The sequence below is a fragment of the Paraburkholderia sp. FW306-02-B genome (genome assembly GCF_058782725.1).
The window spans coordinates 2,469,109-2,584,451 of sequence record NZ_JBYSXZ010000001.1 but is presented as its reverse complement, the minus strand read 5'-3'; the positions used below and the strand labels follow the sequence as shown (position 1 = coordinate 2,584,451).

The 115,343-nt window shown below is 62.6% G+C and carries 92 protein-coding genes and 3 pseudogenes; 56 read left to right on the top strand and 39 right to left on the bottom strand.

The window, feature by feature from the left end; translation table 11 throughout:
- Positions 1-87 precede the first annotated feature (87 nt).
- Complete coding sequence (locus tag AC3WOG_RS11395; RefSeq protein WP_492578102.1) at positions 88-1,155, top strand: glycosyltransferase family 4 protein; 1,068 nt, start codon at positions 88-90, stop codon at positions 1,153-1,155.
- A 228-nt stretch (positions 1,156-1,383) separates the two neighbouring features.
- Here AC3WOG_RS11395 and AC3WOG_RS11390 read toward each other — a convergent pair whose 3' ends face one another.
- The 3 genes from AC3WOG_RS11390 to AC3WOG_RS11380 form a co-directional block, all read right to left on the bottom strand.
- A complete protein-coding gene (locus tag AC3WOG_RS11390) occupies positions 1,384-1,971 on the bottom strand; it encodes a BPSL1445 family SYLF domain-containing lipoprotein (RefSeq protein WP_492578101.1) in 588 nt (195 codons plus the stop codon).
- A gap of 376 nt (positions 1,972-2,347) precedes the next feature.
- Entirely contained in the window at positions 2,348-2,794 is a 447-nt protein-coding gene (locus AC3WOG_RS11385; RefSeq protein ID WP_492578100.1) for a hypothetical protein, read from the bottom strand.
- Positions 2,795-3,021: 227 nt separating this feature from the next.
- The gene (locus AC3WOG_RS11380) at positions 3,022-3,321 is read right to left on the bottom strand and encodes a PsiF family protein (protein ID WP_492578099.1); all 300 of its coding nucleotides are present in this window, start codon (positions 3,319-3,321) and stop codon (positions 3,022-3,024) included.
- Here AC3WOG_RS11380 and AC3WOG_RS11375 point away from each other — a divergent pair, their 5' ends adjacent.
- From AC3WOG_RS11375 to AC3WOG_RS11365, 3 genes are all read left to right on the top strand, one after another.
- Positions 3,322-3,576 (top strand): hypothetical protein, encoded by a 255-nt coding sequence (locus AC3WOG_RS11375; protein WP_492578098.1) that lies wholly within the window; start codon positions 3,322-3,324, stop codon positions 3,574-3,576. It abuts the gene before it with no gap.
- Positions 3,577-3,780: 204 nt separating this feature from the next.
- Positions 3,781-4,077 carry a YciI-like protein gene (locus AC3WOG_RS11370; RefSeq protein WP_492578097.1) on the top strand — a complete coding sequence of 99 codons (297 nt, stop codon included), beginning with the start codon at positions 3,781-3,783 and terminating at the stop codon, positions 4,075-4,077.
- A gap of 581 nt (positions 4,078-4,658) precedes the next feature.
- Positions 4,659-5,786, top strand: a complete 1,128-nt coding sequence (locus AC3WOG_RS11365) for a transposase (protein WP_492578096.1) — start codon at positions 4,659-4,661, stop codon at positions 5,784-5,786.
- A gap of 79 nt (positions 5,787-5,865) precedes the next feature.
- On the opposite strand, the gene AC3WOG_RS11360 is transcribed toward AC3WOG_RS11365, so the two are convergent.
- On the bottom strand, positions 5,866-7,422 hold the full coding sequence (locus tag AC3WOG_RS11360; protein ID WP_492578095.1) for a mannose-1-phosphate guanylyltransferase/mannose-6-phosphate isomerase: 1,557 nt from the start codon (positions 7,420-7,422) through the stop codon (positions 5,866-5,868).
- A gap of 664 nt (positions 7,423-8,086) precedes the next feature.
- On the opposite strand from AC3WOG_RS11360, the gene AC3WOG_RS11355 reads away from it, so the two are divergent.
- The 10 genes from AC3WOG_RS11355 to AC3WOG_RS11310 all read left to right on the top strand — a co-directional run bounded on the left by AC3WOG_RS11355 (position 8,087) and on the right by AC3WOG_RS11310 (position 21,256).
- Positions 8,087-9,484 (top strand): undecaprenyl-phosphate glucose phosphotransferase, encoded by a 1,398-nt coding sequence (locus AC3WOG_RS11355; protein ID WP_492578094.1) that lies wholly within the window; start codon positions 8,087-8,089, stop codon positions 9,482-9,484.
- Positions 9,485-9,559: 75 nt separating this feature from the next.
- Positions 9,560-11,008, top strand: coding sequence for a UDP-glucose dehydrogenase family protein (locus AC3WOG_RS11350; RefSeq protein ID WP_492578093.1), 1,449 nt, complete (start codon positions 9,560-9,562; stop codon positions 11,006-11,008).
- Between the two features lie 45 nt (positions 11,009-11,053).
- Positions 11,054-11,509, top strand: a complete 456-nt coding sequence (locus AC3WOG_RS11345; RefSeq protein WP_492578092.1) for an arsenate reductase/protein-tyrosine-phosphatase family protein — start codon at positions 11,054-11,056, stop codon at positions 11,507-11,509.
- A gap of 50 nt (positions 11,510-11,559) precedes the next feature.
- On the top strand, positions 11,560-12,732 hold the full coding sequence (locus tag AC3WOG_RS11340) for a polysaccharide biosynthesis/export family protein (RefSeq protein ID WP_492579780.1): 1,173 nt from the start codon (positions 11,560-11,562) through the stop codon (positions 12,730-12,732).
- Positions 12,733-12,842: 110 nt separating this feature from the next.
- Positions 12,843-15,041 carry a polysaccharide biosynthesis tyrosine autokinase gene (locus tag AC3WOG_RS11335; protein ID WP_492579779.1) on the top strand — a complete coding sequence of 733 codons (2,199 nt, stop codon included), beginning with the start codon at positions 12,843-12,845 and terminating at the stop codon, positions 15,039-15,041.
- 75 nt (positions 15,042-15,116) lie between these two features.
- A complete protein-coding gene (locus tag AC3WOG_RS11330) occupies positions 15,117-16,040 on the top strand; it encodes a glycosyltransferase family 2 protein (protein WP_492578091.1) in 924 nt (307 codons plus the stop codon).
- A 112-nt stretch (positions 16,041-16,152) separates the two neighbouring features.
- On the top strand, positions 16,153-17,304 hold the full coding sequence (locus tag AC3WOG_RS11325) for a glycosyltransferase (protein ID WP_492578090.1): 1,152 nt from the start codon (positions 16,153-16,155) through the stop codon (positions 17,302-17,304).
- A gap of 3 nt (positions 17,305-17,307) precedes the next feature.
- Positions 17,308-18,771: a glucose-6-phosphate isomerase gene (locus AC3WOG_RS11320; protein WP_492578089.1), complete on the top strand. Its 1,464-nt coding sequence runs from the start codon at positions 17,308-17,310 to the stop codon at positions 18,769-18,771.
- The gene (locus tag AC3WOG_RS11315; protein WP_492578088.1) at positions 18,768-19,997 is read left to right on the top strand and encodes a glycosyltransferase family 4 protein; all 1,230 of its coding nucleotides are present in this window, start codon (positions 18,768-18,770) and stop codon (positions 19,995-19,997) included. The genes AC3WOG_RS11320 and AC3WOG_RS11315 overlap by 4 nt, the downstream gene beginning before the upstream one ends.
- Before the next feature lie 92 nt (positions 19,998-20,089).
- The gene (locus tag AC3WOG_RS11310) at positions 20,090-21,256 is read left to right on the top strand and encodes a glycosyltransferase family 4 protein (RefSeq protein WP_492578087.1); all 1,167 of its coding nucleotides are present in this window, start codon (positions 20,090-20,092) and stop codon (positions 21,254-21,256) included.
- A 194-nt stretch (positions 21,257-21,450) separates the two neighbouring features.
- Here AC3WOG_RS11310 and gmd read toward each other — a convergent pair whose 3' ends face one another.
- The 4 genes from gmd to AC3WOG_RS11290 form a co-directional block, all read right to left on the bottom strand.
- The gene (gene gmd / locus AC3WOG_RS11305) at positions 21,451-22,494 is read right to left on the bottom strand and encodes a GDP-mannose 4,6-dehydratase (RefSeq protein ID WP_492578086.1); all 1,044 of its coding nucleotides are present in this window, start codon (positions 22,492-22,494) and stop codon (positions 21,451-21,453) included.
- Between the two features lie 151 nt (positions 22,495-22,645).
- Positions 22,646-23,404: an SGNH/GDSL hydrolase family protein gene (locus tag AC3WOG_RS11300; protein ID WP_492578084.1), complete on the bottom strand. Its 759-nt coding sequence runs from the start codon at positions 23,402-23,404 to the stop codon at positions 22,646-22,648.
- Positions 23,401-24,495: an acyltransferase family protein gene (locus AC3WOG_RS11295; protein ID WP_492578082.1), complete on the bottom strand. Its 1,095-nt coding sequence runs from the start codon at positions 24,493-24,495 to the stop codon at positions 23,401-23,403. Before AC3WOG_RS11295 ends, AC3WOG_RS11300 begins: the two co-directional genes overlap by 4 nt.
- Before the next feature lie 336 nt (positions 24,496-24,831).
- On the bottom strand, positions 24,832-24,999 hold the full coding sequence (locus tag AC3WOG_RS11290; RefSeq protein WP_492578080.1) for a hypothetical protein: 168 nt from the start codon (positions 24,997-24,999) through the stop codon (positions 24,832-24,834).
- A gap of 156 nt (positions 25,000-25,155) precedes the next feature.
- On the opposite strand from AC3WOG_RS11290, the gene AC3WOG_RS11285 reads away from it, so the two are divergent.
- From AC3WOG_RS11285 to AC3WOG_RS11275, 3 genes are all read left to right on the top strand, one after another.
- Positions 25,156-27,354, top strand: coding sequence for an NHL repeat-containing protein (locus tag AC3WOG_RS11285; RefSeq protein WP_492578078.1), 2,199 nt, complete (start codon positions 25,156-25,158; stop codon positions 27,352-27,354).
- Positions 27,355-27,430: 76 nt separating this feature from the next.
- Positions 27,431-28,897 (top strand): flippase, encoded by a 1,467-nt coding sequence (locus AC3WOG_RS11280; RefSeq protein WP_492578076.1) that lies wholly within the window; start codon positions 27,431-27,433, stop codon positions 28,895-28,897.
- Positions 28,894-31,341 carry a glycosyltransferase family 4 protein gene (locus AC3WOG_RS11275; RefSeq protein ID WP_492578074.1) on the top strand — a complete coding sequence of 816 codons (2,448 nt, stop codon included), beginning with the start codon at positions 28,894-28,896 and terminating at the stop codon, positions 31,339-31,341. Before AC3WOG_RS11280 ends, AC3WOG_RS11275 begins: the two co-directional genes overlap by 4 nt.
- Before the next feature lie 138 nt (positions 31,342-31,479).
- Here the strand turns inward: AC3WOG_RS11275 and AC3WOG_RS11270 are convergent, their stop codons facing one another.
- Positions 31,480-32,691: an acyltransferase family protein gene (locus AC3WOG_RS11270; RefSeq protein ID WP_492578072.1), complete on the bottom strand. Its 1,212-nt coding sequence runs from the start codon at positions 32,689-32,691 to the stop codon at positions 31,480-31,482.
- A gap of 243 nt (positions 32,692-32,934) precedes the next feature.
- On the opposite strand from AC3WOG_RS11270, the gene AC3WOG_RS11265 reads away from it, so the two are divergent.
- Both AC3WOG_RS11265 and galU read left to right on the top strand, forming a co-directional pair.
- On the top strand, positions 32,935-33,078 hold the full coding sequence (locus AC3WOG_RS11265) for a hypothetical protein (protein ID WP_165848068.1): 144 nt from the start codon (positions 32,935-32,937) through the stop codon (positions 33,076-33,078).
- A gap of 308 nt (positions 33,079-33,386) precedes the next feature.
- A complete protein-coding gene (galU, locus tag AC3WOG_RS11260; RefSeq protein WP_492578070.1) occupies positions 33,387-34,292 on the top strand; it encodes a UTP--glucose-1-phosphate uridylyltransferase GalU in 906 nt (301 codons plus the stop codon).
- A 171-nt stretch (positions 34,293-34,463) separates the two neighbouring features.
- Here the strand turns inward: galU and AC3WOG_RS11255 are convergent, their stop codons facing one another.
- Positions 34,464-36,635: a malate synthase G gene (locus tag AC3WOG_RS11255; protein WP_492578069.1), complete on the bottom strand. Its 2,172-nt coding sequence runs from the start codon at positions 36,633-36,635 to the stop codon at positions 34,464-34,466.
- 89 nt (positions 36,636-36,724) lie between these two features.
- Positions 36,725-37,129 carry a heme-binding protein gene (locus AC3WOG_RS11250; protein WP_492578068.1) on the bottom strand — a complete coding sequence of 135 codons (405 nt, stop codon included), beginning with the start codon at positions 37,127-37,129 and terminating at the stop codon, positions 36,725-36,727.
- Between the two features lie 207 nt (positions 37,130-37,336).
- Between AC3WOG_RS11250 and AC3WOG_RS11245 the strand changes: the two genes are divergently transcribed.
- Positions 37,337-38,206 carry an MOSC domain-containing protein gene (locus AC3WOG_RS11245; RefSeq protein WP_492578067.1) on the top strand — a complete coding sequence of 290 codons (870 nt, stop codon included), beginning with the start codon at positions 37,337-37,339 and terminating at the stop codon, positions 38,204-38,206.
- 69 nt (positions 38,207-38,275) lie between these two features.
- Here AC3WOG_RS11245 and cobA read toward each other — a convergent pair whose 3' ends face one another.
- Positions 38,276-39,088, bottom strand: coding sequence for a uroporphyrinogen-III C-methyltransferase (cobA, locus tag AC3WOG_RS11240; protein ID WP_492578066.1), 813 nt, complete (start codon positions 39,086-39,088; stop codon positions 38,276-38,278).
- A 682-nt stretch (positions 39,089-39,770) separates the two neighbouring features.
- Between cobA and nirB the strand changes: the two genes are divergently transcribed.
- The 7 genes from nirB (at position 39,771) to AC3WOG_RS11205 (ending at position 50,187) form a co-directional block, all read left to right on the top strand.
- Positions 39,771-42,311, top strand: coding sequence for a nitrite reductase large subunit NirB (nirB, locus tag AC3WOG_RS11235; protein ID WP_492578065.1), 2,541 nt, complete (start codon positions 39,771-39,773; stop codon positions 42,309-42,311).
- Between the two features lie 33 nt (positions 42,312-42,344).
- Positions 42,345-42,698 (top strand): nitrite reductase small subunit NirD, encoded by a 354-nt coding sequence (nirD, locus tag AC3WOG_RS11230; protein WP_492578064.1) that lies wholly within the window; start codon positions 42,345-42,347, stop codon positions 42,696-42,698.
- Between the two features lie 53 nt (positions 42,699-42,751).
- Positions 42,752-46,936, top strand: a complete 4,185-nt coding sequence (locus AC3WOG_RS11225; protein WP_492578063.1) for a bifunctional nitrate reductase/sulfite reductase flavoprotein subunit alpha — start codon at positions 42,752-42,754, stop codon at positions 46,934-46,936.
- 202 nt (positions 46,937-47,138) lie between these two features.
- Positions 47,139-48,506, top strand: coding sequence for an MFS transporter (locus AC3WOG_RS11220; RefSeq protein WP_492578062.1), 1,368 nt, complete (start codon positions 47,139-47,141; stop codon positions 48,504-48,506).
- 98 nt (positions 48,507-48,604) lie between these two features.
- Positions 48,605-49,279: a type IV pili methyl-accepting chemotaxis transducer N-terminal domain-containing protein gene (locus AC3WOG_RS11215; protein WP_492578061.1), complete on the top strand. Its 675-nt coding sequence runs from the start codon at positions 48,605-48,607 to the stop codon at positions 49,277-49,279.
- Positions 49,280-49,364: 85 nt separating this feature from the next.
- Entirely contained in the window at positions 49,365-49,838 is a 474-nt protein-coding gene (locus AC3WOG_RS11210; protein ID WP_492578059.1) for an SRPBCC family protein, read from the top strand.
- Positions 49,822-50,187 carry an ArsR/SmtB family transcription factor gene (locus AC3WOG_RS11205; protein WP_492578058.1) on the top strand — a complete coding sequence of 122 codons (366 nt, stop codon included), beginning with the start codon at positions 49,822-49,824 and terminating at the stop codon, positions 50,185-50,187. The genes AC3WOG_RS11210 and AC3WOG_RS11205 overlap by 17 nt, the downstream gene beginning before the upstream one ends.
- 81 nt (positions 50,188-50,268) lie before the next feature.
- On the opposite strand, the pseudogene AC3WOG_RS11200 reads toward AC3WOG_RS11205, so the two are convergent.
- The 3 genes and pseudogenes from AC3WOG_RS11200 to AC3WOG_RS11190 all read right to left on the bottom strand — a co-directional run.
- A pseudogene (locus AC3WOG_RS11200) lies at positions 50,269-50,514 on the bottom strand (porin); the annotation flags it as partial.
- Complete coding sequence (locus tag AC3WOG_RS11195) at positions 50,515-51,321, bottom strand: lysozyme inhibitor LprI family protein (protein WP_492578057.1); 807 nt, start codon at positions 51,319-51,321, stop codon at positions 50,515-50,517.
- A gap of 64 nt (positions 51,322-51,385) precedes the next feature.
- Positions 51,386-51,565 (bottom strand): annotated as a pseudogene (locus tag AC3WOG_RS11190) (porin); the annotation flags it as partial.
- A gap of 285 nt (positions 51,566-51,850) precedes the next feature.
- Between AC3WOG_RS11190 and aldA the strand changes: the two are divergent.
- From aldA to AC3WOG_RS11170, 4 genes are all read left to right on the top strand, one after another.
- Positions 51,851-53,287 carry an aldehyde dehydrogenase gene (gene aldA / locus AC3WOG_RS11185; RefSeq protein ID WP_492578056.1) on the top strand — a complete coding sequence of 479 codons (1,437 nt, stop codon included), beginning with the start codon at positions 51,851-51,853 and terminating at the stop codon, positions 53,285-53,287.
- A gap of 149 nt (positions 53,288-53,436) precedes the next feature.
- On the top strand, positions 53,437-54,807 hold the full coding sequence (locus AC3WOG_RS11180; protein WP_492578055.1) for an MFS transporter: 1,371 nt from the start codon (positions 53,437-53,439) through the stop codon (positions 54,805-54,807).
- Between the two features lie 89 nt (positions 54,808-54,896).
- Positions 54,897-56,114: a mandelate racemase/muconate lactonizing enzyme family protein gene (locus AC3WOG_RS11175; protein ID WP_492578054.1), complete on the top strand. Its 1,218-nt coding sequence runs from the start codon at positions 54,897-54,899 to the stop codon at positions 56,112-56,114.
- Positions 56,115-56,174: 60 nt separating this feature from the next.
- The gene (locus tag AC3WOG_RS11170; RefSeq protein WP_492578053.1) at positions 56,175-57,887 is read left to right on the top strand and encodes a GMC family oxidoreductase; all 1,713 of its coding nucleotides are present in this window, start codon (positions 56,175-56,177) and stop codon (positions 57,885-57,887) included.
- On the opposite strand, the gene AC3WOG_RS11165 is transcribed toward AC3WOG_RS11170, so the two are convergent.
- A complete protein-coding gene (locus AC3WOG_RS11165) occupies positions 57,832-58,767 on the bottom strand; it encodes a LysR substrate-binding domain-containing protein (RefSeq protein ID WP_492579778.1) in 936 nt (311 codons plus the stop codon). The two genes, AC3WOG_RS11170 and AC3WOG_RS11165, sit on opposite strands and share 56 nt — an antisense overlap.
- A 337-nt stretch (positions 58,768-59,104) precedes the next feature.
- Between AC3WOG_RS11165 and AC3WOG_RS11160 the strand changes: the two genes are divergently transcribed.
- Positions 59,105-62,191 (top strand): acetoacetate--CoA ligase, encoded by a 3,087-nt coding sequence (locus tag AC3WOG_RS11160; protein ID WP_492578052.1) that lies wholly within the window; start codon positions 59,105-59,107, stop codon positions 62,189-62,191.
- A gap of 438 nt (positions 62,192-62,629) precedes the next feature.
- Here the strand turns inward: AC3WOG_RS11160 and styD are convergent, their stop codons facing one another.
- The 3 genes from styD to AC3WOG_RS11145 form a co-directional block, all read right to left on the bottom strand.
- A complete protein-coding gene (gene styD, locus AC3WOG_RS11155; protein WP_492578051.1) occupies positions 62,630-64,111 on the bottom strand; it encodes a phenylacetaldehyde dehydrogenase StyD in 1,482 nt (493 codons plus the stop codon).
- A gap of 202 nt (positions 64,112-64,313) precedes the next feature.
- Complete coding sequence (locus tag AC3WOG_RS11150) at positions 64,314-65,444, bottom strand: hypothetical protein (protein WP_492578050.1); 1,131 nt, start codon at positions 65,442-65,444, stop codon at positions 64,314-64,316.
- Entirely contained in the window at positions 65,425-67,410 is a 1,986-nt protein-coding gene (locus AC3WOG_RS11145) for a primary-amine oxidase (RefSeq protein ID WP_492578049.1), read from the bottom strand. The genes AC3WOG_RS11150 and AC3WOG_RS11145 overlap by 20 nt, the downstream gene beginning before the upstream one ends.
- A gap of 189 nt (positions 67,411-67,599) precedes the next feature.
- Between AC3WOG_RS11145 and AC3WOG_RS11140 the strand changes: the two genes are divergently transcribed.
- The 9 genes from AC3WOG_RS11140 to AC3WOG_RS11100 all read left to right on the top strand — a co-directional run bounded on the left by AC3WOG_RS11140 (position 67,600) and on the right by AC3WOG_RS11100 (position 77,859).
- Positions 67,600-68,598, top strand: coding sequence for an AraC family transcriptional regulator (locus tag AC3WOG_RS11140; protein WP_492578048.1), 999 nt, complete (start codon positions 67,600-67,602; stop codon positions 68,596-68,598).
- 291 nt (positions 68,599-68,889) lie between these two features.
- Positions 68,890-70,341, top strand: a complete 1,452-nt coding sequence (locus tag AC3WOG_RS11135; protein ID WP_492578047.1) for an APC family permease — start codon at positions 68,890-68,892, stop codon at positions 70,339-70,341.
- A gap of 170 nt (positions 70,342-70,511) precedes the next feature.
- Positions 70,512-71,726, top strand: a complete 1,215-nt coding sequence (locus AC3WOG_RS11130; protein ID WP_492578046.1) for a porin — start codon at positions 70,512-70,514, stop codon at positions 71,724-71,726.
- Positions 71,727-72,182: 456 nt separating this feature from the next.
- Positions 72,183-73,163, top strand: a complete 981-nt coding sequence (locus tag AC3WOG_RS11125; protein WP_492578045.1) for a chromate resistance protein ChrB domain-containing protein — start codon at positions 72,183-72,185, stop codon at positions 73,161-73,163.
- Entirely contained in the window at positions 73,160-74,344 is a 1,185-nt protein-coding gene (locus AC3WOG_RS11120) for a chromate transporter (RefSeq protein WP_492578043.1), read from the top strand. Before AC3WOG_RS11125 ends, AC3WOG_RS11120 begins: the two co-directional genes overlap by 4 nt.
- A 36-nt stretch (positions 74,345-74,380) precedes the next feature.
- Positions 74,381-75,115 (top strand): superoxide dismutase, encoded by a 735-nt coding sequence (locus AC3WOG_RS11115; RefSeq protein ID WP_492578042.1) that lies wholly within the window; start codon positions 74,381-74,383, stop codon positions 75,113-75,115.
- Positions 75,112-75,540 (top strand): chromate resistance protein ChrB domain-containing protein, encoded by a 429-nt coding sequence (locus AC3WOG_RS11110; RefSeq protein WP_492578041.1) that lies wholly within the window; start codon positions 75,112-75,114, stop codon positions 75,538-75,540. The genes AC3WOG_RS11115 and AC3WOG_RS11110 overlap by 4 nt, the downstream gene beginning before the upstream one ends.
- Complete coding sequence (locus tag AC3WOG_RS11105; RefSeq protein WP_492578040.1) at positions 75,527-76,786, top strand: MFS transporter; 1,260 nt, start codon at positions 75,527-75,529, stop codon at positions 76,784-76,786. The genes AC3WOG_RS11110 and AC3WOG_RS11105 overlap by 14 nt, the downstream gene beginning before the upstream one ends.
- A 29-nt stretch (positions 76,787-76,815) precedes the next feature.
- On the top strand, positions 76,816-77,859 hold the full coding sequence (locus tag AC3WOG_RS11100; RefSeq protein ID WP_492578039.1) for a YncE family protein: 1,044 nt from the start codon (positions 76,816-76,818) through the stop codon (positions 77,857-77,859).
- Between the two features lie 564 nt (positions 77,860-78,423).
- On the opposite strand, the gene hpaC is transcribed toward AC3WOG_RS11100, so the two are convergent.
- Entirely contained in the window at positions 78,424-78,945 is a 522-nt protein-coding gene (hpaC, locus tag AC3WOG_RS11095; protein WP_492578038.1) for a 4-hydroxyphenylacetate 3-monooxygenase, reductase component, read from the bottom strand.
- Between the two features lie 268 nt (positions 78,946-79,213).
- Between hpaC and AC3WOG_RS11090 the strand changes: the two genes are divergently transcribed.
- The gene (locus AC3WOG_RS11090) at positions 79,214-79,882 is read left to right on the top strand and encodes a response regulator transcription factor (RefSeq protein ID WP_492578037.1); all 669 of its coding nucleotides are present in this window, start codon (positions 79,214-79,216) and stop codon (positions 79,880-79,882) included.
- A gap of 63 nt (positions 79,883-79,945) precedes the next feature.
- Here the strand turns inward: AC3WOG_RS11090 and AC3WOG_RS11085 are convergent, their stop codons facing one another.
- From AC3WOG_RS11085 to AC3WOG_RS11050, 8 genes are all read right to left on the bottom strand, one after another.
- Positions 79,946-80,689 carry an SDR family NAD(P)-dependent oxidoreductase gene (locus AC3WOG_RS11085; protein WP_492578036.1) on the bottom strand — a complete coding sequence of 248 codons (744 nt, stop codon included), beginning with the start codon at positions 80,687-80,689 and terminating at the stop codon, positions 79,946-79,948.
- A 52-nt stretch (positions 80,690-80,741) separates the two neighbouring features.
- Positions 80,742-81,866, bottom strand: coding sequence for an amidase (locus tag AC3WOG_RS11080; RefSeq protein ID WP_492578035.1), 1,125 nt, complete (start codon positions 81,864-81,866; stop codon positions 80,742-80,744).
- A complete protein-coding gene (locus AC3WOG_RS11075; protein WP_492578034.1) occupies positions 81,863-82,378 on the bottom strand; it encodes a nuclear transport factor 2 family protein in 516 nt (171 codons plus the stop codon). Before AC3WOG_RS11075 ends, AC3WOG_RS11080 begins: the two co-directional genes overlap by 4 nt.
- A gap of 10 nt (positions 82,379-82,388) precedes the next feature.
- Positions 82,389-82,766 (bottom strand): hypothetical protein, encoded by a 378-nt coding sequence (locus AC3WOG_RS11070; RefSeq protein WP_492578032.1) that lies wholly within the window; start codon positions 82,764-82,766, stop codon positions 82,389-82,391.
- Positions 82,767-82,814: 48 nt separating this feature from the next.
- Entirely contained in the window at positions 82,815-84,005 is a 1,191-nt protein-coding gene (locus tag AC3WOG_RS11065) for an acyl-CoA dehydrogenase family protein (protein WP_492578031.1), read from the bottom strand.
- A gap of 193 nt (positions 84,006-84,198) precedes the next feature.
- On the bottom strand, positions 84,199-85,515 hold the full coding sequence (locus AC3WOG_RS11060) for an MFS transporter (RefSeq protein WP_492578030.1): 1,317 nt from the start codon (positions 85,513-85,515) through the stop codon (positions 84,199-84,201).
- A 38-nt stretch (positions 85,516-85,553) separates the two neighbouring features.
- Complete coding sequence (locus tag AC3WOG_RS11055; protein ID WP_492578029.1) at positions 85,554-86,054, bottom strand: aromatic-ring-hydroxylating dioxygenase subunit beta; 501 nt, start codon at positions 86,052-86,054, stop codon at positions 85,554-85,556.
- Complete coding sequence (locus AC3WOG_RS11050; RefSeq protein ID WP_492578028.1) at positions 86,051-87,334, bottom strand: aromatic ring-hydroxylating oxygenase subunit alpha; 1,284 nt, start codon at positions 87,332-87,334, stop codon at positions 86,051-86,053. The genes AC3WOG_RS11055 and AC3WOG_RS11050 overlap by 4 nt, the downstream gene beginning before the upstream one ends.
- 104 nt (positions 87,335-87,438) lie before the next feature.
- On the opposite strand from AC3WOG_RS11050, the gene AC3WOG_RS11045 reads away from it, so the two are divergent.
- A complete protein-coding gene (locus AC3WOG_RS11045; RefSeq protein WP_492578027.1) occupies positions 87,439-88,359 on the top strand; it encodes a LysR family transcriptional regulator in 921 nt (306 codons plus the stop codon).
- A 44-nt stretch (positions 88,360-88,403) separates the two neighbouring features.
- Here the strand turns inward: AC3WOG_RS11045 and AC3WOG_RS11040 are convergent, their stop codons facing one another.
- Both AC3WOG_RS11040 and AC3WOG_RS11035 read right to left on the bottom strand, forming a co-directional pair.
- Positions 88,404-89,291 carry a LysR family transcriptional regulator gene (locus AC3WOG_RS11040; protein ID WP_492578026.1) on the bottom strand — a complete coding sequence of 296 codons (888 nt, stop codon included), beginning with the start codon at positions 89,289-89,291 and terminating at the stop codon, positions 88,404-88,406.
- 421 nt (positions 89,292-89,712) lie between these two features.
- Positions 89,713-90,108, bottom strand: coding sequence for a response regulator (locus tag AC3WOG_RS11035; protein WP_492578025.1), 396 nt, complete (start codon positions 90,106-90,108; stop codon positions 89,713-89,715).
- Positions 90,109-90,654: 546 nt separating this feature from the next.
- On the opposite strand from AC3WOG_RS11035, the gene AC3WOG_RS11030 reads away from it, so the two are divergent.
- The 4 genes from AC3WOG_RS11030 (at position 90,655) to catC (ending at position 95,180) form a co-directional block, all read left to right on the top strand.
- Positions 90,655-92,070 carry a sensor domain-containing diguanylate cyclase gene (locus AC3WOG_RS11030; RefSeq protein WP_492579777.1) on the top strand — a complete coding sequence of 472 codons (1,416 nt, stop codon included), beginning with the start codon at positions 90,655-90,657 and terminating at the stop codon, positions 92,068-92,070.
- Positions 92,071-92,646: 576 nt separating this feature from the next.
- The gene (catB2, locus tag AC3WOG_RS11025; RefSeq protein ID WP_492578024.1) at positions 92,647-93,804 is read left to right on the top strand and encodes a muconate cycloisomerase CatB2; all 1,158 of its coding nucleotides are present in this window, start codon (positions 92,647-92,649) and stop codon (positions 93,802-93,804) included.
- A 48-nt stretch (positions 93,805-93,852) separates the two neighbouring features.
- Positions 93,853-94,761, top strand: a complete 909-nt coding sequence (catA, locus tag AC3WOG_RS11020; protein WP_492578023.1) for a catechol 1,2-dioxygenase — start codon at positions 93,853-93,855, stop codon at positions 94,759-94,761.
- A gap of 128 nt (positions 94,762-94,889) precedes the next feature.
- A complete protein-coding gene (gene catC, locus AC3WOG_RS11015; RefSeq protein WP_492578022.1) occupies positions 94,890-95,180 on the top strand; it encodes a muconolactone Delta-isomerase in 291 nt (96 codons plus the stop codon).
- A 54-nt stretch (positions 95,181-95,234) separates the two neighbouring features.
- On the opposite strand, the gene AC3WOG_RS11010 is transcribed toward catC, so the two are convergent.
- On the bottom strand, positions 95,235-96,212 hold the full coding sequence (locus AC3WOG_RS11010) for a PDR/VanB family oxidoreductase (protein WP_492578021.1): 978 nt from the start codon (positions 96,210-96,212) through the stop codon (positions 95,235-95,237).
- A 281-nt stretch (positions 96,213-96,493) separates the two neighbouring features.
- Here AC3WOG_RS11010 and AC3WOG_RS11005 point away from each other — a divergent pair, with 281 nt between their 5' ends.
- The 3 genes from AC3WOG_RS11005 to AC3WOG_RS10995 all read left to right on the top strand — a co-directional run bounded on the left by AC3WOG_RS11005 (position 96,494) and on the right by AC3WOG_RS10995 (position 98,575).
- The gene (locus AC3WOG_RS11005) at positions 96,494-96,691 is read left to right on the top strand and encodes a hypothetical protein (protein WP_492578020.1); all 198 of its coding nucleotides are present in this window, start codon (positions 96,494-96,496) and stop codon (positions 96,689-96,691) included.
- A gap of 249 nt (positions 96,692-96,940) precedes the next feature.
- Positions 96,941-97,327, top strand: coding sequence for an MAPEG family protein (locus tag AC3WOG_RS11000; protein ID WP_492578018.1), 387 nt, complete (start codon positions 96,941-96,943; stop codon positions 97,325-97,327).
- 225 nt (positions 97,328-97,552) lie between these two features.
- A complete protein-coding gene (locus AC3WOG_RS10995; RefSeq protein WP_492578017.1) occupies positions 97,553-98,575 on the top strand; it encodes a histone deacetylase family protein in 1,023 nt (340 codons plus the stop codon).
- Positions 98,576-99,316: 741 nt separating this feature from the next.
- On the opposite strand, the gene AC3WOG_RS10990 is transcribed toward AC3WOG_RS10995, so the two are convergent.
- Positions 99,317-100,522: a DUF6402 family protein gene (locus AC3WOG_RS10990; protein ID WP_492578016.1), complete on the bottom strand. Its 1,206-nt coding sequence runs from the start codon at positions 100,520-100,522 to the stop codon at positions 99,317-99,319.
- Positions 100,523-100,679: 157 nt separating this feature from the next.
- On the opposite strand from AC3WOG_RS10990, the gene AC3WOG_RS10985 reads away from it, so the two are divergent.
- From AC3WOG_RS10985 to AC3WOG_RS10975, 3 genes and pseudogenes are all read left to right on the top strand, one after another.
- Complete coding sequence (locus AC3WOG_RS10985) at positions 100,680-101,255, top strand: recombinase family protein (protein WP_492578015.1); 576 nt, start codon at positions 100,680-100,682, stop codon at positions 101,253-101,255.
- A gap of 4 nt (positions 101,256-101,259) precedes the next feature.
- A pseudogene (locus tag AC3WOG_RS10980) lies at positions 101,260-101,571 on the top strand (IS481 family transposase); the annotation flags it as partial.
- Between the two features lie 233 nt (positions 101,572-101,804).
- Entirely contained in the window at positions 101,805-102,551 is a 747-nt protein-coding gene (locus tag AC3WOG_RS10975; protein WP_492578014.1) for an SDR family NAD(P)-dependent oxidoreductase, read from the top strand.
- Positions 102,552-102,678: 127 nt separating this feature from the next.
- Here AC3WOG_RS10975 and AC3WOG_RS10970 read toward each other — a convergent pair whose 3' ends face one another.
- Positions 102,679-103,554, bottom strand: coding sequence for a LysR substrate-binding domain-containing protein (locus AC3WOG_RS10970; RefSeq protein ID WP_492578013.1), 876 nt, complete (start codon positions 103,552-103,554; stop codon positions 102,679-102,681).
- Positions 103,555-103,686: 132 nt separating this feature from the next.
- Between AC3WOG_RS10970 and AC3WOG_RS10965 the strand changes: the two genes are divergently transcribed.
- On the top strand, positions 103,687-104,904 hold the full coding sequence (locus AC3WOG_RS10965) for a 2-aminoethylphosphonate--pyruvate transaminase (RefSeq protein ID WP_492579776.1): 1,218 nt from the start codon (positions 103,687-103,689) through the stop codon (positions 104,902-104,904).
- Positions 104,905-105,281: 377 nt separating this feature from the next.
- Here AC3WOG_RS10965 and AC3WOG_RS10960 read toward each other — a convergent pair whose 3' ends face one another.
- The 4 genes from AC3WOG_RS10960 to AC3WOG_RS10945 form a co-directional block, all read right to left on the bottom strand.
- Positions 105,282-108,155, bottom strand: coding sequence for an Hsp70 family protein (locus AC3WOG_RS10960; RefSeq protein ID WP_492578012.1), 2,874 nt, complete (start codon positions 108,153-108,155; stop codon positions 105,282-105,284).
- Positions 108,152-110,011, bottom strand: coding sequence for an Hsp70 family protein (locus AC3WOG_RS10955; RefSeq protein WP_492578011.1), 1,860 nt, complete (start codon positions 110,009-110,011; stop codon positions 108,152-108,154). The genes AC3WOG_RS10960 and AC3WOG_RS10955 overlap by 4 nt, the downstream gene beginning before the upstream one ends.
- Complete coding sequence (locus AC3WOG_RS10950) at positions 110,008-110,592, bottom strand: DUF2760 domain-containing protein (RefSeq protein ID WP_492578010.1); 585 nt, start codon at positions 110,590-110,592, stop codon at positions 110,008-110,010. The genes AC3WOG_RS10955 and AC3WOG_RS10950 overlap by 4 nt, the downstream gene beginning before the upstream one ends.
- A 321-nt stretch (positions 110,593-110,913) precedes the next feature.
- Positions 110,914-111,810, bottom strand: coding sequence for a LysR family transcriptional regulator (locus AC3WOG_RS10945; protein WP_492579775.1), 897 nt, complete (start codon positions 111,808-111,810; stop codon positions 110,914-110,916).
- Positions 111,811-111,951: 141 nt separating this feature from the next.
- On the opposite strand from AC3WOG_RS10945, the gene AC3WOG_RS10940 reads away from it, so the two are divergent.
- Positions 111,952-112,611 (top strand): NADPH-dependent F420 reductase, encoded by a 660-nt coding sequence (locus AC3WOG_RS10940; RefSeq protein WP_492578009.1) that lies wholly within the window; start codon positions 111,952-111,954, stop codon positions 112,609-112,611.
- 35 nt (positions 112,612-112,646) lie between these two features.
- On the opposite strand, the gene AC3WOG_RS10935 is transcribed toward AC3WOG_RS10940, so the two are convergent.
- The gene (locus AC3WOG_RS10935) at positions 112,647-113,540 is read right to left on the bottom strand and encodes a LysR family transcriptional regulator (protein ID WP_492578008.1); all 894 of its coding nucleotides are present in this window, start codon (positions 113,538-113,540) and stop codon (positions 112,647-112,649) included.
- An 85-nt stretch (positions 113,541-113,625) separates the two neighbouring features.
- On the opposite strand from AC3WOG_RS10935, the gene AC3WOG_RS10930 reads away from it, so the two are divergent.
- Positions 113,626-114,411 (top strand): NAD(P)H-dependent oxidoreductase, encoded by a 786-nt coding sequence (locus tag AC3WOG_RS10930; protein ID WP_492578007.1) that lies wholly within the window; start codon positions 113,626-113,628, stop codon positions 114,409-114,411.
- Between the two features lie 32 nt (positions 114,412-114,443).
- Here the strand turns inward: AC3WOG_RS10930 and AC3WOG_RS10925 are convergent, their stop codons facing one another.
- On the bottom strand, positions 114,444-115,316 hold the full coding sequence (locus tag AC3WOG_RS10925; RefSeq protein ID WP_492578006.1) for an endonuclease/exonuclease/phosphatase family protein: 873 nt from the start codon (positions 115,314-115,316) through the stop codon (positions 114,444-114,446).
- Between the last annotated feature and the right edge of the window lie 27 nt (positions 115,317-115,343).

The window sequence follows — 115,343 nt, the reverse complement described above, 5'->3', positions numbered from 1 at the left end:
GCCATACTCAGCGCCGCTGATGTGCCCGTCATGCGCACCGCCGCAGGCCAAAAAGCGGCCAAAGCCGCCAGTTCACGGAGACAAAAAATGAAGATTGCGCAGATCGCCCCTTTGACCGAATCGGTGCCGCCGAAGCTATACGGCGGCACGGAGCGCGTCGTGTCGTACATCACCGAGGCGCTGGTCGATCTCGGCCATGACGTGACGCTGTTCGCGAGCGGCGATTCCGTCACCAGCGCGAAGCTCGAACCGGTATGGCCGCGCGCGTTGCGTCTGGACCCGGGTATTCGCGACCGCATCGCTCCCCATATGCTGTTGATGGAACTGGTGCGCCGTCAGGCCGAAGATTTCGACGTGCTGCATTTCCACCTCGATTACTACTCGTTTTCGGTCTTCAAGCGCCAGGACACGCCGTTCGTCACGACGATGCACGGCCGCCTCGATTTGCCCGAGCAGCAGCCGGTGTTCGACACCTTCAACACCGCGCCGGTGATCTCGATTTCGAACGCGCAGCGTCATCCGTTGCCGCAGGCCAAGTGGCTCACCACCGTTTATCACGGCTTGCCGGAGCAGCTCTACACGCCGCAACCGGTCGAGCAGAAGTACCTCGCGTTTCTCGGTCGCATCTCGCCGGAAAAGCGTGTCGACACGGCGATCCGGATCGCCGGCCGCTGCGGGATGCAGATTCGCATCGCCGCGAAAGTCGATGCCGCCGACCGCGAGTACTTCGAACGCGACATCCGGCCTTTGCTGGATCTGCCGTACGTCGAGTTCATCGGCGAAATCGCGGATAACCAGAAGGCCGAATTCCTGTCCGGCGCGCATGCGCTGCTCTTCCCGATCGACTGGCCGGAACCTTTCGGTCTGGTGATGATCGAGGCGATGGCGTGTGGCACGCCGGTGATCGCGTTCAATCGCGGCTCGGTGCCCGAAGTGCTGGACGACGGCGTGACAGGCTTCATCGTCGAGGACGAGATCGGCGCGGTGGCGGCGGTGAATCGGCTGCATAAGGTGCCGCGGGCGGGCGTTCGGCAACGCTTCGAGGAACGCTTCACGTCGCACCGGATGGCCCAGCAATATGTGGATGCGTATCAATCGGTGATTCGCGCGCAGAAACGCTCGCGCTTCAAGGTGATCGATACGTCGGGGAGCTGAGTTGCGTTGAGCCGCGTTGAGTTGTGTTGGGTCGAGGCGGGCGGCAGCGTAAAAAAGAACGGCGGTGCAGCGCGCATCGCCGTTTTTTTTATTGCCGTTGTGCGCATCAGGCACGCAGCCCGGCGCCTGCCATGATGGAACATGGACCGCGTCTGACCCGGCCACCGCTGCGTGCGAAACCAGCGGATGGAACGCAGACTCCGACGACTGCGCAGACCGGCAGCGCGCTTAGATCTTCAGGCGCGATACCTTGGTGCCGTTAAGCGACACATCGGCCATCAAGCCGGCATTGGTCAGCACGAACACTTCGACCGGCGCCGTCGCCGTGGTCGTGTCGATCGCGCCGTTCGCGCCGACCTTCACCAGCGCGACGGATGCGTCGGCGCCCACCGCCCAGCCGTCCGAATTGCGGAATTTGTCGAGCGAATCCTGCGTCATGAACAGGAAGACGATGGCCTTCGACTGTGCACCGGCCTGCAGACCGAACGAACCGGAAACCGTGCTGTAGTAGCCGACCGTGCCGCCGCCTACGCGCAGCGCGCCTTCGCCATACTGGCCGCCGACGATGAAGCCCGCTTGCAGCACCGACGGGAACACGAGCACGCCGCGCGCTTTCGACACGAGTTCGCGCGAACCCGTCACCGTGGTGAACAGCCGCGACATGGTGCCGTCGACGCTGGCGTCGATCGACTTGCGTTTGGATGCATCAGTGGAGGGTGTGTCATGGCTGCTCCCGCTCGTCGTGCAACCGGCGAGTGCAAGGCCTCCGAAAGCGAGCGCAGCGGTAGTCTTCAGCATGAAGTTTCGTCTTTGCATCGTTTTTCTCCATCATGGTTCCTAGGCGCAACCTCGTATGTGTTGCCGGGTTGCCTTTGAGTTATATCACAGGCAAGCGTAACGGGTGCGCTGCGAGCTCTCGCGAAAAGCCTTATGCAGCGGGGCTTTGCGCCGAATATCAAGACGCTGCGCTGTAAATTTGACCGACCGTAAGCGAGTGTTTAAATCCGCTTGGACAGCGCGTTCGAGTGGGGCTCGGCAGAACCATGTCCGGTATGAGTTCGCACGACGAGACGGGCGTTCCAGCTACGCGAAACGCCCGTTTTTACCGATTTTTGCGCGGTACGATTTGCGCTGAAATTGAATTGAAAGTGTTGCCCGGATGCCGCAACAGGCTGCTTTTTCAGCCAGCCTGTCAGCCATTGTTCGCCGGGCTTTTCACCGGTGGCCGCCGCAATGCCCGGCGGATGACACCGATCACGGCGCCGATCAGGAGCAACGTGATGGCCGGCACGATCCAGTAGCCGACGAAGGCGTGCCAGAGGTAAGCGAAGAGGGTGGAGCGGCGCACGCTGTATTCGTTGCGGGCATCCTGCTGGCGCGGCGCATTGGCGGCCAGCACGTCGGCCGGGCAGCCGGCTGCCTGCGCTTCGTCGGGCTTGCCGTGGCAGCGCGCGGGCGCGCCGGCGGCGCGTTGTGCGTCGGTGAAATTCCAGGTGGTCAGCGCGCGCTCGAGGTCGACGGTGTTATACGCCATTTCCTCCCTGATCTCGCTGACCGCGACGATCGCTACCGGCACTGCCCAGAATATGATGACGACCAGCCACCGCCTCAACCAGCGGTTTTTACGCTTCGATACCATCCTTGCCTCCGATCGATGCTCTGCGGCATCAACGACAAGATGGCGGCCCGTCTAATGTTGTGTGGGGGTGGGCCGTCTCCGCAGCCATCATAGAAGAAAAACGGTACGTTCGTGCGGATGGACTGCGAGAGGGGCGGGGCAGGAAGAAGGATGCGGGAAAAAGGCCGGGGCCGCGCCGAAAAACGGCGCGGCCCCGTTCAAGCGAGCAGTAGCGAAGCGCCTTGCGCTTAATTAGCCGGCGCGGACGACAGGCACGACTTCATGAACGCCTTGCGGTCGTCGCCTTTCTTGCCGGTGGCTTGCGTGTTGCATGCCTTCATCTTGTCCTGCTGGCTCATCGGCGCGGCGGCGGCGGCCGGCTTTGCCGACAGGCAGGTCTTCATGAAGGCCTTGCGCTCGTCGCCCTTCTTGTCGCCGGCCTGCTTGTTACAGTCGGCCATTTTCGTTTGCTGGCTGTTCTGCGCGAACGCCGGCGAAACGAGAACCGCGCCCAACACCAGCGTAGCGATTGCGGATTGGATCTTCATGTGACACTCCCTTCGGTGATGAAAACGTTTTTGGTTGTCATGCGCATGGGCGTCAACGGCATTCAGGGCCCATCGGCATGCACGTTATTGCAATTGCTGTCTGCCAGAACGGACAAAAGCGCATTCCGGTTGACAAGCCGTGACGCTGGTTTTCCCTACCGGGCCTTCCTTGCCCGGCAGGGAGGGCTGCCCACAGTGCGCGAACGGATGGATCGTAGCAGTGTTGAATTATGTTATGCATTCCAGATTAATTGACCGGGCGAATTCAACCGGATCACATCGCTGTCATTCACGATGAATGCGGAAAGATTTGGCAATGCAATCCGCATTGTGCGTGCGGACAATTGAATAAGAAATACGCAGAAAATCCCGCCGGCGATCACGGGGTAATATTGACTCGAATTCTGTGCGAGGAGGGGCTGCCGTCCCGTCTATCACACACGCCAAGGAGGCTTCGCCATGCACTACCTGTTGATGTACGACCTCGTATCCGACTACCTCGAACGTCGCGGCGCGTATCGCGACGAACATCTTAAGCATGCATGGGCGGCGGCCGAACGCGGCGAATTGCAACTCGCCGGCGCGCTGAGCGAACCGGTCGACACCGCCGTGCTGCTCTTCGAAGGCGACTCGCCCGCTGCCGCCAAAGCCTTTGCCGAGGCCGATCCGTATGTGCTCGAGGGGCTCGTGACGCGCTGGCGCGTGCGGCCATGGATGACCGTGGTGGGTACGCACGCGTCGCAACCGGTGCGCTAGAAGCCATGCCGCGAGCATCTTTCGCGCAACCTGAACCCTGATGCGAATGCACGCGTGAGCGCTGCCGTTCGCTCGTCCCATCGCATCGCGCCGGTCACGTGGAAACACCGTCGGCGCGATGCCCGGGTGAGCTGCATCACCCGCCAAAAATCGTTGCAGGTGCCTCAAAATGAATCACCGCGCATTTCGCCGATTTCATAAAGCCTATTCGCCGCTGATTTTTTGCCGTTTCGCCGCCCAATAGCCGGTTTCGTCGCCGGAACCAGCCGCCTTTCTGTTACGGCAATTCGAGAAATGACGCAGCAAAAAGGACAAGATTGTTTCCATCCGTAACACTTGTCTCGACGATATTCACGCAAACCCTGGTGGTGGTATGCTTCGTGCACAAATTCTCCCATGCACGAGTGAGACCACGTTTTGTGCTTCGCAATAGGGACAAACCGCACTAAGCCAGTGCGGCGGTGACCGACAGACAGAACGTACAAAACAAATTTGTGCAACCGCGGGCTGCACACGGATCGTGAAAGTTGAATCCGTGGCAGTCCAAAGCCGCGGCCCGGCCAGGCTGCGTGGAGAACCCAATGTTTTTCGATGAGCTAAGCAATGAAGAATGGGCGCTGCTGGCAGCGCTTGTCTCCGATGAGCCGGCCGTCCGTCTGAACCGACGCGGCCGGCCGCGCGCCGAACCACGCATCGTGGCGAATGCCGTCCTGTGGATTCTGACAACTGGCGAACCCTGGTCGAAGCTGCCAGGCCGCTATCCGTCGGGTCCCACTTGCCGGCGCCGTTTTGAAGAATGGCAATTGAACGGCACGCTTCTCGAGATGGTTCGGCTCTTATCCCAAACCGGGCGCACCTTCGCGTACGTCCCGCAACCGGCGCCGCCCGTCGCGGCCAAACCTGCAGCACCGGTAGCCGCGCCCCCCAGCGCGCGCGACGACAACCTGCGTGGCGTGTCCTGGAAGAGCCCCGAGTCGTGGCAAGCGCCCGGCAGCATGTCGAGCAGCCTGAGCAACTGGCGTTCGGCCGACCCGATCGCCGACATCACGCGCCAGTTGTCCGGCGTGGGGTATGCGCCGCCTGCGCCGTCCGCCCCGGCGGTGCGTGCCGGGCTGTCCAGCATGGCTGAAGCGGACGCGGTGGAAGTGGCAATGGGCGATTTGACCTCTGCCGCTACGGCCGGGGGCCGCACGCATCCGTTCGAAGATCAGCGCAGTCCGCTGTCGATGAGCCTCGCGCCACGCGGCACGCAGGTCGCCGACCGGCGCGGCTATCTGATCTATGTGGTGGCGGAGCGGGTGCCCAACGCCATGTATCGCGCATGGGCGGAGATCATGAAGGACGGCAAACGCGTCGAGCGTTCCGGTCTGGTCGGTCCGCGCTTTGCGGATGCGCAGGCGGCGGAGCAATACGCGCTCGACTGGGCGCGCCAGTGGATCGACCGTGAATGCCGCACGCTGGCGGCTGCGGGCACTGCGCCGGCCGTCCATGCCGCTGCACCGGTTGCGCGTACGTTGCCGGCCATGCGCCACGTGCCGGAGCCGGTCACGGTGAATCACGGCGGGCCTTTGCATGGCCCTATCGGTGGGTTCCGCGGTCCGTTACGCCGTTATCCCGGCGAACCGGCTGCACCCGTTACACCAGCGACAGAAAGCAGTGCCTCAGATCGTTTTCCGGCGTTCACAGAACTCATCTCCCACGCGGGATGAGCAATAGCAGCACCCCGCGGCCGGTAGGAGCAACCGCCGCAGGATCCCGCTTCATCCGTTGTGAATCACTGGTGTGGCTTCATTGACGTCCATAAGTGTCGTCAAAGCGCACGATGTCGTCTTCGCCGAGATACGAACCGGACTGCACCTCGATCATTTCGAGCGGCATCTTGCCCGGGTTCTCGAGACGGTGGGTGACGCCCAGCGGAATATAAGCAGACTCGTTTTCGGAGACGATAAAGCGCTCTTCACCCCGCGTGACGAGCGCGGTGCCGCGCACGACGATCCAATGTTCAGCGCGGTGATGATGCATTTGCAGCGAGAGCCGCGCACCCGGCTTCACGACAATGCGTTTGACCTGGAAGCGCTCGCCGGTGTCGACGGAGTCGTAGTTGCCCCACGGCCGGTGCACCTTGCGATGGTTGGCCGCTTCCAGGCCGCCATCGTTGCGAATCCGCCCGACGATCTTCTTGACGTCCTGCACGCGCGATTTGTCGGCAACCAGAATCGCGTCCGCCGTTTCGACCACCACCAGATCCTGGGTGCCCACGCAGGCAATCAGGCGTCCTTCCGAATGCGCGAAGGTCGAGCTCGAACCTTCGAACATCACGCGGCCGCGACCGACGTTCTGATCGGCGTCTTTGTCCGAGATATCCCAGATCGCGTCCCACGAACCCACGTCCGACCAGCCTGCCTGCAACGGCACGACCACGCCGGAGGCGGCGCTCTGATCGTTGCCCAGTTTTTCCATCACGGCGTAGTCGATCGAATTCGACGGCGAGGCGCTAAACGCGTCGCGTTGCAGACGGAAGAAGTCGCCGTCCGCCTTGCCGCCCGCAAACGCGGCTTCGCACGCTTCGAAAATCGCCGGCTGGAAGTAGCGGATCGCCTTCAGCCAGGTCGACGCGCGCATGATGAAAATGCCGCTGTTCCACCAGTATTCCCGCGATTCGATGTAGCGCTGCGCCAGTTCCAGATGCGGCTTCTCGACGAAGCGGTCGAGCCGGTGAGCGCCAGGCCTGCCGGCGGTGTTCCCAGACGTTTCGTCAGGCATGCCTGGCTGTGTACCGAGCGCCGCGCCGATACGGATATAGCCGTAACCGGTTTCCGCGCGCGTCGGCACGATGCCCATCGTCACGATATGACCGGCCGCCGCATGCTGCACGCCGGCGGCCACCGCCGCATGAAAACCGTCGATGTCGGTCACCGCATGATCGGCGGGCATCACGACCATGATGCCGTCCTCGTCCTGCGCGGCGATCGACAGCGCGGCCACCGTGAGCGCCGGCGCGGTGTCGCGGCCGACGGGTTCGAGAATCAGCCGGCTCGGCTTGCCGCTCGTGCGCAACTGCTCGGCGGTCGTGAAGCGATGCTCTTCGTTGGCCACCACGACGAGTTGCTCGGATAGAAGATGACCGGCTTCGAGCCCATCGAGACGGCGCGTAGTGGATTGCAACAGCGAATCATCGCCCAGCAAACCAATCAGTTGTTTCGGGTATTGCTCGCGCGACATCGGCCACAGGCGTGTGCCGGAGCCGCCCGCGAGAATCACGGGATGGACCTTGAGCTTGACGTTCAGGGACATAGCTTGCGTGGACCGGGTATCGGCGGGTGTGGCCGTGACCGGAGCTGTCATGATGGACTCCTCGAGGCTGGGTGAATGCGTCGAGTTTTATCACGAAGTAAAGAATCAATAAAAGCGCGTTAAATAGAAACTATATAAATTGCCTAATAAAATTCGTCTTTCCGTGACGCAAAAATGTCCGTTTAATTTTTAAAAAAAGAAAAAATACACGAAAAAAATCCCGACCAGTTTTTTTAGGTGGGCGGATACCGCAGAATAGAGCCGAAGGGTGGCGCGTAAGCTTCGTAGGCAAACAGGAAGGAACGGCGAGCGTGGCTTCCTGCAAGGCGTTTAAACCCTCTCTCGAGGGCCAAAACCGGTAACAATTGCCGAACAAATTCCGAAAAAATATCGAAACTTTGACCGATACATTTTGAGATTTTTTGCTGTCTTGCAGTTCGAATTTTAATGCCGCTTTATCTATACCTGTACAAGGGTATTCACTCACTCCGACACGCGTTTTCCGGCTCGGCCACCTGGTTGGCAACTTAGATTTTTTTAGAGCGGACAACGGCTGGGCAATAGCACAGGCCAATGAGTTTCGCGTCGCGTATTCAGTTGCGCAGCGCGAATACCGGCGTTGTGCGTCTGGGCCGCCGGGCTGATGTGCTTAACCGGGTACTGGAGTTCAACCAACTGACGGATGGCACTTGACTGACGAACTGAGGTGCGGCGCATGCTGAGCGTTCTATCGAGAATCATCGACATTGCGATGGTCGCCTTTGGCGCCTGGATCGCGACGGCCGTGCACAGCGGGAAATTTGTGTGGCTGGACGACATGCAAAGCATTTCGCTCGCATTCGACTGCCTGCTGGTGGTGGTGTTTTTCCCCGCGCTCGGCATCTATCAGTCGTGGCGCGGCAAGCCGCTCTACGATCTGCTGTGCCGCGTGGCCGGCGGTTGGCTGATGGTGGAAGTGACCGGCATTCTGATCAGCTTCAGCCTGCATCGTTCGGACCTGCTGTCGCGCTTGTGGCTGGTGTATTGGGCGGTGGCCACCATCGTGCTCCTGATCGTCAACAAGGTGATCGTCTACTCGATCCTGAAGGGACTGCGCCGCGAGGGTTTCAATCAGCGCGCGGTGGCGATCGTCGGCGGCGCGCCGTACGGCCGCTTTCTGATCGAGCAGATGCGCAGCCGTCCGGAAGCGGGCTTTAGCCCGGTCGTCGTGTTCGATGAAGACGGCACGATCAATCCCTACGAGGACCCGGACGCCTCGGACGCGATCGACGGCGTGCCGGTCGAGCGCGACTACGCACGGATGATCCAGCTGGTACGCCAGCGGGCGATTCGCGAACTGTGGCTGGCGCTGCCGATCTCGAAGGAAAAGGCGATTCACCGCTTCGTGATGGATTTGCGCAACGACTTCGTGAACATCCGTTTCATTCCGGATGTGCGCAGCCTCACGCTCTTCAATCAGCCGATGGTCGATCTGCTCGGCGTGCCCGCGATCAACCTGGCCGCCTCGCCGATCACCGATCTGCGCGTGCTGCCCAAGCGCATCTTCGACCGGCTGTTCGCGCTTGCCGCGTTGAGCGCGCTGGCGCCGGTGATGCTGGCGATCGCGGTGATGGTGAAGCTGAGCTCGCCCGGTCCGGTGTTCTTCCGGCAGAAGAGGAAGGGCATCGACGGCAACCAGTTCGAGATCTACAAGTTCCGCTCGATGAAAGTGCACAAGGAGGAGTCCGGCAAGATCACCCAGGCCACGCGCCGCGACCCGCGCATCACCGCGGTCGGTGCGTTCCTGCGGCGCACCAGCCTCGACGAATTGCCGCAATTCATCAACGTGCTGCGCGGCGAGATGTCGGTGGTCGGCCCGCGTCCGCATGCGCTCGAACACGACGACATCTACAAGGATCTGGTGAAGGGCTACATGCACCGCTACCGGATCAAACCGGGCATCACCGGATGGGCGCAGATCAACGGCTATCGCGGCGAAACCGACCGCATCGAAAAGATGATGGGCCGCGTCAAGCTCGATCTGTACTACATGCAGCACTGGACCTTCTGGCTCGACATCAAGATCGTCGTGCTGACGCTGTGGAAGGGCTTTGTGGGCAGTAACGCTTATTGAGCGCATATCGAGCAGCAGGGGCGCAACGCAGCGCGTGCCCGCTCTCCCGAATCAACTCACAATCCGAGGTAATACATGAACCTGACGATCATCGGTAGTGGCTACGTAGGCCTCGTGACGGGCGCATGTCTGGCCGACATTGGCCACGACGTGTTCTGTCTCGACGTCGATCAGCGCAAGATCGACGTGCTCAACAACGGCGGCGTGCCGATCCATGAACCGGGTCTGCAGGAGATCATCGCGCGCAATCGTAAGGCCGGCCGCCTGAAGTTCTCGACCGACATCGAAGCCGCGGTCGCGCACGGCGATATCCAGTTCATCGCCGTGGGCACGCCGTCCGACGAAGACGGTTCCGCCGACCTGCAATACGTGCTGGCCGCCGCGCGCAACATCGGCCGCCACATGACGGGCTTCAAGGTGATCGTCGACAAATCCACGGTGCCGGTCGGCACGGCCTCGCGCGTGCGCGACGTGATCGCCGGGGAACTGGCCGCGCGCAACGCGCAGCATATGTTCTCGGTGGTATCGAACCCGGAATTCCTGAAAGAGGGCGCGGCCGTTGAAGACTTCACGCGGCCCGACCGCATCGTGCTCGGCTGCGATGAAGACGTGCCGGGCGAGAAAGCGCGCGAATTGATGAAGCGCCTGTACGCGCCGTTCAATCGCAACCGCGAACGCACGCTGTATATGGACGTGCGCTCGGCCGAATTCACCAAGTACGCGGCCAACGCGATGCTCGCCACGCGCATCTCGTACATGAACGAGCTCGCCAATCTTGCCGACCGCGTCGGCGCGGATATCGAAGCGGTGCGCCGCGGCATCGGCTCCGATCCGCGGATCGGCTACGACTTCCTGTACGCCGGTTGCGGCTATGGCGGTTCGTGCTTTCCGAAGGACGTGCAGGCGCTGATCCGCACCGCTGCCGACCACAAGGCGAACCTGCGCATTCTCGAAGCGGTGGAAGCCGTCAACGATACGCAGAAAAAGATCCTCGCGCACAAGATCGTCGCGCGTCTGGGTGAAGACCTGTCGGACCGCACTTTCGGCGTGTGGGGCCTCGCGTTCAAGCCGAATACCGACGACATGCGCGAAGCGCCGAGCCGTCCGCTGATCGCGGAACTGCTGCGCCGTGGCGCGCGCGTGAAGGCCTACGACCCGGTGGCAATCGACGAATCGAAGCGCGTCTTCGCGCTCGATCTGAAGGACGTGCCGCAGCAGCACGCGCGCCTGTCGTTCGTGAAGGAAGAAATGGATGCGGCCGAGGGCGCCGACGCGCTGGTGATCCTCACCGAATGGAAGGTCTTCAAGAGCCCGGACTTCGATGCGCTCAAGGACATCCTGAAGACGCCGCTGATTTTCGACGGCCGCAATCTGTACGAACCGGACGCGCTGCTCGAACTCGGTATCGAGTATCACGCGATCGGCCGTCAGCACGCGCTGCGCAGTGCGCCGGCACGGGTCGGCGCGAACGGCCTGGCGGTGACCGCCGGGACGGCTGCGGCTACAGCTGCGGCTGGAAGCTAAATCACCACGCCGCTGAACCACCAGGCCACGTTAGGGAGCCCGCCTATGTTCGCCAACGTTCTGATCGTCTGTCACGCCAACGTGTGCCGTTCGCCTGCCGCCGAAATGCTGTTCAAGGCACGGCAGCGCGCGGCCTCGCGGACGTCCTCGGCGCCGATCGCGTTTCATTCGGCGGGGATCCGTGCCGTGGCGGGTCATGGCATGGATCCGGTGATGCGGCGTCTGCTCGACGAGCAGGGCGTCGTCGCCGGGATCCATTACTCGCGGCGTCTCGACCGGCGCCTCGTGCGCTCCGCCGATCTGGTGCTGGTCAGCGAGCGCGCGCAGGTGAGCGAAGTCGAAGCGCTCGATCCGGCGTCGCGCGGCAAGGTCTATCCGCTCGGCAAGTGGGAACACGATTCCGATGTCGCCGATCCGCACGGCGGCGCGGAAACCGCTTATCGAGAGAGTCTCGTGCTCATCGAACACCTGGTCATGGGATGGCTGAAGAAAATATGCTGATGAAGAAACTCACTGCGAACCTCAAAGCGAACTCACCGGCGAATCTCCGCATGAAATTCGCCGCCACTTTTTTGCTGACGTCCTTTCTGTCGGCTTGCGCTACGGCGCCGGGGAATTACCTCGACACGTCCCGTCTGAAAGACGACGGGCAGCATCAGAACCAACCCGCGGAGACCTATCCGGTCCATCTGATCGATGCGAGCGTCGTAGCTGCGCAGGCGCAGGCGCAAGCCGCAAGCACGCCGCAGGCGTTGCCGACCTCGTCTGTCAGCGACCCGTCGCAGTACGTGTACCGGCTCTCGCCGCAGGACATCATCGGCATCACCGTGTGGGATCATCCTGAGTTGACTACGCCGCAGGGCAGCACGCTGTCGTCAGGCGGCAACACCACGCAGTCGTTCGGCGGCGCGTTGCAGCAGCCGTACACGGCCGCGTTGCCGGGCCAGGCCGATCCGTACGGCCAGACGGTTGCCGCCGACGGCACGATCTATTTCCCGTTCGTCGGGCGGATCCGGGCCGCGGGCAAGACGGTCGGCGAGGTGCGCGATCAATTGGCCTCCGGCCTCGTGCGCTATATCCGCAACCCGCAGGTCGACGTACGCGTGCTGTCCTATCGCGGCCAGAAAATCCAGGTGACCGGCGAAGTGAAGACGCCGGGGCCGCTCGCCGTCAGCGACGTGCCGCTCACGCTGGTCGACGCGATCACACGCTCGGGCGGCACGACCGGCGAAGCCGACATCCAGCGTGTGCGTCTGACGCGCAACAAGCAGCTCTACGTGCTCGACGCGAACCGCATGCTCGATAGCGGCGACACCACGCAGAACGTGATGCTGCAAGGCGGCGACGTGATCAACATACCGGATCGCAGCGCCAGCCGCGTGTTCGTGATGGGCGAGGTGAAGACGCCGATGCAGATGCCGATGCTCAAGGGGCGTCTGTCGATCGCCGATGCGCTGACGCAAGCGGGCGGCATCCTCGATACCGACGCCAATCCGCGCCAGATCTACGTGATGCGCGGCATGCGCGAGAAGCCGACCACGCCGGACGTCTACCGCCTCGACATGACGCAGCCGGACGCGATCATGCTGTCGACGCAGTTCCAGTTGCAGCCGATGGATGTCGTGTATGTCAGTACCGCCGCGTCGACCACGTTCAACCGTGTGTTGCAGCAGATCCTGCCGAGCGTACAGACGCTGTTCTACCTGAAGCAGCTGACGCGCTAATAGTTTGAGCCGTCGACAGGCCCGCGCCGCTCTCACAGGGCGCGGGACCGAAGCTAACGCCGAAGCAACCGATACGGGATCGAATTGTGAGCAATCAAATCTCTCCACACATGGCCGCACCGGCCAGGACCGAAGAAGAGGACATCGTCCTCGGCCAACTGGTGCAGGTGATCCTCGACGACATCTGGTGGCTGATCGCCATCGCCGCGGCGATCTTCGCGATCGCCTGCGCGTACTGTTTCCTCGCCAAGCCGATTTATTCGGCCGACGCGCACGTGCGCGTCGAGCAGTCCGACAACACGTCGCAGGCGCTTACGCAGACGCAAACCGGCGCGGCCATCACCACCGGCTCGACCTCGCTGCCGACCGACGCCGAAATCGAAATCATCAAGAGCCGCGGCGTGGTCGGCCCGGTGGTGCAGCAACTGAAGCTGAACTTCAGCGTCACGCCGAAGACCATCCCGCTGCTCGGCAGCATCGCCGCGCGCATGGCGACGCCGGGCCAGCCGGCGCGGCCGTGGCTGGGTCTCTCGTCCTATGCATGGGGCGGTGAAGAAGCCGACGTCGACGCGATCGACGTGGTACCCGCGCTCGAAGGCGAGAAGCTGACGATGAAGGTGCTGGACGACCAGCACTACGAACTGTACGCAAAGAACGGCTCGCTGCTGGTGCGCGGCCAGGTCGGCCAGCAGGCGCAGGGCGGCGGCGTGACGATCCTCGTCAACAAGCTGGTGGCCCGTCCGGGCGAGGAATTCACGGTGGTGCGCGCCAACGACCTCGACGCGATCAGCGCGTTCCAGTCGGCGATCACCGTGCAGGAACAGGGCAAGCAGACCGGCGTGATCCAGATCTCGCTGGAAGACAAGAGCCCGGAGCATGCCGCTGAAGTGGCCAATGCGCTCGCGCAGTCGTATGTGCGTCAGCACGTGTCGAACAAGCAGGTCGACGCAAGCAAGATGCTCGACTTCCTGAAGAGCGAAGAGCCGCGTCTGAAGAGCGATCTCGAACGCGCCGAAGCCGCCTTGACCGCGTATCAGCGCCAGTCCGGCTCGATCAACGCGAGCGACGAAGCCAAGGTGTACCTGGAAGGCAGCGTGCAGTACGAGCAGCAGATCGCCGGTTTGCGTCTGCAAATGGCGCAGCTGACCGAGCGTTACGGCGACGACCATCCGATGCTCAAGGCCGCGCGCCAGCAGATGGCCGAGCTGGAGGCGCAGCGCGCCAAATACGCCGACCGCTTCCGCGATCTGCCGGCTACCGAGGTGAAGGCCGTGCAGCTGCAACGCGATGCGAAGGTGGCCGAGGACATTTACGTGCTGCTGCTCAACCGTGTGCAGGAGTTGTCGGTGCAGAAGGCCGGCACCGGCGGCAACGTGCATATCGTCGACGCCGCGCTGCGCCCGGGCGTGCCGGTCAAGCCGAAGAAGGCGCTAATCCTGTCGGCGGCGGTGATTCTCGGGCTGATCGCCGGCACGGGTTTCGTGTTCCTGCGCCGCAATATGTTCAAGGGCATCGACGACCCCGAGCACATCGAACGCGCGTTCCATCTGCCGGTGTTCGGTCTCGTGCCGCTCAGCGCCGAACAGGCGTTGCTCGAAAACCGCTTCGAACGCGGCGGCGAACGCCTGCGTTCGGTGCTGGCCGATGCGCGGCCCAAGGACTTCACGGTCGAAAGCCTGCGCAGTCTGCGCACCTCGATGCAGTTCACGATGATGGACGCGAAGAACCGCATCGTCATGCTGACCGGCCCGATGGCCGGCGTCGGCAAGAGCTTCCTGACGGTCAATCTGGCGGTGCTGCTCGCGCATTCGGGCAAGCGCGTGCTGATGATCGACGGCGATCTGCGGCGCGGCGTGCTCGAACGCTATCTGGGCGGCGCGCAGGAGAACGGCCTGTCGGAACTGCTGAGCGGACAGATCTCGCTCGAAGAGGCGATCCGCAGCTCGAACATCGAGAACCTGAGCTTCATTTCGTGCGGCCGCCGTCCGCCGAATCCGTCGGAGCTGCTGATGTCGCCGCGTCTGCCGCAATACCTCGACGGCCTCGCCAAACGCTACGACGTGATCCTGATCGACACGCCGCCGGTGCTGGCCGTGACCGATGCGTCGATCATGGGCGCGTATGCCGGTTCGACCTTCTTCGTGATGCGCTCGGGCGTGCACAACGAAGGCGAGATCGCCGACGCGCTAAAGCGCCTGCGGGCGGCCGGCGTGCACGTGCAGGGCGGCATCTTCAACGGTATGCCGGCACGCTCGCGCGGCGGCTACGACCGCAGCTATGCGGCGGTCCAGGAATACCTGAGTACCTGAAGAGGCGCCAGGGCGATCCCTGTGCTCCGCATTCAGTGCAACTGCGCAGCGCAACTACGAAAAAAGGACATCACGATGAAAGTGACGGTACTGGTTCCGACTTTCCGCCGCCCGGCCGATCTCGCGCGCTGCCTCGGGGCGCTGCAACGGCAGTCGCGCGCGCCGGACGAGGTCGTGGTGGTCGCGCGCGCCGACGACGAGGCGACCCACGCGTGCCTGCGCGATCCGGCGGTGCCGGGCACGCTGCCGCTTTCGGTGGCGCTGGTCGACGTGCCCGGCCAGGTCGCGGCCTTGAATCGCGGGCTCGACGCGGCCAACGGCGACGTGATCGCGATCACCGACGACGACGCCGCGCCGCACCTCGACTGGGTCGAACGGATCGCGGCTGCGTTCGAGAGCGATGCGCGGCTGGGCGCCCTGGGCGGGCGCGACTGGGTGCACGAAAAAGGCCGGGTGCTGGACGGCGAGCAGCCGCTGGTCGGCAAGGTCACCGCGCACGGCAAGATCATCGGCAATCATCACCTCGGGGTGGGCGGCGCGCGTGAAGTCGACATCCTGAAGGGCGCCAATATGAGCTACCGCAGCGTCGCGGTCCGCACCATCCGTTTCGATGCGCGCCTGCGCGGCGCGGGCGCGCAAGTCCACAACGACATGGCCTTCAGCCTGAGCGTGAAGAATGCCGGCTGGAAGCTGATGTACGACCCGCGCGTGGCGGTCGATCATTTCCCGGCCGAACGTTTCGACGACGACCGGCGCGATGCGCAAACCATGGCGGCCTTGCGCAATGCCGCCTTCAACTTTCATCTGATCCTGCGCGACCAACTGCCGCCGCTGCGCCGTGAAACCGCCTGGTGGTGGTGGACGCTGGTCGGCACGCGGGTCTATCCGGGGCTCACGCACGCCGCGCTCGCGCTGCTCTCGAAGCAGGCGGGCCTGAAGCTGTCGCGCTGGCGCGCGGTGCGCACCGGCGCGCATGAGGCGCGGCGCGCGCTGTCCTGATCTTCGTGATCTACCGCGCGTCCCCCCGCGCGACCTATACGTTCGTGCATCGGCGCCTGCCTCGCTTCATGGCCGCCGGTGCTCCTTTCCACCGGCAGAGCGGAGTGTCTGCATGAGTACGAAAGTTCACGTTCATCTGTTTTACGGCGCCGACCCGCGCTTTTATCGACCGGGCGACAACATTGGTTGTCTGTATGGCTATCACCACGCCGAATCCGACGCATTCGCGCTGACCTATTCGCAGGACGCGCGCGAAAGCAAGCCGGTGCGGCTGCTGCGCCGCGCGCTGAAGGCGGCGCTCGGTTTCGATTTCATCCATACGTGGCGCAACCGCGCCGAGATGCTGCGCTCGGACGTGATCTGGACGCATACCGAGCAGGAACACCTGTCGGCCGCGCTGATGCTGCTGCTGAGCGGCCGCAAGGCGGGCGCCGATGGCGGACCGTTGTTGCTCGCGCAAAGCGTGTGGCTGCTCGATAAATGGCCTGGCTACGGGATGCTGCGCAACTGGTTGTATCGCAAGCTGCTTGCCCGTGCCGATCAGCTGACCACGCTCGCCAGCGAAAACGCCGAGCTGTGCCAGCGCTATTTCAACCGCGACGCAAAGCATGTCTACTACGGCCTGAATACCCAGGACTTCCCGGTGCAGGCGCCGACCGAATGGACACCGCACACGCCGCTTCGCATCGCCGCGATCGGCAACGATCGCGACCGCGATTGGGAAACCCTCATCAGGGCGTTCGGCAACGACGCCCGCTACACCGTGAAGCTCGCGACACGTCGCCGGATTCCCGCGTCGCTGAGCGCGGCCAACGTCGAGATCGCGTTGTTCTCGGGCATCAGGAAGCAGCGCGAACTCTACGACTGGGCCGACGTGATCGTCGTGCCGCTGCGGCCGAATACGCACGCCTCGGGCATCACCGTGATGCTCGAGGCGGCGGCGCTCGGCAAGCCGATGGTGGTCACCAGGGTCGGCACGTTAGAGGATTATTTCCCCGCTGGCGAAGCGGCTTATGTGCCGCCGTTCGACCCGCAGGCGCTGCGCGAAGCGGTCGACCAGCTCGCTGCGTCGCCGGCTGATGCGTTGCATCAGGCGCAGGCGGCGGCGGCCGGTTTGCTGTCGCGCGACCTGACGACGCAGCACTACGCGATGCAGCACGTGCGCATCACCCAGGAGATGCTGCGCGCCCGAAGCGCGGCGCGGGCTCCTGCGGTGGGGCAAGGGCAGCGTCCCAACCCGCGCGAATCACGCGGAGGCCTCTAAACGATGTCGACGATTACGCGAGCCGGCGAGAGCGGCGCGGGACGTTTCCTGTCCGGCGGTCCGCAGGAATGGCTGCCGCCGGCGTTACTGTGGCTGATCACGGCGGTGCTGATCGTCGCGCATCAGGGCACGGTGCTCACGCTCGCGTTTCCGGTGCTCGCGATCCTGACGGGCTTGTGGCTCTACTTCAAAAGCCCGGCGCGCTACATCGGTTTCATGTGGTGGCTGTGGTTCCTGAGCCCGGAAGTGCGGCGCCTCGCCGACTGGTCCAAAGGCTCGTTCACGCCCACCAGCCTGATTCAGGTCGCGCCGCTCGCGGTGACGATGATCAGCGCGCTCTCGCTATTGCGCTACTACAGGCTGCTCGCGCAGCGGCGCGGGCTGCCGGTGCTGCTGATCCTGATGGGGCTGGCCTACGCGTTCATGGTCGGCGTGATGTCGAGCGGGCCGCTCGCCGCGACCTATGACCTCGCGAACTGGCTCTATCCGATCCTGATCGGCTTTCACATCATGGCGCACACGCGCCAATACCCGCAGTACCGCACCACCATCGTCAATACGTTCATCTGGGGCATGCTGGTGATGGGCGGCTACGGGCTGATCCAGTTCTTCATCATGCCGCAGTGGGACGCGCTGTGGATGCTCGGCTCGCAGATGAACTCGCAAGGCGATCCGGTGCCGATGGGCGTGCGCGTGTTCAGCACGATGAACTCGTCGGGGCCGTTCGCCTTCGCGATGATGGGCGCGATGGTCTACGTGATGGCGGCCACGCACCGGGTGCGCTGGATCGCGGCGGCGCTGGGCTTTTTCGCGTTCGCGCTGAGCCTCGTGCGCTCGACGTGGGGTGGCTGGGTGATCGCGCTGCTGATCCAGCTCGTCAAATCGAACAACAAGGTGCGGGTGCGGATCGTCGCGAGTGCGATCTTGCTGGCCGGCCTGTGCGTGCCGCTGCTGGCGGTCGGCCCGGTGGCCGAGCGGATGCAGGCGCGCCTGAACACCATCGTCAACCTCAGCGACGACCAGAGCTACGCCGCGCGTAACGAGTTCTACGCGACCTTCGCGAAGACCGCGTTCACTGACGTCTCCGGCGAAGGGATGGGCGCGACCGGCACCTCGACCAAGCTCTCGAACGACGGCGGCCAGCTCGGCCAGTACGGCAACTTCGACAGCGGCGTGATGAACATTCCGTTCGTGCTCGGCTGGCCCGGCACGCTGCTGTACATGTCCGGCATCGTCTGGCTGGTGGTGCGCGCGGTGCTCGCGTCGTTCAAGCTGCGCAACGACAAATACGTTTCAGCGTGCCTGAGCCTCAGCCTCGCGACCTTCGCGATGCTGGTGTTCACCAATTCGCTGGTCGGCACGGGTGGGCTGCTGCTTTTCATGAGTGTTTTTTCGATCCTTTCCGCGGTGCATTACGAAAAGATGCACCGCGGACGCACGCTATTTCTCCACGGAGGCACTGATTGAGAGTCGCCATTGTCACGCACGTCGTGCGCCATAACGACGGCCAGGGGCGCGTCAACCACGAGATCGCGCGCGCCGCCCTCGACGAGAACATCGGCGTGACGCTGGTTGCGTCGCACGTCGCGCCGGATCTGCTCGCCCATCCGAATGTCCGCTGGGTGCCGGTGAAAATCGGCCGCTGGTGGCCGACCAATCTGCTGCGCCAGCAGGTGTTCGCGTTCAAAAGCGCGATGTGGCTGCGCGCGCATCGAAGCGAATACGACGTGCTGCACGTGAACGGCTTCATCACGTGGATGCCGGCCGACGTCAACACCTCGCACTTCGTGCATAGCGGCTGGTTCGGCAGCAAGTACTACCCGTTCGGGCTGACCAAGGGCGTGTGGTCCGCGTATCAGTCGGTCTATACGCGCTGCAACGCGTTGCTCGAGCGCTGGGCTTACCGGCGCTCGAAGGTGATCACGGCGGTGTCGCAAAAGGTCGCCGACGAAATCCGCGCGATCGGCCTCACGCCTGACAATCGGGTCGATGTGATCTACAACGGCGTCGATACGCAAGGCTTCGCCGCGGCGCAGGGCGATCGCGCGCGCTTCGGCCTGCCGGCCGACGCGTTCCTGCTGCTGTTCGTCGGCGATCTGCGCACGCCGCGCAAGAACCTCGGCACGGTGCTGGCGGCGCTCAAGCATCTGCCCGAGCACGTGCAGATCGCGGTGGCCGGGTTCCTGCCGGGGAGCCCTTATCCGGAGCAGGCGAAGGCGCTCGGCATTGCGCATCGGGTGCATTTTCTCGGCCTGGTGAAGGACATGCCGGTGCTGATGCACTCGGTCGACGCGTTCGTGTTTCCGTCGCGCTATGAGGCGATGAGCCTGTCGCTGCTCGAAGCGATGGCGGCGGGTCTGCCGGTGGTCACGGCGCGCACGGCGGGCGGCGCGGAAATCATCACGCCGGAATGCGGCATCGTGCTGGAAGACCCGGACGATCCCAAGGCGCTGGCCGGCGCGGTCGCGCGGCTGGCCGCGAACGACGACGCGCGCCGCGCGATGGGCGTCGCCGCCAACGAACTCGCTACCGGCTTCGGCTGGGCGCGGATGGCCGCGCAGTACATCGCGCTGTACCGCCAACTGGAAGGGCAGCAGAAGGATCGCCGGCGCAGCGAAGCCGAAGCCGCAGTGGTCGCCAAGACCGACGCGCTGACGCTGAACACGCTGGCCGGCCAGAAGAGCGCGAAATGAAGCAGCGGATGTCTCGCAATTCATCGCGGAACCTGCCACTCAACCCATCGCGCAACGCATCACAACTCTCAGAACGCACAGGGGCAACAACCATGACGACGAGCTCAATCAAATCGCTGCAGATCGGGATGCACTGGTTTCCCGAGCGCGCGGGCGGCCTCGACCGCATGTACTACTCGCTGGTCGGCGCGCTGCCGGGCGCGGGCGTCGCGGTGCGCGGCGTAGTGGCAGGCTCGGCCAAGGTCGCCGCGGACACCGGCGGCGCGATCAACGGCTTCGGCCCGGCCGCGCAATCGCTGCCGTTGCGGCTGATGGCGGCACGCCGCGCGCTGCGCCACGAGATCAGCACCGCGCGTCCGGACGTGATTTCGTCGCACTTCGCGCTGTACACCTTCCCGGGCCTCGACGTGACGCGCGGGATTCCGCAGGTGTCGCATTTCCAGGGTCCGTGGGCCGACGAGAGCCACGTGGAAGGCGCCGATTCGCTCGGCCAGCGCGCCAAGCGTTATCTGGAGCAATCGGTGTATGCGCGCTCGTCGCGGCTAATCGTGTTGTCCGAAGCCTTCGGCAAGATTCTGACTTCGCGCTACCGCATCTCGCCGGAGCGCGTGCGTGTGGTGCCGGGCTGCGTGGACGTCGAGCAGTTCAATCTGCCGATTAGCCCGGCCGAGGCGCGCCTGAAGCTGCAATTGCCACAAGACCGGCCGATCGTGCTGGCGGTGCGGCGGCTGGTGCGCCGCATGGGCCTCGAGGATCTGATCGACGCGGTGAAGCTGCTCAAGCGCCGCGAACCCGACGTGCTGCTGCTGATCGCGGGCAAAGGGCGGCTCGAGGGCGAGTTGCAGGCGCGTATCACCGAAGCGGGCCTCGAGAACAACGTCAAGCTGCTGGGCTTCGTGCCGGATCAGCATCTGGCGGCGCTGTATCGTGCGGCGAATATCAGCGTGGTGCCGACGGTCGCGCTCGAAGGTTTCGGCCTGATCACGGTCGAATCGCTGGCCTCGGGCACGCCCGTGCTGGTGACGCCGGTGGGCGGCTTGCCGGAAGCGGTGGCGGGCTTGTCGCCGAATCTGGTGCTGCCGGCAACCGGCGCTCAGGCGATTGCGGAGGGCCTGGCGGGTGCGTTGAACGGCTCACTCAAGTTGCCGGATGCGGATGCTTGCCGTCGCTACGCGCGCGATAACTTCGACAATTCGGTCATCGCGAGGCGTGTGGCGTCGGTGTATAGCGAGGCGATTGCGGCGGGCGGGGTGCACTGAACGCGCTGACGCTCAGAGTGAACGCGGCGCATGTCTCGCCGCATTCACTCCGGCAAGCGGCAAAAACTAACGCCGCTTGATCGCGTAAAAGCAGACGAGGCCTGAATCATTGCGATCAGGCCTCGTCTGCTTTTGCATCGGGTGAAATGTCGGCGGTGGGTGTCCAGCGGCCGCTCGCGCGACCGCCGTCCCGCTTAAAACGTCTCGTGATGCAGATTGCGGCCGAGATCCGCATGAACCATCATGTTGCACAACTGTTCGAGCGTGGTCTCCGGCTTCCAGCCGAGCTTGTCGCGGGCCTTGTCGGCGCAGCCGATCAGCAGATCGACTTCCGCCGGCCGGTAGAACTTCGGGTTCACGCGCACCAGCGTCTTGCCGGTCGCGACGTCGATGCCGACTTCGCGCTCGTCCTTGCCCGACCATTCGATCTGATAGTCAGCGGCGGCGAACGCCATGCGCACGAAGTCGCGTACCGTCTCGGTGCGGTTGGTGGCGAGCACGAAGGTATCGGGCTCGTCGGCCTGCAGCATGCGCCACATGCCTTCCACGTATTCGAGCGCGAAGCCCCAGTCGCGCTTCGCGCTCAGGTTGCCGAGTTCCAGCGTGTCCTGCTTGCCGAGCTTGATCTTCGCGACGGTGTCAGTGATCTTACGGGTGACGAATTCGCGGCCACGCAGCGGCGATTCGTGATTGAACAGAATCCCGCTGCTCGCAAACAGGTTGTACGACTCGCGATAGTTGATGGTCGTCCAGTGCGCGAACAGCTTGGCGACGCCGTACGGGCTGCGCGGATAGAACGGCGTGTCCTCGCGTTGCGGCACCGCTTGCACGAGGCCGAACATCTCCGAGGTCGACGCCTGGTAGTAACGGGTCTTCGGATTCAGGATGCGGATGCCTTCGAGCAGATTCAGCGCGCCGATACCGGTCACTTCAGCGGTCGTCACCGGCTGGTCGAACGAGACGCCCACAAAGCTCTGCGCAGCGAGGTTGTACAACTCGTCGGCTTGCGCGCCTTCGAGCAGGCGTAGCGTCGAGCCCAGATCGGTCAGATCGTGTTCGACCAGACGCAGATTCGGATGATCGATCACGCCGAGCTCGCGAATGCGCCAGAAATTAACGGAACTGGTGCGCCGGTAGGTGCCGGTCACGTGGTAGCCCTTGTCGAGCAGCAGTTTGGTCAGGTAGGCGCCGTCCTGTCCGGATACGCCGGTGATGATCGCTTTGCGTGGTTGGCTCATAGCTTGCCTTCGATATTGGTAAAAGAGAAAGAGAAGAAGCATCCGCGCCGCAACGGCGCATTTCATCGGCACATTCAGAAGCGCATTTCAGAAGCACGTTTGAACAGCGGAGCTCGGGAAGCAAACCCGGAAACGCACTTGAAAAAACGCTTCAGGAGGCGCCGTCCAGCAGCCGTCGCACCAGCGGATCGACGACACGAAAATCCTGCTCGGCCTTGAGCCGGTACAAGTCCGGCTTCGGATGCGCGCCGTCGGACATCAGCATCTTCCAGTCGGGCAGGCCGCTGATGTAGGCGAACTGGTCGACGAGCGGCACCTGCTGTTCGGCGGCAACCCGGCGTGTCATTGCGACCATCGCGGCGAGCCGCGCATTGAGCCGGTTGTCGGGCATCGGATTCGACGTCTGCAAAACCGGCTGCTTGCCGAGCGCACGGGCGGTTTTCACGAGCGTCGTTTCGGCCTCGTAGAACTGCTCGGGCGTCTGGTTCCGCATCACTTCGTTGATGCCGTAGTTGATCAGCACAATCTGCGCGCGCGAGGCCGCGAGCCGTTCCTGCCACGGCAAGCCCGCGGTGCGGTCGATGCGGCCGCGCTGCGTGCCGTCGCGCAGCTGGGTGGCCATCGTGCCGCCCACGCCATAGTTCGTGACCTGCACCCGCTCGCCGTGCGTGGCCTGCAACGCATCCTGCAGATACATCACGGCGTTTTGCACCTGCGGTCCGCAGTGGCCGCCGCTGCATGAAATGCCGAGCGTGGTCGAATCGCCGTAGGCTTCGATCAGCACCTGCGCTTGCGGCGTTTGCGGCTTTTGTGCTGCGCCGGCGCTGCCGGCATGCGCGTCGAGTGCGAGCGCAACCACGGCCGAGGCGGCGGCCCATACGCTCGCGGCGAGCCACGTGCGGCGCCTCATGCGCGGCTTTGCGGCGCTTGCGACGCGGCCCCCGTGACACCCGCGGCGCCGGCCGGCGCATGAGCGTTGCCCGCCGAGCCGAAGATCAAACGCCGTTCGAACGCGAACCACGTGATGCTGGCGTAGGCGAGGGTGATCGCGAGCGCCAGCGCCGCGGTCAGAAAACGGTTCAGATGCAGCGGCCACAGCGTGTACAGCACGCTCAGGTGAATCAGGTAAATCGTGTAGCTGATGGTGCCGATGTAGACCAGCACGGGATTGCACAGCAGCCGTTTGACGATGCCCTTGCTTTGCAGGGCGATGACCACGACGGAAGTACAAAGCACCAGGGAAATGCTGTAGAGCCCCGCATTCGAGAGCGGCGTATTCGCCGCGCGAAAACGCGGGTAATGCAGATGCAGCCACGCGAGCACGGCCAGCGCGGCGAACAAGCCGAGCACGGCCAGCCCTTTGAACGGTTCCAGCGCATGGCGATCGCGCCGCACGGCGACCGCGAGCAGCGCGCCGGCCGCGAGCAGGTCCATGCGGAACGGCGTCAGATAGTAGATCGGCCAGAACGAGTCGAACCAGGGCGTGGCGACGGCGCGCAGCACCGGCACCGCGACAATCAGCGCGGCTGCCACGTAGCCGAGCACGCGCTCGGGCACGAGCAGAATCACGAACGGCCAGAAAATATAGAACTGCTCTTCGACGGCCAGCGACCACAGCACATTCAGGCTGTCGTGACCGCTCTGATTGAGCGCGTCGCCGATATTGGTCGCGAAAAACGCGTACCACTGCCAGTGCTGGGCCCAGCCGAACCCGAACAGAATCGACGACACCACCATCAGCAATAGATACGGCGGCAGGATGCGGCGCGCCCGGCGTGCGTAGAAATAGCCGAAATACGACTGCTGGCGCGCTTTGCGTTCGAGCAGGATGCCCGTAATCAAAAAGCCGCTCAGGACGAAAAACAGATCGACGCCCATCCACAGCGGCGCTTTCAGTGCGTGCTGCGCGAACACCGCGAGCACGGCGATCGCGCGCAAGCCGTCGAGCTGCACGATGCGGCGTGAGTGGGAAGGCGCTGAGGGCAATGCGCTAGCTGTCATGAACCGTCCATGGTGTGAAGCGGATGGGCCGCGCGAAGGACCGGGCGAGGTTTCGGACGAACAGCCGGACGAACCGGCACGGTCGCTTCGCGTCGTAACGGAAGTGCATTCGATTCTAGGGAAAATAAATTGATGAAAAAACGGGAATGAAATGGATAAGTGAATCAGATTGCAACAGGGTGTTTCGTGATTCATTCCAGATGAATTTTTATGCTTGCATCGAGGTGGCGCTGGCCGGCGGCGCTCATGCGTAAGAAGTGCAGCACGCACGCGGCCGCATCGGTAAAGATGGGTATCAAGACGCTGCCGCAAGCGTTTTTTCAGGTCCATTACGCGTTAATCGATTTTTAAATCGATTTCTTTCACGACGGTTAAAGCAACGAATATTTTTGAATTATTTTCGATTTTCGTTGCGGTGTTTTTTCCGCGTAATGTGAGCTGTGCGGATTGGGCGGGCAAGGACGGCGCGTGGGTCGCGCGTTCGGCGGTCCGGTCTTTATCCATGGATCACGGCCGGGTCGCGCCTGTCGGGGGTCACGCAAACCAGTCTCACCGTTCTTGCGCCGCTTCTCCGTTCCTTAGCTCATCTCAATCGATTGTTCTACGCTCGCGCGGGGCCTTTTCCCTGACCGCGGCACGGCCCTGATTGGAGGAAATACTTTGTCCCGTTTCACGTTCAAGACTTCGATCGCCATGCTCGCCTGTGCGGCCGGCATGACGGCGGCATCGATCAGCTTCACGGTATCCGCGGAAACCGTGTTGAACGCGAAGACTTCATGGATCGGTAACACCTTCGGTTTCGGCGACGGCACGTGGACGCAGATCAACATCACCGCGATCGCGGTCGCGCCGGACGGCAAGGTCTATACGAACGCGCCATGGGACGAAAGCGGCGCCGAAGCCAGCGTCTACCAGAACGGCAAGATGCTCGGCTTCGCGGGCGGCACGCATGGCTGGGGCAACGGCGGCGGCAGCGCGATCGCGGTGAACCGCCGCTATGCATTCGTTGCGATCGCGGTCGGCAACGAGAAGGGACATCTGGTCGAGCAGGGCGTGTGGCCGGAGAAGGGCAAGCAATGGTTCGGCATTTCGCGTCGCCAGATCGCCGACCCGAAGCACGCCGCACCGTTCCAGCCGGCCGCAAAAAATGCCGACCCGCATGCGCAACTCGCCGCCGGCTTTCTGATGATGAACGAGGTGCCGACCGGCACCAGCGCCGAAATCGGCGGCCTCGCGGCGAGCGACACCACGCTATACGCGGCCAACACCGCGCGCGATCGCATCGAGGTTTACGACGCCGAATCGATGCAGCAGAAAACCACCTGGAGCGTCCACGAGCCGGGTCGTATCGCACTCGCGCCTGACGGCACGCTGTGGGTGCTGAGCGGCACGCGCAACGATAAAGCGCCGCACGTCGAGCATTACACGAGCGCCGGCAAGCGCATCGACGAGACATTCGCGCTGCCCGCCGACACGGTCGCCGTCGATATCGCCGTCGACGCGCAAGGGCGCGTATTGATCGCCGATAACGGCCCGCGTCAGCAGGTGCTGTTCTTCAGCAAGAGCAATGGCCGTTATGCGGAGTCGGGCACGCTCGGCGAGCGCGGCGGCATTTTCAGCGGCGTCGCCGGCAAGCCCGGACCGCTGCGCTTTAACGGCCTGACCGGCGTGGGCGTGGATGCGCGCGGCAACGTCTACGTGTCGACCAACGGCATCGGTCCGCGCTACGAGCCGATCGGCGCGGGCCTCGGCGCGACGCTCGAAAGCTATACGCCAGACGGCAGGCAGAACTGGCAAGTGCAAGGGCTGCTGTTCGTCGACGGCGCGTGGATCGACCCGTCGCGGCCCGACAGCGTCTACACCGGCAACAAGCGCTTCGAACTCGATCTCTCGAAGCCCGCCGGACAGGAGTGGAAATACGCGGGCTTTCTGTCGAACCGCTTCAAGTACCCCGACGACCCCGTCTTTCACGTCGATCAATATCCCGGCTTGCCGATCGCCCGCAAGCTCAAGGGCCGCACGTTCCTGTACCTGACGGACATGTATGCGGACCACCTGAAGATCTATCGCTTCGATCCGCAGCATGACGGCGAAACGGCGATTCCTTCGGGCTTCATCGCCGGGCGTGAACGCGCGGTCGCCAGGGTGCCGAATGCGCCGCCGGGCGGCGACTGGATCTGGCGTGACGCGAACGGCGACGGCAAGTTCAACACGGACGAATTCACGCTCAACACCAGCGGTGCGAAGCTCGCGGGCGGCTGGGGCTGGTGGGTCGATAGTGCCGGCGACATCTGGCGCACGCGCGATAACAAGGGCATTTACCGCTTCCGTTTCGGCGGCCTCGACGCAAAGGGTAATCCGCTCTACGCGTACTCGAACATGACGCAGTACCCGGTGCCGCAGCCGTTCACCGAACTGCACCGCGCGATTTACGAGCCGGAGACCGACACGATGTACGTGACCGGCTATACGCCCGACACGCCGTTCGATCGCGGCTTCTGGAAAGAAGTGGGCCGCGTGCTGGTGCGCTACGACAAATGGTCGAGCGGCACACCGGTGCAGCGCTATTCGATCACGCTGCCGTGGCAGACGGGCAAACCCATCGCGACGATCATCGGCCTCACTGTCGAAGGGCAGTACATCTTCGGCGTCGAGCCGGTCGGCGCGGTGCATGTGTGGGACAAGGACAGCGGCAAGGAGGTCGGCGTGATCCGGCCGGGCCCGGAAGTGGGCAGCGCGTCGGGCTGGGTCGACGTGCCTAACGGCATCAGCGCCGCGAAGCGCGGCAATGGCGAGTACCTCGTGTTCATCGAAGAAGACGCGCGTGGCAAAGTGATGATGTATCGCTGGAAACCTTGATGAAGCGCGCATCGCGACGGCTTTTTTCGCCATACCAGGCAATACCAGGCAACCGTAGTCAAACCCAGGGCATCCGATGGACAAAGGCATTCTCAAGAACGTAGCGATCAATTTCTTCGGGCTGGTTCTGCCGACCTTCGTATCGCTCGTGACCGTGCCGTCGTATATCAAGTTGCTCGGCGTCGAGCGCTACGGCGTGATCAGTCTCGTGTGGACCTTGATCGGCTACTTCGGGATTCTCGATCTCGGCATGAGCATGGCCGCGCAGAATCACATATCGAAGGCGCGCGCATCGGGCGACAAGGACGAGAGCGCCCGCGTGTTCTGGAGCGCGACGTGGCTGAACCTCGCGACCGGTGTGATCGGCGGTTTGATCATCTATTTCGGCGCGTTTCTGTACACCGCGTATTTCACCAAGGTGTCGCCGGCGTTGCAGCACGAGGTCTATATGGCGCTGCCGTGGCTCGCGGTGGCGATCCCGATTGCCAATGTGTCATGGGTGTTCGCGGGCGCGATCAACGGCGCTGAGCGCTTCGGCGTCTACAACACCAATCAGACGATCGGCACGTTCCTGTTCCAGTTGCTGCCGCTCGGCGCCGCGTTGTGGCTGGGCGCGACCTTGCAGAACGTGCTGGCCGCCGCGGTGTTCGCGCGGATTCTGGCGGCGATCCTGCTGGGCCGTTCCGCGCTGAAGGTGCTGGAGATTCGCAACATTCTTCCGCCGCAGCTCGGCGTGGCCAAGGGGCTGTTCAACTTCGGCGGCTGGATGCTGATTGCGAGCGTCACCAACATGATCGCGGAATCGCTCGACCGCGTGATGCTCGGCACGAGTCTCGGCGCGCGTTTCGTCACGTATTACACGGTGCCGCAGAACCTCGTCACACGTTTGAACATCGTGCCGACCGCGCTGGTGCGCACGCTGTTTCCGCGGCTTTCGGCGGTCGGCCGTGCCGATGCCGACACCATCACGCAGCAGTCGCTCGAATTTCTCAATGGCGTGTTCACGCCGGTTGCGCTCGTGGCGATGCTGGTGCTGGAGCCGTTCCTGCATCTGTGGGTCGGCAATGAAATCGCCACGGTGGCGGCTCCGGTGGGCCGGATCATGATCGTCGCCGTGTGGCTCGTCGGTCAGGCGAACGTCACGCGGATTCTGATCCAGTCGCAGGTCAATCCGGCCACCGCCGCGCGTGTCGGTTTGTTCGAATTGCCCTTGTTTGCAGGGGCATTGTGGCTGGGTATCGCCCATTTCGGTCTGACCGGCGCGGCGATGGCCGTGGCCGGCCGGGCGCTCTTCGACTACGCGGTGCTGCTGCGCCTGTCGGCAATTCGCGCCCGGCAGATCGCGCTCGACATGCTCGCGCATCTCGCTTTCCTGCTGGCTAGCCTGTGGCTCGCCAGTTTCCTGCCGAGTCTCGCTTTGGCGATCGTCGCCGGTGTATTGATGGTGGGCGCGAATCTCGCCTGGTCCATCACGATGACGCCCGCCTTGCGCGATCTTGCGCGCTCACTGCTGTTACGACTGAATCCGAGGAAAAGCGCATGAATAACGAAGTCCTTGAAGAAGCCGTGCTGCAACCCACGACGCGCAGCGCTCTGGCTGAACTCACGACCGTCCCCGGCGTTCAGGCGCCGCCGCGCCGCGCGCTGCGCGCCTCCGGCAAAGCGGTGCGCGTCGCGATCGTGCATGACTGGCTCGTCACCTATGCGGGCGCCGAGAAGGTGCTCGAGCAGATCGTCGCGTGCTTTCCGGACGCGGACCTGTTCAGCCTCGTCGATTTTCTCGACGACCGCAGCTTCCTGCGCGGCAAGCCGGTCACGACCTCGTTCATCCAGAAGCTGCCGCTCGCGCGCACCAGGTACCGCACCTATCTGCCGTTGATGCCGCTCGCGATCGAGCAGCTCGACGTATCGGCGTACGACGTGGTGATTTCGAGCAGCCACGCGGTTGCCAAAGGGATTCTCACCGGCCCCGACCAGGTGCATATCAGCTACGTGCATTCGCCGATCCGCTATGCATGGGATTTGCAGCACCAATACCTGCAGCAGTCGAAGCTGACCGCCGGTCCGAAATCGGCGATGGCGCGGCTGATTCTTCACTACATCCGCAACTGGGATATCCGCACGTCGAACTCGGTGGACGGCTTTGTTGCGAACTCCGACTTCATCGCGCGGCGCATCAAGAAGGTTTATCAGCGTGATGCACAGGTGATCTTTCCGCCGGTCGACGTCGAGGCCTTTTCGCTCTGCACGGAAAAGGACGATTTCTATCTGACCGCCTCGCGGATGGTGCCGTACAAGAAGATCGATCTGATCGTCGAAGCCTTCGCGCGAATGCCGGAGCGCAAGCTGGTGGTGATCGGCGACGGTCCCGATATGCAGAAGATCCGCGCGAAGGCGGCGCCGAATGTGGAGATCATGGGCTATCAGCCGTTCAAGGTGCTGAAGGACCGGATGAGCCGCGCAAAGGCCTTCGTGTTCGCCGCCGAAGAAGACTTCGGCATCTCGGTGGTCGAAGCGCAGGCCTGCGGCACGCCGGTGATTGCCTACGGCAAGGGCGGGGCGCTCGAAACCGTGCGCGATCTGTCCGAAACGCGGCCCACGGGCATGTTCTTCGACGAACAGAGCGCGGAGTCGATCATCGCCACGGTCGAGAGTTTCGATCACCACGTCAAGCGTTTTTCGCCGCAGGATTGCCGGGCCAATGCCGAGCAGTTTTCGGCCGCGAATTTCCGTGAACGTTTCTTCGCGCATGTGCGGGCCGCGGTGCCGGCGCTGCGCTCGGCGACGTTGCCGCCCTATGTTCCGTATAAGGCGGAGCCGGCCGCCAATGCGCCGCGCATCCTGGCGGTCGACCAGAGCGGCGTGCTCGGCGGCGCCGAGTTGTCTTTGCTGGAAATCGTCAAGGCATTGCGTGAGCGCATCGAAGTCGTGCTGTTCGACGATGGCCCGTTCCGCACCGCGCTGGCCAAAGCCGGCGTGACCGTCAACGTGCTGGACGCGGGCGCGTTACGCCATGTTCGCAAGCAAGGCGGTTCATTGCCGAAGGGGCAGGCGCTCAAGGGCCTGATATCGCTCGTGCGCGCGACCGCGAAACGCGCGCGCGACGCCGAGGTGATCTACGCCAACACGCAACGCGCGATGGTGATCGGCGCGATCGCCGGCAAGCTCGCGCGGCGGCCGGTGGTGTGGCATCTGCGCGATATCGTCAGCCCCGAGCATTTCGGCGGCAAGCAACTGGCGATCATCAAGTGGTGCGCGCGCCTCGGCCTCACGCACGTGATCGCCAATTCGGCGGCGTCGGCGCGCGCGTTCGCGGATCTGACGCGCTTCGACGAAAAGCGGATCGACGTGGTGTTCAACGGCATTTCCGCGACGCCGTTCGACGCTTTGCGCACGGTCCCGCAAGCGGCGCTGCGCCGGCGCCTGAACTTGCCGCAGGAGGCGTTTCTGGTCGGCTCGTTCAGCCGCCTCGCGCGCTGGAAAGGGCAGCACGTGCTGCTCGAAGCGATGGTGCTGAATCCGCAGATGCATGCGGTGCTGGTCGGTGCGCCGCTGTTCGGCGAAGACGCTTACGAGATCGAATTGCATGCCTTCGTCGCCGCGCACAACCTGGGCGACCGGGTGCATTTCCTCGGCTTCCAGCACGACATTCCCGCGTGCATGTGCGCGGTCGACGCGGTCGTCCATACGTCGATTACGCCGGAGCCGTTCGGCCGCGTGATCGTCGAAGGGATGCTGGCGCAGCGGCCGGTGGTGGCGGCCCGTGCGGGCGGCGTGCTGGAGATCATCGACGACGGCGAGAACGGCGTGCTGTGCACGCCGGGCGACGCGCACGGTCTGGCCGATACGCTGGCCGAACTGCGCTCGAACGACGAACTGCGTAACAAGCTGGTCAACAACGGCTATCAGACGGCGCTGAGCCGGTTTGGTACCGGCACCTATGTGGAAGGCGTCGAGCGGATTCTGAAACGCGTGGCGGGGCGCTAAGACGGCTCAGGCAGCTGAGGCAGATTGGATTACGCAGGGGTAGGCAGGGGCTGGCCGGCTCCTGTCGTTAGCGCAGCGGAGCGAAAGTCCTGACGACCTTCGCTCCGTTTTTTTACCGCGCTTTTTATCGCACTGCTGTCAGGTCCGTTTCAACGCGGCTTTAGGCTTGAAACTCGCCGACCACTTCATCGCCGGCAATTCGACCAGCCGGTAGAACACATAGGCGACCGGCACGGCCACCAGCATGTAGCCGAACGACGGCCAGATCGACATTTGCAGCGACGAGCGGTATAGCAGCGACGACAGCAGCACGAAGATCGGCAGATGGATCAGGTACAGCGAGAAGCTGAAATCGCCGAAGCGCGACAGCAGGCGCAATCCGGCCGAGTCGGCCTTGCCGGCATGAGGGCGTTCCAGCGCCTTGTACAGATAGAACGCGAAGCCGAGCGCCCAGAGCTGGAACGCGCCGTATTGGCCATAACGGAACGCCACGCAGCCGAGCACGATGAACGCCGCGGCGAGCCCGTAGAGCCAGACCGGCGAGCGCGCATCCGGCGCGGTGCGGGCCTTCGCGTCGGCGATCCATGCGCCGAGCGTCCACGAAAACCAGTAGGACGGGAAGAACTGGATATCGTGGCGTTCGAGCACATAGGCGGACACCACGTTGATCACGGCGACGATCGCCAGCACGGAGGTCATGCCCAGGCGCCGGCGCAGCGCGAACAGCAGCGGATAGATCACGTAGAACTGTACTTCGAGGGAGAGCGTCCAGAGCGCGCCGTTCGATCCGTAGGTCTTGCCAGCCACGCCTTGCAGCGAAAACAGATTGACCAGGAACGCGTGCAAGCCGATCTCGCGAATCTTGTGGTTGACCGGCGGCAGCTGCAGGCTGATCCAGTCGAGCGCGAAGGTCAGCACCAGCGCCGCGAGCAGCACCGGATAAATGCGCGCGAAGCGGCGCACCCAGAAATTGCCGGTGTCGAGGCGGTAATCGGGATTTTTTGCCAGACGCAGCGCGGCGCTGCGATGAATGCAGTAGCCGCTGATCACGAAGAAAATCGGCACGCCGGCCGAGCCCCACGCGATCGGGAACGTCAGGTACGCGGCAATCGCGTTCAGATTCAGCGCATGGCCGACGCTTTGATGGAAGGTCTGCATGCCGACCCATTCGACCTGGCGGCAATGGAAATACGCGACCAGCAGCGCGGCGAAGCCCCGCATGGCGTCGATGACATGTTCCTTACCGGCGCTGTCCGCGCGTGCTTCGCTCTGGGCACGCGGCGGTGCCGCGGGGCGCGGCGGGGAGAGGGGCAGGGATGAGCCGGCGGCATCCAGTGCTGAGTCGCTCATGCGCGGTCCTTATTCTGACGGAGGAAAAAGCTTATTCCCGGGCGCGCCATGCGCGCCTGCGGTGCATCACATCGTAGTGCACGGCGGATGCAAAAAAATCGATAAAAAAATTGCCCACCGGTTCTAATTAAATGGCGGTTTTGTGACGAATAGTAACTGCGCTTAACGATGTGCAACGACGAATTATTTGCCGATTTTGTTGTGCTAATTTAAGACACGGATTCTCTGACCAGAGGTGAAGTCATGAACCTGCATTTACTCGCCGGCATTGCCGTGCTGCTGATTCTCGTTGCCGCCTCCGCGTACCGCGAGGCACTGCGCAACGAGCCGATCCGTCGTTTTCGCATCAACCCGGGCAAGCTGCCGCAACTCGAAGAAAACGAGTAAGCGGCACCGGCGTGGTCACCTCGATTCGCGCCCGGACCCGGTTCACCCGGTCCGGGCCGGATCGCCGGCCGCCGGACCGCGGATGCGTAAAATTTTCGGCATTCGCGCCAGAACTCGATTTCGATGCGTAATTATTTCCTGATGTTTAACTCGATTCGGCATATCGGTAGCGAATTGATTTATTTATTCGAATCGAGAATATTTCACGCGTGAATTGGAATAATTTTTTTGTTAGCCTTTTCGGCGACAGCGAGTGGCCGACAGGCCCGCGAACACACTAATTTCTAACCGATGTGGGAATGCCAACCATGCTGAAAGTCACCAAAGCCGTGTTTCCCGTGGCGGGCCTCGGAACACGATTTCTGCCGGCCACCAAGGCAAGCCCGAAGGAAATGCTGCCGATCGTCGACAAGCCGCTGATTCAATACGCGGTGGAAGAAGCGATTGCCGCCGGCATCACCGAGATGATCTTCGTGACGGGCCGCAGCAAGCGCGCCATCGAAGATCATTTCGACAAGTCCTATGAAATCGAAGCCGAACTCGAGGCGCGCAACAAACAGAAACTGCTCGATCTCGTGCGCAGCATCAAGCCGGCTAACGTCGACTGCTTCTATGTGCGTCAGGCCGAAGCGCTCGGCCTCGGCCATGCGGTGCTGTGCGCCGAGAAACTGGTGGGCGACAGCCCGTTCGCCGTGATTCTCGCCGACGACTTGCTGCACAGCACGAAGCCGGTGATGAGCCAGTTGGTCGACACGTTCAACCACTATCACAGCTCGGTCATCGGCGTCGAAACCATCGCGCGCGAAGACAGCCGTTCGTACGGTGTCGTGGATGGCAAGGAGTGGGAAGACAACGTGATCAAGCTGTCGGGCATCGTCGAGAAGCCGGCGCCGGACCAGGCGCCGTCGAACCTCGGCGTGGTGGGCCGCTATGTGCTGATGCCGACCATCTTCAAGCATATCCGGGCGCTGAAGCCGGGCGCGGGCGGCGAATTTCAATTGACCGACGCGGTGCAATCGCTGCTGACGGAAGAGCAGGTGCTCGCGTATCGCTACTTCGGCACGCGCTTCGATTGCGGCAGCAAGCTCGGCTATCTGAAGGCGACGGTGGAATTCGCGCTGCGTCATCCGGAAGTGAAGGCGGAGTTCGAAGCGTATTTGCAAACGTATCTGCAGGCCAATCTGCCGGCTCAGTACACGGCTGAAGCGGCTTAACAGGATTGAGCGGCTTGAGAGGCTCAAGCGCTCGCGCCGCAACCGATCCACGTAGCAGCGACGTGCGGCAGCAACGCGCACATTAAAAACGGGCGCCGCAAACCACGCGGCGCCCGCCTTTCTTTTCAGCCCCGGGCTCGAGCATCGCTCGGGCGGCGGCTAAAACACCCTTTAGCCCTTCTTCACTTCCAGCCGGAACTTGTGCAGCAACGGTTCCGTGTAGCCGCTCGGCTGCGCGCGCCCTTCGAACACCAGCGCCTGCGCGGCCTTGAACGCCAGCGAGTCGAAGTTCGGCGCCATCGGCGTGTAGTGAGGATCGCCCGCGTTCTGCCCGTCGACCACCTTCGCCATCCGCTTGAAGGTTGCTTCGATCAGCTCGCGCGTCACCACGCCGTGATGCAGCCAGTTGGCGATGTGCTGGCTGGAAATGCGCAGCGTGGCACGGTCTTCCATCAGGCCGACGTTGTGAATGTCCGGCACCTTCGAGCAGCCCACGCCCTGATCGATCCAGCGCACCACGTAGCCGAGAATGCCTTGCACGTTGTTCTCGAGTTCGCTGCGGATCTCGGCATCGCTCCACTTCGCGGTTTCGACCACCGGAATCGTCAGCAGGCCGTCGAGCAGTTCGTCGCGCACGGTCGAATAGTCCGTGCGTTCCAGTTCCTGCTGGACCGCTTGCACGTCGACCTGGTGATAGTGCAGCGCGTGCAGCGTCGCGGCGGTCGGCGAGGGCACCCATGCGGTGTTCGCGCCGGCCTTCGGATGGGCGATCTTCTGTTCGAGCATCGCGTGCATCAGGTCCGGCATCGCCCACATACCCTTGCCGATCTGCGAGCAGCCCCGCAGGCCCGCGCTCAAACCGACCAGCACGTTGCTGCGCTCGTATGCGGTAATCCATGCGCTCGACTTCATGTCGCCCTTGCGCATCATCGGACCGGCTTCCATCGCCGTGTGCATTTCGTCGCCGGTGCGGTCGAGGAACCCCGTGTTGATGAACGCAACGCGCGCCGACGCTTCGGCGATACAGGCGAGCAGGTTGACGCTGGTGCGGCGCTCCTCGTCCATGATGCCCATCTTGATCGTGTTGCGCGGCAGCTTCAGCAGGTCTTCGACGCGTGCGAACAGTTCGCTCGCGAACGCGACTTCAGCCGGGCCATGCATTTTCGGCTTCACGATATAGATCGAGCCGGTGCGCGAGTTCAGCTTGTGCCGACGGTCGTGCAGTGAGCACAGCGCGGTGATCACCGCATCGAGAATGCCTTCCGGAATCTCTTTGCCGTCCTGGGTCAGCACGGCCGGATTCGTCATCAAATGACCGACGTTGCGGATGAACAGCAGCGAGCGGCCATGCAGTGTCAGCGACGATGAACCTTCCGCGGTTTTATATTCACGATCCGCATTCAGACGGCGCGTGAAGGTCTTGCCGTTCTTCGTGACCGCTTCGGTCAGATCGCCGTTCATCAGGCCGAGCCAGTTGCGATAGAGCTGGACCTTGTCGTCGGCATCGACGGCGGCCACCGAGTCTTCGCAGTCGATGATCGTGCTCACCGCCGCTTCGACCAGCACGTCCTTCACATGTGCCGAATCGGTCTTGCCGATCGAATCGTTCGCGTCGATCTGGATGTCGACGTGCAGGCCGTTGTGCTTGAGCAGCACAGCGGACGGCGCGCCGGCTTCGCCCTGATAGCCGATAAACTGTGCCGGCGTTTTCAGTTCGGCCGTGCCGCTCTTCAACGCGACGACCAGTTTGCCGCCTTCGACGCTATAACGCGTTGCATCGGCATGCGAGCCGTTCGCGAGCGGGGCGGCCTGATCGAGAAACGTGCGCGCATAAGCGATCACCGCGGCGCCGCGCACCGGGTTGAAGGCCTTCTGCTGTTCGGCGCCGTTGGTCTCGGGGATCGCATCGGTGCCGTACAGCGCGTCGTACAGGCTGCCCCAGCGCGCGTTCGCGGCGTTCAGCGCGTAGCGCTGGTTGGACAGCGGCACCACGAGTTGCGGGCCGGCCTGTTCGGCGATTTCGGTGTCCACGTGGTCGGTCGTGGCTTTGACGCTCGCCGGTACCGGCACGATATAGCCGATGCCTTCGAGAAAGGCGCGATACGCACGCGGATCGCGCACTGGCCCCGGATTGGCGCGATGCCAGTTATCGAGTTCCGTTTGCAGACGGTCGCGCTCGGCCAGCAACGCACGGTTTTTGGGCGCCAGCTCGTGCACGAGGGCGTCGAAACCTGACCAGAATGCAGCGCTGTCGATACCGGTGCCGGGCAGGGCTTCCGTTTCGACGAACTGGTCGAGGTTGGCGGCGACTTGCAGTCCACCGCGCGGGTTCATCTGAGTCATCGACTGCTCCATCTGAATGGGGCCGATGTGGGGGCATCGGCCCGCGTTGTGCTTCTGTTTAGCTTCTTCTATTGTTGCCGCGAAATAAATCAGGCGGCGATGCTTTGAATCCCCGCGCGGGCGATCTGCGCGTCCTGATCCGACTTGACGCCCGACACGCCCACCGCGCCGACCACCTGGCCGTCGACGATCACCGGCACGCCGCCTTCCAGCGTGCCTTGCAACGGCGCGCTCAGGAATGCGGTGCGGCCGTTGTTGATCATGTCTTCATATACCTTGGTTTCGCGGCGGCCAAGCGCCGAAGTGCGGGCTTTTTCCGTCGCGATGTAGGCGCTGGCCGGGGCGCTGCCGTCCAGACGCAGCAGCCCGAGCGGATGGCCGCCGTCGTCGACCACCACGATAGCGACGGCCCACTGGTTCTTCTCGGCCTCCGCACGGGCGGCTTCGAGGATTCGGGTGGTTTCGGCAACGGTCAACACGGGTTTGCTCAGCATAATGAATTTCCTGTCTCGTTTATGGTAGGGATGCTTCTACAAGTTCTATCCAGTGGCGCACCGGAGTACGCCCGGCGCCGTTGTTGTTTTTCTTGCCCGAGCGCTACGCTTGTGGATTTTACGTCCATTTTTCGCGTGACCGGCTCTCGCCGCGCAGAGCCTTTACAATCGATCCCTACGACAAAAAATATCGCCGGCTCCCACACCATGCCTACTATCAGCGAGCTTTACGTCTACCCGATCAAATCGTGCGCCGGCATTGCGCTGAACAAAGCGCGCCTGCTCGCCACCGGCTTCGAATACGATCGAAGCTGGATGGTGACCGACCCGAGCGGCGCGATGCTCACGCAGCGTGCGTATCCGCGCATGGCGTTGATCAAGGTCGCGCTCGCCGGGCATGAGTTGGTGATCGGCGCGCCGGGCATGAACGAACTGTGCACACCGCTCGACGCGGCCGGACTCGCCGCGCCGCAACCGGTGCAAACCACCGTCTGGAATGACGCGGCCCACGGGCTCGACACCGGCGAGCCCAGCGCCGCATGGTTTTCGACGTTTCTCGGCGTGCCGGCGCGGCTGTTGCGCTTCGATCCGCGGCGCGAGCGGGTCGTCGATCCGGAATACACCGGCGAGATCGGCGCAACCACGCATTTCGCCGACGGCTTTCCGTTGCTGGTGATCGGCCAGGCCTCGCTCGACGATCTGAATACCCGCCTGAACCGCAAGGGCGCGCCGTCGATTCCGATCGACCGGTTCCGGCCCAACGTCGTGTTGACGGGGCTCGATCCGTACGAAGAGGACTATGTGGTAAGCCTGAGTGTCGGAGGCGAAGCGGAGGCAGTGCAATTGCGTCTGGTCAAACTGTGCTCGCGCTGTCCGATGCCGACCATCGATCAGACCAAAGGCGCGCCCGACCCCGACTGGCCGAACGAACCGACCGACACGATGAGCGTCTACCGCGCGAATGCGCAACGCGGCGGGGCGTTGACGTTCGGCAACAATGCGATCGTCGCGCGTGGAGCAGGGGCATGGCTGCGCGTCGGGCAAGACGTCGAAGCCGAGCTGGGGTTCGGCGACTAGGTTTGGGCCGATGAGTTGGCCGATTCGTTGACCGACGGGCTTACGTGTGTCCGTGCTTCATGTGGAGGTTCATGCGGCTTGCGCAATCGCTTCGCCCGCAGCCTGGCCGTTGACCACATCCACCGACTCGTTGCTCGATTCATTGCTCCACTCAGTCCCGCGCTCGACGCTCTCGCCGACCGCGCGCCCCACCAGAATCACCGCAGGACTGCCGAACCCCGCGCTCGCGGCTTCGGCGGCGAGTCTATCCAGGCGGGTCAGCAAACGTCGCTCGTTCACTGCGCCCGCCCATTGGACGACGGCGGCCGGCGTATCGGCAGGCAGACTCGCCAGCAACGCCGCGGCGAGACTCTCGATGCGCCGCATCCCCATATAGATCGCCAGCGTGGTGCGGGTCGCGGCCAGCGCGGCCCAATCCGGTTCGCCGTGATCTTCGGTGTGCGCGGTGACGAAGCTCACGCCGTGGCAATGGCGGCGATGCGTCAGCGAAATGCCGAGGCTCGCCGCCGCCGCGAAACCCGAGGAGATCCCGTTGACGATCTCCACCGGAATCCGCGCGCCGCGCAGTGCCGCGAGTTCTTCGCCGGCGCGGCCGAACAGCAGCGCTTCGCCACCTTTGACGCGCACGACATGCAAGCCCTTGAGCGCATAGCGCTGCATCAGGCGTTCGATGAACGCTTGCGGCGTCGAACGGCAACCGCCGCGCTTGCCGACGCGAATCACACGCGCCTGCGGCGCCAGCGAGACGATCTCGGGATTGGCGAGGTCGTCGAGCAGCACGACGTCGGCGGCTGCCAGCGCTTTGGCGGCTTTGAGCGTGAGCAGGTCGAGCTCGCCCGGGCCGGCGCTCAATAAGGTGACCTTGCCTGTGGTTGTCTTCATCGCGATGTCCTTAGCTTCTGTGTGGGTCGACGTAGTCGTACTTATTGTCAGCGCCAAATAAAAAACGGCGTCCGCTCGTGATGGTCACGAGGGGACGCCGTTGTCCGTTTGCTGCTCACTATCTTTAAGCGGAGCGAAACACTGCGCTGTGCTTCGCTCGGGTTTCATGCGGGTTTTATGCACTCGCGGCTGCGTTGCCGGAAGGCTCGGCACACACTCATGCAAGTACTACGCCATCACGCGGCAATGCACGCCCAACCCTTGCCACGCTTCGCCGGCAGGCCGGGAAATGCACCGGAAACGCACCGTTCGCGTGCTTGCCCCTCGCACGTGCGCAGTGCTGCGTCGCACCACCCGAGTGCCTGGCTGCATCAAAACGCGTCGCGTGCCGCGTTCGCCGCACGCGCGTGCCATTCGCCACAAACTCCCGCGCCGCGGCCTTGCAGCAGGCATTTCTCGCAATTGGCACGGCCTTTGCGTTAAGCCTTGCCATCGGATCAACGTGGATCCGGCGCGAGTGCAACAACACAGTGCTCGCTGCATCACAGGTTTGGACAACGGCGTCCCCCGAATTCAGTCATCGACTGGGTTCGCGGGACGCCGTTTTTTATTTTCGGAATCGCTTTCGCGCACCAGCCAACCGGCAGCGATTCAAGCCCAGCACATTGAGGAAACGGCGGTCATGAAAATCATCGTTATCGGTCACGGGATGGTCGGCCACAAACTGGTCGAATGCCTGGCGCAAGACGCCGCGCATGGCCTCGATATCACCGTGCTGTGCGAAGAATCGCGGCCTGCGTACGACCGCGTGCATCTGTCCGAATTCTTCGCGGGCAAGTCGGCGGACGATCTCTCGCTGGTCGAGCCGGGTTTCTTCGAACGCCAGAACGTGTTGCTCAAGCTGAATGCGAAGGCGGTCGCGATCGACCGCGACGCGCGTAGCGTGACGGTGTCGACCGGCGAGACGCTGCCGTACGACAAGCTGGTGTTCGCCACCGGCTCGTATCCGTTCGTGCCGCCGGTGCAGGGCCGCGAACGCGCCGACTGCTTTGTCTACCGCACCATCGACGACCTCGAAGCGATGCAGGAATGCGGCGCGCGCTCGAAGACGGGCACGGTGGTCGGCGGCGGTCTGCTCGGCCTCGAATGCGCGAAGGCGCTACGCGACATGGGCCTGCAAACCCACGTGGTCGAATTCGCGCCGCGCCTGATGGCAGTGCAGGTCGACGACGGCGGCGGCCGCGTGCTGCGCAGCAAGATCGAAGAGCTTGGCGTGACGGTCCACACGCAGAAGAACACCACGGCGATCGTCGACGGCGAGGATGGCACGCACCGCATGCAGTTCGCCGACGGCAGCCATCTCGACACCGACATGATCGTGTTCTCCGCCGGCATTCGTCCACGCGACGATCTCGCGCGCGCGAGCGGGCTGACGCTCGGCGCGCGCGGCGGCATCGTGATCGACAACGCGTGCCGCACGAGCGACCCGCACATCTATGCGATCGGCGAGTGCGCGCTGTGGAACGGTCAACTGTTCGGCCTCGTTGCGCCGGGTTATGAAATGGCGCGCGCGGTGGCGAAGCAACTGCTCGGCGACTCGGCAGAATTTGCCGGCGCCGACATGAGCACCAAGCTCAAGCTGATGGGCGTGGACGTCGCGAGCATCGGCGATGCGCACGGCAACACGCCGGGCAGCCGCGCATATCAGTTCAGCGACGAGCGCAAGCAGGTCTACAAGAAGCTGGTGGTGTCCGAATGCGGCAAGTATCTGCTCGGCGGCGTGATGGTCGGCGACGCGAGCGAGTACGGCAGCCTGCTGCAGATGATGCTGAACCGCATCGAGTTGCCGGAAGCGCCTGAATTCCTGATCCTGCCGCAATCGGATGGTCAGGCGAAACCGGCGCTCGGCGTCGAGGCACTCCCGGCAGGCGCGCAGATCTGCTCGTGCAACAACGTCTCGAAGGGCGACCTGTGCGCGGCGGTGTGTTCGGGCGCGACCGACATCGGCGCGCTCAAATGCGCGACCAGGGCAGGCACGTCGTGCGGCGGCTGCGTGCCGCTCGTCACCCAGGTGATGAAAGCCGAGATGAAGAAGCAGGGTCTCGCCGTCAACAATCATCTGTGCGAGCACTTCCCGTATTCGCGCCAGGAGCTGTATCACATCGTGCGTGTCGAGGGCGTGCGCAGCTTCGGCGAATTGCTGGCGAAACACGGCCACGGTCTTGGCTGCGATATCTGCAAACCGGCGGTGGCGAGCGTCCTCGCGTCGTGCTGGAACGAATTTGTGCTGAAGAAGGAGCACGCGTCGCTGCAGGACACCAACGATTACTACCTCGCCAACATCCAGCGCGACGGCACCTATTCGGTCGTGCCACGCATGCCGGGTGGCGAAGTCACGCCCGACGGCCTGATCGCAGTCGGCCAGGTCGCGAAGAAATACGGGCTCTACACCAAGATCACCGGCGGTCAGCGGGTCGACATGTTCGGTGCGCGCGTCGAGCAACTGCCGTTCATCTGGGAAGAACTGATCGCCGCCGGTTTCGAATCGGGCCATGCGTACGGCAAGTCGCTGCGCACTGTGAAGTCCTGCGTCGGTTCGACGTGGTGCCGCTATGGCGTCGGCGATTCGGTGGGCCTCGCGGTCGAGATCGAGAACCGCTACAAGGGCCTGCGCACACCGCACAAGATCAAGTTCGGCGTGTCGGGTTGCACCCGCGAATGCGCGGAAGCGCAGGGTAAGGACGTCGGCATCATTGCCACCGAGAAGGGCTGGAATCTCTACGTATGCGGCAACGGCGGCATGAAACCGCGCCACGCCGAACTGCTCGCGTCGGACCTCGATAAAGAGACGCTGGTGCGCTACATCGACCGCTTTCTGATGTTCTACGTGCGCACCGCCGACCGACTGCAACGCACCAGCGTGTGGCGCGACAACCTCGAAGGCGGCCTCGCGTATCTGATCGACGTGGTCGTCAACGATCGCCTCGGTGTCGCGGCGGAACTCGAAGTCGAAATGCAGCACGTGGTCGACACCTACGAAGACGAGTGGAAAAAGGCCGTCACCGATCCTGAAACGCGCAAGCGCTTCCGTCACTTCGTCAATAGCGATCAGGCCGACAGCACCGTTACGTTCGTCGAGGAGCGCGGCCAGATCCGGCCCGCGACGCCTGTTGAGCGGCAATCGAAGCTGGCGGCGATTGCCGTCGTTGTCGAGACCGTCTGATTCATTTTTCGCCATTTACCGAGGACTTCCGCGATGAACAACGACCGCCTGCCGCGCACCTGGACGCCGATTTGCCCGCTCGACGACATCGTTCCCAACACGGGCGTTTGCGCGCTCGTCAACGGCGAACAGGTGGCGGTATTTCATGTGAGCGACGGCGCCACGAACAACAGCGTGTTCGCGATCGAAAACTTCGATCCGGGTTCGCAAGCCGCCGTGCTCTCTCGCGGGCTGATCGGCAGCCTTGGCGAGCGCCTCGTGGTCGCCTCGCCGATCTACAAGCATCACTTCGATCTGCGCACCGGCGAGTGTCTTGAAACACCGGAATATGCCGTCAGCGCGTTTGCTGCGCGGGTGGAAGACGGCCAGGTGTGGGTCGCGGTCTGAGCCGCTGATTATTCCGCTGACTATTCCCTTTTCTTCGAACGATCTCACGCGACATGGCGAGCAATAGCGTAAAAACCGTGTGCCCTTACTGCGGCGTTGGCTGCGGAATGGTGTTGCACGTCGAGGACGGCCAGGTCGTCAAGATTTCCGGTGACAAGGAGCATCCGGCCAACCTCGGACGGCTGTGCACGAAGGGCCAGTCGGCACACGTCGCGTTGCGCAAGTCGGGACGTCTGGAAGGCGCGTTCGTGCGCCACGCACGCGACCAGGACCCGGCTCCGCTGCCGATGGCGCAGGCGATCAGCAGCACGGCGGCGCGCTTGCGCGGTCTGCTCGACGAACACGGGCCGGACGCGCTGTCGTTCTATGTGTCCGGTCAGATGTCGATCGAGGCGCAGTATCTCGTCAACAAGCTCGCGAAGGGTTTTGTCGGCACCAACAACATCGAATCGAATTCGCGGCTGTGCATGGCGAGCGCGGGCAGCGGCTACAAGCTTTCGCTCGGCGCGGACGGCCCGCCGGGATCGTATGAAGACATCGACCACGCCGATCTGTTTTTCGTGATCGGCGCGAATATGGCCGACTGTCATCCGATTCTGTTCCTGCGAATGATGGATCGCGTGAAGGCGGGCGCCAAACTGATCGTCGTCGATCCGCGCCGCAACACGACCGCCGACAAGGCCGACCTGTTCATGCAGATCAAGCCGGGCACCGACCTCGCGTTGCTCAACGGCTTGCTGCATCTGCTGCATCAGAACGGTCATACGGATGCCGAATTTATCGCCGAGGCCACCGAAGGCTGGGACGAGATGCCCGCGTTCCTCGCCGACTACACACCGGAGAAGGTCTCCGGGATCACGGGTCTCGCCGTCGAGGACATCCATAAAGCCGCGCAATGGATCGGCACCGCGCCCGAATGGATGAGCTGCTGGACCATGGGCCTCAATCAAAGCACGCACGGCACGTGGCATACGAACGCGATCTGCAACCTGCATCTGGCTACGGCCAGGATTTGCCGTCGCGGCAGCGGACCGTTCTCGCTAACGGGCCAGCCGAATGCAATGGGCGGCCGCGAAATGGGCTACATGGGTCCGGGCTTACCGGGCCAGCGTTCGGTGCTCGTCGAAGAAGACCGCGCGTTCATCGAGGACCTGTGGGGTATTCCGAAGGGCACACTGAAGCGCGAGACCGGCAACGGCACGATCGATATGTTCGCGCGCATGGCCGCGGGCGAGATCAAGGCGTGCTGGATCATCTGCACCAATCCGGTGGCGAGCGTCGCGAACCGTAGTAACGCAATCGCCGGTTTGCGGGCCGCGGAACTGGTGATCGCCCAGGACGCGTTCCTCGACACCGAGACCAACCGTTACGCCGATGTGCTGTTGCCCGGCGCGCTGTGGGCCGAAGCCGAAGGCGTGATGATCAACTCGGAGCGCAATCTGACGCTGATGCAGAAGGGCATCGAGCCACCGGGCGCCGCGTTGCCGGATTGGCAGATCATCGCGCGCATCGCCTGCGAAATGGGTTTCGCCGACGCGTTCAGCTACACGAGCGCCGAACAGGTGTTCGCGGAAATCACTCGCGCGTCGAATCCGAAAACCGGCTACGACCTGCGCGGTGCGAGCCATCGCCGTCTGAAGGAAACGCCGCTGCAATGGCCGCTTGCGTCGGAAGACTCGGGCGAGCGCAACCCGGTTCGCTATCTCAACGACGGCGTCAGTCAAACGCTGAAGGAACGGCCCGACGGCAGCCGTCCGCGGTTCGTGTTTCCGACCGCAAGCGGCAAGGCGGTGTTTTTCGCACGTGCTTATGCGGCCCCCGCCGAATTGCCCGATCGGGAATTTCCGATCGTGTTGAACACCGGCCGCTTGCAGCATCAATGGCACACGATGACCAAGACCGGCAAGGTCGCGATGCTCAACAAGCTGAACCCGGGGCCGTTCGTCGAGATTCATCCCGAAGACGCCGCCACGCTCGGCATCAAGCCCAAAGACCCGGTCGAGATTCGCTCGCGCCGCGGCCGTGCGGTGTTGCCCGCGGTCGTCACCGAACGGGTGAGCGCCGGCAACTGCTTCGCGCCGATGCACTGGAATGACGTATTCGGCGACGACCTGTGCATCAACGCCGTGACGAGCGATGCAATCGATCCGGTCTCGCAGCAACCTGAACTCAAGTTCTGCGCGGTCGCGCTGAGCCCGGTTGCGCTCGACACGATCGCGCCGACGACATTCGACACCCACGACGAGACGCTCGCCGATGCTTCTCGCGCATCGGCAAATGCAACGCCTGCGAGCGCCGAGGAGCCGGACATGCCCCGTATCAATGCACTCACCAGTTTGCTGCAGATTCCGCAGACACCGGCGCCGTCGTTCAACGAGGCCGAACATGCCTATCTCGCCGGTTTTGTCGGCGGGCTGCGCTCGGCTGAAGCACAGGGCCTCGATAGCGTGCCGATCCTGCCGCCCAGCGCACCGTTTAATGCTGCGACGCGCCTCTATGTGGACGGTTTGCTCGGCGGGCTGTATAGCCGCAGCGGACTGAACGCGGCGTCGCGCGGCGCGCCTGCGCCGCAGACAGACGAGGTGTATTCGTCCGCGGTGCGCATCGTGCGTGTGCGGCCCAAGGTGACATTGTTGTGGGCCTCGCAAACCGGCAATACCGAATCGCTCACCGAACGTTACGCCACCCGCCTGATGGAATCGGGCTTCGAGATCCGCACATCGTGCATGGAGGACTACCCGGCCTCGGCGCTCGCCAAAGCGCAATACGTGCTGCTGATGACGAGCACCTACGGCGACGGCGATCCGCCGGATAACGCGCAAAGCTTCTGGACGCAATTGGCGAGCGACGCCGCGCCTCGTCTCGACGGCGTGCACTACGCCGTGCTGGGGCTTGGCGATCGCAACTACGACCAGTTTTGCGGCCATGGCCGCCGCCTGGATGAACGCCTTATGGCTCAAGGCGCGCTGCGTCTTCTCGATTGCACCGACTGCGATAGCGAGTACCAGGAGATCGCCGACGCGTGGCTCGAACGGATCATCGTCCGCATCAAGGAAGAAGATGCCGCGCTGTATGCGGTACCGCGAGACGGCATGATCAATGCCGTGGTGCCGGGCGTCGTGCCGACTAAAACGCGACCGGCCGCGTCGCGTCTGGTGAAGAACCTGAAATTGAACAAGCAGGGCGCCGTGAAGGATACCCGCTACTTCTCGCTGAACACCGGCGACTCGGGTCTCGAATACGAAGTCGGCGATGCATTGGGCGTATGGCCAAGCAATTGCCCCGAATTGGTCGATGAATTGATCAGCCTGAGCGGTCTGAGCGCCGACGCCGCCGTGAACGTGTCCGGTGCCGGTGAAATGCGCCTCGCCGATGCACTCGGCAAGCACTACGAAATCGCCCGTCCGAACCCTGACGCACTCGCATTCATCGCGTCGCGCAGCCGCAACGGCGCGCTGCGCGATCTGCTGGCGCCTGAGCGCAAAGCCGACCTCAAGCAATGGCTGTGGGGACAACAGCTCGCCGATGTGCTGCATGAATTTCCGGTGGACCTGACGGCGTCCGAATTGACCGGCATGCTCAAGCGCCTGCAGCCGCGCCTGTATTCGATCGCATCGAGCCCGAAGGCGCATCCGGGCGAAGTCCATCTGACGGTTGCCGCGGTTCGCTATAGCAACGGCCGCCGCAATCGCAAGGGCGTCTCGTCGACCTTTCTCGCCGACCGCGCGGGCGACGTGAACGTGCCGGTGTTCGTGCAGAAGTCCGCACACTTTCGCCCACCCCGCGGTTCGGACACGCCGACGATCATGGTCGGTCCCGGCACCGGCGTTGCACCGTTTCGCGGCTTTCTGCACGAGCGGCGTGCACGCGGCGATAAGGGGCGCAACTGGTTGTTCTTCGGCGAGCAACATGCCGCGACCGATTTCTACTATCGCGACGAACTCGAAGCGCTGCGTGACAGCGGCGTGTTGACCCGGCTCGATGTCGCGTTCTCACGCGATCAGACGGAAAAGATCTACGTGCAGGACCGCATGCGCGAGCAGGGCGCGCAACTCTGGTCATGGCTCGAAGACGGTGCGCATTTCTATGTATGCGGCGACGCAGGCCGGATGGCGAGAGATGTCGACGCGACGCTCAAGGAGGTGGTCGCCCGGCACGGCGGCATGAGCGAGGAAAAAGCGCTCGAGTATGTGAGCCGCCTCGCGCAGGAAAAGCGCTACGTACGTGACGTTTACTGATGTTTATCGACGTTTCAGCGCGCCGTAAAAGAGCACGGTTTCAGGTTTCAAAAAAGTAGGCAGGAAGGTATCAGCAGACGGTTTCGGATGGCATGAACGTTGCATGACCAGACCGGTGTTCAACATCGCGACCATTCCGGTGCGCAGTGCGCCAGCGCAGTGTGCCAGGTCCGCGAACAATCAGCATATGTGAGGATGTCTAATGAAAAACTTGTTGAGCTCCCTGAAAAGCGGGGACTGGCGCGCGCTAGTGGCGTGTTTCCTCTATTTCGACACCGGCTTCACCGTCTGGGTGCTGTACGGGCCGCTCGCGCCGTTCATCAGCAAGAGCATTACGATGACGCCCGCACAACAGGGCTTGCTGGTCGCGGTGCCGGTGCTGTCGGCGGCGATTCTGCGCGTGACGCTCGGTAACCTGTATCAATCGGCGCATGGCAAGCGCATCGCGCTGATGGGCGTGCTGCTGTCGGCGGTGCCGACGATCGTGCTGCCGCTGTTGCCGTCGGTGCCGTCGTACACATTGCTGCTGGTGCTTGGGGTGTTTCTCGGCGTGGGCGGTGCGAGCTTCGCGGTAGCGCTGCCGATGGCCGGCAGCAACTATCCGCCGAAAGTGCAGGGCCTGGTGCTGGGTCTGGCCGCGGCCGGCAACATCGGCGCGGTGCTGGACGGCTTCCTGTTCCCGCAGCTGGCAACCCATTTTGGCTGGCAGGTGGCGACCGGCGGCGCACTGCCGTTGCTCGCGATCGCGGCCATCACGCTGTACTTCTGGGCTAACGATTCAGGCGTGAAGTCGGGCAGCGTGCTGCGCGCGTTCGGCAGTTTCGCGGTGACGTTTGCCGGTTTGATCGTGCTGGTGCTGCTGGTCGAAGCGGGCATGTTCGGCTCCGGCAAGACCGGTGTGCTGCTGTTGCCGGTGATCGGCGCGCTGCTGGCGATCGCGGTGCTGCCGCACCGTTATCGCACGGTGCTGGCCGAGCGCGATACATGGGTCATCATGCTGGTGTACAGCATCACGTTTGGTGGTTTTGTCGGCATGTCGTCGTACGTGACGCTGCTGTTGACCAACCTGTATCAGCTGTCGAAGATCGACGCAGGTTTGTTCATGGCGCTGCTTGCCGCGACCGGCGCGATCGTGCGGCCGCTCGGCGGGCTGATTGCGGATAAGGTGTCCGGCGTGCGCGCGCTGACGTTCCTGCTTGCAGTCATTTCGCTGGCCGACTTCGTGTTCGCCGCGGCGATGCCGTCGCTGACCGGCGGGATTGCGTTGCTGCTGTTGCTGTACGTGGCGTTCGGTCTCGGCAACGGCGCGACGTTCCAGCTCGTGCCGCATCGCTGGGCCGGGCGCACCGGGCTGATGTCGGGCATCGTGGGCGCCGCGGGCGGCATAGGCGGCTTCTATCTGCCGGTCGTGATGGGTATCGCGAAGGAAAGCACGGGCAGCTATCAGATGGGCTTTGCGACCTTCGGCGCGCTGGCCGCTTGTGCGTTTCTTTCGATCGTCGTGTTGCGCCGTCCGTGGATGGCGTGGTCGATGCAGACCAGCGTGATTCACGCGCACGCAACGGAGTAAGGCAACCTTGAACATCTGTGCTGTGCGACTGCCTTCACAGGTCGCACAGCGCGGATGCCGGGCACCGCACCGGGGCTAATCGAATCATAAGAACAAATATGAGCATCACGAGAGAACGGGTTCAAATACCGTCGTCCGAAGCGGACGTCGCGAGCGAGGTATTGAGCTCGTTGATCAACATGGCAGGGCGTCAACGCATGCTTTCCCAGCGCATCGTGTTGAAGGCGATGCTGGCGTTCCAGCAGTTCGACGGCGCGCTCACAATTGCACGCGATACATTGGGTACGTTTGCGGACAGCCACGCGGCGCTCGTGCACGGCCGCGACAGGTTGCCCGGACTTTTCTCGCCGGCGCTCCGTGACGCATTTCATGGCAGCGACAATGTCGCGAAGAAGATCGCGGACTTTATCGCGCTGGCGTCGATGGCGCTCGAGGCGATCGAGCGTTCTTCACCACGCGCGGATGAGGCGTTGAGGGCGTTGATCGAAACGGTCGATCCGTTGCTGACACATCTGCATGGTGTGACCGCCGTCTATGAGCAGGAAAGCCGGCGGATTGCGCGAGCGCAGAAAAAAGGCCAGCAGGATCTGATCGACCGGATCAAGGCGATTGCGAAGGAAGCGCATATCGTGTCGTTCAATGGCCAGATCGTGGCGAGCCGCGCGAATGTGACCGGCCGCGAGTTCGCGGTGGTGGCCGGTGTGATGACCTCCATCACGCGTGAACTGGAAGCTGTGGTGAGCGCGTTTGTGAAGAAAACCTCGGCGGGGTGAGGCCGCAGTGCAGCTTTGAAAAATACGCAGTCGAACACTTGCATGTTGCCGCCGGCGTGTCTAATATGCAGCCAGGAGGCTGCATATGAACTCATCATCGGACACATCGACGGATCGCATCGAAAAGCAGATTCTGCTGAAGGCGCCGCGCGCGCGGGTCTGGCGCGCGTTGTCGAACGCCGAGGAATTCGGCAACTGGTTCGGCGTGGATTTCACCGGCAAGCGTTTTGTCGCCGGCCAGTCCGTGCAGGGCCACATCACCTATCCGGGCTACGAACATGTCGTCATGGACGTGGTGATCGAGCGGATCGAGCCGGAGCACCATCTGTCGTGGCGCTGGCATCCGCACGCGGTCGATATGTCGGTCGACTATTCGCCGGAGCCCATGACGCTGGTCGTATTCGAGCTAACGGAGCGCGACTCCGGCACCTTGCTGAAGGTGGTCGAATCGGGCTTCGATCAGATTCCTGTGGCGCGCCGTCAGGAGGCATTCCGGATGAATAGCGGCGGGTGGGAGCATCAGTTGCTCAACATCGAAAAGCATGTCGACAAGGGCTAAACCGGCGGTCAGCCACGCACGTTTGAAGACGGCGGCGTTGCGCAGTTCCGCGCAGATTTTCGCGGCGCTCGGCGACGAGACGCGGCTGCGCCTGATCGCCGTCTTGTGCGCGGGCAGTGCGATGTCGATCGCGCAACTGACCGCTGGAACGGCGATCACGCGGCAATCCGTGACCCAGCATTTGCAGGTGCTGGCCAATGCGGGCCTGGTGCGCGACGTCAAGGTCGGCCGTGAACGCTTGTGGGCGTTCGAGCCGGCGCACCTCGAAGAAGCGCGGCGCGCGCTCGACGCGATCGCCGTGCAGTGGGATCACGCGTTGCTGAAACTGAAGGCGGTGGTGGAGGAGTGAGGGCGGTAGCGCCGCCGGCGAACCATTCGACACGTGAACAGGCTGCAAAATTGAACGCCGGCGCCATGTCATTAACGCCTGGAACTTGTGGCGCAGTGCAACCCGCACCGCGAACTGATTGCCCGTCGACGATGGCACCTGTACGCCCGGAATGAACGCCTTGTCGAGAATTGAGTGGGTCGAGTCGCCCGCGACCTTCTGATATTCGCCCTGCACGTAGATATCGGTTCGTTTGGACAGGTTGTAGTCCGCCATCAAGCCTACGGAGTGAATTTTCGGCTTCACGCTGCCCGTAGAAGCGTCATACGTTTCCATCGTGTACACGTACTATTTCAACGGTAGGTTGGCAACGACATTGCGTAGCTGTTCGGCACGTCGGCTGTTGAGTTCCGTCACACAAGCTAGTCGGCCCATCTCATGCGCATTGCCAGCTCCACCGCCACTTAACGAAGCTGAAAATTCACACTGAGCCTCGCGGTACTTGGGAAATGCTTTGTTTGATGCAATCAATCCTGCTTTTGCCAAACTAACGTACTTATTGTCTTCATCCCATTTAGTCAGTGAGATGCCTACCGTCTCTTCGGCTTGTTTCAAAACTGCCTGACTTTCAGCTGCTTTTTTGGCAAGGCAATCTCGCATGCCGGCTTGTGAGTAGGCGCTACATCCTTCATACAGATCTTTTTCGGTTTGAACGGCACCTTGAGGAGCAGCGTAGGTCAGCGACGGCAAAGAGAGTGCGAGACTCAAAGTGATCAGCTTTATTGTGTGCATAGGGAGGTTTTTCCGTTGCGAATCAAACTTAATGCATAGTCCAGTTTCCTCGCATAATTTGGGTCTCGCTGCATTGAGTTGTAACGCAGCGCAATTGAAGTCGTGGATAGCGGTCGCCAGCCCGTAATGACATGGAGAACCGACGCCTTCTGGTATTTCAGGATTTGTCCAGGCCGCAAAGCGTTGGCCGTTGGATTCAGTTTCTTCAACATATCCGGCGGTTCCCGCAAGGTGCCGATTGTATTCATTGACCGCCATCTGGATTTCACAATCCCACGCGTTCCATCTGGTGTCCTCGAGTGCCGTGTTGACCCCATCCTGCCATTTTTCATAGCCCGTCTTCGGCGGTAATTGAACAGCCATATCAGTCCTTCCTTGGGTTGAACTAATCGTATCGTCGGAATCCGAAGCAGTGTTGTTCCAAAAACGATCGATACACATAGCCGCTCGCCATCTCCCAGACCGCGCCACGCCCGGCATTGTTTGTGTAGTCGATGCCTTCGTCGAGCACGCCGTACAGCCTCACGCTGCTTTGAGCGAAGGCGGGCGCGGCGGCCAACGAGGCGAGGGCGGTAAGCGCCGCGGTGGCGATGACATTCTTTTTCATTGAAGAGTCCAGACGGTGGTAATGAGCAGGCCAGGATTTTTCGATCGGGTTCGAAAGGCCCGGAAGCCCGCTGCTTTTTGGCAAAGCCCGGATTCTGCTATTCGGGATGGGAAACGCGTATGAGGCTCATCCCTGGATAAACGTGATTTTTTCGAATGTTTGTCCCGCAAATTATTCGCTTGTGGCGCGCTGTGCCGAGGAGAAAAATTCGCTCCATGCGCCATCGGCATGAAGCTCATAGCCGGAGGTAATGCGCTTTTGCACCACGCCTTTCAGGAGACGACCATGCGACTCGATCGCAATTTTGCTAACGGCCGGTTTATTGAACCTGGCACCGAATCCGCTAGCGACGCGCTCATCGCTGTCTACAATCCGGCGACCGAAGCCGTGATTGCCCACGTCACGGGCGCTTCGAAGGCCGAAGTGATCGCCGCGGCCGACGCCGCAGCAGCCGCGCAAAAAGCGTGGCGCAAGCTGCCCTCGGCCGGGCGCGCGGTCTATCTGCACAAGCTCGCCGATGCATTGACCGAATGCGCGCCCGCCATCGGCGCGGCACTGGCGCTGGAGTCGGGCAAGAGCGTTGCCGACGCCACCAACGAAGCGATCTACGCCGGCCAGATCACGCGCTATCACGCCGAATGGGCGCGCCGTATCGAAGGCGAAGTGATTCCGAGCGATACGCCCGACGAAAACCTCGTGCTGCACCGCGAGCCGATCGGCGTGGTCGCGTGCCTGATTCCGTTCAACTATCCGGTCTATACGTTCATGCGCAAGGTGGCGCCCGCGCTGATCGCCGGCAATACGGTGGTAGTCCGCCCGAGCAACAACACGCCGACCTCCGCGTTCGAGATCGCCCGCGCGGTTGAACGCGCAGGCCTGCCCGCAGGCGTGGTCAACATTCTCGCGATGAATCACGCAACCGCCGAAGCGCTCTGCACGCATCCGAAGGTCGGCATGATCACACTGACAGGCAGTGTCGGCGCGGGCCGCAAGGTGCTCGAATACTGCAAGGCGAACATCGCCAGGCCGTCGCTGGAATTGGGCGGCAAGACGCCGGCGATCATCGAGGCGGATGCCGATCTGGAAAAAGCCGCGCGCGATCTGGTCGTCTCCAAAACCACCCATTGCGGCCAGCTTTGCACGGCGATCGAGCGCGTCTACGTTCAGGAAAGCGTGCATGACCGCTTCGTCGCGCTGCTGAAGAAACACATGAGCGCGGTGGAGATCGGCGACCGCAGCGAGCAACCCTCGCTGATGGGCCCGCTCGTCAACGAAGCGTCGCGCCAGTCGATTCACGCGATGGTCGAGCGTGCGCTCGCCGCGGGCGCCACGCTCGAAACCGGCGGCAAGCTGCCGCAAGGCAAGGGCTTCTTCTATTCGCCTACCTTGCTGTCGAACTGCCGGCAGGACATGGAAATCATCCAGGAAGAAACCTTCGGTCCGATCATGCCGGTCGTCAAATACCGCACGCTCGACGAAGCGCTGGAGATGGCCAACGACCATCAATTCGGTTTGTCGTCGGTGCTCTATACCGAGAACTATCGCAGCGCCATGAAGATCGCCAACGGCATCGAAGCGGGCGAACTGTATGTGAACCGCACGCCGGCCGATCCGTATCAAGGTTTCCACGCGGGCTGGAAGCGTTCGGGCCTCGGCGGCGACGACGGCAAGCACGGCATGCTCGAGTTCACGCAGACCCGTCTCGTGGTGATGAAGTACTGATGAACTGTCGCGTGCCGGGATCGCAATCAACGGCACGCGCTTTTCCTGAAACCCGCAGAAACGCAGCAAGCAAGCTAAACCCATAACAAAACCATATTGGAGATCCGGCAAACCGGTAGACCGGCGCTGTGTCTCTCAGGAGCGCTCAAGTGTCATCTCAACCCGTTCGAACCACTGCGTCGCTCGCTTTAAGCGAGCACGAAGCCGCACTGCAAAACAGCAAGGCGCAACGCTACCTGCAGCTCATGTTGCTGGTGCTGGCAGCCGGTGCTATTTACCCGATTCTGTATCTGCGGCAGGTCTATCAGCCGACGATGCTCGAGGTGTTTCACATCACCGATAGTCAGCTTGGCTATCTGTATTCGTCGCTTGGCACGATTTTTCTGCTGAGTTATCTGCCGAGCGGCTGGCTCGCCGATCGCATCGCGCCGCGCCTGTTGATCTGCTTTTCGCTGATCGCGACCGGCGTGCTGGGCTTGTGGTATTCGACCGCGCCGTCGTTCCAGGTGCTGATGGCGATCTTCGGCGGCTGGGGTCTGTCGACCGGATTGACGTTCTGGGCCGCCGTCATCAAGCGCGTGACGATGATCGCCGGCACGCATGAGCAGGGTCGCTTCTTCGGTTTGCTCGACGGCGGGCGAGGCCTGATCGAAGCGATGCTCGCGACCGTCGCGATCACGCTGTTCGCGTGGTTCACGCAGACCAAAGGCGAGCCGGTTGCGGCCGGTTTCAAGCTGGTCGTCTACATGTACGCGTTTCTTTGCATCGCGCTCGGTGTGGTGCTCGCGCTGATCAAAGACCCGCAAGGCGCCGAAGACGCCGCGACCCATCGCGCCGCGCGCAAGCGCGGCAACGTGCTGGTCGATCTGAAAACGCTCGCGACGATTCCCGAGTTATGGCTCGTCGCCGCAATCGTGTTCTGCGGCTATCAGGTGTTCTGGGCGACCTACAGTTTCTCCGCGTATCTGCATGAAGGCGAGATCGGTTTGACGGTGGTGATGGCCGGCACGATCACCACGCTCAAGCTGTGGATGCGGCCGATCGGCGGCATCGGCGGGGGCTTTCTCGGCGACCGTTATTCGAAGGTGTCGGTGCTGGTGATTGCGCTCTTTCTCGCGGCGTTGTCGCTGCTCGGCCTGATGGCGGCGCCGCGTATTGCCAGCCACGTGCTGCTGGTGTTCCTCGTGCTGTTCATCGGCATTCTGACTTACGCGATTCGCGGCCTGTACTGGTCGCTGCTGGATCGCTGCCACGTCCCCGTTGAAACGATGGGCCTCGCGATCGGCCTGATCTCCGTGCTCGGTTATTCGCCGGACGTGTTCCTGCCGCTGATCAACGGCTATCTGACGCAGAACTTCCCGGGCGTCTTCGGTTACCAGCTTTACTTCGGCTATGTGGCCGCAATGGCGGCGCTTGGCGGCTTCGCCGGCCTTGCGCTGAGAAACATGCATGGGTTCGGAGTAAGCGCTAAAGCGCTAACTCCGATCGACAGCGTTGCATGGGATCGGAGTAAGCGCTAAAGCGCTAACTCCGATCGACAGCGTTGCATGGGTTCGGAGTAAGCGCTAACGCGCTAACTCCGATCGACACAGGAAAGGAGGGTGTGTAAATGAAAGTCGTCTCACTCGAAACGCATATCGTTGCCGTACCGCCGCCGCATCTCGGCGGCATGTACTGGATTTTCGTCAAACTGAAGACCGACTGCGGTATTGAAGGCGTCGGCGAAATCTACTCGGCGACGTTCCATCCGAACGCGATGACCCACATCATCGACGATGTATTCGGCCGCTATCTGCTCGATAAGGATCCGCACCATATCGAGCGGCTCTGGCGCGAAGCGTATTCGAGCGGCTTCACGCAACGTCCCGATCTGACGATGATGGGCGTGGTCAGCGGGCTGGAAATGGCGTGCTGGGACATCATCGGCAAGGCCGCGAACAAACCGGTCTATGAACTGCTCGGCGGGATGGTGAACCAGCGTCTGCGCTCGTACACCTATCTCTATCCGAAGAACAGCTGCGGCGAATACGACTACGACGATCCCGACCTCGCCGCCGAATGCGCGGCCGAGAACGTGAAGCGTGGCTTCACGGCGGTCAAGTTCGATCCGGCCGGGCCGTACACGGCGTATTCGGGTCATCAACTGTCGATGGAAGTGCTCGACCGCTGCGAAACCTTCTGCCGCAAGGTGCGTGAAGCGGTCGGCAGCAAGGCCGATCTGCTGTTCGGCACGCATGGGCAGATGGTGCCGTCATCCGCGATCAGGCTTGCCAGGCGCCTCGAAAAATACGATCCACTGTGGTTCGAAGAGCCGGTGCCGCCGGGCCAGCAAGGCGCGATGGCGCAAGTCGCGCAGCACACCAGCATTCCGATCGCCGCTGGCGAACGCCTCACCACCAAGTACGAATTCTTCAAGCTGCTCGAAGCGGGCGCGGCGTCGATTTTGCAATTGAACGTGGCGCGCGTGGGCGGTTTGCTCGAAGCGAAGAAAGTGGCGACGCTCGCCGAGGTGTATTACGCGCAGATCGCGCCGCATCTGTACAACGGGCCGATCGGCGCGGCGGCCAGTATTCAGCTGGCGACCTGCACGCCGAACTTCCTGATTCAGGAAAGCATCGGTACGTGGGACGGTTTCCATGCGGCGATATTGAAGAAGCCGATTCAATGGGAAGACGGCTACATCATTGCCTCGCAGGAACCGGGCTTAGGCGTGGAGTTGAACATGGAAGTGGTCAGGCAACACACGCCGTACACCGGCGAGCGTCTGCATCTGCAGATGGCAGCGCTTCCGGCCGACGTGAAAGACCTCGCGCCGGCCAGGGGTTGAACCCGGGTTCAACCTTTTGTACGCATTCACTGGATTGAGCGCCGTCTGGCGACATAAAGCATGAACTACGATTACATCATCGTCGGCGCGGGTTCGGCGGGCTGCATTCTCGCCAATCGCCTGTCGGCGTCGGGCCAATATTCGGTGCTGCTGCTCGAAGCAGGCGGCAAGGACAGTTCCTTCTGGTTCAAGATTCCGGTCGGTTTCACCAAGACGTACTACAACGAAACCTATAACTGGATGTACTACAGCGAGCCCGAAAAGGAACTCGACAACCGGCCGATCTATTGCCCGCGCGGCAAGGTGCAGGGCGGTTCGGGCTCGATCAACGCGATGATCTATGTGCGCGGCCAGCCGCACGATTTCGACGACTGGGCCGCGGCGGGCAATCAGGGTTGGACGTTTCGCGACGTGCTGCCGTATTTCCGCAAGCTCGAATCGCATCCGCTCGGTCATACCGACTATCACGGCGCTGACGGCCCGATTCGCATCTCGCCGATGAAAGATGCGGTGCATCCGATCTGCCACGTGTTCCTCAAAGGCTGTGACCAGGCCGGCTACAGGCGCAGCGACGACTTCAACGGTGCGCAGTTCGAAGGCGCGGGCATTTACGACGTGAATACGCGCAACGGGCAGCGTTCGTCGAGCAGCTTCGAGTATCTGCATCCGGTACTCACGCGCAAGAACCTGACCGTCGAGCGCGAAGTACTGGCAAGCCGCGTGCTGTTCGACGGCAACCAGCGGGCGATCGGCGTGAGCGTCACGCAGAATGGCGCCACGCGGCAGTTCATGGCCAATCGCGAGGTGATCCTGTCGGCGGGCGCCGTGGATACGCCGAAGCTGCTGCAACTCTCGGGCGTCGGCGACAGCGCCTTGCTGGCGAAGCATCGCGTTACGCTGGTCAAGGAACTGCCCGCCGTCGGCCAGAATCTGCAAGACCACTTGTGCGTGAGCTTCTACTATCGCGCCAACATGAAGACGCTGAACGACGAGATGCGTCCGTTGCTCGGCAAGCTCAAGCTCGGTTTGCAGTATCTGCTGACACGCAAGGGACCGCTGGCGATGAGCGTGAACCAGTCCGGCGGTTTCTTCAAAGGCAACGAGCGCGAGACGCAGCCGAATTTGCAGTTGTACTTCAATCCGCTGTCGTACCGGATTCCGAAGAGCAACAAGGCGAGTCTCGAACCCGAGCCGTATTCGGGCTTTCTGCTGGCGTTCAATCCATGCCGGCCGACCAGCCGCGGCTCGATCGAGATCGCGTCGAATCGCGCGGAAGACGCCGCGAGAATCCGCATCAACGCGCTGACCACCGAAAAAGACCTCGACGAAGTGATCCAGGGTTGCGAACTGGTGCGCAAGGTGATGAGCGCGCCGGCGTTGAAGGCGATCACGGTGGAGGAAATCTCGCCGGGGCCGCAGGTGAATACCCGCGAAGGCTTCCTGCAATACTTCCGCGAGCAGTCGGGCTCGATCTATCACCTGTGCGGCTCGTGCGCGATGGGCGACGATCCGCGCACGTCGGTGGTCGATGCGCGCTTGCGGGTGCATGGCATCGCCGGGCTGCGCGTGGTCGATGCGTCGATCTTTCCGAACATCACGTCCGGCAACATCAACGCGCCGACGATGATGGTGGCCGAGAAGGGCGCCGCGATGATTCTCGAAGACGCGCAAAGCGATGCGGCCTCAAGTCAACGCACATCGACGCACATCACCCAACTCAAAGCGCGTCGCCCAGCTGCGCTGACGCCGACGAATCGAGTGCCCGCTCGCTGAGCCAGATCTCCTGCTGCAACCAGTCGCGAAACAGCGCGACGTGCGGCAGTTCGTCCTGTCCGGCGCGCGTGACGAGCCAGTACGACTGATGCCCGTCGACATGCACGTTCAGCACCTGTACCAGCTGCCCCTCCGCCAGTTCGCGCGCGATCATGTGACGATCGGCGATCGTCACGCCGAGCCCGTCGGTCGCGGCGCGAATCGCGTGATCGAGCAGGTCGAATTCGTAGCCGCCACGTGTGTCGACATTTTCGATGCCGGCGGCCTTCAGCCAATGCTGCCACGTCAGGTAGCGCTGGTCGGCGCTCGCGAGCACGTGCAACAGCGTGAACTGATTCAGATCGATCGCCGCGCGGCCGGCCTGGCGCGCCAGCAACGCGGGCGCGCAAACCGCGATGTGCCGCTCGTTCATCAGCAGACGGTTGTCGAAACCTTCCCACTCGCCATTGCCGAAACGGATCGCGCAGTCGAGCACGCCCGACTCGGCCAGATTGTCGTCGACACGGGTCGACAGGCTCAATTCCAGATGCGGATACGCGTCACGCAGACGCCCCAGCCGCGGCATCAGCCAGCGGCTCGTAAAAGTAGGCGGCGCGTTGATGCGCAATCGATTGCGGTGGGTCTTTTCCTGCAGGCTGCGCACCGTCAGTTCGATCCGGTCGAACGATTGCTGCAAGGCCTGCAACAGCACGCGCCCGGCGGCGGACAGTTCCAGGTGGTGATGGTGGCGCAGCAATAGCGTCTCGCCGAGCTGCGCCTCCAGTTGCCGGACCTGCCGGCTGACGGCGCTTTGCGTGACGTTCAGCAACTCGGCCGCGCGCGTGAAGCTGCCTGTGCGGCCAGCGACTTCGAAGGCTTTGAGCGCGTTCAGCGCGGGCATTTTACGTTTCAAGGCTGTCTCGACTCGATTGCGCGATGGCGGAAGACCGCTGGCTATTCTACGTGCTCGCCGCGCTGGCGCCGCATCGGCGTCGTGCAAATTCGTTGTGGCCTCGCACAAGTCGCGGAACGCCGCCGCGTGCCGTTTGTACGATGTCGCACAGAGTTAAAGAAGGTCAACTACTAGCCTCAGGTATTAGGCGACAGACTCAACGAGACCGCTTACCCAGGTAGCGCCGGGCGGGGGGCGTCCGGTTGGATTTTTCTCGACGAAACGAAATTTGTGCGGCGGGTCCCGGTCGGGATGGCACTCGCCCGCGCAAAACGGGGAGCTTTTAATGGATCGATCGGATTTGCTCGATGCTTGTTCCAGCGCCGCACCGCGCCTACCCATCTACGGCATCCGGCCGGATCGTGCCGCGGCATCGCAAATGACGGCGTTCACGCGCGCGCTCGAGGCTCATACCGGCCACATCTTCGCAAACTATGAGGCGCTGCACGATTTCTCGGTGCGGGACTACCGGACCTTCTGGTCATTCCTGTTGCAGTGGTCGCAAGGCGTGGACTGGTCGGGCAGCACCGAGCCTGCCTGCGTGGGCGATGCGTGCGAGCATGCGCGTTTCTTCCCGCAGGTGCGCCTGAATTATGCGGACGCGCTGCTGAGCCTCGCGGTCGCGCCGGCGCAAGCACCGGCGCTCACGGCCTGTCACGCGGATGGCCGCAAGCTGCGCCTGAACCGCGGCGAACTGCGCGAACGCGTTGCGCGTCTGGCCGATGCGTTGTCGGCGTTGGGATTGGGCGAGGGCGACCGGGTGATCGCCGTGATGCGCAACGACGCCGCCGCGATCGTGACGGCGCTGGCCGTCACCGCGCTGGGCGCTACGCTATCGACCGTTGCGCCGGAAATGAGCGTCGAGACCATGCTTGACCGTTTCGCGCCGCTCGAACCACGACTCCTGTTCGCGCACACCGCCGCGCAACCGTTCGACACCGGTACGCCGGTGCAGACGAACGTCGCCGCGCTGGCCGCTGCGTTGCCGTCGCTACAAGGCATTGTCGCGCTCGATGGCGGCAGCTTGCCGGGCACCGTCGAGCCGGCCGTGTATGCGGTGGATGAACTGATCGCGAGCGGCGACGCAGCCCGCTTCGTCTGGCGGCAATTTCCGTTCAACCAGCCGCTTTTCATCATGTTTTCGTCGGGTACCACGGGCAAGCCGAAATGCATCGTGCACGGCGCCGGCGGCGTGTTGCTCGAACATCTGAAGGAACACCGCTTGCACAGCGACCTGCGGCCAGGCGACCGGCTGTTCTTCCACACCAGTTGCGCGTGGATGATGTGGAACTGGCAATTGTCGGCGCTGGCGTCGGGCGTCGAGATCGTCACATACGACGGTCCGATTTCGACGGTCGACACGCTTTGGCGCCTCGCGGCCGGCGAGCGTGTCACCGTGTTCGGCACCAGCCCCGCGTACCTGAAAATGAGCGAGGAGGCCGGACTCGTGCCAGGCCAGCAGTTCGATCTGGACGCATTGCGGGCGATGATGTCGACCGGCGCGGTGCTGTACGACGCGCAATTCGCGTGGGTGCGCGATCACGTCAAGCCGCTGCCGTTGCAATCGATCTCCGGCGGCACCGACATTCTCGGTTGCTTTGTGCTGGGCAACCCGAACCTGCCGGTCTACGCGGGCGAAGCGCAATGCAAGAGTCTCGGGCTGAACATTCAGGCATGGGAGCGGGGCAAGCGCACGGACGGCGCCGGCCAACTGGTCTGCACGAATCCGTTTCCGTCGCGTCCGCTCGGTTTCTTCGGCGACGACGGCACGCGCTTTCACGCTGCCTATTTCACCGACAACCCGGGCGTCTGGACTCACGGCGACTTTGTCGAGTTTTTGCGGGAAGGCTCCGTGCGCCTGCACGGCCGCTCGGATGGCTTGTTGAATGTGCGCGGCATCAACGTCGGCCCGGGCGAGATTTACCGCGTACTGAACGACGTCCCCGAGATTCGCGAGGCGATGGTGGTACAGCAGCACGCGCGCGTCGCGCCGGCAGGCGACTCCGCCACTGCGACCATTGAGCCGCGCGTGGTGTTGTTACTGGTGTTGCGCGACGGCTGCGTGCTGAACGGCGCACTGGCCGCGCGGGTGCGACGCGAGCTCGCGCGGCGCGCATCGCCCGCGCATGTGCCGGACCGCATCATTGCCGTGGACGCATTGCCGGTCACGCACAACGGCAAGCCGTCCGAAGCGGCGGCTCGCCATGCGGTCAACGGCTTACCGGCCGGCAACGCCGCCGCGCTGCGCAACCCGGCCTGCCTCGACGCGATCCGCAATCATCCTGCACTGAACCTTGCTACACGCGAGATTCCGCCGCCGGGCGAGACGCGTGAATTGCTGGAAAGGCATTTGCAGGCGCATTGGGAGCGACTATTCGACTTCGCGCCGATCGACCGCGACGACAACTTCTTCGACCTGGGCGGCCACTCGCTGCTTGCCGCGCGGATGTTCGCGGAGATCCGCCAGACGACGGGCCGTGTGATACCGCTGGCGACATTGATGATCGCGCCGACGATCGCGCGCCTTGCTGCTGCCATCGACGCCAGTGTGCAGCAACCCGCCGCATCGCCGATTCTCGTGCAGGTGCGCGCCGGCGAGGGCACACCGATCTTTCTCGCGCACAGCGTAAGTGGTTCGGTGATGGAGTGTTTGACGCTGGTGAATGCGCTGCGCAGTCAGCGTCCGGTGTATGGCTTGCAGGCACGCGGCCTGGACGGCGAGCAGCCGGCCCATCGACGCGTCGAGGACATGGCGGCCAGCTACGTCGAACAGATGCGCCGCGTGCAGCCGGGCGGCCCTTACGCGGTAGCGGGCTTCTCATTCGGCGGCCTGGTGGCATTCGAGATTGCGCAGCAACTGCGGCGCGCGGGCGAGCGAATTGAGTTGCTGTGTTTGCTCGACACCTACGTGCACGAAGATTTTTTGCCGCTGAGCGTGCGAGTGCGGCACCACTGGCGCCTGGCTGGCGGCCAGTGGCGCAAGCTGCGCGAGGTACCGGCCCCTCAGCTGCCGGGCTATCTGGCCGCCAAACTGATGGGTGTAACAGACATCATGCGCCGCCGAACGGGGCGCAGCATGCGCCGTCCCGACCCATTCACGGCGACGTTGCCACCGACATTGCGGCGTATCCGCGAGACGATGGGTGCCGCGATGACGACCTACCGCCCGCGTCCATACGATGCCGGTCCGATCGTTTATCTACGCGCGGCGATAGCCGAGCGGGAGCGAGGCGACCCTATGCCGCTATGGCGAAGGATCGCGCGCGGCGGCCTGGTGGTAGCGGACGTCTCGGGCGGCCATGGAGACATGATCGTAGAGCCGAACGTCCGACGAGTCGCGGCACTGCTGGACGAAAGACTGGCGAGCCTGTAAAAAAACGGGCGATAAGAAAGTCCCGCCCGGCATGCCTGAATGGTTGAACGCTCAATACCCACTGGCTCTCCAGGCAGACCGATCCGCGGAGCACGTAGGGGAAGGCGGGAAGAATGATCCCAGAGGCGCACACGCGCAATCGGTATTGGGAAGTACCGCTGCGGCGCGCGTAGCGCCGCCGGAAGGATGACGGCCTTGTCACCAGCGCGGAATGTGCAAGGACACAGATTCCAGATGCTCCACTACCTCCTCCAAGCCAGGGGACCCGCTTAAGAACTAGCGGTGTGAGCCGCTTTCTTTTGCCTACTTTTCTTTGCGGCGGCAAAGAAAAGTAGGTGCTCCCCCGCACAGGGGGAACGCTAATAAACCAATAAGAAGAGAAAAAGCCAACGCCGTAGGCACACAGACATAAAGCGCCGCGAAGGCAAAAATACCAGATCAATAAGCAATACAAACCGACTTACATTCAGTATAAGCATCCACAATAGCCCTCCCATGTTCGCGTCCGATCCCGGACGCCTTAAACCCTCCAAACGGCATGGCCGGATCAACCATATTATGGGTATTGACCCAAACCGTCCCGGCCTCGATCCCATCGACCAACCTCAGGGCCTTATCGAGCTGATTAGTCCAGACACTGGCCCCAAGCCCATATTCAGAATCATTCGCCTGAGCTAAAACCTCCTCAAGATCGTCATAAGGCATAGCCACAAGCACGGGTCCAAAGACCTCTTCCTTAACGACAGAAAGCGGCTTACACGCCCGATTAGCAATCACAGTGGGCCGAACAAAGAACCCATCGCGATCAACAGCAGCGGAAGCACGAGACAAAACCTCGCCCCCTTCATCCTTGCCTTGCGCAATCATGCCCACAACCTTATCCCGATGCCGCGAAGAAACCATCGGCCCCATCTGCGCCGCGGCATCGAATCCCGAGCCTAAAGCAATTCCATCCGCCACAGCGGCGATACCTTGCACCACATCGTCATAGATCGACCGCGCGACATACAAGCGCGAACCCGCCGTACAAACCTGCCCATGATTGAAGAAGATCGCCCCAGCGGCGCCTTCAATCGCTTTGCGCGGATCGCAATCGTCGAGCACGATAACGGGGCTCTTGCCGCCCAATTCCAGCGACGCGCGTTTCAGATCGTCAGCGCATTGGCGGCCGATGATGCGGCCGACTTCGGTCGAACCGGTGAAGGTCACTTTGTTCACCAAAGGATGCTTGACCAGTGCCGCGCCAGCCGTTTCACCCCGGCCGGTCACGACGTTGAATACGCCCGGTGGGAAGCCTGCTTCATCAGCCAGTTCGGCAAGACGAATCGCAGTCAAAGGCGTTTCTTCAGCAGGTTTCAGCACGACAGTGCAGCCACAAGCGAGTGCTGGCGCGATTTTCCATACCGCCATGAGGAGCGGGAAATTCCATGGCACGATGGCGGCCACTACGCCTGCCGGCACGCGTTTAGTCGAAGCGTTGTAGCGGGTGCCCGGCGGGAAGGCGATCGAGAGGTCGAGCGTCGTGCCCTCGATTTTGGTGGCCCAGCCGGCCATGTAGCGCAGCCATTGCACGCTGCCTGCTACTTCCAGCATCTTTGAGAAGGCTAGTAGCTTGCCCTGGTTTAGGGTTTCTAGCGTGGCTAGTTCGTCTGTGTGCTTTTCTACGAGGTCGGCCAGGGTTAGTAGCAACCGCTCGCGGGTGGAGGGCGGCGTTCTGCGCCATGTGTCGGATTCGAAGGCCTGTTTTGATGTTCTTACCGCGTGGTCTATGTCTTCCGCTGTGGCGTCTGGGATTTGGGCTAGTTCTTCTGATGTGGCTGGGTTGAAGATTGGGAAGGTTTTGCCTGCGGCGCTTGTTGTGGGTTCGCCGTTGATGAACATTTTTGTGTGAAGATTTTCTGTTCTGACCTGGTTGTTCATTTCGCTTCGTCTCCATTAGGGTTGGGTTGGAGGTGCTGTTCGTCAATTGCTTTGGGTCTTGTCTTCTGTTTGCCCGCGGTGGTGGCCTTTCCTTGCTTTGTTATTGGTTTATTAGCGTTCCCCCTGTGCGGGGGAGCACCTACTTTTCTTTGCCTGCCGCAAAGAAAAGTAGGCAAAAGAAAGCGGCTCAAACCGCTAGCTCTTAAGCGGGGCCCTCGCGCAGTTGCGGTAGTGGTGCGAGTGGAATCTGTGCCCTCGCGCACTCCGCGTCAGTGACAAGGCAGTCATTCTTCCCCCTTCGCACTCCGTGCTCCGTGGAACGGTCTGCCTGGCGGTGGTCCAGGTTTCGGTGCTGTTGGAGCGGTTTTTTGCTGTGCCCTTTCTTTGTCAACGTCGCCGCGCATAGCATGTTCACCACCGCGCTCAGCGCGTATAGCGCAATGAATCCGTCGCCGAAAAAGTAGGGTGTCGTCGATAGCGCTGCACCCAGCACCATTCCTATGTGGTGTGCTGCGCCGGGGCAGCCCGCGCTGAACACGCTGCTCGATTTGCCGCCCACGTTCGTTAGCGCTGGTATCGTCAGGCAGTCGAGAACCAGAAAGATCTTCGCTGCGAACGGGGCCAGCGTGGGTGTGTCTGTGGCGGCTAGCGTTCCTATTAGCGTTGCACGTATCACGTATAACGCCGTCAGCATTCTGTGTTGACCAGACCGATCGGCGGCGAACGCCAGCACGCATACGGCAATCACCGAAAGCATTCCCTGCCAGATCGATTGAGCACCTCCCGCGCCGCAAATCGCGTAAAGCTGAAAGCGCGCCAGACTGCCGCTCGAAACGCCCGCAAGTAATGCGAGTAACGCCGCCGTGCCCGTCGCGTGAAGCGCCTTCGGCGATTCTTCCTCGGTTCGCTTCGAATCGTTCAGTGGCTCGTTGGCTCGGCCTATAAGACGTAGCCAGTAAAACAACAGCGTGATGCCCGTCGCTATGATTAGCGCAGCAAGCGCGCCACCATGCTCTGACCCAGTCAGGTACGGCGGAACGACGCTCATTGTGCTCATCGTTACGATTAGCGTCGCGGCAGTCGGCAACGAAGAGCGACGAACGGATGAACGCGCCATCAGCGTCGGCACGATCATCATCGTTGCCAGCGTCAGCGCACTCATCCACAGCACGCTCGCATGCTGGCCGAGGCCGGCACGCGTCACCAGCGCGGCTGCGCCGCTCGCAAGGAGCGCACATGCGGTCCCGGTGAGGTAGGCACCATGCCGCTCGCCGGCGATGCCGGTGCTGTGCCGCGTGCCGTGCGTCATCGGGTCAGCGCTTGCAGCAGCCATGATCCGCGGGCTTGCCGTCTTCGACGCTGTTCTGATCGCGTTCGGACGGTAAGTCCATCGTGGGGTTGGCGCAGAAGAAGTTGTTCGGCTTGAGCATGAAGCCGGCATACTCGACCGGCATCACCGGGAAGTCCTCGGGCTTGCACACGTGCGTGTGGCCGAAGCTGTGCCACAACACCAGATCTTCATTCTCGATGTTGCGGTTCGCCTCGATATAGCGCGGCAAGCCGTCGCCGCCGGAATGCTGGTTCGGATAGTCGCCGCTCGCATAGCGCTCGGCCGGATCGAACGGGGTGACCCACACGTGGCGGGTCGCAAAGCCGCCGCGTTGGCGCACTTTCGAACGTTCGTCGGCAAGCATCAGCGGCGAGTCGTTGACAATCAGCTTGTAGCCCGGGTTCGCGCCGACGGCGTTCTTCACGTTCGGGTTGATCACCTTCCAGTAACGTCCCGTGCTGCCGTTCGCGAGGCGCGCGGCTTCGCTCTCGGTCTTGAAGACGCGCCTGGTGGTGTCGAAAACATTGCCGTACGGATTGGTCTCGCCCATCGGACGTGGGACGAAGTCGTGTTCGGTCACGGCGTTGCGCTCGCCGTCCACCATCATGTGCAGCCGCGCGTTGAAGAAGTGCTGGTGAGTCGGGCCGCCGAGGTTCCCGGTGATCATGCCGCCCCAAGGATACGTGTCGCCGTCGGCCACGGCCGACGTTTGCACGATGCCGGTCAGCTTGCATTCGAGTTGAATCGTGCCGTCCTGGTACAAGTACCAGTAAAAACCGTAGTCGTAGTTGCCGACCGTGGCGAAGAACGAAATCACGAGGCGTCGCGAGCGGCGCATTTCGAATACGCCGGTGCGGAATTCGTAGTGCTTCCACAGCGTGCCGTAGTCTTCTTCATGCATGCACACGGCGTTCTTCATCAGGAACGCGTTGCCGAAATCATCGGCGGACGGAATGTCGAAATAGCGAATCGTGCCGAGGCAGTCGCAGCCGAGTTCGAGTTGATTCGCCAGTTTGCCGAGGCCGTATTCGCCCGCGTCGAAGGCGCTCTTCCAGTAGTGGTTCGTACTCGGATCGGAGTAGGGCACGCACATCTCGGTGACGCTCGCGCGGTAGATGATAGGCCGCGCGCTCCTGCCGTCGTCCCATGAGAGCTGATGCAACACCAGTCCCTCGCGCGGTGTGAAGCCGACGCGGAAGGTCCAGTTCTGCCAGCTCACGTTCCAGCCGTCGATCTTGAAGCTCGGGCCTTCGGGCTGGCTGATCGACAGCGGCTTGAGCGTGTCGCGCGGCTCGCCGAGGCTCGGCGTGTCGTAGTTGTGCTTCGCGCGCGGAATCGGAATGATGCGGCCGTCGTCCACCAGTTCGATGACTCTCTTCTCAAGTAGATCGACCACCGCGACCACGCCCTCGATCGGATGCGCGTAGCCGTTATCGGTCACGCTCTCGCGGTAATAGCTCACGCAACGCACGAGACGCCGCCCGTTTTCGTTCTCGCGGTCGAAGCACCCGGCGGAAAACGGATCGACCTGCACGCGCTCGAGATCTTTCTCGGTCAGGCCGCGCTTCATCACCGCGACACGCCACGCGTCGTCGTTCTTGACGATCTGCTCGGCGTTCATGAAGTCGTCGATCATCACCGGCGGCTGGCCGTAGGGTGCCTGATCGAATGGCAACACCTTGCGCGAGGCGACTTTCTTTTCGCCGAGGTCGACGAGAAATTCAATGGTCGCGCCGTTCGTGCGATCGATTGCCAGCACAAAGGCCGTGCGGGAAAAGTATTCGCCTGCTTTGAACGCGACCACTTCGGCCTTCGGCGGCTCGCGTAATTCGACGACCGGAAAACGCGCATGCGCGTCGAGTTTCCCGGCGGCTTTCACGAGGTCGCAGGCGAGCTGCATTTCGTCCGGACTCAGCGGATCGAGCGGATGAACGGGGGCGTGAGCGGCTTTTGTGGCATTCGTATGCATAGGATTCCCGTGAGGAGTGTGCTGGACCGGACAGCGTGATCGCGCGGATGGATGGCGAGCGGCAAACGCTGAGTCGATGGCAAATCGTAGGAACCCAATAATATTTTCGCGCTTGCTCATCGCGCCAAATGAGCGATAAAGTGCGCCAGAAGGGAAGACCCCGGTAAGACGGAAGAGGAGACACTCAGGATGAAAAAAGTCACGCTCAACGGCACTTTCCCGATGATTCGCGCCGCGGTGATGGGGCCGGTTGTGCGCGCGCTCGATGCATCGGGCGCCGATTGCGATGCGCTGCTCGCGGCGTTCGGCATGAGCCGGCGGCTCCTGTCCAATCCGTATGAGATGCTGCCGCTCACGCGCTACGTGGCGGCTTTCGAGCGCGCGGCTGAGGTGCTCGGCGAGCCGTCGCTCGGCTTGCGGCTGGGCAGCGAATTGCAAGTAACCGAACTGGGGCCGGCGGGCCTGGTGTTTCTATCTTCGCCGACCTTGAACGCGGCGATGCGCAAGTTCACGGCTGCATTGGAATCGTGGCAAAACACGACGACCTGCGAGTTGCTGCGCGACGACGAATGGCCGATATGGACCTATCAGATCGCCGATCCGCAAATCTGGCCGCGCCGCCAGGACGCCGAGTACAGCCTGTCGACGATGTGCCACATGATCCGGGTCGTGCGCGGCGCCGCGTGGAATCCGGTCGAAGTGCATTTCGAACATGCCGCGCCCGCGGATCTCAAACCGTACGCACGCAATTTTCGCGTGCCGGTGCGCTTTCAGCAGCCTTTCAATGGCGTGATCCTGCGTCCGCAAGATCTCGACGCATCGCTTAAAAGCGCCGATACGCAGATGGCGCGCATGATGGAACGCCACGCCACCGATCTGATCTCGCGCGATGCGGTGCCGCACAGCATCGTCGAACAGGTACGCGATCTGGTGACGCGGCGGCTCGCGCATGAAAAGCTGATCGTCGCCGACATCGCGAAAGATCTCGGTCTCTCGCATCGCTCGTTGCAACGGCATCTCGCACAAGACGGGACTTCCGTGCGGCAGATCGTGCGTGAAGAGCGGCAGCGTAGTGTCGAAGGCCTGCTCGAACGCGAAGGGTTGACTAATGCCGCGATTGCACGCGCCGTAGGTTATGCAGACGCGACGGTGTTGTGGCGCGCCACGCGCAACTGGAAAAAACAATAGACGCGGCGGCGCAGCATCCGCTTTCAATCTGAAAGCACGGCGTAACACTCATCTATCCGCACAAAAAACTTCCGGTTCCTAAGCATTCACTGCGAACCGCGGCCCTCGGAACTATCGCCGGCATTGGCGCGAATTATCGAAAATTTGGCGTAGTTGGCGAAGTCCGTTTATTTTTTAGCTACCTACCATGCGCTCACACCGAACCATCGAACGTCGGTAAAGCGAGCGCCTGGGCCAGCGGTTCAAGGGTTGAGGCGAGTTCCGGACTAGCCAACAAACATAGAGGCAGCGATGAATGAACCCTACTCTCCGACCCGTCAGGTGGACGCGGAGAATCCCGTGGAACTGAAAGGCAATACGCTGGGCCTATGGCAGATCGTGTTCCTCGTGATCTCCGCGGCCGCGCCCCTCACGGGCATGCTCGGCGCAGTGCCGCCGGCGATCAGTCTGGGCAATGGCGCGGGCATTCCGGGTGCGTTTGTGATTGCCGGCGTGATCCTGCTGATTTTCAGCGTGGGCTTCGCGTCGATGAGCCGGCATGTGGTGCGCGCCGGCGCGTTCTACGCGTACATTACCGCGGGACTCGGACGGCCGTTGGGCATGGCCGGCGCACTGGTCGCGTTGATGTCGTATACGTTTATCCAGATCGCGCTGTATGGCCTTTTTGGGTTCTTCTGTACGGTCATCCTGTCGCCGTTGTTGCATAGTTCGCTGCCGTGGTACGGCTATTCACTGATCTGTGTGGCGGTGGTGCAATTCACCGGCATCCGCGGTATCGATCTGAATAGCCGCCTGCTCGGCATTCTGATGTGTCTCGAACTGGGCATTCTGTTGCTGCTTGCCATTGCGATCGTCGTGCATGGCGGCGGCCCGAACGGGCTCACGCTGGCGCCGATCACGCCGCAGCATGTGTTCAGCGGCCACCTCGGCATTGCGGTGATGTTCGCCTTCGCGTCGTTTATCGGTTTCGAAGCGACCGCGATCTACGGCAAGGAATGCCGCGATCCGAAAGTGACGGTGCCGCGCGCGACTTACGTGTCGGTGATGTTGATCCTCGTGTTCTTCGCCTTCGTCACGTGGACGATTGTCTGCGCATACGGTCTCGCCGATGTGGTCGCGGTGGCGACCAAACAGCCGGGTGACTTCTGGTTCATCCAGTCTGACAAATACCTGGGCGGTGCGGTGACGACCGTGATGAGCTTCCTGTTGCTCAGCAGTATCTTCGCGAGCCTGTTGTCGTTCCATAACACGCTGGTGCGCTATATCCACGCATTGAGCCTCGAAGGCATTCTGCCGCAAGCGCTCAACCGGGTGCATGCCAGGTATCGGTCGCCGTATGTCGCGAGCTATCTGCAAACGCTGTCGGTGTGCGTGTTGCTGGGGCTCTTTATCGCAGCGGGCAGCGATGCGTTCAACATCGTGTTCAGCTGGAGTTCGGCGCTCGGCACGATCGGCATCGTGATGCTGCAAGCGGTGACGAGTTTTTCGGTGATCGCGTTCTTCCGCAAGACTCGCAAGGACACACGCGTATGGCACTCGTTTATCGCGCCGCTGGTGGGCGGCATCGGCCTGCTGTATATCGGTGTGATTCTGGTGCGCAATCTCGATGCGCTCAGCGGCTCCGATAGCCCGATCGTCAAGTCTTTCCCATGGATCGTATTCGCGGTGGCGCTGATCGGCGTCGTGATCGGTCTCATTCTGCGCCGGACGCGGCCGGATATCTACGCGCGCTTCGGCCAGTGATCGAACGGCGTGCGCTGCGCTAAGGGCGCGACGTTTCCGCTGTTTGCCGCTTCCGCTGTTTTTTCCGGTTCCGCCGTTTCGTTAAGCAGCAATGGCTGCCGTTCATCCTCGAGCGGCGGCTAGGCGCTGTTGTTCTTCTTCTTTGAACACCCTCACTTCTCGATAAAACTATGGCACACACATTCGTCAAGCGCTCGGCGCTTGCGCTGGCCGCGTGCGGCCTCGCGATGGGCGCGCACGCGCAATCTTCGGTGACGCTCTTTGGCACGATCGACGCCGGCGTCGTCTACACGACCAACCAGCAGACGACGCTCGCCGACGGGCGCACCAACGGCCACGCGAACTACCAGTTGGCGGGCGGCAACCTGGTGCCATCGCGTTGGGGCCTGACGGGGGCCGAGGACATCGGCGGCGGCACCACGGTCAACTTCACGTTGGAGAACAGTTTTCTGATCGGCAACGGCGCGATGTTGCAATCGAATACGCTGTTCAACCGCAACGCGTGGGTCGGATTGAACAACGGCGCGTATGGCGCGCTGACGTTCGGCCGTCAATACGATCCGTTCTCCGATTACATGGGTGCGTATGCGTCGAGCAATAACTGGGCGACGCTGTACGGCTCGCATTTCGGCGACGTCGACAATCTCAACGAAGCGTTCAATTTCAACAACTCGATCAAGTACCTGAGCCCGAGCTTCGGTGGTTTGACGGTTGGCGGGTTGTTCAGCCTTGGTGGCGTGGCGGGCAATTTCTCGCAGAACAAGGGCTGGGCGCTGGCGGCGAATTACGCGCAAGGGCCGTTGTCGCTGAGCGCGGGTTATCTGGAGTTGAACCAGCCGTTGCAGGCGGCTTTGGGCGGCACGGCCGGGTATATCGGAGACTTCAGTTGCACTAATGCCAATGCGTCGTATTGCCTGTTGCAGAATGCCAGCAAGGTGAGGATCTTTGGGGCAGGGGGGTCGTATGCCTTCGGCAAGGCGAATGTCGCAGTGAGTTATACGCATACGCGGTTGTCGCAAAGTCAGTATTTCGCTACTGCTGCGAGGCCTGCCGGCGCGGATATTTCGTTCGACATTGCTGAGTTGAACACGACCTATATGCTTGCGCCTGATTTGCAGCTGGGGCTTGCTTATATTTTCAATGATGCCAGGCCGAGTGGAAGCGCCTCGACGCGGGTACATCAGGTCAACCTTGGGGCGGTTTATAGTTTGTCCAAGCGGACGGCTGTTTATGCGGTGGCCATCGGGCAGAAATCGTCGGGTGCGGGGCTGGGGATTAATCCGTCGACAGGGCAGGCGGAGAACCTCGCGCAGATTCCGAATATCGTGAACTCCGATACAGATAGGCAACTCTCTGTGATCGTTGGAGTTCGGCATAATTTTTGAGTGTCTATGGGGGTGGTTTTTTTGCCTACGGCGTTGGGGTTTCTTGATCTTGTTTGCCTTTTTCGGTGGCATTGGTTGTACGCCTGCGGCGGTGGCACGATAGCGAGCCGCTACAAATCCCGCATTCAGCATGGCGCCGCATCGAAGCCCTAAGACCTGGTCGGGCAGAGAACGAATCATGACGTTCCGAAACTGCACATTGCCCGTATGGCATTGCAATCCGATGTGGCCTTCGCGCAGGCGCGGGTCGTTGGCCGGGATTGAGTAATTTGTGACGAGTTGACTGTTGAGCGTTACCCCGGCTGCGATCAGCGGCACAAGCCACGAGGAGTGCAGCGCGGTAGGACGGGTTCGGCTATCCGCCTTGTCCAGGGTCTGCCACCAACCATAGGTCGCACCCAAGCGAAAATCAAAAATAATTTGTAAAATAGACTACATGAATGTAGTTTACTTTACATGAATAGCTTAACCACCTGGTCGGTCCTCGTCCTGACGTTTCCCACCGAAAACGCCACCGCGCGCATGCGGGCGTGGCGGGCATTGAAAGCTAAGGGATGCGCGGTACTGCGCGACGGCATTTACCTGTTGCCGCATACCGCGGAGCGTGAGGACATGCTGCGCGAACTCGCTGGCAGCATCGACGAAGCTGGCGGCACCGCGCATCTGCTGCGGGCGCAAAGTCTGGACGCGTCGCAGGAAGCGGACTTTCGTGCGCTGTTCGATCGAAACGACGACTACGCGACCTTCGTCGCGTCGCTGGGCGCTGCACGGAAAACGTTGGGAGGCCTGCCGCCAGCAGAGATCACCCGGCTGCTACGCCGGCTGCGCAAGGACTATGAAGCGATCCGGACGATTGACTACTTTCCGGGTGCCGCGTCGACCGACGCAGAGGTTGCCTGGGAAGATTTTCTGGCGCTTGCCGATACCGTCCTGTCGCCGGGGGAGCCGCATGCGGCCGAGCGGGCCATCCGGCCTCTACGGCGCGACGAGTATCAGGCCCGGACGTGGGCAACCCGGCAACGGCTATGGGTCGATCGGGTCGCGAGCGCCTGGCTGATCCGCCGCTTCATCGATCCGCAAGCGCGCTTCCTCTGGCTGGCTTCGCCGGACGCCTGTCCGGCAGACGCGCTTGGCTTCGACTTCGACGGCGCCGCCTTTACGCACGTCGGCGAGCGCGTGACGTTCGAGGTGCTGATCGCAAGCTTCGGTCTCGACGAAGACGCGGCGCTGCTGCGGCTCGGCGAAATGGTGCACGCACTCGATGTCGGCGGCGCACCGGTGCCCGAAGCGATCGGTTTCGAGGCGGTGATGAGCGGCGCACGTCAACGCGCGTCGGACGATGATCGATTGCTCGACGAGATGGGTCGCGTGCTTGAATCGCTGTACGCGCACTTTGCGACGAACACAAAAAACGGCAACCCAGGGGGCCGTTCATGAACACCACGACGGCGACCGCGCCGGGCTACACGCTCGGCCAGCTGATCCTTTACATGCTGCGCCTCGGCACCTTCGGTTTTGGCGGTCCGGTGGCGCTGGTCGGCTACATGCACCGCGACCTGGTCGAGCGCCGGGGCTGGATCAGCGAAGCGGACTACAAGGAGGGGCTGGCGCTGGCTCAAATGATGCCGGGTCCGCTCGCCGCACAGCTTGGCATTTACCTCGGCTACGTCCACTACCGCGTCATCGGTGCGACGCTGGCCGGTCTCGCCTTCGTTCTGCCTTCGTTCCTGATGGTCGTCGCGCTGGGCTGGGCCTACGCCCAATTCGGTGGCCTCTCCTGGATGCAGGCCGTTTTCTATGGCGTGGGCGCCGCGGTGGTCGGAATCATCGCGATGAGCGCGTACAAACTGACTACGAAGACCATCGGCAGGGACAGGCTCCTGTGGGCGATCTACCTGACGCTTGCGGCCGTGACCGTTGTCACCGAATCCGAAATCGCGTGGCTGTTTATCGCAGGTGGCCTGCTCAACTGGTTCTGGCGCGCTCCGCCGAAATGGCTCAGCAAGGGCGGACTGAATGCGCTCGCCGTGACGCAGGCGCCGGGCCTGAGTGGCGTCCTGAGTGGTCTTGATCTGCCTCTGCTCGGCCAGATCGGCCTTTTCTTCACCAAGGCGGGCGCGTTCGTGTTCGGTTCGGGACTTGCGATCGTGCCGTTCCTCTACGGCGGCGTCGTGACCGAACACCACTGGCTCAACGACAAGCAGTTCGTCGATGCGGTGGCCGTCGCGATGATCACGCCGGGGCCGGTCGTGATCACGGTGGGCTTCATCGGCTATCTGGTCGCGGGACTTTCGGGCGCTTGCATCGCCGCACTCGGTACCTTCCTGCCCTGCTATCTGTTCACGGTGCTGCCGGCACCGTACTTCAAGAAGTACGGCAAGTTGCCCGCCGTCAAGGCATTTGTCGACGGCATCACGGCCGCGGCCGTGGGCGCCATTACCGGCTCGGTGATCGTGATCGCGCGGCGCTCCATCGTCGACTTGCCTACCGTCGTGCTTGTGCTTGTGACGGTCCTGCTGCTGTGGCGCTTCAGGAAGTTACAGGAGCCGGTCATCGTCGCGGCGGCGGCCCTGTTCGGTCTTGTTGTCTACCCGCTCATTCATTCGCACGCGATCTGACGGCACGCGTGCGCGCAATCTATGAGGAACGCAATCATGGCAACACGTCGTACCTTCCTGCACAACACCGCTGCTGTTGGTGCGGGAATCATGCTGGCCCAGGCACAAACCGTACATGCGGCAGAGGACGCCGGCTTCACCGACAAGCTGACGGACGCGGACGGCAAGTTTGCCGCTGCACCACTGCCATTCGCCTACGACGCGCTTGAACCGGTCATCGACGCGCGCACTGTCGAGCTGCACTACAACTTTCACCACAAGCCCGCTGTGGTTGCCGCAAACAAGGCCGAAGAGGGCTTGGCAAAAGCGCGAGAGTCCAACGACTTCGCGCTGGTGAAGTACTACGAGAAAGAACTCGCGTTCCAGTTATCCAGCCACATCCTGCACACGATCTACTGGACCAGCATCTCGGGCAAAGGCGGTGAACCGAAGGGCGACCTGGTAAAAGCCATCGACAGGAATTTCGGTTCTTACGCGAAGTTCAAGGCCCAACTGATTGCGGCAACGATTGCAGTGGAAGCATCCGGATGGGGCATCGTTGGCTACCATCCTGCAACGGGCAAGCTCATGGTTTTGCAGTGCGAGAACCATCAGAAGCTGACCGCCTGGGGCATCCAGCCCATCCTCATCCTCGACGTTTTCGAACACGCGTATTACCTGAAGTACCAGAACCGGCGTAACGAGTACGTCAATCAGCTTTTCAGCGTCATCAACTGGGACAACGCGGCGCTGAGAATGCAGGCAGCGTCGCCGGCGCGGAGGCTGACATGAAATGGGTGACGCGCGAACATCCCAAGGTTGACCGGATCGCCTGTCCGTGGCTGATCGTCAATTTCATCGACAAGGAGGCCGAATTCCTTTACGTACCGCGCGATGAAGTGCTGCGGGTGGCGCAGGAAACCGGTGCCATTCCCTATGACGTACCGAACGTGGAACTGGGTCACCACGGCGAGCGGTGCAGCTTCGACGCGTTCCTGCAGAAGTATCAACTGACCGACCCCGCGCTGCTGAAGCTCGGACAGATCGTGCGCGGTGCGGACACGAGCCGGTTCGATCTCGCGCCCGAAACGAGTGGACTTTACGCAATCTCCGTGGGGCTGTCGCGCAATTTCGCTGACGACCACGAACAGCTACGGTACGGCATGGTTGTCTATGACGCGCTCTATGCTTGGTGTCAGAGCGATGCGCGCACCTAGAAGCGTAACGGCTTTGATCTCGACTAGAGGGCTGGTATCGCGCCTGATGCTGCCGGCCGGTGCGGACGCAAGCGCGTTGCCCCTGCTCATCGGCCGCGGTCTGCGTGGCTTCTGTGACGGATATGTCGCTGTGCTGCTGCCAGCGTACCTGCTTGCGCTCGATTTCGGCCGACTGGACGTGGGACTGGTCAGCAGCGCCACGCTGATCGGCTCGGCGGTGGCGACGATTCTGGTTGGAATGTTTGCCGGTCGCTATCCGCTGCGTCGCATGCTTACGCTCGCGGCAGGCTTGATGGCCGCGACCGGCATGGGTTTCGCCGGACTGTCTGAACTGTGGCCCCTGCTGCTCGTCGCGTTCTTCGGAACGCTCAATCCCGGCTCTGGGGATGTCAGTCTGTTCTTGCCGCTGGAACTGGCGCGGCTCGCCGGCTCGGCCGCCGGCGATGCCCGCACAGCGATATTTGCCCGGTACAGCCTGGTGGGCGCGGTGTCCGCCGCCGTAGGCGCATTGGCGGTGGCGATCCCGGGCTGGCTCGTTGCGCATGCGGGCCTGTCGCTGCTCGCAGCGCTGCGCGCGATGTTCGGCCTTTACGCGCTGACCGGTGTCGTGCTGTGGTGCCTCTATCGCAGGTTGTCCGAACCGCAGACGCACGACCGGTCGCGCGCTTCGCCGCTGGGTCCGTCGCGGGGGATCGTCACGCGCCTCGCGCTGCTTTTCAGTGTGGACGCGTTCGCCGGTGGCCTGGTCGTGAATTCCTTGCTCTCCCTGTGGCTGATGCAGCGCTTTGGCCTTTCGCTGGGCGCGGCCGGCCAGTTTTTTTTCTGGGCGGGGCTGTTGACCGCAGGCTCGCAACTCGCTGCGGTGCCACTGGCTCGCAAGATCGGTTTGCTGAACACGATGGTGTTCACCCATATCCCGTCCAGCCTCTGCCTGATCGCTGCTGCGTTCGCGCCGTCGTTGCTGTCGACGCTGACGCTATTGCTCGTGCGCAGCGCGCTGTCGCAAATGGACGTGCCAACCCGGACCGCCTACGTGATGGCAGTGGTGACGCCGCCCGAGCGCCCGGCGGCTGCGAGCTTCACGTCGGTCCCCAGAAGCCTGGCTTCGGCGCTTGGTCCCACGCTGGCCGGCGCGCTGCTGGCCATGGGCTGGACCGGCGCGCCGCTTGTCGCCTGCGGACTGCTGAAGATTGCCTATGACCTCACGCTGCTGGGCGGCTTTCGCCGTGTCCGGCTGACCGACTGACCCAACGTCATATGCAGAAGCGACACGTAATGAACGTAACCCCCAGGCGGCAAACGATGAGTCGGCTTTTGCTCGCTGCGTGCATTCTCGCAACGGCGCTGGGATCCTCTGCCTATTTCGCGTTGGGTGCGGATGACGATTTCGCTCCGCGCAGCCTGCCATTGAAGCGCGTCGCTGATGTCTCATTAGGTGGCCGGCCGACCCGTCTGGACTACGCAAGCAGCGATCCTGAACGCCAGTTGCTGTTCATCGCCCATCTGGGTGACGGCGAGGTCATCGTGTTCGACACGCGCGCTGGACGCGTCATTACACGGATTCCAGGGGTGGCTTCGGTGCATGGCGTTCTGGCGATTCCCGAGCTATCCCGCGTATACGCGTCGGCCACCGGTTCAAACGAGATTGTCACGATCGACGAAAACACGCTAAAGATTACGGCGCGCATGCCGGGTGGCACTTATCCGGACGGGATGGCCTACGCGTCCCACGCGCATAAGCTCTATGTGTCTGATGAAACGGGCGCGACGGAGACCGTGATCGACGTGCGGTCAAACACGCGGATTGCGACAATCCCGCTGGGAGGGGTGGCCGGCAACACACAATACGATCCAGCGTCCCGGCACATTTTCGTGAACGTGCAATCGCGACGGCAACTGGTCGAGATCGACCCTTCCACCGACCGGATAATTGCGCGAATCGCCTTGCCGGGCGCGCGGGGCAATCACGGGTTGCTGATCGATCCGACGCAACGGCTCGCGTTCATCGCCTGCGAAGGCAACGACAAGCTGCTGGTGCTCGACATGCATACGATGCAGGTCACGTCGTCGTTCGATGTCGGTTCAGATCCTGACGTGCTGGCGTTCGATCCACAGATGCATCTACTCTATGTCGCGGGTGAAGCCGGGATCGTCTCGATGTTCAAGGCCAATGAGGGTCTGGTATCGAAGATCGGCGACGGTCGCATCGGCACCAATGCACATGTCGTCGCAGTCGACGGTTCGACGCACCGTGTCTACTTTCCGCTGAGGGATATTCATGGAAAGGCGACGTTGCGGATCATGCAACCAACGGGCTGAGGTCATCGCGGCATTCGCGACGGCTACTGCCGACCATTCGGCCATCGACGATGCCTGTCATCGATGGTGAACGGATGGCGGTGGGTATCGGGACCAGTCCGTTCTCCTTGCGCAAGATGTTCGTCGAGCCCGGTTCCGGCAAGTGCGATGACCTGCGCCAAAAAAGGTGTCGATAGATACGATTGGATAAGACGCCGAGCACACTGAACTCCTGAAAAATCTTCTGCGAACAGCCGTCGAATGCGGCTCGGTTAATAAGATATCCAGCTTTTTCCATACAGGCTACGGGCGATATCCCAGGTGTGAACGGCAGCACATTGCACCCACACTCGTGGCGGCAGCAGTCATACGTGATCCGAATTCCCCTTGATAACGGGAATGCTGCATTTTCCTAAGATTTAGTGCAGTTTCCTATCCAGGGGGATAGGATAAGTCGACTCAGATAAACATCAGTGCGTTTCGACAAGAAGTAGTCAACGCCGGCAGCGGTCCCGCAGTTTCAGTTCGACACGGACAGTGCGGGCGTGCTTTGAGCGGGCCTTCACGCCGCAGATGCACTCCGTGCTAAGCCAGGCGCTTGATGCGGTGGAAATTGCGGTCGAAGTAGATCAGGCCGTCGCCGTCGGTGCGCACGCAAATGCGCGTGGTCTTGACGAACATGACCGAGTGCGAGCCGACTTCCTTCATGTCGACGATTTCGCCTTGCAGGCTGGCCAATGCATCGCGCAGCACAGGCACGCCGTGTGTGCCGTCGTCCCAGATCGGCCAGCCGAAGCGCTCCTCCATCGGCACCTGGGTCATGCCTGCGAAGTGGCGCGCGAGCAGTTCGTGCTCGCCGGGCAGCACGTTGATGCACAGATGGCGATTGCCTTCGAAGCTCGCGTGCATGGCGCTGGAGCGGTTCAGGCAGACCAGCAGCGTCGGCGGCGTATCGGTCACGGAGCACACGGCGCTCGCGGTGACACCGCAGCGTCCGTGCGGGCCGGCCGTCGTGACGACATTGACGGCCGCGCACAGATGCGCCATGGCCTGACGAAACTGCTGCTTTGCATCGGTGTCCGGGTTGGGACGTGGAGTTGACGTCATGTGTGGTTCCAGGATTCGAGGTGAGGAGCTGGTTTCAAGCGTAGTCAATCCGCACACGGAAAAAAATCCGCGCGAGCGCCGTATCTGCGGGTGTCTTTCCCAACGTGTCTAAAGCTTTCCCTGGCTCACGCACAGAGGCCCGCGTATCCGCGCAGAATAATCGGCACTACAGGGTAACTATCGCTTTTCAGGCCTTTTTCCACTGGTTATCATGCACCGTCGATACGCTTCGCACGTCGCTCACTTCCGAACCATCCTGATTCACTCCATGCTCCGCCAATCGCCACCTGCAGCACCCATCAAACCGATCGTCTATATCGTCGACGACGACAGCGGCATGCGTACGTCGCTTGCATGGTTGCTCGAATCGGTAGGCGTGAAATCAGCGGGATTCGCCAACGCGAGCGAGTTTCTCAATGCGTTCGACCCCGGCGTGCCAGCCTGCCTGGTGCTCGACGTACGCATGCCGGAGCAAAGCGGTTTCGACGTGCAAGCCGAATTGAACCGCCAGGACGCGAGCCTGCCGATCATTTTCGTCAGCGGTCATGGCGACATTCCAATGTCGGTGCGCGCCATGCAGAACGGCGCGATCGATTTCGTCGAGAAGCCGTACAACTCGCAGCAGATGCTCGAGCGCGTGCAGCGCGCGTTGAAGCTCGCCGCGCAACGCCATGCCGTCGATCAGAAGCGGCGCGAGTTGCGCAAGCGTATCGAGTCGCTGACGGCGCGCGAAAAGGAAGTGCTGCATGGCGTGATCGACGGCAAGGGCAGCAAGCGCATCGCCACCGATCTGTCGATCAGCGTGAAGACCGTCGACGTGCACCGCGCGAGCATCAAGGACAAGCTCGGCGCGGCATCGATTGCGATGCTGGTGCGCGAGGTGATGGCGGTGTGGGATCACGATACGCCCGCGAGCGGAAGCGGCTCAGCCCGCTGATCCGGACACATGCCGGCGCTTATTTGGCGCTTATTTGGCGCTTAGTTGCTGCCTGGTTGACGTTTAGCGCATGAACAAACCGCCGTTCACATCCCAGCAAGCGCCGTTCGCGAAGTACGCATTCTCCGCGGCAAGCATCACCGCAACATCGGCGACATAATCCGCCGAGCCCAGACGTCCCGCCGGAATGTTGGCGATCACCGCCTTCAGCTTGTCGGCTGCGACGCTCTCATGCACGATCGGCAAATCCATCGGTCCGGGTGAAATCGCGTTGACGGTCACGCCTGCCGCGCCGAGGTCGCGCGCAAACACCTTGGTCAGCGTGATCACGCCGCCTTTCGCCGCCGCATAATGCGCGCCGGTGGCCGAGCCGCCGTTTTGCCCCGCAAGCGATGCGATATTGACGATGCGGCCCGCGCCTGCGTCAGCGAAATGCCGGCCGAACACCTGGCAGCCGAACAGCACGCTGCGCAGATTGACGTTGATGACCTGATCGAACTGCTCGGCGGTGATCTCCATCACAGGCACGAGTTTCGACGCGCCCGCATTGTTGACCAGCGCGTCGATGCGGTCCCAGCGCTGCAGGATTGCATCGCGTGCGGTTTCGAAAGAGCTTTTCGAGGTCACGTCGAGATTCAAAGCGAAGGCGCTGGAACCGTCGGCGCTCAGGTCGCGGGCGAGGGCTTGTGCCGCATCGAACGCGATGTCGCCGATCGCGACCGCGTAACCCGCCGCATGAAAGCGCGTGGCGATAGCGGCGCCGAGACCGCGCGCGGCGCCGGTGACGAGTACGACTCTGTTCTGCATTGCTCCAACTCCATCAGAAAACTGCCGCTTTTATAGCGGTTTTATGGTCCGTTCAAGCGACGAGGGCGGCTTCAAAACGCGCTGCGATCGCGCACACCTGTTCATCCGCGCCTTTGCGTCCGACAATCTGCAAGCCTGCCTTGAGCGGAGAGCCGTCGATCGGCAACGGCAGACTCAAGGCCGGATGGCCGCTCAGATTGAACGGCCGGATCAGCGACGACATCGCGATAACCGACGTGCCGCCGCGTGCTTCGTCGAGCGTAATCGGCAGCGCGGGCAACGTGGGCAGGATCAGCACATCGACGCCGGCAAGCGCATGATCGACCGTCGCGGTGAATTGCCGGCGTATCTGTTCCGCTATATCGAGTTGCGCGGCGGTCGTCTTTGCCGCGGCGCGCAGCCGCGCGTCGAGATCGGCGCCGAGCTTGCCGGTCTCCACCAGATGACCGAACGCACGCGAGGTTTCCACGTTGATGACCGAGAGTCCCGCATCGAAAGCGGCGCTGAGGCCGTCGAGTTCGATTGAACGCGAAGGGAATCCCGCTTGATGCGCGGCGCGCGCAACGGCGCTGCTGATTTCAGGGCCTGCATCGACCTGCGCGATGCCGACATTGCACGTGCGTTGCAAAGGTTGCGCGGCATTCGCATCGAAGTCCGCTGAGATCGCCTGCATCGTCGCGACGATCATGCGCATCTCGCGCGCGAACGGTCCAACGCAATCGAGCGTCGATTCACGCGGCGCGACGCCGCGGCGCGAGACGCGGCCGTAGGTTGGTTTCAAACCGATCACGCCGCAACATGCAGCAGGACCGCGAATCGAGCCGCCGGTGTCGGTGCCGAGCGCGGCGTCGGCGAGCTTCAAACCGACTGCAGCCGCCGAGCCGCTCGACGAACCGCCGGGAATGCGCGTGGCGTCTTGCGGATTGAGGGGCGTGCCGGTGTAGTCGTTGATACCCGTCATGCCGAACGCAAGCTCATGCATGTTCGCTTTGCCGACGATATGCCAGCCGGCCGCAAGCAGCCGTTCGACTACTTCCGCGTGCTGCTGCGCGGGCGCGGCATCGGCAAGCGCGCGGCTCGCGGCGGTGGTTGCGTAGCCGGCGATATCGATGGTGTCCTTGATCGCGATGCTCGGACCCGTGCCGCCTAACGACAAGGTCTGGATAAACTCGTTCATGGGCCTCGTTTCCTTGTATTCACTTGCCACGGCGCATCGAAAAGACGTTCGGTGCGAAAGTTCGTGATGAGCCAGTCGCGGCCATTGCCGGCGGGCGCGAAGTCCACCTCGAGGCGCGCCGAGATCAGTTCCGCTTGCGCGTCCACGTAACCCGACGCTTGCAGCATGATCCAACGGCCTTTTGCGCTCGCGCCATGCACCTCGATCGTTTCCGACGTGAGGAAGTGGACATTCACCGAGAAATGCGGCGATGGCGGCAAGTAACGCATGAGCATCGCGAGAATGTCCGCGTGGCCCGTGAGGCGGCCGAACTGATGGGCGTACTGCGGGCCGATGCCTTCCCAGATCGCGTCCGTGGCGAACAGACCTGCTAGCGTCTCGCCGTGGCGCGCGCCGGACGGCACGTCGCACAGCGCCATGTAGCGCGCCATCGTGCGGCGCACCGCGGCTTCGGCTTCGAGCGCGGCGAGCCGGTCCGTCAATACGGCGAGCGTAGCGGCAGCGTTGTTCATCGCGTCACGCTCAAGCCGCGTTGGCGTGCTGCGGCGGCACCGCCAGCGCGCGGCCCACGCGCGCTTCGATCTTGCCGTAGCGCCACAGGTTGTACTCGCCGACCGGCGTCGTGCGATAGAGGTTGCAGACCGCGACGGCGGTGTCGAAGTCCGCCACGTCGGCCATGATGTAGAAAGTCCACGGCGAATTGTCGGCGTTGCCGACGCTCAGGCGGTCGTCGTCCATGATGCCGAGCACCTTGACGCCTTCCATCGATTCGACCGCGCTCAGCATCTTGCCGTAAGCCTGCCAGACTTCGCCGATTTTCTCGCGCGGCAAGTCGAAGAAATTCTGCGTGACGCCGCAGCAGAACAGGACACGCAGCGGCAGTGCTTCTTTATCGGACATGGGGTGGTTCTCCTTGAAATCGTATCGGCATCGAAAACGGCAAGTGGCTTACAGGTAGCCCAGAATCGGCGGCACGCCGACGAACACCGCGCCGGCGCCGTCGAAGTTGCCTTCGCCGAGAAACGCGTGCTGGGTGACCACCATCGAGTCGCGCAACAGACGCTGCAACGGATGCGCGCGATAGATCGCCATCGTGCCGCCGAGGCGATAGGCGCGCTGTACGACCTCGGCGCCTTCGCGGGCGATCTGCGTCGCGGCGAGGCGCAGCAGGCTGACCTGATCCGGCGTGACCGGCCGGCCCGCGAGGATCGATTGCCAGACTTCGTCGGTGGTGTCGTAGAAAAAGGCGCGGGCGGAGCGCAGTTGCGCTTCGGCTTTCGCCAACTCGATCCTGTAATACGCGCGGTCCGCGAGTTGCGGCGCGCCGGTGGTCGTCTTGCGGCCGCCGGCCATCTGGTTGGCGACGTCGAGCGCGGCGCGGGCGAGGCCGAGGTTGACCACTGCCAGCACTTGCGCCGCGTAGGCGATGGTCGGATAGCGATACAGCGGTTCGTCGACGTTCGGCTCGCCGCCGCGCACGAAGGTCCACTCGTGCGCAACGAATTGATTGCTCACACGCAGATCGTGACTGCCGGTGCCTTGCATGCCGACCACGTCCCAGTTATCGACGATCTCGACCTGATGCGGGCGGAACACGGCCGTGCGCGGCTTGCCGGGTGTGCCGCCATCGCCCACGCCTGTGTTGATTCCTACGCCGATCCCGACGCCGAGCCAATCCGCGCCCTTGCAGCCGCTCGCGAATTTCCACGTGCCGCTTACGCGCCAACCACCTTCAGCGGGCTGCGCCGGTTGCACCGGAAACAGACCGCCCGCGAATACCTGGTCGGGACCGTCGGCGTAGATCTGCGCCTGGGTCGCGAGAGGCAATGCCGCGAGATAGACGTTCGCCGAGCCGAAGCTCGCGACCCACGCAGCGGAGCCGTCCGCCGTTGCGATGCGTTCGATCATGGCGAGAAAAGCGGTGGGTGCGAGCGCATCGCCGCCGAAGCGCTGCGGCGTGGCGGCGCGATACACGCCCGCGCGCTTGAGCCTGGCGATCACGTCGCGCGGCACATGCGACAGGCGGTCGAATTCATCGCGACGCGCGGCAATTTCGGCGATCACATCGTCGAGCGGCAAGCGCGTGGTTGTCGACGCGCTCAGGTTTTCCGCGGCGACGGCGGTAGCGTTATCGGACATTGCGGAGGTTCTCCTTGATTCGTTGGCGACTGAAACACGAAGCACGATTCGGATGGGCCAAGAATCGTGCAAGCTGGTGCCAGTCTAGAAATGCAAAAAGAACGCTTCAATTGGGGCGCGGGACGCTCTTTTAGGTAGCGCGCCGGGGGCATCTAAAGAAATCTTCAGGCGCGCATGCCTGGTTGACTGCAGGTCAATCAAGCGTTGCGTTCGTATCTTTGGGAATGGTCGCGAGGGTGATCGCTGTGACCAGTCCGAAGCCGATCAACATCAACGCTACCGGCCACGGCGCGCGCACCTTCGCATACAACGCGGTAGCCACCAGAGGCGCGAGCCCGCCGGAGAACACCGAGGCGATCTCGTGGCCGAGCGCCATGCCCGAATAGCGGACTTCAGTGGGAAACAGTTCGCCCATCAACGCGGGCTGCGTGCCGATCATCGCCGCATGACAGAACGGCAAGCCTAAAGCGAGCGATGCGAACACCAGCAACGGCTGATGCGTGTCGATCAGCCAGAACGCGGGAAACGCGATCACCACCAGGCCGAGCGCGCCGATCATATACACAGGGCGTCGTCCGATGACATCCGATAGACGTCCCCACAGCACGATCGTCACGAGTTCGATCAGCATCGCGATCATCACGCCGCCGAGCATCACCGAAACCGCCACGCCGATCGTCTTGCCGTACACCAGCACGAACGACAAAAAGATATACGTGCCACCGTTTTCCGCGACGCGCAAACCCATCGCCTGCAAGACCTGCTTCGGGTGATTGCGCAGCACGGTCAACACAGGCATATGCTTCGGCTTCGCGGCAGTGAAGTCGCGGCTCTCCGGCAGACGCCTGCGGATATAGACGCCGACGCCGAAGATCAGTACGCTCGCAAGAAACGGCACGCGCCAGCCCCACGACATGAAGCTCTCCATCGGCAGCCGCTGCACGAGATAGAACGCGGCGGCCGAGAGCACGAAGCCGCCCGCCACGCCCAACTGACTGAACGATGCGTAATAGCCGCGCCGATTCGCCGGGGCACTCTCGCTAATCAGCAGCACGCCGCCGCCCCATTCGCCGCCCGACGCGATGCCTTGCACGACTCGCAGACACACCAGTGCCGCGGGCGCGAGAAAGCCGATTTGCGAGAACGTCGGCAACAGACCGATGCCGAAGGTCGCGACGCCCATCATCATCAGCGTGATGACGAGCGCGCGTTTGCGGCCATGCCGGTCGCCGATGTGACCGAACACGATGCCGCCCAGCGGCCGCGCCAGAAAGCCGATCGCAAAGCCCGCGAAAGCGGCGAGCGTGCCCATCAGCGGGTCGCCGTGCAGCGGGAAGAACAGCGGTCCGAAGATCAGCGCGGCAGCGGTGCCGTACAGAAAAAAGTCGTACCACTCGAGCGCGTTGCCGAGCACGGAGGCGACGATGATACGGCGCAGTGTTTGCGAGGTCGCCGGCGCCGTCGGCGTGGCTAGCGTTCCGGCGGTGGGGGAGAGCGTGTCGTTGGGCATCGTGTCGGTCCGTTCGCGTGATCAAGGTTCACAGGGGTTCACAGCAGGAAACCGATTGCGCTGAGCGTCCCGGTCGAGTCGATCAGGCGGATCACCTTCTGCACGATGCGCGGCTCGCCGCTCGCGAAGCTGATGCGATGCGTGAGGTCCGCCGCGAATAGCGTCGACGTGCCGCGTTTATACGCGACGACGATCTGTGCCGAGTTGACATCGACTTCATCGCTCGTGTCGCTCGTCAGCGTGAAACGCGAAACCGTGCGCACGGTGCGTGCAGCGTCGCTAGCCGAGGCTGAATAGCCGGACGTCATCCGTTGCACGCGTTTTTCGCGCATGTCCTGATCGTCGTACGCGTAGTTCAGTGTGGCGGCGAAGTCGGTGGCTTGCGGATCGATCGGCACGACGTAGATGCCTGCCGGGTCCCACAGCGAAAGCCACTGTCGATAGTCTTTGCGGTCCAGCAATTCGGCTTCGCGCCAGATTAGTTCGATTGCGCCGGCGAAGGTTTGCTGCGAGAAAAGCGTGTTCCTGTCGTCCATCATGCTTGCTCCATCATCGTGCGCCATTGTGCGTACGCTTCGCGCATGCCGGTTTCGTCGGTGGCGTGCGCCGTCTTTTCGCCGTTCGGCGCAGTGCTCTCGCGATTCAGGCCGCGGTTCACGAGGATCGGCAGATCGGGGCCGGCGTGCGAGCCGCGCTGCACGCGCTCCCATGCTTCGGCGTCGTCGGGGCTGCCGAAACCGAACGGACCCTGGAAGTGTTCGTGAATCCGCAGGCGCACGCGGTTGGCTTCTTCCGGGCCGCCGTCCATCGCAAGCGCCACGTGACGGATTTCAGTCTCGTTTGCCGAAATCGGCCGCAGCACGCGGAAAAACGCCATCGACAATGCGAGGTTCGGAAACAGATTCAGGTTGAAGCCGACTCCCATCAACGAACGCACGATGCGGCGTACTTCGGCGGGCGCGTGATCTTTCGCCAGCGACGCCGCCAGCGCTTCGAAGCGTTCGGGAATCGGCGCACCGTCGTCCTTGTCGAGATCGACAAGTTCCGGTACCAGCACGGCAAGGCTATGACCATTGCCGAGCGAGCGGCAGAACGCCTGATCGCTCGTCATGAAGCTCGTGATCGCCGCGGCGGTTTCGTCGTCGATCGATTTCATCCACGACTTGTGGACGACCGGGAAGTGATACAGGTCGGTGGTGTTTTCGAGCTGGATCTTCCAGTTGCCGTTGAAGCGGAAGCGATGCTCGCCGTTGGCCTTGATCGGATAGCCCGCGCCTTGCTTCATGAACAGATCGATCCACGGTTTCGCACCGCCGAGAAAATCGTCGAGCGGCTCGATCTCCTGATTGAAGCTCGCGAAGATCAGCCCCTGGTAAATGCCCACGCGCAGACTCGCGAGCGGCAGCTCGGTCTTGTCGATCACGCCTTCGTAGCCGTCGCCGTAGGGCAACGCGCGCAATGCGCCGTCGAGCCCATAGGTCCAGCTGTGGTACGGACACGTGAAGCCTTTCGCATTGCCCTTGTGCTGTTCGCAGACCGTCGCGCCGCGATGGCGGCAGCGGTTTTGCAGCACGTTCACGGCGCCGGTCTTGTCGCGCACCACGATCACCGGTTGACGGCCGATCGTGGTGGTGCGGAAGTCGCCCGGATTCGGCAGTTCGCTTTCGTGCGCGACCCAGATCCAGGTCTTGTAGAAAATGCGCTCGAGTTCGGTTTCGAAAATCGCTGGGTCGTGGTACAGCGACGGGGCGACGCGGTCGGCCTGCGCGCGCTGGTACAACGCGCCGGCATCGACGGTCCGATATGAGGATTCGCTCATGGCTGTGTAGGTGGGGTGGTCGATGGAACCAAGTCTCCCCCGCTGCTTGATATGCGTCAAATTGATCTAAAATAAGATATCAAATCAATCTGATGGATATCTCGATGAATTCGCTCGACCACGTCGACCTCAATCTGCTGCGCGTTTTTCAGGCGATTGTCGAGGAGCGCAGCCTGACGCGCGCCGGCGAGCGGCTGGCACTGTCGCAGCCGGCGATCAGTTACTCGTTGGGGCGTTTGCGGACCTTGTTCGACGACCCGCTATTCATTCGCACCCGCGCCGGCATGCAGCCCACGCCGATTGCGCTCGAACTGTCGGGCATCGTCGCGCGGGCGCTGGATACGGTGCGTGAAGCATTGCGTTATGCGGAGCATTTCGACCCGGCGGTGAGCACGCGCACGTTCAGGCTGTCATTGTCCGACGCGGGTGAGCTGGCCTATTTGCCGCCGATTTGCGAGGCATTGCACCGGCAGGCGCCGCGCGTGAGATTACGCATCGAGCCGTTGCCTGTCGAAGAAATCGAAGACGCGCTGCGCGCAAGCCGGCTCGATTTCGCCATCGGCAATCTGCCGACGCTGACCGCGCGCACGCTTCATCAGCCGTTGTTCGAGGAAACGTACGTTTGCATGACGAGGAAGCGCCGTGGCTTGCCGCGTACGAAGGAGCTTAGCCTGAAGGCGTTTCTGGACGCGTCGCATGTGCAGATCACCTCGGTCGAGCACAGCCATCGCGCGCTCGACGATGCGTTTCGCTCGCAAGGCGTGGGCCGGCATATCGCGCTGGAATTGCCGCATTTCGTGGCGTTGCCGAGCGTGCTGGCGGTGACCGACCTGTTCGCGACGCTGCCGAGGCGCCTCGCGCGGATTTTCAATCGTGACGGCGGGTTTCAGATCTATGAGTTGCCGGTCACCTTGCCGATTGCCGCGGTCACGATGCACTGGCACGCGCACTTCGATCAGGACGAGGGTAACGTGTGGCTGCGCAATCTGATGGCGGGCATCGTGCGGCGTTTCGACGAGCGTTGAAAGGGGACGCTGCGGGTCGCTTCAGGGCCGCGCTCACATCCACTTCAAGCCCGCTTGAACAGCTCCCGCGCCAGCGAACAGAGCAGCGTGGTAGTCGGCGATTCGTCCTGCAGACGCCGGCTCATGATGATCGGCGACGCGACATTGGCGCCCGGAATCGGCCGGTACACCACGCCATGCGCGCGCAAGCCTTCCACACTTTCCGGCACGAGGCACACGCCGACCTGCGCGGCGACCAACCCGAGCGCCGTCTGCAGTTCCCGCACTTCGTGAATCGCCTTCGGCTCGAGCGCGTGATCGTGCATCGCCGAGAGTTGCTGGTCCGCATAGCTCGGGCGCGGCGTGCTCGGATAGACGATCAGCGTTTCCTGCGCGAGCGCGGCAAGCGTCAGCGCCTTCTTTTGCCGCGCGAGCGGATGGTCTTGCGGCAGCGCAGCAATCATCCGCTCTTCGACCAGCACCTCGCGCGCCAACTGTGCATCGTCGAAACGCAGGCGGCCGAAGCCGACGTCGATACGGCCGCCTTTGAGCGCGCCCAATTGCTCGATCGTGAACATTTCGATCAGCGACAACTCGATATGCGGCGCGGCCTCGCGAAACGCGCGGATCACCGCGGGCAGCGCGCCGTACAACGTCGACGGCACGAAGCCGATCACGACGCGCTCGGCCAGTTGCGCGAGGCGCCGCGTGAGCGGCGCGAGTTCGTCGGCTTCGTCGATCAGACGTTTTGCCTGCGCATAAAAGATGCGGCCGGCTTCAGTCAGGCGCAGCGGGCGCGAGCCGCGTTCGAACAGCGGCAGGCCGACGCTTTCCTCAATCTGCTGGATCTGGCGGCTGAGCGGCGGCTGCGTCATATGCAGGCGATTGGCGGCCCGCGTGATGTTCATTTCTTCCGCGACGGCGATGAAATAGCGGAGTTGGCGAAGTTCCATGCATACCCTCAGGTATAAAATTTTTTCTCATTTTCCGGACATTGCCGCCTGGGCCCAATGTGTCTTAAAGGTTTCGCGTAATTATTGTGTTAGGTGAATTCTCCATTCCCGGACATTGCCGGACCCAATCGCATCTTCCCTGGCTCGAGTGGGGGTATGGACCGGGAATCCGTGGAGGGGCTGCATGTCATGAGCGTGCTGGGCGCGATTGTTACATGCGGAGCACACCGGCGAGAGAACGGGAGTTTCACGACTGTAAGGCACACGCGCATTGCACGAAGCATGAAAACGCGCGCGTTCCTGGCAACGGGACATGACCTCCGTACGATTCACGTCGCACCCGGTTCGACCCCGAACAGCACGCGTAGCGTCCGTATCAGAAGACGATTGCGCGGAGTGTCGCGGTTGATTGCCGCCGCGTTCAGTGCGTCGAAATGTGATACCGGTTGGCGGCATCTTCGGCCGCATGCTCCGCAAGCAGGCGGCGCATCGTGGCCAGCAATTCGGGTACCTCGACGGGCTTGCGCATAAAGCCGTCGTACCGCACAAACGCGGGCGGGCTTGGCTCCGCCGACACCAGAATAAAAACTGTCTCAGCGAGACGCGGCGTGTTCCGGATATGGTGGCAGAGCGCACTGCCCGACATGACCGGCATGCGCCAATCGGCCACGACAATGTCGATGGCGCTTTCCGTCAGAACGGCCAGCGCGGCCTGGCCATCGCGTGCGGCTTTCACGTCGAACCCAGCGCGCTCGCAGCAGATTTCCCAAGCTGCCAGAGTCTCGGGTTCGTCGTCAACCAATAGCACCGTCGTCATGCGTCGCTCCTCTCGCGGGATATGGCCGGGGCGCCCGGAGATTCATCGTCGCGCAGGTTGACTGCCGGATCGGGAGGCCCTTGCACGGCCGGTTCGCTCATGCGAGCATGACGAAAGGCGTGTTTCTACATACTAATCAATTCGTCACACATTTGAAGACATTTAAGATCAATTTTCACTCGAAGGGTCAAGCGTATTTTGCGGCCCTTGTCGTCAAGCGACCCTATTTCGCAGGGTATCGAGGCAACGGTGCATACGAATCAAGAGGGCAGATAAATTGCCGGCAATGCATCGGTAGACCGGTAGAATCATCGGTTTCTTTCAGAGCCTCGAACTGGAAAAGCCGTTTGGCGTCTGACGATTGGCGCGCGACTTCTTGCCCCGCTGGCATTGCGGCGGGTGCGGCGGGATGTTCCTGAAGGGCAAGGAGATCAGGTGGCGACCGTAACAAAAAAGAACTGGGGGCTTGCGTCCACAGTCGGCCGCCGGCGGCACGGCCAGTTCGCACCCCTGGCGATTATCTGTGGCGGGATTATCGTCGCGCTGATGATGGTTTCCCTTTGCGCGGCGGCGCTGTACCAGGGGCGGGTCGACGCAATGGACCGCGCCCGCGAAACGTCGCGCAACCTTGCGCTGATTGCCGAACGTGACATCGAGCGAAATTTCGAACTCTACGCGTTGTCCCTGCAGGCAGTCGTCGATGGCATGCGCGATCCCGAAGTGCTGGCGCTGCCGCCCCACATGCGTCGACAGGTATTGTTCGATCGTGCCGCGACCGCCAAATACCTTGGCGCGATGCTGGTGCTGGACGCCTCGGGCAAGATCGTCGTCGACTCGGACAGCGATGTGCCGCGCGAGGGCAATTTCGCGGATCGCAAATATTTCACTGTCCAGCGAGATAACCCAAACTTCGGTCTCTACATCAGCGATCCGTATTCCTCCCGTCTGCGCAACAACCTGCCCAGCATTGCATTGAGCCGCCGGCTTTCGCATCCGGATGGCTCGTTCGCCGGCATCGTACTGATCGCCGTCAACCTCGAGTATTTCCACACGCTCTTCGCCGGACTGTCACTTGGGCCGCACGGAGCCGTGTCCCTGATCGGCAGCGACGGCATCATGATCATGCGTCAGCCGTACGACCTGCACACCATCGGCCGCGATATCAGCAAAGCCAGCACGTTCCGGCATTTCAGGTCGGCGCCGGAAGGCAGCTTCAGCGACACGGCGTCGATTGACGGTGTGCGCCGCCAGTACCTCTTCAGGAATTTTCCGGATCTGCCGCTGATCATCATGGTGGCCGAGGCTGAGCAGGACATCTATACGGCCTGGTGGCAGCGCGCCGTGACGATCGGCTCGCTGATGGTCGTATTCGGCTCGGGGTTCGTCGCCCTTTCGTTTCTGCTGGGCGCCCAGTTGCAGCGCCGGCTGCGGGCGGAAGCGGATCTTGAACTGCTTGCGCGAACGGACGGCCTGACCGGGCTGAACAACCGTCGGACCCTGGGCGAGATTCTCGATCGGGAGTGGCGCCGCGCCCGTCGTACGCGCAGCATGTTTTCGCTGCTGTTCGTCGACATCGACCGGTTCAAGGCCTACAACGACACGTACGGCCACCTGGCCGGCGACGACACACTGGCCGCGGTCGCACGGTGTATCGGGGACAACATCCGCCGGCCCGCGGACAGCGCGGCGCGCTACGGAGGGGAGGAATTCGTCGTAGTACTGCCCGATACGCCGCCTGCGGGCGCCGCGCTGATCGCCGAGCAGATCCGCGCGGCGATCAGCGAGTTGGCCATCGAGCACGCGGGCAGCGAATACGGACGGGTCACCGCCAGCATCGGCACGGCCTGCTGGGCGCCGGAGCTGAACGACGATGTGACCGCGGTCATCAAGGCCGCTGACGAGGCACTGTATAACGCCAAGGCAACAGGCCGGAATAAGGTTTGGCCGTTCTCTCCGGCATGAAGGGGGCGGTCAACGTATGAAACGCAGGTCAAACGCCCAGTTCAACCGATCTATTGGGCCAGCGCCACCGCTGTAAGCCCAGATTCGCTGCCGCCGGCGACCGTGCAACTGGCACCGAAGAAGTCTTCCCCGTAACCCGGTCCATTGGCCGACCTGCCCGAGCAACAGCTGGCGGGTCCGTAGTACTGCTCTCCCGGTCCTACGCCGCCCGCATCGTCCCACCAGAAGACCGCCGCTGGCGCGGGGCTGCTCGAAGTCAGACCGTTGAGGTAGCGCTGCGTCACACTAGCGCCTGTACAACGACGACGCACATCTCTTCCGAACCGCGCCCGGTTACCCGCCATACCGAGCGTTCGCCGATTCGAAACATGAGGCGACACGTCCGTATTGATTTGTCCTGCCAGGCAAAGACATATCCAATTTCCCGATCGATATTGCGGCCACGGCCGTCATCGCCCCAATGCTCAGATCGCTCCATACCCCTGAGGTATGGAAGTAGTCGGAATCGGTGTTGGACTGCTTCGCGGGTTTGTTTCTAATATGGTCCCCTCAGAAAGCAGCGCAGGAGGGCAACGAATGATAGCAACACCCGTGAAAATCGAGAGCGTGGAAACGATCCTCGTCGACGTGCCGACGATCCGTCCACACAAGCTTTCGGTCGCGACGATGAACTGCCAGACGCTCGTGCTGGTGCGCATCCGCTGCGCCGACGGCGTGGTCGGCGTGGGCGAGGGCACCACCATCGGCGGCCTCGCGTATGGCGAAGAAAGCCCGGAAAGTATCAAAGTCAACATCGATACGTACTTCGCGCCGCTGTTGAAAGAGATGGACGCAACCCGTCCAGGCGCCGCGATGGCTAAGCTGCGCGCGCTATTTCAGGGCAACCGCTTCGCCAGATCGGCGGTTGAGACCGCGTTGTTCGATGCCCAGGCGCAGCGCCTCGGCGTGCCGCTGTCCGAGTTGTTCGGCGGCCGCGTGCGCGATTCGGTCGAGGTCGCATGGACGCTCGCGAGCGGCGATACGCAGCGCGATATCGACGAAGCCGAGCGCGTGTTCGAAGCGAAGCGGCATCGCGTGTTCAAGCTGAAGATCGGCTCGCGCGCGGTGGCCGACGATGTCGCGCATGTCGTGGCGATCAAACAGGCGCTGGACGGACGCGGCGAAGTGCGCGTCGACGTGAACCAGGCATGGAGCGAATCCGAAGCGATCTGGGCCGGCAGGCGTTTCGCCGACGCGGGCGTGACGCTGATCGAGCAGCCGATCGCCGCGGAGAATCGCGCCGGTCTCAAACGTCTGACGGATCTCGCGCAAGTGCCGGTGATGGCCGACGAAGCGCTGCATGGCCCGGCTGACGCGTTTGCGCTCGCCAGCGCCCGCGCCGCCGATGTGTTCGCCGTGAAGATCGCGCAATCGGGCGGCTTGAGCGGCGCGGCGAATGTAGCGGCGATCGCCTTGGCCGCGAATATCGACCTGTACGGCGGCACTATGCTCGAAGGCGCGGTGGGCACGATCGCTTCGGCGCAACTCTTCAGCACCTTCGGCGAACTGAAATGGGGCACGGAGTTGTTCGGGCCGTTGCTGCTGACCGAAGAAATCCTCACCGAGCCGCTGCGCTACGAGAATTTTGCCTTGCATCTGCCTCAAGGCCCGGGCCTCGGCATCGAACTCGACTGGAACAGGATCGACCGCTTGCGGCGCGATACGCGAAAGGGCGCAAGCGTCACCACAAACTGACGGCTCACACGTTAGCCGTCAAGAAACATCAAACGAAGGAGATACCCCATGAACAGGCAAGTCATCGACGCGCTGCTGCAAAAGATCAACGACAGCGCTACCCGTGAAGGCAATCCGCGCACCAGGCAGATCGTCAACCGCATCGTGCGCGATCTGTTCTATACGATCGAAGATCTCGACGTGCAGCCGGCCGAGTTCTGGACCGCGCTGAACTATCTCGGCGAAGCGGGCAAGAGCGGCGAGCTGGGTCTGCTGGCCGCCGGCCTCGGCTTCGAGCACTTTCTCGATCTGCGTCTGGACGAAGCGGAAGCGAAGGCCGGTATCGAAGGCGGCACGCCGCGCACGATCGAAGGGCCGCTGTATGTGGCCGGCGCACCGCTCTCGGAAGGGCATGCGCGCCTCGACGACGGCACCGATCCCGGTCAGACGCTGGTGATGCGCGGCCGGGTGCTCGGCGAAGACGGCAAGCCGCTTGCCCACGCGCTCGTTGAAGTCTGGCAGGCGAATCATCTCGGCAATTACTCGTACTTCGACAAATCGCAGCCGGCCTTCAATCTGCGCCGTTCGATCCGCACGGATGCCGAAGGCAAATACAGTTTCCGCAGCGTGGTGCCGGTCGGTTATAGCGTGCCGCCGCAAGGTCAGACGCAACTGTTGCTCGATCAGCTCGGCCGTCATGGGCATCGTCCGGCGCACATCCACTTTTTCGTTTCCGCGCCGGGTTTTCGCAAGCTGACCACGCAGATCAATATCGACGGCGATCCGTACCTGTGGGACGACTTCGCGTTCGCCACGCGTGACGGCCTCGTGCCGGCCGTCAAGCAGGCCGAGGGCGCCGAAGGCAAACCGTATGGTGTGGAAGGCAACTTCGCGCTGATCGATTTCGACTTCACGCTGTTCAAGGACCGCGACAACCTGCCGGGCGCCGAAGTCGAACGCGTACGCGCCGAAGCCTGAAAACGCACGAATTGCACGAATCGCATAGACGTACCGCCTGAATCTATCGACCCCGGCTGCGCGGCGTGGTTTGCCGGGCAGCCGGGGGCTTTTGTCATTTGATCATTGATCGGAAAGGGAGAGTAAGCATGCTGTTTCACGTCGAGATGACCGTCAATCTGCCGCCCGACATGGACGCCGAACGCGCGGCGCGTCTGAAGGCCGATGAGAAAGTAATGTCGCAGAAGCTGCAGCAGGACGGCGTATGGCGGCACCTGTGGCGCATTGCCGGGCGCTACGCGAATATCAGCGTATTCGATGTGGAAAGCCCGGCGCATCTGCACGACGTGCTGAGCCAGTTGCCGCTGTTTCCGTATATGGATGTCGAAGTGCGCGCGCTGTGCCGGCACGCATCGTCGATTCGTGACGACGACCGGTAAGCGCTGAACGTGGCAAGGTGCTGCGCTCGCAGCACCTGTATGAACCCGTACGCGTTAGAGGTTCAGCACCAGCAACGGCGAAGCGGAGCGCGATACGCAGCAGCAGATCACCTTGCCGCTCGCGCGTTCTGCTTTACTCAGGCAGTGATCGCGATGCTCGGGCGCGCCGCTCACCACGTCGACCATGCAGGTGCCGCACACGCCTTCGCCGCACGAGGTATCCACTTCGATGCCGATCGACGCCAGTGCCGCGACGATCGTCGTGTGTTTATCGACGCGCACGGTTTCGCCGCTACTGGCGATCTGCACGTCGAATGAGTCGAGCGTGCTGGCTTCGCCGGAAGTCGCGGACGAAGGCTCGGCGGCGAAACGTTCGAGGTGAATCGCGTCGGACGCAACGCGTGTTTCGCCGATCGCCACCACGCGCTCCATGAACGGCGCCGGGCCACAGGTGTAAATGTGCGTGCCTTCGCGCGCGGTGGCGACACATTCGGCCAGCACCGTATCCAGTTTCGCGCGCTCGACGCCGTAGTGAAACCGCACATGATCGCTGAACGGCGCTCGCGAGAGCAGCGGCAAGAACGCCGCATGTTCCGCGTCGCGCGCGAAATAGTGCAGCACGAAGCGCTGGTTCTGCTTGAGCAGCCGGTACGCCATGCTCAGAAGCGGCGTCACGCCGATGCCCGCGGCGATCAGCACGTGTTCGCTTGCCCCTGACGCAAGCTGGAACAGATTGCGCGGCGCGCCGATCGTCAATTCGCTTCCCACCGTCACGTCGTCATGCAGAGAACGCGAGCCGCCACGCGACGCGTCTTCTCGCTTCACGGCGAACAGACGCGCGTCACGATGATCCGGATCGCCGCACAGCGAATATTGGCGCGTGACGCCCGAGGGACCCGTGACGTCGATGTGCGCGCCGGGTTCGTAGTGGTCGAACGGTTTGCCGTCCAGACGCGAAACGCTGAATGAGCGCACGCCGTGCGCTTCGTCGCGTACGGCGTCGACGCGCACGTTGAGGGTGGTTCTTTCCATGGTCTTGCCGGCAGAAGAATAAGCAGAGCGGACGGCGCATGCAGTCAGCCGCATACGGTTTTACGTCAAGGATAAGAACCGAAGTGGAATCAGGCAAATCGATTAAAAATAGCCTGTGTAATAAACTGGATTGATATTACCGGCGGCTCAAACGCCCGCAAGGTGCCGGATCAATGCCTTTATTTGTTGGGCCTGGGGATTCAGTTGCTGGCGCGCGTATTCGTTTGAGAAGTGGGGCAACGCGCTGCGGCAGCAGCGGCGAACGAACGGAGGGCCTTATCGTGTGGTCGGGTATTCTGGAAACAGTGGGGGCGTTGGCCGTGCTGGCGAGCGTGGCGGTGCAGATTTCAGCGTGGTGCGAGCCGTTCAGGCAGCGCGTAACGTTGCATCGTGCGCTCCGTGCCGTCGAGAAACGTCTGCTCCGCCGCATTCATTTTGCGCGAACGAAGCCACAGAAGGTGGACATCGACATCGACTAGTAAAACATCCCGTAACTAAACTGTAGCTTGCCCGCTACACGCGCCGGGTGTTGTGCCATACCAGCACCGCGCGCCTGCGCGAGCGCGCGGAGCGGTTTATCCGCGAGCATAATCAGGCCGCACGCCCCTTCAAATGGAGTTTCCGGGGCTATCTGCCGCAAACCGGCGCGTCGTAATCGAGAGACCGACAGGCCGGCTTTACCCATCAAACCAGCGTTCGTTGATTGCCTGCCGAGGAGGCCCGTTCAAATGCACAACGTTGCTCTCGCATGTGTGGTAGTTCTAGGGCTACTACTGTTCGGCCTCGGATTGTCCGTCTCGGTGATGCGTTTTCGCGAAGGCACCGGCTCGGGCTGCGAGCCGGACCCCTCGAACCGGCTACACATGCTGGTCCGGGCTCATGCCAACACGGCCGAATACGCGCCCTTCCTCGCGTTGCTGTTTCTCTATCTTGGCGCGCGATCGCCTTCGACGGCGACAGTGTCGCTGATCGTCGCGGCAACCGTGTGCCGCTGTTTGCTCGTCGTCGGACTGATCGCATGGCCAACGATGGCAAAACCCAACCCTTTCCGGTTCGTCGGCGCACTTGGGACCTACCTGACCGGTGTGGCGCTATGTGCGATGCTGCTGCATTGAGATGCGCCAGGCTATCCGCTGCAAACCGGCGCATCGTAATCGAGAGACCGACATGCCAGCTATACGCACCAAACATTACACTGTCGAACTCCAGCGTCAATTGCGCTGCGTGCCCGGCCACGAGCAGATCGTCACGCAAGCCTAAGGGCGACACCTGCTGCTCAAGCACCGTCGTGCCGATGCGCCCGAAGCACTTCCTGCACGCTGATTGAAAGGAACTGGAACATGCAGACGTTTTTTCATCCCGCCCAGCTGAAGCATCATCCACGTAGTTACTTGTCGCGCGGTCAGATGCGCACGCCGCAGGAAGTGCCGGAGCGCGCGTTGCGGCTTGTCGAAGCAGCGAAGACGCTCGGCTTCGATGTGCGCGAACCAGCGGATTTCGGCGCGGCGCCGCTCGCTGAAGTGCATGGGATGAACTATTTGCGCTTCCTCGAAGAAGCGCATCGCGAGTGGAAAAAGATCCCCGCGGAATGGGGCGACGAAGTGATGTCGAACGTGTATATCCGCGAGAACAATCCACTGCGCGGCGTACTCGCGCAAGCCGCTCGCTATCTCGCCGACGGCAGTTGCCCGGTTGGTGTGGACACGTACGAATCCGCCTACTGGTCCGCACAAAGCGCGCTCGCCGCCGCGCACGCGATCCTCGACGGCGCGGGCGAAGCGTACGCGTTGTGCCGCCCGCCCGGCCATCACGCGCGCGCCGAGGCGGCCGGCGGTTTCTGCTATCTGAACAACGCCGCGGTTGCGGCGCAGGCGCTGCGGCGAAAATACGGACGCGTCGCGATACTGGACACCGACATGCATCACGGCCAGGGCATCCAGGAAATTTTCTACGGCCGCGATGACGTGTTGTATGTGTCGATCCACGGCGACCCGACCAATTTCTATCCGGTGGTGGCAGGCTTCGAAGACGAACGTGGCGCGGCGCAAGGCGAGGGCTACAACATCAATTTGCCGATGCCGCACGGTTCCTCGGAAGCGGTGTTTTTCGAGCAACTCGACGCGGCGCTGAGGGCGGTGGCCCGTTTTCAGCCTGACGCGCTGGTCGTTGCGCTCGGCTTCGACATCTACAAGGACGATCCGCAATCGATGGTAGCCGTGACGACCGAAGGCTTCGGCACACTCGGCGGCAAGCTTGGTGCGTTGAAGCTGCCCACGTTGATCGTGCAGGAAGGCGGCTATCACATCGAGACGCTCGATGCGAATGCGCGGTCGTTTTTCGGCGGGTTTACGTCGAAGCGGTAAAGAAGTAAGTGGCTAGGGGTAGGCGCTTGCAATTGAAACCGGCCGTGCTTGCAATCGACGCGCGTTTTTGCTCGAAATAACTGCAACTGACGACCAGCACATGCTCGGATTATCTGCAACCGTGCTTGCATTCAACCACCCGTGCTTGCATTTCATCGTCGCGTGCTCACATTATCTGCAACTGACGACACTCAGATCGGCAGCCCGGCGGCCAGCATCCTGTCGCGAAACGTGTCCTGGCAGGCGGGTGTCGATCCGCAGACGAGAGCGCGACAAAGGCCTGATTCATCTGCTGCGCGCACTGGACGAGGTGTAGCAGGTCGGATTACAAGCGTGGCCGCGCAGCTAGAAGCCGGTCCCATTGGGACGGTGGTAACGAAATATCTGAACCGTCGCCATCCTCACCACCACGGGAAAAATTCAAGGATGGGTCTATGTAGTGCGGGACCGGTTCACCGGAGTGAAAACCGGGAGACCAAAAAAGGTCGGGAACCGGCGTGACAAAAGTGTGTTCTGCCAACAGTTTTCCACTCGTTGCATCGAATAATCGGCCAACGTATTTTGAGTCGCCACTGCGAAATGACCGAACCTCCAGGACGCAACGCTCGGCTATGTAAATGCCATCCGGGGATGACGACTTTTCGCATTCCGTGCCGTGCGGAGTATGGTTGAATAGGCCGAAATAAAGCGTGCCGATAACAGCAATCCCGGCCAGCACTGCGGCTCGTCCCCGCGTAATCTTCATAGATGCACCTTGATCGGAGGAACGACCGGAACAAAGCGGCGGTCTGTATAAACGATGAAATCCCCGCCCCGCTGGTGCTTGATCTGCCACTGCCGGAAGTCGCTGTTATGAATGGGGTAGTGAACTTCACCCTTGATAACCGGATTGCCGAGGGTGACCGGTGACTCTACATAGGGGATATACGGGGAGATGGCTGCAACCCCGTCAAGAGGAATGACGATCACACCATCGCTGCTCCAGTGCCCCAGATACTGCGACCGATCTCCCTGTTTATCGGTGAACGTGTAATCATCCTTCACATACACCCATATCCCTGTCACCTCCGCTATGGTTGCATTGCTCATTACCAGGCCATGAGCTATATCCGTTGAGAAACGGACATGGCCAACGGCTGCGTAGAAGTTGAATGAGCCAAGCGCGGCTGTGAGGTCATCAGGAACGCCAGAGTTCTCGGCATCCGCTACGAGTTGAATCCTGATTTTTTCCGCCAGTGTGCCGTCAACCTCAGCGAGCTGGAACTGGAACAGCTTGTGCAACTGTTGGGGGTCGCCCCCGCAAATGTCCGTAGTAAAAAGGTCGCCCATGCCCTTATACGGGATGAGTGCGTCGTGAAGTGCTTTACGTGCCCTGTCGGACCGGATGGCCTCCGCTATCAGATAATCGTATTTCTTCTTGGCACGGGCGACCTTGAGTACCCAGTCAAGCTTGACCGTCGTCGTATCGTACATGCCGGGTGGATAGGATTTCCCGTCCTGATTGATTTTTGCCTGCTCGTTAGCATCGGTAGGCGAGTAGTTCAGCCGACCGGCAAACCATCGCTCCATCAACTTGGCTCCGACCGGCATCATCTCCTTGCGCATTGCGCCAGGAATCTCCTGTATGTCGAATGGTGGCACCGTTTCGTCCTGTTTGACGGGCTTCGGCGGTTTGGATGGCTTCGGCGGGTCAGGCGTCTCCAGCCAGGTCTTGAAACGGGAAAAAGCGTTGGCGACCTTCCCCAGGTCGTCGACCATCTTCACGAGTGGGTCAGGTTTGGGAGGCTTGGGGGTCGGCTTACGCGGCGCTGCTTGCGCTGGAGGGCGTTCTGGCAACGGTGGCGGAGCTTTCTCCATCGAAAGTTGGGCATCGTGCACGATGCGTGCGCCATCTTTCTTGCTCCAGCGCCACAGTAGCTTGTTGATTCTGTAATACGACAGATCCACTAACCGGTTCCATGTAATCCAATAAACGAAGGTTTGTTGGATGCTGACCGGGCGTGATCCCGATACTGCTGGGAACCACATAAAATGCATCCAGTATCAGCATCCACATTTCAATGTCCGACTATACGGGATTTGCATCGGACAAACGGGAATTCGTATGTTGATTGGGTACGCTCGCATCTCGACCGACGACCAGCACCTCGACCTGCAACGTGACGCGTTGGCGAAGGCGGGCTGCGAGCGCGTGTTCGAGGACACGGCGAGCGGTGCGAAGTCTGAGCGCACCGGTTTGCTCGAGCTGCTTGCGGCACTGCGCACCGGCGATACGGTCGTGATCTGGCGTCTCGACCGGCTCGGGCGTTCGCTGAAGGATCTGATCTACCTGGTCGAACGGTTCGACGCCGCCGGCGTCGGTCTACGCAGCTTGCAGGAGAGCATCGATACCGCGTCGATCGGTGGCCGGCTCGTGTTTCACCTGTTTGGCGCGCTCGCGGAGTTCGAACGCAACTTGATCCGCGAGCGCACCCGTGCCGGTCTGTCGGCCGCCCGCGCACGGGGCCACAAGGGCGGCCGCAAGAAGCGGCTCGATCCGGCCCGCGAGCAACTCGCGCTACAGCTCTACCACGAGCGCCGGCACACCGTGGAGGAAATCTGCCGGTTGATGGGCATTGGCCGCTCCACCTTGTACAACTATCTGACCCAGGCGGAACGTAATGCCCAGCGGGCGGCGTAAGACGATTCCGCCCGACTCGCTGATGCAGCTGCGGCAACGGCTCGACCGTCTGCCGCATAAAAGTCCGGAACGGGCCGCACAGGTTGCCGCGACGGCCGAGCTGTACGGGGTGTCCTCGACAACGGTCTATCGGTCGCTGCATCGACTCCTGCAACCGCACACCGTGCATCGCGCTGACCATGGCGGGCCGCGTGTGCTGGCTCAGGCCGAACTTGAGCGCTACTGCGAACTGATTGCTGCGCTCAAGCTCCGCACCACCAATAAGCAGGGTCGTCACCTCTCAACGCGAAGAGCCATCGAGTTGTTGGAAGACTACGTGTAGGGGGCGAAACCGCGGGTCGAAACCGCAACCCACCTGCCACGTCAAACAAAATCCGATTGTTCGGCTCACCCGACGTATCTATTCGTCTTCAGCCGCTTTATCCATCCGGCTTACCTGCCTACATTGTGTCCTGTGACAGCGCCACCGCATGTCCCGCTCCATCGACGTCGGCCCCGCGAATCTTCGCGGCAGCACGCCGGCGCAAACCCACTTCACAGGAAGCGATCATGAGCAAGCTCGCAGGTAAAGTTGCAGTAGTGACAGGCGCATCGAAAGGTATCGGCGCCGCTATCGCCAAGGCGCTCGCGGCGCAAGGCGCGTCAGTGGTGGTCAACTATGCGTCCAGCAAGACCGGCGCGGAGGCGGTGGTCGACGCAATCACCGCGGCGGGCGGCAAGGCGGTTGCCGTGGCGGGCGATGTGTCGAAAGCAGCGGATGCGCAAGGCATCATCGATGCGGCGGTCGAAACGTACGGCCAGCTCGATATCCTCGTCAACAACTCCGGCGTCTATGAATTCGCGCCGATCGAAGCCATCACCGAAGAGCACTTCCATAAACACTTCAATGTGAACGTGCTGGGTTTGCTATTGGTCACGCAAGCGGCGGCGAAACATCTCGGCGAAGGCGGCAGCATTGTCAATGTCAGTTCGCTGGTCAGCCGCATTACGCCGGCGGGCAGCGCGGTTTACACCGCCACGAAGGCAGCCGTCGACGGGATTACCGGCGTGCTCGCCCGTGAACTCGGGCCGAGGAAGATTCGCGTCAACTCGGTGAATCCGGGCATGGTTGAAACCGAAGGCACGCATAGCGGAGGCTTTGTCGGTTCCGACCTGGAGGCGTGGGCCGTCAGCCAGACACCGCTCGGCCGGATCGGGCAGCCAGAGGATATCGCGGGCGTCGCCGTGTTCCTGGCTTCGGACGACTCGCGCTGGATGACCGGCGAGAGCCTGCTCGCCAGCGGCGGATCGCGTTAAGAAGTTTTGCGCGAAGGCGTTTGTTAGCCTCGGGCGAGGCAGCGCCGCCGCGCATGCTGCATCGTGAAAGCATGAAAGCCGCCCGGTGAGACTTGCCGGGCGGCTTGCCGGTTTATGGCGCCGTTGACTAAGCGGCGGCACCGGCGCTCGTCAATTCCACCGCAAACAACGCGTCGAGCAAATTCGATCCCGGCCGCCCGGCGAGGCGCGTCAGCGACTCGATCATCTGCACCTGGCAATCCTGTAGCGGAATCATCCTGATCCGCCGCGATTCGTTGAATTCGGCGCGCGCGATCACGCCCACGCCCATCCCTTGCGCGACCGCTTCTTCCAGCGCTTCGCGGCCGTCCACATACATCACCGGTTCGACCTGCAACGACTCGCGCACCAGCTCGATTTCGAGCAACTGCTGCGTGACGGATTGCGGCTCGCGGAAAATCATGGGTTGCTGCACCAGTTCCGCGTAAGTCAGCTTGCGCTTCTTCGCCACCAGACAGCTTGCGGGCACCATCGCCACCAGCGGATCGCGCCTCAGCACACGTGCTTCGAGCCGGCTGTGCACCTGCGGCGCGGCGGTAATCGCGGCGTCGACCGCGCTCGACAGCACGCGCTGCATACAATCCGCGGCATTGGCGATCGACAGCGTCACGACAATCCCCGGATGCAGCTTGCGAAACGCGCCGATCAGCGCGACGGCGAGATCGGGGGCATCCGCGACCAGCGACAATGAACCGGATTCGAGGCCGCCCGCCGACTCCAGCAGCTGCCGCGCATCGCGCTCGCAACTGAGCATCTGCCGCGTGACGCTGAACAGACGGAGGCCGAGTTCGGTGGTTTCGACGCCGCGCGGCCCGCGCTCGAACAACTCGACGCCGAAATCCTGTTCGAGCCGCCGCACGTGGTCCGACACGGCCGGCTGCGTGAGCGACAGCGCCTGTGCCGCTTTGGAAAACCCTCGATGTTCCGCGACCGCATGAAATGCCCGCAGTTGTGCGTATTGCATCTGTGCCTCGCCGGATGATAAGTTTTTGCGATACATGCATCGATTATATCGATTTTACCGATGCCTGATCTTTCTGTACTGTGCTTTCCGTACTGTGTACTCACCGAAACAGCGATATCGGAGATTCCGAACATGGAAAGCGTGCTCGATCCTTCCTTAGCAACGTCCGCAGTCACATGTGTTCCGCCCGCTAAGGGCGAGCCGTATCTTTTGACCCCTGGACCGCTCACCACGGCGTTGTCGACCAGGGAAGCGATGCTGCGCGACTGGGGCTCGTGGGACGGCGACTTCCGCGCGATGACGGCTTTGCTGCGTAGCAGCTTGCTGGAGATCGCCGGCGACACGGCTGGCGACTTCGACTGCGTGCCCCTGCAAGGCAGCGGCAGCTATTGCGTCGAGGCGATGCTCGGCAGCCTGATGCCGCGCGACGGCCACGCGCTGGTGCTGGCCAACGGCGCCTACGGCAAGCGCATCGCGACCACGCTCGGTTATCTCGGCCGCGCCTGTACGGTGCTCGACAAGGGCGACTATCTGCCGCCGCGCGGCGCGGAAGTCGAACGCATGCTGGGCGCCGACCCGCGCATCACGCACGTGGTCGCGGTGCACTGCGAAACCAGTTCCGGGATTCTCAATCCGATCGAAGAAATCGCCGCGGCGACCGCGAAGAAGGGCCGCAAGCTGCTGATCGACTCGATGAGCGCGTTCGGCGCGGTGCCGCTCGACGTGACCCAGGTGCCTTGCGAGGCTTTCGTTTCGTCGGCGAACAAGTGCATTGAAGGCGTGCCGGGTTTTGGTTTCGTGATCGCTCGCAAGCGTGCGTTGCAGGAAGCCAAGGGCCGCAGCCATTCGCTCTCTCTCGACGTGTACGACCAGTGGGACGTGATGAACCGCACCGGTCAATGGCGCTTCACGCCGCCGACGCACACGGTTGCCGCGTTCATCGAAGCGCTGCGTTTGCACAAGCTCGAAGGCGGCCAGGCGGGGCGCCTCGCGCGTTACGCGAACAATCGCGACGTGCTGGTCGCGGGCATGCGTGAACTCGGGTTCGAGCCGCTGCTCAATGCTCGCTGGCGCTCGCCGATCATCGTGACGTTTTTTGCGCCGGCGCATCCGTCGTTCGAGTTCGAGCGTTTCTATGAATTGATGAAGCAGCAGGGTTTCATCATCTATCCGGGCAAGTTGACGGTGGTGGACAGTTTCCGCATCGGCTGCATCGGGCAGGTGGATGCACAGGTGATGCGCCTGGTGATTCAGGCGTGCGCCCGATCGCTGCAATCGATGGGTGTCGGGCACGCGGCGCCGCCGGCGGTCGCGATTGAAGAGCGTAAGGCGTTGGCGGAAGCCGCCTGAAGAATTTTGCTTGAGAAGTCTGTTTGAAATTGTGCCTACGGCGTTGGGATTTTCTTGGTTTTTTTGCCTTCGCGGCGCTTTATGTCTGTTTGCCTACGGCGTTGCCTTTCCTTGATTTGATATTGGTTTATTAGCGTTCCCCCTGTGCGGGGGGCACCTACTTTTCTTTGCCTGCCGCAAAGAAAAGTAGGCAAAAGAAAGCGGCTTTACACCGCCAGCTCTTAAGCGGGTCCCCTGGCTTGGAGGAGGTAGTGGCGCATCTGGAATCGGTGTTCTCGCACACTTCGCGCTGGTGACAAGGCAGTCATTCTTCCGGCGGCGCTGCGCGCGCCGTGGCGGCACTTCATTGGCCGTAGTGGTGCTTCAGCGATCCACCCTCAACTCGCGATCAGCTTCAATCCCGCGGGCAGCGACTCGCCGAACACGCGGCCTTCGTCGGCGTTATCGAGCTCGACCGTCTCGCTGACCATGGTGAGCCACGCGCGCGGCGCGTTGAGCGCTTCGAGCCTGCGCACTACCGTGTAGCGCAATGCCTCAGGCAGGTCGCGCGAGCGGTCGCCGGTCATGCGGGCGATCTGCACGGCGGCGAACGCAGCAGGATCGATCTTCTTCCAGTCGAGCGCAAGAATCGTGTTCAGCCAAAGCGCTGCGATATCGGGCGGCACGACACTATGCGCGCTGCCGTAGAACGGCCGCCGTGCACCGATGCGGCCGACCGCCCACCAGCTCTGATGGTTTTCAGCGGGTTTCTTCAGCCGCGTCAACACGGATTCGCCGAGTTCGATCTTGCGCTCCACCGGGATGCGTTCGAGCGACGCGCTCAGACGGACCATGTCGGTGAAGCCCGTTTTCGACACGTCGAACGGCAGCTTGTGACGCGATTGAGCGGCCTTTTGCAGATATGCCATCGCATCGAGCACGCGAAGCTGCGCGCCCTCGTCGAGGCCGCCCGCCGCGCGGCGCCATAGCGTCCACCATTCCGACCAGACCTGGCTGTCGTTGACGTACTGAATGCCGTCGTCGAAGAGCGACCAGAGTTGCTCGACACGCCATTCGTCGAGCGGGTAGCCGAAGCCCGGCCGCACGCAGTAGCCGGCGAGATTCAGCCACAGGCGTTCGTGATCCGCCGAACGCCGCCGGCGGCGCGCGCGTTCCCACAGCGCGCCGAACAGCTCGCGCAGCAGCACGCTGTTCCAGCTCTCGCGCGGTCCCAGCAGTTGTTCGAGTTGCGCGCGCAGCCGTTTGACTTCCTTCGGGCCGACGTCTTGAGAACGGGCGCCGAAGGTGCGCTCGATCTGTTCGATCGCAACGCCCAGCGCCGCATGCGGGGTCTGTGCCGGATCGGCCGGCAACGTCACTTGCGCGTCTTCACGGCGCAACTGAAATTCGAGCAGCCAGCGCTGCGCGGGGTTGTCGATCTCGATGCAGTGCACTTCGAGCGTGCCGACTTCGGTCAGCGACGTGGCAATCTGCACCGGCGTTTCGCGCGCGGTGCCGGCGCCACGCGGTTGCACGATCGTTGCGATCGGCGGCAGACGAACGAAGTCGCCTGTCGCGAGATCGGCGAGTTCGCCTGGCCGATACACCGTGTCCGCGATTGAAGAGACCAGGTGGAAGCGCACCGGATGCCCGAGGCGCAGCGCGAAAGTGCGGTCCTCGATCAGGATCTCGTGGCCTTCTTCCGTGCCGCGCGGCAACAGGCAGATGCCGCGCGGCGCGGGCTCGCCGTTTTGCGCGCCGTTGCCATTGGCATTGCCATCGCCGGTTTCATCGAGCACGAGAAAGTAGCTGCGCGGCGAGCCGCCGCCGATTTTCGGCGCCTGACCCGCGCGGGCAAGCGCATAGGCAACCGCGCCACGGGCGACGGCCACGTCGGGGTTGCCGTTATGCAGCACGTTGAGCGGCTCGCCGCGCCAGTCGCCCAAGGTGCTGGCGAGACGTTGCGTCAACGCTTCGGCGCGGAACACGCCGCCGTTCAGCAACAGCGTGTCGGGCACCGGCAAAGGCCCGCTGTCTGTAGCATTACCTTCAGCCGTGGAAGGCGAACCCAGCGCTTTGCGCGACTGCGCAGCGAAGCGGCTCAGGAACGCCGCGATATGCCGCGTGATCGCGGCATCGGTTGCATAGGGCAGGCCGAACTCGACGATCGCGCCGCGTGGACGTCCCGGCCGTTCGCTCGACGTCACCGCGGGAAAGAAGCCGTCGACGATGATCTGCTCGACCTCCTGGCGCGTCACCTGCGCCGTGCGCGCACCGCCGATCAGCTTCGAGCCGGCGCCGAGCAGCGTGATGGAAGCCGAGTCGGGCGCTTGCGGCCCAAGCAGTTGCTCTTTCGCGCCGCGGCATCGCTCGACCAGTTGCGACAGACTAGCCGCCGATAAACGCGTGCGCTCGCTGCCGGCGTGAGGCAAGCGCGCCTCGACCCGATGCGCGAGCGCGAGGTCCATATTGTCGCCGCCGAGCATCAAGTGATTGCCTACGCCGATGCGCGTAAGTTCAGGCTCGCCGTCGTGCGTTTGCACGTTTCGCACTTCGATCAGCGTGAGGTCGGTCGTACCGCCGCCTACATCGCAGATCAGCACGAGGCGTGTGTCCGCCAGTTCAGCCGACAGGCTCTCACGATGATGAAACAACCAGTCGTAGAACGCCGCCTGCGGCTCTTCGAGCAGCCGCAACGCGGGCAGGCCGGCGAGACGCGCCGCTTCCACCGTCAACGCTCGCGCGCCTTCATCGAAAGAAGCGGGCACGGTGAGCACGACGTCCTGATCTTCGAGCCGCGCATCCGGAAAGCGCTGGTTCCAGGCCGCGCGCACATGCGCCAGATAGCTCGCACTGGCTTCGACCGGCGAGACCTTGCGGACATCGTCGGTGGCGCCCCACGGCAGAATCGGCGCGACCCGGTCGACCGACGCATGCGACAACCAGCTCTTCGCGCTCGCCACCAGCCGCCCCGGCACCTGGCCGCCGAGCGTGCGCGCGAGCCGGCCGATCACGACCGGCTGAGTTTGCGAATCGTCGGCAGCACGCTTGGCCTCATGCCAGGGCAATTGCAAGTCGCCCGCGCTCAGTTCGCCAGCCGCCGCGTGATACCGCACCGACGGCAGCAACGGCCGCGCGGCGACCTCGCCGGGACTCACCAGCTGATCGATCTCGAAGACGCGAATGTCCGAGGTGCCCGCCTCGGCATAGGCAAGCACCGTATTGCTCGTGCCGAGATCAATCCCGACGCTGTAACGCTTCATCGCACTCATGCATTGGCGTTGCCGCGCACGTCGAACTCGACTTTCCAGCGCTCGTCCGTGCCGCGCGGCATGGCTTCCAGTTCAAGCGTGCCGGCTTCGGTGACGCGCGCATGCAGTTTCACCGGCACGACTTCACCGGCGGTGCGGCCGGCGGCCGGCAGCAAAGCCTCGATTTCCTCCAGTTCCTGCAATTCCTCGGGCCCCCAGAAGTCGAGCAGCGTGCCGACCTGATCCTGACGACGCACCGACGATCCGAAGAAGCGGAAATGCACCGGCTCGCCGACCACGAGGCCGAACTCCTGCGCCGGCAACTCGGCTGCGGTGCCTTCTTCCATGCCGAACGGCGCGACGCACAACGCCTGTATCGGCGGCTCGAGGCCGGGCACGGCGGGCATCGCCGATTCGATTGCGATGTAGTACGCGCGCGCCGTGCCGCCACGAATGCGCACGCCCTTGCCACGTCGCACGTAGCCGTAATACGCGGCGCCGCGAGCAACGGCGAGATCGAGATCCGCGCCTTCCAGCAGCCGCGCCGGGGCCGCGCCTTCAGCCGCAAGCCAGCCATTGAGCGTGCCGAGGATGCGCTCCACCAGCAACGGCGACTTGAACACGCCGCCGTTGAACAGCACGGCGGTGGGATGCAGGAAGCTCGCGCCTTCCGCCATTGCATTGGCGTCCATCTCCCGCAAGCCTTCGAGTTCGGCAAGCGCGCCCACCTGACGGCCGAGAAAAGCCGCGAGATGTCGCGTGATGCCGGCGTCCTGCGCATAGGGCAGGCCGAGTTGCGTCAGACCGGCGCGCGCGCGGCTCACTGGACGGGCCGCGCTGTCCACCTGCGGAAAGAAGCCTTCGAGGATCGTCTGGGTCAATTCACCCCGCGTCAGCTCCGTGCGGATCGAACCGCCGATCAGCTTCGAGCCGCGGCTCGGCACGACGAGCGGTACAGTGTCGGTCGACGGGTCGCTGAGCAGCGTTTCCTTCGCCACGCGGCATGCGTAGGTGAGGGCGCGCAGTTGCCACGCGTCGGCCTGGGTGCCAAGCGCTGCGAGCTTGCGCGCGACCCCGTGGGCGAGCGCGAGATCCATGTTGTCGCCGCCGAGCAGAATGTGTTCACCGACCGCGACGCGATGCAGTTCGAGGTTGCCTTCGCGCTCGATCACGGCGATCAGCGAGAGGTCGGTGGTGCCGCCGCCGACGTCCACCACGAGGATGATGTCGCCGGGTTGGACCTGTTTGCGCCACTGGCCGCCGCTCTTCTGAATCCAGCTATATAAAGCGGCCTGCGGTTCTTCCAGCAGCGTCATGCGGCCGTAGCCGGCGGCCTCGGCGGCTTCGGCGGTCAGTTCGCGCGCGGCCGGGTCGAACGACGCGGGGATCGTCACCGTGATGTCCTGCTGGCTGAACGGCGCGTCCGGGTGAGCATGGTCCCAGGCTTCACGCAGGTGGGTCAGGTAACGCATCGAGCTTTCGAGCGGCGAAACGCGCACGACTTCAGGCGGCGCGTCGTTGGGCAGAATCGCTGCGCGCCGGTCGACGCCCGGATGGCACAGCCAGCTTTTCGCGCTCGACACGAGCCGGATCGGCGTGGCCGCGCCGCGGCTGCGCGCGAACTCGCCGACCGCGAATTCGCGCTGGCCGGTCCACGGCAGATACAGGTCGCCCGAGGCAAGCTCGTCCGGGTGCGGCAGGTAGAGAAACGAGGGCAGCAGATCGAGGTTGTCGATCGCGCCCGGTCCGGTGAGTTGTGCGATCGGCAGTACGCCTTGAGCGGTTTTCTCGCCGTCGCTGGCAGTGCAATCGACGTAGGACAGCGCGCAGTGCGTGGTGCCCAGGTCGATACCGATCGAGTAGCGTGCGTCGCTCATAGCTCCACCTCGGCCGGTGCGATCACGCGGGCGTTATGGCTGTCGGTCAGCTTCGGCAGACGGACTTCGTCGACGCGCCAGCCGCGGTGGCTGATGCTGCCGTTGAACGGCGCCTTGCCGACGACGTTGCCGGTCAGCCGGATCGCGGTGGCGTCGAAGCCCTCGGCCAGCGTCACGCGGCTGCCTTCGGCTTCGTCGCGCACCGGACGGATCGTGAAATGCTCGCGCAGCGTCGCGCGGCAGCCGTCGTGCACGAGGCGGGCGGCGGCGCCGATGTCGGCGTCGCTAAAGCCCTTGATGTCTTCTTCGACGAAATCGATGAAGCGCGCGTCGCGTTGCAGCAGGCCGAGCAACTGGAGCGCGGCGTCCGGGCTCGCTTCCTTCAGCGTGGGCGCGGCGGGCTGCGGCGCGGGAGCGGGAGCAGTTGCAGATGCGGGTGCAGGCGCTGCGCTGGCGGCAACTCCGCCGCCGTTACGCAGGCGCAGGACCCCGGCGGCGAACTCGCCATCGCCGAGGATGCTGAAAAAGGTGCCGACGGCAAGTGAAATCCTGCCGAGGAAAGACGGGTTCGAATCGGTCATAAATGCTCCTGATGGGCTCTGTTAAAGGACGAGCCATCCTGTTGCTGCGTCGCAGGCGACGAGCCCTGGACCGTCGTCATGCGTGTTGCAAAGGTCGACGGCATGGGTTCCGCCGACGTCTGATTCTGCAGATTTTGCGGCGCCGTTGGGGCGCGCAAACCCGTATTTTGCCTTGTGCGGCGCGGGAAGCGAATTCTAGCGGTGAATGGGGGCAATCAGGTGGCGGTTGGGTGGCAATAGGGCGAAGACGCGCGCGCGGCGAAGGCGCGTCTTTCGAGCTCGCCTCGCCGCGTCGTCTCACACCTTGTCTCATACCGCGTCTCACCCCGTATCGGGCCCGAACTCAACCACGACCTGATCGATGAACGCGCGCAACTTCGGCGTGGCGCGGCTCGCCGGAAACACCAGATGCATGGGCCGCGCAGGCGCCTCGTAGTCGGCGAGCACCCGCACCAGGCGGCCCGCGGCAAGGTCGTCTTTAACGGCCACTTCGGGCCCGAGAATCACGCCGCCGCCGTTGAGCGCGGCGGCTTGCAACGCCTTCATATCGTTGGCCTGGAAGCGGCCGGAGATCGGCACGGCCTGCTCGCCGTGCGCGTCGCTGAAACGCCATTCGGTGTCGACCGGCAACGCCGTATAGACAAAGCTCAGGCACTCGTGATCCGTGAGCTCCTGGGGCGTTTGCGGGACGCCGCGCCCTGCCAGATAAGCGGGCGCCGCACAAGCCACCAGCCGATAGGGCATCAGCGGCCGCGCGATCAGCGACGAATCCGACAACGCGCCCAGACGAATGGCGGCCTCATACCCCTCGTCGATCAGATCGACAAAGCGGTCGGTCAACGACAACTCGACCCGCACCTCGGGATTGGCCTTCAGATAGCGCGTAATCAGTGGCGCAAGGCAGCAGGCGCCGAACGTAACCGGCGCCGTGATGCGCAAGCGGCCGCGCGGCGACGACGACAGATCCTGCGCGACCGACTCGGCAGCCTGGGCGTCGGCGAGCAGCGCCTTGCAGCGCTCGTAGAAGATCTGGCCGATTTCGGTGAGGCTCTGGCGCCGCGTCGTGCGGTTCAGCAAGCGCGCGCCGACGCGCGCTTCCAGCGTGCTCACATGCTTGCCCGCCATCTGCGACGAGATGCCGAACGCGAGCGCCGCCGCGGCGAACGAGCCGCTATCGGCGGTTTTCACGAACACAGCCATGCTGGTCAAACGGTCCATCATTCCCTACCTGTGATTTCGACAGTCGGTGAATTATGCGCGTTTATCTTGCTGAGGTTTTGAATCATAGTGTTTCCAGACGCTCGACGCAGCGACCCTCGGACCCCTTCGGACCATTCAAACAAGCACGGAGTGTGAGCAATGAAGATAGGCATTCTCGGCGCGGGCTTTATCGGCCGCGCATTGGCGACCCTGGCAACGAACAGCGGTCACGCCGTGATGATCAGCAATTCGCGCGATCCGCAGACCCTGGCGGGCACGGCCGCCGCGATCGGCTGCACGCCCGGCACTGCGAAAGAGGCCGCGAAGTTCGGCGACGTCGTGGTGGTCGCCGTGCCGTTCAGGAACATTCAGGCGCTGCCGGCCGCGGCGCTCGACGGCAAGATCGTCATCGATACCTGCAACTACTATCCGCAGCGTGACGGCCACATCGAAGCGCTCGACAGTCGCACAACCACCACCAGTCAGATGATGGCCGCCGCGTTGCCGGGCGCCAAAGTGGTCAAAGCCTTCAACGCGATCCTCGCGAAGGACCTGGAAACGGACGGCAAGCCGGCCGGTACGCCGAACCGCCGCGCGTTGCCGCTCGCCGGCGACGATGAAGAGGCGAGGCGCGTGGTGAGCGCGCTTCTCGATCAGTTCGGTTTCGATCCGCTCGATGCGGGCCCGCTCGCCGACAGCTGGCGCTTCGAGCGCGCCAAGCCGGTGTACTGCATTGCGCTGGACCGCGCGGGCCTCGCCACCGGGCTGGCCGCCGCCACGCGGGACGGCGAGTTGCCGCACGGTTCGTGGCGGCGGTGACTGGCGAACGAGGCAACCGTAACCACGTTCGCGGATCACACCGAATTTGCAATGTACTCACGCAGCCACTGATGTGCGGGGTCGCGATGGGAGCGTTCATGCCAGAGCATGGCCATCTCGTAGCCGGGTACCTCGACGGGTGGCTCGACCACCCGCAGCACGCTGGTGTCGCGAACCAGGCGCGAAGGCAACATCGCCACGAGGTCCGTGCTCGCGAGGACCGACATCATGAACAGGAAGTGCGGAACGGAGAGCACAACCCGGCGCGCGAGACCTGCCTCCTCGAGCACTTCATCCGTGATGCCGCGAAATCCCCCGCCATCCGGCGAGACGATCACGTGATCGAGTTCGCAGAATTGCGCGAGCGTGGGCCGGCGCTTCAAACGCGGGTGACCTGCACGGCCGACTAGAACATATCGCTCCGTAAAGAGGACCCGCCGATGCATTCCGGAAGGCGCCCCCTCGCTGGTATGGAGGGCAAGATCGATCTCCCCTTGTTCCGCTTGCCTGGCTATGCGCGACGGAAAAAGTTCCAGAACCGCCAGCCGGCTACCCGGCGCCGCGGAGCGCAAGCCTGCCAAAGCCGGCAGCAGGACCGTCAATTCGCCGTAGTCGGCAGCGGCAACGCGCCACGTATGACAGGCCTCGGCTGGATCAAAAGGACTGGCAGGCGACACCGCGCGCTCAAGTGCATCGAGTGCCTGCCGCAAAGGTTCGCGCAATTCCTCGGCTCTCGCGGTGGGCCGCATTCCTCGTGGCCCGGGCAGCAACAGCGGATCTCCAAAGACATCTCTCAGCTTGGCGAGATGAACGCTTACCGATGGTTGAGAGAAGTGCAGCCGTTGTGCCGCGCGAGTCACGTTATGTTCGGAGAGCAAAACATCAAGTGTGACCAGCAGGTTGAGGTCCAGTCTTCGAAGATTATTCATCTTAATACCTGAGATATCAGAAATTCATTTCCAATATACCTGACGAAAACCTATCCTGCCGTCTTCTAGCAATGGAGGCCCAGCCATGAATGTTCTTCTCGTCTACGCTCATCCCGAACCCAGGTCATTGAATGGCTCGCTCAAGGACTTTTCGGTCAAACGCCTTGAGGATGCGGGGCACATGGTCCAGGTTTCAGACTTGTATGCGATGAAGTGGAAAGCATCGCTCGATGCGGACGACAGCCTGGACAGGCAGGCGCGGCGATCCGGTATGCGCTTTGATCCAACCCTCGACTCCAGGCATGCGTTCGAGAATGGTCTGCAGAGTCAGGACATCGCACTCGAACAGGAGAAGCTGATGTGGGCGGATGCACTCATCCTGCAGTTTCCCCTGTGGTGGTTCTCGATGCCGGCGATTCTGAAAGGCTGGGTGGAACGCGTCTATGCGTATGGCTTCGCGTATGGGGTAGGGGAACACTCCGACGCGCGCTGGGGCGACCGCTATGGGGAAGGCACGTTGGCGGGAAAACGGGCGATGCTGATCGTCACGGCGGGCGGATGGGCGTCTCATTACGGCCCGCGGGGTATCAATGGCCCAATGGATGATATTTTGTTCCCCATCCAGCATGGGATTCTGTATTACCCCGGCTTCGACGTCTTGCCGCCGTACGTGATCTATCGAACAGGCCGAATTGACGAAGCAAAATTTTCAGGGATTTGCGACTCGCTCGGCCAGCGCCTTGACGCGCTTTGGCAGACCGCGCCGATACCCTTTCGCCCGCAAAATGCCGGCGAGTACGAGATCCCGGAACTCACGTTGCGCTCGGATATTGCTCCGGAGCAGTCCGGCTTCGCGGCACACGTCGCGTAGCAATTGCGAACGTCTCTGTGATGTTGCGCGGATCAGCGCAATTCGAGCCACAGGGGCTGATGATCGGACGAGCGGCTATTCTGGTCCACATCGCAACCCGCAATGCGCGGCTTCAGATCCTCGGTGACAAAAATAAAATCGCATGCGAACGGTCCGTCGGGCCATTGCTCGTGATCGTACAGACCGACCGTCGCGGCGCGCGGGGCATCCGGGTGCGCACAGGTCCACGCGTCGGCGAAGGCGGGCGCGCCGGCAATCGGCTCGAGCATCCTGCAATAAGCAGAATCTCCGAACGCGCTGTTGAAATCACCGCACACGATGGCGCTCATCGGGCGGGCAGTGTCGGCGAACGGACTGTTCGGGTTTTCCGCTTTTGCCGGACGACGGGCGTGGTCGCATGCTTCCTCGTGCAATTCGCGCAGTCTCGTCACTTGCGCCAGCCGTTGAGCTTCAGAGTAGAACTCGAGATGCGTGCTGACGACACGCAACGGACCAACATCGGTTTCGATTACCGCTTCGAGCGCGACGCGCAGCATCGACGGCCTGGCGGGGGCGGCCAGCCAGGGTAGCGAATGACGCAGCACCTGTTTGACAGGCAACCGGCTCACGATGGCATTGCCGAATTGACGCCTCTGTCGCGCGGCCCCGACACCCGGAAGATCGGAGCCGATCGCATCGATCACGGTCGTGCCCGGCAGCAAGGCGGCAAGCTCGGCGAACTGATCGGCTGACGGGCCGCCTGCCAATCCGCCGTTCGCCTGTCCCTCATGGAAGCCGCGCGTGAGCTCCTGGAGACACAGGATATCGAAATCGCATAGCGCCCGTGCCTCGCGCACGATGCGAATCAGATCGACGCGGCCATCCACACCGCGTCCCCACTGGATGTTCCAGTCGACGAGACGCATGACGTTCTCCCTTCCGAAGCCATGCTT

Coding starts and splice junctions, on each gene's coding strand:
- catC (WP_492578022.1), top strand. CDS start 94,890: ATGCTGTTTCACGTCGAGATGACCGTCAATCTGCCGCCCGACATGGAC.
- AC3WOG_RS11085 (WP_492578036.1), bottom strand. CDS start 80,689: ATGCAGAACAGAGTCGTACTCGTCACCGGCGCCGCGCGCGGTCTCGGC.
- AC3WOG_RS10945 (WP_492579775.1), bottom strand. CDS start 111,810: ATGGACCGTTTGACCAGCATGGCTGTGTTCGTGAAAACCGCCGATAGC.
- AC3WOG_RS10940 (WP_492578009.1), top strand. CDS start 111,952: ATGAAGATAGGCATTCTCGGCGCGGGCTTTATCGGCCGCGCATTGGCG.
- styD (WP_492578051.1), bottom strand. CDS start 64,111: ATGAACAACCAGGTCAGAACAGAAAATCTTCACACAAAAATGTTCATC.
- AC3WOG_RS11385 (WP_492578100.1), bottom strand. CDS start 2,794: ATGGTATCGAAGCGTAAAAACCGCTGGTTGAGGCGGTGGCTGGTCGTC.
- catB2 (WP_492578024.1), top strand. CDS start 92,647: ATGATAGCAACACCCGTGAAAATCGAGAGCGTGGAAACGATCCTCGTC.
- AC3WOG_RS11320 (WP_492578089.1), top strand. CDS start 17,308: ATGTCGACGATTACGCGAGCCGGCGAGAGCGGCGCGGGACGTTTCCTG.
- AC3WOG_RS11330 (WP_492578091.1), top strand. CDS start 15,117: ATGAAAGTGACGGTACTGGTTCCGACTTTCCGCCGCCCGGCCGATCTC.
- AC3WOG_RS11325 (WP_492578090.1), top strand. CDS start 16,153: ATGAGTACGAAAGTTCACGTTCATCTGTTTTACGGCGCCGACCCGCGC.
- AC3WOG_RS10995 (WP_492578017.1), top strand. CDS start 97,553: ATGCAGACGTTTTTTCATCCCGCCCAGCTGAAGCATCATCCACGTAGT.
- nirB (WP_492578065.1), top strand. CDS start 39,771: ATGAAAATCATCGTTATCGGTCACGGGATGGTCGGCCACAAACTGGTC.
- AC3WOG_RS11210 (WP_492578059.1), top strand. CDS start 49,365: ATGAACTCATCATCGGACACATCGACGGATCGCATCGAAAAGCAGATT.
- AC3WOG_RS11335 (WP_492579779.1), top strand. CDS start 12,843: ATGGCCGCACCGGCCAGGACCGAAGAAGAGGACATCGTCCTCGGCCAA.
- AC3WOG_RS11360 (WP_492578095.1), bottom strand. CDS start 7,422: ATGACAGCTCCGGTCACGGCCACACCCGCCGATACCCGGTCCACGCAA.
- AC3WOG_RS11300 (WP_492578084.1), bottom strand. CDS start 23,404: ATGAGGCGCCGCACGTGGCTCGCCGCGAGCGTATGGGCCGCCGCCTCG.
- AC3WOG_RS11390 (WP_492578101.1), bottom strand. CDS start 1,971: ATGCAAAGACGAAACTTCATGCTGAAGACTACCGCTGCGCTCGCTTTC.
- AC3WOG_RS11370 (WP_492578097.1), top strand. CDS start 3,781: ATGCACTACCTGTTGATGTACGACCTCGTATCCGACTACCTCGAACGT.
- AC3WOG_RS11030 (WP_492579777.1), top strand. CDS start 90,655: ATGATGGTTTCCCTTTGCGCGGCGGCGCTGTACCAGGGGCGGGTCGAC.
- AC3WOG_RS11255 (WP_492578069.1), bottom strand. CDS start 36,635: ATGACTCAGATGAACCCGCGCGGTGGACTGCAAGTCGCCGCCAACCTC.
- AC3WOG_RS10985 (WP_492578015.1), top strand. CDS start 100,680: ATGTTGATTGGGTACGCTCGCATCTCGACCGACGACCAGCACCTCGAC.
- AC3WOG_RS11270 (WP_492578072.1), bottom strand. CDS start 32,691: ATGAGCGACTCAGCACTGGATGCCGCCGGCTCATCCCTGCCCCTCTCC.
- AC3WOG_RS11265 (WP_165848068.1), top strand. CDS start 32,935: ATGAACCTGCATTTACTCGCCGGCATTGCCGTGCTGCTGATTCTCGTT.
- AC3WOG_RS11135 (WP_492578047.1), top strand. CDS start 68,890: ATGAATGAACCCTACTCTCCGACCCGTCAGGTGGACGCGGAGAATCCC.
- AC3WOG_RS11115 (WP_492578042.1), top strand. CDS start 74,381: ATGGCAACACGTCGTACCTTCCTGCACAACACCGCTGCTGTTGGTGCG.
- AC3WOG_RS11205 (WP_492578058.1), top strand. CDS start 49,822: ATGTCGACAAGGGCTAAACCGGCGGTCAGCCACGCACGTTTGAAGACG.
- AC3WOG_RS10965 (WP_492579776.1), top strand. CDS start 103,687: ATGGAAAGCGTGCTCGATCCTTCCTTAGCAACGTCCGCAGTCACATGT.
- AC3WOG_RS11215 (WP_492578061.1), top strand. CDS start 48,605: ATGAGCATCACGAGAGAACGGGTTCAAATACCGTCGTCCGAAGCGGAC.
- AC3WOG_RS11355 (WP_492578094.1), top strand. CDS start 8,087: ATGCTGAGCGTTCTATCGAGAATCATCGACATTGCGATGGTCGCCTTT.
- AC3WOG_RS11275 (WP_492578074.1), top strand. CDS start 28,894: ATGAATAACGAAGTCCTTGAAGAAGCCGTGCTGCAACCCACGACGCGC.
- AC3WOG_RS11365 (WP_492578096.1), top strand. CDS start 4,659: ATGTTTTTCGATGAGCTAAGCAATGAAGAATGGGCGCTGCTGGCAGCG.
- AC3WOG_RS11035 (WP_492578025.1), bottom strand. CDS start 90,108: ATGACGACGGTGCTATTGGTTGACGACGAACCCGAGACTCTGGCAGCT.
- AC3WOG_RS10930 (WP_492578007.1), top strand. CDS start 113,626: ATGAATGTTCTTCTCGTCTACGCTCATCCCGAACCCAGGTCATTGAAT.
- AC3WOG_RS11060 (WP_492578030.1), bottom strand. CDS start 85,515: ATGCCCAACGACACGCTCTCCCCCACCGCCGGAACGCTAGCCACGCCG.
- AC3WOG_RS11220 (WP_492578062.1), top strand. CDS start 47,139: ATGAAAAACTTGTTGAGCTCCCTGAAAAGCGGGGACTGGCGCGCGCTA.
- AC3WOG_RS11105 (WP_492578040.1), top strand. CDS start 75,527: ATGCGCGCACCTAGAAGCGTAACGGCTTTGATCTCGACTAGAGGGCTG.
- AC3WOG_RS11055 (WP_492578029.1), bottom strand. CDS start 86,054: ATGATGGACGACAGGAACACGCTTTTCTCGCAGCAAACCTTCGCCGGC.
- AC3WOG_RS10960 (WP_492578012.1), bottom strand. CDS start 108,155: ATGAGTGCGATGAAGCGTTACAGCGTCGGGATTGATCTCGGCACGAGC.
- AC3WOG_RS11050 (WP_492578028.1), bottom strand. CDS start 87,334: ATGAGCGAATCCTCATATCGGACCGTCGATGCCGGCGCGTTGTACCAG.
- AC3WOG_RS11090 (WP_492578037.1), top strand. CDS start 79,214: ATGCTCCGCCAATCGCCACCTGCAGCACCCATCAAACCGATCGTCTAT.
- cobA (WP_492578066.1), bottom strand. CDS start 39,088: ATGAAGACAACCACAGGCAAGGTCACCTTATTGAGCGCCGGCCCGGGC.
- AC3WOG_RS11110 (WP_492578041.1), top strand. CDS start 75,112: ATGAAATGGGTGACGCGCGAACATCCCAAGGTTGACCGGATCGCCTGT.
- AC3WOG_RS10975 (WP_492578014.1), top strand. CDS start 101,805: ATGAGCAAGCTCGCAGGTAAAGTTGCAGTAGTGACAGGCGCATCGAAA.
- AC3WOG_RS11075 (WP_492578034.1), bottom strand. CDS start 82,378: ATGAACAACGCTGCCGCTACGCTCGCCGTATTGACGGACCGGCTCGCC.
- AC3WOG_RS11045 (WP_492578027.1), top strand. CDS start 87,439: ATGAATTCGCTCGACCACGTCGACCTCAATCTGCTGCGCGTTTTTCAG.
- AC3WOG_RS11395 (WP_492578102.1), top strand. CDS start 88: ATGAAGATTGCGCAGATCGCCCCTTTGACCGAATCGGTGCCGCCGAAG.
- AC3WOG_RS11280 (WP_492578076.1), top strand. CDS start 27,431: ATGGACAAAGGCATTCTCAAGAACGTAGCGATCAATTTCTTCGGGCTG.
- AC3WOG_RS11345 (WP_492578092.1), top strand. CDS start 11,054: ATGTTCGCCAACGTTCTGATCGTCTGTCACGCCAACGTGTGCCGTTCG.
- aldA (WP_492578056.1), top strand. CDS start 51,851: ATGCGACTCGATCGCAATTTTGCTAACGGCCGGTTTATTGAACCTGGC.
- AC3WOG_RS10935 (WP_492578008.1), bottom strand. CDS start 113,540: ATGAATAATCTTCGAAGACTGGACCTCAACCTGCTGGTCACACTTGAT.
- AC3WOG_RS11125 (WP_492578045.1), top strand. CDS start 72,183: ATGAATAGCTTAACCACCTGGTCGGTCCTCGTCCTGACGTTTCCCACC.
- AC3WOG_RS11010 (WP_492578021.1), bottom strand. CDS start 96,212: ATGGAAAGAACCACCCTCAACGTGCGCGTCGACGCCGTACGCGACGAA.
- gmd (WP_492578086.1), bottom strand. CDS start 22,494: ATGAGCCAACCACGCAAAGCGATCATCACCGGCGTATCCGGACAGGAC.
- AC3WOG_RS11290 (WP_492578080.1), bottom strand. CDS start 24,999: ATGGATAAAGACCGGACCGCCGAACGCGCGACCCACGCGCCGTCCTTG.
- AC3WOG_RS11245 (WP_492578067.1), top strand. CDS start 37,337: ATGCCTACTATCAGCGAGCTTTACGTCTACCCGATCAAATCGTGCGCC.
- AC3WOG_RS10970 (WP_492578013.1), bottom strand. CDS start 103,554: ATGCAATACGCACAACTGCGGGCATTTCATGCGGTCGCGGAACATCGA.
- AC3WOG_RS11040 (WP_492578026.1), bottom strand. CDS start 89,291: ATGGAACTTCGCCAACTCCGCTATTTCATCGCCGTCGCGGAAGAAATG.
- AC3WOG_RS11350 (WP_492578093.1), top strand. CDS start 9,560: ATGAACCTGACGATCATCGGTAGTGGCTACGTAGGCCTCGTGACGGGC.
- AC3WOG_RS11065 (WP_492578031.1), bottom strand. CDS start 84,005: ATGTCCGATAACGCTACCGCCGTCGCCGCGGAAAACCTGAGCGCGTCG.
- AC3WOG_RS11140 (WP_492578048.1), top strand. CDS start 67,600: ATGAAAAAAGTCACGCTCAACGGCACTTTCCCGATGATTCGCGCCGCG.
- AC3WOG_RS10950 (WP_492578010.1), bottom strand. CDS start 110,592: ATGACCGATTCGAACCCGTCTTTCCTCGGCAGGATTTCACTTGCCGTC.
- AC3WOG_RS11225 (WP_492578063.1), top strand. CDS start 42,752: ATGGCGAGCAATAGCGTAAAAACCGTGTGCCCTTACTGCGGCGTTGGC.
- AC3WOG_RS11295 (WP_492578082.1), bottom strand. CDS start 24,495: ATGACAGCTAGCGCATTGCCCTCAGCGCCTTCCCACTCACGCCGCATC.
- AC3WOG_RS11250 (WP_492578068.1), bottom strand. CDS start 37,129: ATGCTGAGCAAACCCGTGTTGACCGTTGCCGAAACCACCCGAATCCTC.
- AC3WOG_RS11080 (WP_492578035.1), bottom strand. CDS start 81,866: ATGAACGAGTTTATCCAGACCTTGTCGTTAGGCGGCACGGGTCCGAGC.
- AC3WOG_RS11175 (WP_492578054.1), top strand. CDS start 54,897: ATGAAAGTCGTCTCACTCGAAACGCATATCGTTGCCGTACCGCCGCCG.
- AC3WOG_RS11170 (WP_492578053.1), top strand. CDS start 56,175: ATGAACTACGATTACATCATCGTCGGCGCGGGTTCGGCGGGCTGCATT.
- galU (WP_492578070.1), top strand. CDS start 33,387: ATGCTGAAAGTCACCAAAGCCGTGTTTCCCGTGGCGGGCCTCGGAACA.
- AC3WOG_RS10925 (WP_492578006.1), bottom strand. CDS start 115,316: ATGCGTCTCGTCGACTGGAACATCCAGTGGGGACGCGGTGTGGATGGC.
- AC3WOG_RS10955 (WP_492578011.1), bottom strand. CDS start 110,011: ATGAGCGACGCACGCTACTCGATCGGTATCGACCTGGGCACCACGCAC.
- AC3WOG_RS11100 (WP_492578039.1), top strand. CDS start 76,816: ATGAACGTAACCCCCAGGCGGCAAACGATGAGTCGGCTTTTGCTCGCT.
- AC3WOG_RS11380 (WP_492578099.1), bottom strand. CDS start 3,321: ATGAAGATCCAATCCGCAATCGCTACGCTGGTGTTGGGCGCGGTTCTC.
- AC3WOG_RS11120 (WP_492578043.1), top strand. CDS start 73,160: ATGAACACCACGACGGCGACCGCGCCGGGCTACACGCTCGGCCAGCTG.
- AC3WOG_RS11165 (WP_492579778.1), bottom strand. CDS start 58,767: ATGCCCGCGCTGAACGCGCTCAAAGCCTTCGAAGTCGCTGGCCGCACA.
- AC3WOG_RS11340 (WP_492579780.1), top strand. CDS start 11,560: ATGAAATTCGCCGCCACTTTTTTGCTGACGTCCTTTCTGTCGGCTTGC.
- catA (WP_492578023.1), top strand. CDS start 93,853: ATGAACAGGCAAGTCATCGACGCGCTGCTGCAAAAGATCAACGACAGC.
- AC3WOG_RS11070 (WP_492578032.1), bottom strand. CDS start 82,766: ATGTCCGATAAAGAAGCACTGCCGCTGCGTGTCCTGTTCTGCTGCGGC.
- AC3WOG_RS11145 (WP_492578049.1), bottom strand. CDS start 67,410: ATGCATACGAATGCCACAAAAGCCGCTCACGCCCCCGTTCATCCGCTC.
- hpaC (WP_492578038.1), bottom strand. CDS start 78,945: ATGACGTCAACTCCACGTCCCAACCCGGACACCGATGCAAAGCAGCAG.
- AC3WOG_RS11310 (WP_492578087.1), top strand. CDS start 20,090: ATGACGACGAGCTCAATCAAATCGCTGCAGATCGGGATGCACTGGTTT.
- AC3WOG_RS11195 (WP_492578057.1), bottom strand. CDS start 51,321: ATGGCTGTTCAATTACCGCCGAAGACGGGCTATGAAAAATGGCAGGAT.
- AC3WOG_RS11150 (WP_492578050.1), bottom strand. CDS start 65,444: ATGGCTGCTGCAAGCGCTGACCCGATGACGCACGGCACGCGGCACAGC.
- nirD (WP_492578064.1), top strand. CDS start 42,345: ATGAACAACGACCGCCTGCCGCGCACCTGGACGCCGATTTGCCCGCTC.
- AC3WOG_RS11000 (WP_492578018.1), top strand. CDS start 96,941: ATGCACAACGTTGCTCTCGCATGTGTGGTAGTTCTAGGGCTACTACTG.
- AC3WOG_RS11130 (WP_492578046.1), top strand. CDS start 70,512: ATGGCACACACATTCGTCAAGCGCTCGGCGCTTGCGCTGGCCGCGTGC.
- AC3WOG_RS11160 (WP_492578052.1), top strand. CDS start 59,105: ATGGATCGATCGGATTTGCTCGATGCTTGTTCCAGCGCCGCACCGCGC.